The 111,571-nt window shown below is 69.6% G+C and carries 106 protein-coding genes (2 of these 106 cut by a window edge); 49 read left to right on the top strand and 57 right to left on the bottom strand.

What is annotated here, in order from left to right:
- The 6 genes from ACZ7L4_RS38870 to ACZ7L4_RS38845 all read right to left on the bottom strand — a co-directional run.
- Positions 1-464 carry the 5' portion of an STM4013/SEN3800 family hydrolase gene (locus ACZ7L4_RS38870; protein ID WP_472109775.1) on the bottom strand. It extends 328 nt beyond the left edge of the window, so only the first 464 of its 792 coding nucleotides appear in the window; its start codon is at positions 462-464; its stop codon lies beyond the left edge, outside the window.
- Complete coding sequence (locus ACZ7L4_RS38865) at positions 461-949, bottom strand: hypothetical protein (protein ID WP_472109774.1); 489 nt, start codon at positions 947-949, stop codon at positions 461-463. The genes ACZ7L4_RS38870 and ACZ7L4_RS38865 overlap by 4 nt, the downstream gene beginning before the upstream one ends.
- Positions 942-1,589, bottom strand: a complete 648-nt coding sequence (locus ACZ7L4_RS38860) for a dTMP kinase (protein WP_472109773.1) — start codon at positions 1,587-1,589, stop codon at positions 942-944. Before ACZ7L4_RS38860 ends, ACZ7L4_RS38865 begins: the two co-directional genes overlap by 8 nt.
- Positions 1,586-2,623, bottom strand: a complete 1,038-nt coding sequence (locus ACZ7L4_RS38855) for a radical SAM protein (protein ID WP_472109772.1) — start codon at positions 2,621-2,623, stop codon at positions 1,586-1,588. The genes ACZ7L4_RS38860 and ACZ7L4_RS38855 overlap by 4 nt, the downstream gene beginning before the upstream one ends.
- Before the next feature lie 336 nt (positions 2,624-2,959).
- Positions 2,960-3,346, bottom strand: a complete 387-nt coding sequence (locus tag ACZ7L4_RS38850) for a hypothetical protein (RefSeq protein WP_472109771.1) — start codon at positions 3,344-3,346, stop codon at positions 2,960-2,962.
- On the bottom strand, positions 3,346-3,774 hold the full coding sequence (locus ACZ7L4_RS38845; RefSeq protein ID WP_472109770.1) for an ATP-binding protein: 429 nt from the start codon (positions 3,772-3,774) through the stop codon (positions 3,346-3,348). Before ACZ7L4_RS38845 ends, ACZ7L4_RS38850 begins: the two co-directional genes overlap by 1 nt.
- 377 nt (positions 3,775-4,151) lie before the next feature.
- Between ACZ7L4_RS38845 and ACZ7L4_RS38840 the strand changes: the two genes are divergently transcribed.
- Entirely contained in the window at positions 4,152-5,432 is a 1,281-nt protein-coding gene (locus tag ACZ7L4_RS38840; protein ID WP_472109769.1) for an XRE family transcriptional regulator, read from the top strand.
- On the top strand, positions 5,429-5,968 hold the full coding sequence (locus tag ACZ7L4_RS38835) for a GNAT family N-acetyltransferase (RefSeq protein ID WP_472109768.1): 540 nt from the start codon (positions 5,429-5,431) through the stop codon (positions 5,966-5,968). Before ACZ7L4_RS38840 ends, ACZ7L4_RS38835 begins: the two co-directional genes overlap by 4 nt.
- Before the next feature lie 593 nt (positions 5,969-6,561).
- Here ACZ7L4_RS38835 and ACZ7L4_RS38830 read toward each other — a convergent pair.
- The 3 genes from ACZ7L4_RS38830 to ACZ7L4_RS38820 form a co-directional block, all read right to left on the bottom strand.
- A complete protein-coding gene (locus ACZ7L4_RS38830) occupies positions 6,562-6,921 on the bottom strand; it encodes an excalibur calcium-binding domain-containing protein (RefSeq protein ID WP_472109767.1) in 360 nt (119 codons plus the stop codon).
- 137 nt (positions 6,922-7,058) lie between these two features.
- Entirely contained in the window at positions 7,059-7,271 is a 213-nt protein-coding gene (locus ACZ7L4_RS38825; RefSeq protein ID WP_472109766.1) for a hypothetical protein, read from the bottom strand.
- 89 nt (positions 7,272-7,360) lie between these two features.
- Positions 7,361-7,597 (bottom strand): hypothetical protein, encoded by a 237-nt coding sequence (locus ACZ7L4_RS38820; protein ID WP_472109765.1) that lies wholly within the window; start codon positions 7,595-7,597, stop codon positions 7,361-7,363.
- Between the two features lie 155 nt (positions 7,598-7,752).
- Between ACZ7L4_RS38820 and ACZ7L4_RS38815 the strand changes: the two genes are divergently transcribed.
- The 5 genes from ACZ7L4_RS38815 to ACZ7L4_RS38795 all read left to right on the top strand — a co-directional run bounded on the left by ACZ7L4_RS38815 (position 7,753) and on the right by ACZ7L4_RS38795 (position 9,186).
- Positions 7,753-7,995 carry a helix-turn-helix domain-containing protein gene (locus tag ACZ7L4_RS38815; protein WP_472109764.1) on the top strand — a complete coding sequence of 81 codons (243 nt, stop codon included), beginning with the start codon at positions 7,753-7,755 and terminating at the stop codon, positions 7,993-7,995.
- Entirely contained in the window at positions 7,992-8,204 is a 213-nt protein-coding gene (locus ACZ7L4_RS38810; RefSeq protein WP_472109763.1) for a hypothetical protein, read from the top strand. The genes ACZ7L4_RS38815 and ACZ7L4_RS38810 overlap by 4 nt, the downstream gene beginning before the upstream one ends.
- Before the next feature lie 223 nt (positions 8,205-8,427).
- Complete coding sequence (locus ACZ7L4_RS38805; protein WP_472109762.1) at positions 8,428-8,667, top strand: hypothetical protein; 240 nt, start codon at positions 8,428-8,430, stop codon at positions 8,665-8,667.
- Positions 8,664-8,846, top strand: coding sequence for a hypothetical protein (locus ACZ7L4_RS38800; RefSeq protein ID WP_472109761.1), 183 nt, complete (start codon positions 8,664-8,666; stop codon positions 8,844-8,846). Before ACZ7L4_RS38805 ends, ACZ7L4_RS38800 begins: the two co-directional genes overlap by 4 nt.
- Entirely contained in the window at positions 8,836-9,186 is a 351-nt protein-coding gene (locus tag ACZ7L4_RS38795; protein WP_472109760.1) for a hypothetical protein, read from the top strand. The genes ACZ7L4_RS38800 and ACZ7L4_RS38795 overlap by 11 nt, the downstream gene beginning before the upstream one ends.
- Positions 9,187-9,257: 71 nt before the next feature.
- On the opposite strand, the gene ACZ7L4_RS38790 is transcribed toward ACZ7L4_RS38795, so the two are convergent.
- From ACZ7L4_RS38790 to ACZ7L4_RS38690, 21 genes are all read right to left on the bottom strand, one after another.
- Entirely contained in the window at positions 9,258-9,497 is a 240-nt protein-coding gene (locus tag ACZ7L4_RS38790; RefSeq protein WP_472109759.1) for a hypothetical protein, read from the bottom strand.
- Positions 9,494-10,390, bottom strand: coding sequence for an SPDY domain-containing protein (locus ACZ7L4_RS38785; protein WP_472109758.1), 897 nt, complete (start codon positions 10,388-10,390; stop codon positions 9,494-9,496). Before ACZ7L4_RS38785 ends, ACZ7L4_RS38790 begins: the two co-directional genes overlap by 4 nt.
- Positions 10,391-10,410: 20 nt before the next feature.
- Positions 10,411-11,367 (bottom strand): DUF317 domain-containing protein, encoded by a 957-nt coding sequence (locus ACZ7L4_RS38780; protein ID WP_472109757.1) that lies wholly within the window; start codon positions 11,365-11,367, stop codon positions 10,411-10,413.
- 4 nt (positions 11,368-11,371) lie between these two features.
- Entirely contained in the window at positions 11,372-11,899 is a 528-nt protein-coding gene (locus ACZ7L4_RS38775; protein WP_472109756.1) for a type II toxin-antitoxin system RelE family toxin, read from the bottom strand.
- Positions 11,899-12,702, bottom strand: coding sequence for a hypothetical protein (locus ACZ7L4_RS38770; RefSeq protein ID WP_472109755.1), 804 nt, complete (start codon positions 12,700-12,702; stop codon positions 11,899-11,901). Before ACZ7L4_RS38770 ends, ACZ7L4_RS38775 begins: the two co-directional genes overlap by 1 nt.
- A 1-nt stretch (position 12,703) precedes the next feature.
- On the bottom strand, positions 12,704-13,315 hold the full coding sequence (locus ACZ7L4_RS38765) for a DUF4913 domain-containing protein (protein ID WP_472109754.1): 612 nt from the start codon (positions 13,313-13,315) through the stop codon (positions 12,704-12,706).
- A 107-nt stretch (positions 13,316-13,422) separates the two neighbouring features.
- Entirely contained in the window at positions 13,423-14,307 is an 885-nt protein-coding gene (locus tag ACZ7L4_RS38760; RefSeq protein ID WP_472109753.1) for a DNA cytosine methyltransferase, read from the bottom strand.
- 16 nt (positions 14,308-14,323) lie between these two features.
- Positions 14,324-14,611 (bottom strand): DNA cytosine methyltransferase, encoded by a 288-nt coding sequence (locus tag ACZ7L4_RS38755; protein ID WP_472109752.1) that lies wholly within the window; start codon positions 14,609-14,611, stop codon positions 14,324-14,326.
- Positions 14,608-15,780 carry a DnaB-like helicase N-terminal domain-containing protein gene (locus ACZ7L4_RS38750; protein ID WP_472109751.1) on the bottom strand — a complete coding sequence of 391 codons (1,173 nt, stop codon included), beginning with the start codon at positions 15,778-15,780 and terminating at the stop codon, positions 14,608-14,610. Before ACZ7L4_RS38750 ends, ACZ7L4_RS38755 begins: the two co-directional genes overlap by 4 nt.
- Positions 15,781-16,098: 318 nt before the next feature.
- A complete protein-coding gene (locus tag ACZ7L4_RS38745; RefSeq protein WP_472109750.1) occupies positions 16,099-17,895 on the bottom strand; it encodes a type IV secretory system conjugative DNA transfer family protein in 1,797 nt (598 codons plus the stop codon).
- A gap of 96 nt (positions 17,896-17,991) precedes the next feature.
- Positions 17,992-18,696 (bottom strand): hypothetical protein, encoded by a 705-nt coding sequence (locus tag ACZ7L4_RS38740; protein ID WP_472109749.1) that lies wholly within the window; start codon positions 18,694-18,696, stop codon positions 17,992-17,994.
- Positions 18,697-18,719: 23 nt separating this feature from the next.
- Positions 18,720-19,217: a hypothetical protein gene (locus ACZ7L4_RS38735; protein WP_472109748.1), complete on the bottom strand. Its 498-nt coding sequence runs from the start codon at positions 19,215-19,217 to the stop codon at positions 18,720-18,722.
- A 31-nt stretch (positions 19,218-19,248) separates the two neighbouring features.
- The gene (locus ACZ7L4_RS38730; protein WP_472109747.1) at positions 19,249-19,722 is read right to left on the bottom strand and encodes a hypothetical protein; all 474 of its coding nucleotides are present in this window, start codon (positions 19,720-19,722) and stop codon (positions 19,249-19,251) included.
- A gap of 602 nt (positions 19,723-20,324) precedes the next feature.
- On the bottom strand, positions 20,325-20,879 hold the full coding sequence (locus ACZ7L4_RS38725; protein ID WP_472109746.1) for a hypothetical protein: 555 nt from the start codon (positions 20,877-20,879) through the stop codon (positions 20,325-20,327).
- A 32-nt stretch (positions 20,880-20,911) separates the two neighbouring features.
- Complete coding sequence (locus tag ACZ7L4_RS38720) at positions 20,912-22,417, bottom strand: ATP-binding protein (RefSeq protein WP_472109745.1); 1,506 nt, start codon at positions 22,415-22,417, stop codon at positions 20,912-20,914.
- Positions 22,418-22,437: 20 nt separating this feature from the next.
- A complete protein-coding gene (locus ACZ7L4_RS38715) occupies positions 22,438-22,893 on the bottom strand; it encodes a DUF6238 family protein (RefSeq protein WP_472109744.1) in 456 nt (151 codons plus the stop codon).
- A gap of 50 nt (positions 22,894-22,943) precedes the next feature.
- The gene (locus ACZ7L4_RS38710; protein ID WP_472109743.1) at positions 22,944-24,413 is read right to left on the bottom strand and encodes an SCO6880 family protein; all 1,470 of its coding nucleotides are present in this window, start codon (positions 24,411-24,413) and stop codon (positions 22,944-22,946) included.
- Positions 24,414-24,524: 111 nt separating this feature from the next.
- The gene (locus ACZ7L4_RS38705) at positions 24,525-25,889 is read right to left on the bottom strand and encodes an SCO6881 family protein (protein ID WP_472109742.1); all 1,365 of its coding nucleotides are present in this window, start codon (positions 25,887-25,889) and stop codon (positions 24,525-24,527) included.
- 34 nt (positions 25,890-25,923) lie between these two features.
- Entirely contained in the window at positions 25,924-26,616 is a 693-nt protein-coding gene (locus ACZ7L4_RS38700) for a hypothetical protein (protein WP_472109741.1), read from the bottom strand.
- A complete protein-coding gene (locus ACZ7L4_RS38695) occupies positions 26,616-26,924 on the bottom strand; it encodes a DUF6112 family protein (RefSeq protein ID WP_472109740.1) in 309 nt (102 codons plus the stop codon). The genes ACZ7L4_RS38700 and ACZ7L4_RS38695 overlap by 1 nt, the downstream gene beginning before the upstream one ends.
- A 63-nt stretch (positions 26,925-26,987) precedes the next feature.
- Positions 26,988-28,139 (bottom strand): C40 family peptidase, encoded by a 1,152-nt coding sequence (locus ACZ7L4_RS38690; RefSeq protein WP_472109739.1) that lies wholly within the window; start codon positions 28,137-28,139, stop codon positions 26,988-26,990.
- Between the two features lie 583 nt (positions 28,140-28,722).
- Between ACZ7L4_RS38690 and ACZ7L4_RS38685 the strand changes: the two genes are divergently transcribed.
- Both ACZ7L4_RS38685 and ACZ7L4_RS38680 read left to right on the top strand, forming a co-directional pair.
- Positions 28,723-29,472 carry a DNA-methyltransferase gene (locus tag ACZ7L4_RS38685; protein WP_472109738.1) on the top strand — a complete coding sequence of 250 codons (750 nt, stop codon included), beginning with the start codon at positions 28,723-28,725 and terminating at the stop codon, positions 29,470-29,472.
- Between the two features lie 971 nt (positions 29,473-30,443).
- Positions 30,444-31,682, top strand: a complete 1,239-nt coding sequence (locus ACZ7L4_RS38680) for an IS256 family transposase (RefSeq protein ID WP_472109737.1) — start codon at positions 30,444-30,446, stop codon at positions 31,680-31,682.
- 499 nt (positions 31,683-32,181) lie between these two features.
- Here ACZ7L4_RS38680 and ACZ7L4_RS38675 read toward each other — a convergent pair whose 3' ends face one another.
- The gene (locus ACZ7L4_RS38675) at positions 32,182-35,283 is read right to left on the bottom strand and encodes a Tn3 family transposase (protein WP_472109736.1); all 3,102 of its coding nucleotides are present in this window, start codon (positions 35,281-35,283) and stop codon (positions 32,182-32,184) included.
- Between the two features lie 185 nt (positions 35,284-35,468).
- Here ACZ7L4_RS38675 and ACZ7L4_RS38670 point away from each other — a divergent pair, with 185 nt between their 5' ends.
- The 4 genes from ACZ7L4_RS38670 to ACZ7L4_RS38655 are packed head-to-tail and all read left to right on the top strand — an operon-like array spanning position 35,469 to position 37,790.
- Positions 35,469-36,353, top strand: coding sequence for a hypothetical protein (locus ACZ7L4_RS38670; RefSeq protein ID WP_472109735.1), 885 nt, complete (start codon positions 35,469-35,471; stop codon positions 36,351-36,353).
- Positions 36,350-36,982, top strand: coding sequence for a hypothetical protein (locus ACZ7L4_RS38665; protein ID WP_472109734.1), 633 nt, complete (start codon positions 36,350-36,352; stop codon positions 36,980-36,982). Before ACZ7L4_RS38670 ends, ACZ7L4_RS38665 begins: the two co-directional genes overlap by 4 nt.
- Positions 36,982-37,488 carry a hypothetical protein gene (locus tag ACZ7L4_RS38660; protein ID WP_472109733.1) on the top strand — a complete coding sequence of 169 codons (507 nt, stop codon included), beginning with the start codon at positions 36,982-36,984 and terminating at the stop codon, positions 37,486-37,488. Before ACZ7L4_RS38665 ends, ACZ7L4_RS38660 begins: the two co-directional genes overlap by 1 nt.
- Positions 37,485-37,790: a hypothetical protein gene (locus ACZ7L4_RS38655; protein WP_472109732.1), complete on the top strand. Its 306-nt coding sequence runs from the start codon at positions 37,485-37,487 to the stop codon at positions 37,788-37,790. The genes ACZ7L4_RS38660 and ACZ7L4_RS38655 overlap by 4 nt, the downstream gene beginning before the upstream one ends.
- A 159-nt stretch (positions 37,791-37,949) precedes the next feature.
- Here ACZ7L4_RS38655 and ACZ7L4_RS38650 read toward each other — a convergent pair whose 3' ends face one another.
- The 4 genes from ACZ7L4_RS38650 to ACZ7L4_RS38635 form a co-directional block, all read right to left on the bottom strand.
- Positions 37,950-39,077 (bottom strand): three-Cys-motif partner protein TcmP, encoded by a 1,128-nt coding sequence (locus tag ACZ7L4_RS38650; protein ID WP_472109731.1) that lies wholly within the window; start codon positions 39,075-39,077, stop codon positions 37,950-37,952.
- A 104-nt stretch (positions 39,078-39,181) separates the two neighbouring features.
- Complete coding sequence (locus ACZ7L4_RS38645) at positions 39,182-39,937, bottom strand: DUF5131 family protein (protein ID WP_472109730.1); 756 nt, start codon at positions 39,935-39,937, stop codon at positions 39,182-39,184.
- Between the two features lie 469 nt (positions 39,938-40,406).
- Positions 40,407-42,041: a UvrD-helicase domain-containing protein gene (locus ACZ7L4_RS38640; RefSeq protein WP_472109729.1), complete on the bottom strand. Its 1,635-nt coding sequence runs from the start codon at positions 42,039-42,041 to the stop codon at positions 40,407-40,409.
- Positions 42,029-44,032: an AAA family ATPase gene (locus ACZ7L4_RS38635; protein WP_472109728.1), complete on the bottom strand. Its 2,004-nt coding sequence runs from the start codon at positions 44,030-44,032 to the stop codon at positions 42,029-42,031. Before ACZ7L4_RS38635 ends, ACZ7L4_RS38640 begins: the two co-directional genes overlap by 13 nt.
- A 315-nt stretch (positions 44,033-44,347) precedes the next feature.
- On the opposite strand from ACZ7L4_RS38635, the gene ACZ7L4_RS38630 reads away from it, so the two are divergent.
- The 5 genes from ACZ7L4_RS38630 (at position 44,348) to ACZ7L4_RS38610 (ending at position 49,320) form a co-directional block, all read left to right on the top strand.
- A complete protein-coding gene (locus ACZ7L4_RS38630; RefSeq protein WP_472109727.1) occupies positions 44,348-44,506 on the top strand; it encodes a transposase in 159 nt (52 codons plus the stop codon).
- Between the two features lie 265 nt (positions 44,507-44,771).
- The gene (locus ACZ7L4_RS38625) at positions 44,772-45,824 is read left to right on the top strand and encodes a DUF4238 domain-containing protein (protein ID WP_472109726.1); all 1,053 of its coding nucleotides are present in this window, start codon (positions 44,772-44,774) and stop codon (positions 45,822-45,824) included.
- 186 nt (positions 45,825-46,010) lie between these two features.
- Positions 46,011-47,549 (top strand): restriction endonuclease fold toxin-2 domain-containing protein, encoded by a 1,539-nt coding sequence (locus ACZ7L4_RS38620; protein WP_472109725.1) that lies wholly within the window; start codon positions 46,011-46,013, stop codon positions 47,547-47,549.
- Positions 47,550-47,589: 40 nt separating this feature from the next.
- The gene (locus ACZ7L4_RS38615; RefSeq protein ID WP_472109724.1) at positions 47,590-48,039 is read left to right on the top strand and encodes a hypothetical protein; all 450 of its coding nucleotides are present in this window, start codon (positions 47,590-47,592) and stop codon (positions 48,037-48,039) included.
- Between the two features lie 354 nt (positions 48,040-48,393).
- A complete protein-coding gene (locus ACZ7L4_RS38610) occupies positions 48,394-49,320 on the top strand; it encodes an LLM class F420-dependent oxidoreductase (RefSeq protein ID WP_472109723.1) in 927 nt (308 codons plus the stop codon).
- Positions 49,321-49,396: 76 nt separating this feature from the next.
- Here the strand turns inward: ACZ7L4_RS38610 and ACZ7L4_RS38605 are convergent, their stop codons facing one another.
- Positions 49,397-51,040 carry an AMP-binding protein gene (locus ACZ7L4_RS38605; protein WP_472109722.1) on the bottom strand — a complete coding sequence of 548 codons (1,644 nt, stop codon included), beginning with the start codon at positions 51,038-51,040 and terminating at the stop codon, positions 49,397-49,399.
- Between the two features lie 269 nt (positions 51,041-51,309).
- A complete protein-coding gene (locus ACZ7L4_RS38600) occupies positions 51,310-52,542 on the bottom strand; it encodes a metallophosphoesterase (protein WP_472109721.1) in 1,233 nt (410 codons plus the stop codon).
- A gap of 134 nt (positions 52,543-52,676) precedes the next feature.
- Here ACZ7L4_RS38600 and ACZ7L4_RS38595 point away from each other — a divergent pair, with 134 nt between their 5' ends.
- Positions 52,677-54,002, top strand: coding sequence for a deoxyguanosinetriphosphate triphosphohydrolase family protein (locus tag ACZ7L4_RS38595; protein WP_472109720.1), 1,326 nt, complete (start codon positions 52,677-52,679; stop codon positions 54,000-54,002).
- 13 nt (positions 54,003-54,015) lie between these two features.
- On the opposite strand, the gene ACZ7L4_RS38590 is transcribed toward ACZ7L4_RS38595, so the two are convergent.
- On the bottom strand, positions 54,016-54,639 hold the full coding sequence (locus tag ACZ7L4_RS38590) for a TetR/AcrR family transcriptional regulator (protein ID WP_472109719.1): 624 nt from the start codon (positions 54,637-54,639) through the stop codon (positions 54,016-54,018).
- A gap of 161 nt (positions 54,640-54,800) precedes the next feature.
- Between ACZ7L4_RS38590 and ACZ7L4_RS38585 the strand changes: the two genes are divergently transcribed.
- The 5 genes from ACZ7L4_RS38585 to ACZ7L4_RS38565 all read left to right on the top strand — a co-directional run bounded on the left by ACZ7L4_RS38585 (position 54,801) and on the right by ACZ7L4_RS38565 (position 60,613).
- Positions 54,801-55,667, top strand: coding sequence for a MaoC/PaaZ C-terminal domain-containing protein (locus ACZ7L4_RS38585; protein ID WP_472109718.1), 867 nt, complete (start codon positions 54,801-54,803; stop codon positions 55,665-55,667).
- A complete protein-coding gene (locus ACZ7L4_RS38580; RefSeq protein WP_472109717.1) occupies positions 55,664-56,524 on the top strand; it encodes an alpha/beta fold hydrolase in 861 nt (286 codons plus the stop codon). Before ACZ7L4_RS38585 ends, ACZ7L4_RS38580 begins: the two co-directional genes overlap by 4 nt.
- 10 nt (positions 56,525-56,534) lie before the next feature.
- On the top strand, positions 56,535-58,178 hold the full coding sequence (locus ACZ7L4_RS38575) for an AMP-binding protein (RefSeq protein WP_472109716.1): 1,644 nt from the start codon (positions 56,535-56,537) through the stop codon (positions 58,176-58,178).
- Positions 58,179-58,219: 41 nt separating this feature from the next.
- On the top strand, positions 58,220-59,539 hold the full coding sequence (locus ACZ7L4_RS38570; RefSeq protein ID WP_472109797.1) for an MFS transporter: 1,320 nt from the start codon (positions 58,220-58,222) through the stop codon (positions 59,537-59,539).
- Between the two features lie 114 nt (positions 59,540-59,653).
- Positions 59,654-60,613 carry a threonine/serine dehydratase gene (locus ACZ7L4_RS38565; RefSeq protein WP_472109796.1) on the top strand — a complete coding sequence of 320 codons (960 nt, stop codon included), beginning with the start codon at positions 59,654-59,656 and terminating at the stop codon, positions 60,611-60,613.
- A gap of 28 nt (positions 60,614-60,641) precedes the next feature.
- Here the strand turns inward: ACZ7L4_RS38565 and ACZ7L4_RS38560 are convergent, their stop codons facing one another.
- From ACZ7L4_RS38560 to ACZ7L4_RS38550, 3 genes are all read right to left on the bottom strand, one after another.
- On the bottom strand, positions 60,642-61,475 hold the full coding sequence (locus ACZ7L4_RS38560; protein WP_472109715.1) for a PIG-L family deacetylase: 834 nt from the start codon (positions 61,473-61,475) through the stop codon (positions 60,642-60,644).
- Between the two features lie 136 nt (positions 61,476-61,611).
- On the bottom strand, positions 61,612-62,355 hold the full coding sequence (locus ACZ7L4_RS38555; protein WP_472109714.1) for an SDR family NAD(P)-dependent oxidoreductase: 744 nt from the start codon (positions 62,353-62,355) through the stop codon (positions 61,612-61,614).
- Positions 62,356-62,426: 71 nt separating this feature from the next.
- The gene (locus ACZ7L4_RS38550) at positions 62,427-63,008 is read right to left on the bottom strand and encodes a TetR/AcrR family transcriptional regulator (protein WP_472109713.1); all 582 of its coding nucleotides are present in this window, start codon (positions 63,006-63,008) and stop codon (positions 62,427-62,429) included.
- Between the two features lie 144 nt (positions 63,009-63,152).
- On the opposite strand from ACZ7L4_RS38550, the gene ACZ7L4_RS38545 reads away from it, so the two are divergent.
- The 6 genes from ACZ7L4_RS38545 to ACZ7L4_RS38520 are packed head-to-tail and all read left to right on the top strand — an operon-like array spanning position 63,153 to position 70,518.
- Entirely contained in the window at positions 63,153-63,608 is a 456-nt protein-coding gene (locus ACZ7L4_RS38545; RefSeq protein ID WP_472109712.1) for a VOC family protein, read from the top strand.
- 52 nt (positions 63,609-63,660) lie between these two features.
- On the top strand, positions 63,661-64,869 hold the full coding sequence (locus ACZ7L4_RS38540; RefSeq protein WP_472109711.1) for a DegT/DnrJ/EryC1/StrS family aminotransferase: 1,209 nt from the start codon (positions 63,661-63,663) through the stop codon (positions 64,867-64,869).
- A gap of 37 nt (positions 64,870-64,906) precedes the next feature.
- Positions 64,907-66,247 carry an MFS transporter gene (locus ACZ7L4_RS38535; protein ID WP_472109710.1) on the top strand — a complete coding sequence of 447 codons (1,341 nt, stop codon included), beginning with the start codon at positions 64,907-64,909 and terminating at the stop codon, positions 66,245-66,247.
- 47 nt (positions 66,248-66,294) lie between these two features.
- Complete coding sequence (locus tag ACZ7L4_RS38530; protein ID WP_472109709.1) at positions 66,295-69,201, top strand: CHAT domain-containing protein; 2,907 nt, start codon at positions 66,295-66,297, stop codon at positions 69,199-69,201.
- Between the two features lie 13 nt (positions 69,202-69,214).
- Positions 69,215-69,634: a hypothetical protein gene (locus ACZ7L4_RS38525; RefSeq protein ID WP_472109708.1), complete on the top strand. Its 420-nt coding sequence runs from the start codon at positions 69,215-69,217 to the stop codon at positions 69,632-69,634.
- Positions 69,634-70,518, top strand: a complete 885-nt coding sequence (locus tag ACZ7L4_RS38520; protein WP_472109707.1) for a hypothetical protein — start codon at positions 69,634-69,636, stop codon at positions 70,516-70,518. Before ACZ7L4_RS38525 ends, ACZ7L4_RS38520 begins: the two co-directional genes overlap by 1 nt.
- Here ACZ7L4_RS38520 and aac(6') read toward each other — a convergent pair.
- On the bottom strand, positions 70,487-70,960 hold the full coding sequence (aac(6'), locus tag ACZ7L4_RS38515) for an aminoglycoside 6'-N-acetyltransferase (protein ID WP_472109706.1): 474 nt from the start codon (positions 70,958-70,960) through the stop codon (positions 70,487-70,489). The genes ACZ7L4_RS38520 and aac(6') overlap by 32 nt on opposite strands.
- Positions 70,961-71,029: 69 nt before the next feature.
- Between aac(6') and ACZ7L4_RS38510 the strand changes: the two genes are divergently transcribed.
- On the top strand, positions 71,030-72,250 hold the full coding sequence (locus ACZ7L4_RS38510; RefSeq protein ID WP_472109705.1) for a macrolide family glycosyltransferase: 1,221 nt from the start codon (positions 71,030-71,032) through the stop codon (positions 72,248-72,250).
- A gap of 34 nt (positions 72,251-72,284) precedes the next feature.
- On the opposite strand, the gene ACZ7L4_RS38505 is transcribed toward ACZ7L4_RS38510, so the two are convergent.
- Entirely contained in the window at positions 72,285-72,731 is a 447-nt protein-coding gene (locus ACZ7L4_RS38505; RefSeq protein WP_472109704.1) for an ATP-binding protein, read from the bottom strand.
- A 163-nt stretch (positions 72,732-72,894) separates the two neighbouring features.
- On the opposite strand from ACZ7L4_RS38505, the gene ACZ7L4_RS38500 reads away from it, so the two are divergent.
- Positions 72,895-73,737: a helix-turn-helix domain-containing protein gene (locus ACZ7L4_RS38500; protein ID WP_472109703.1), complete on the top strand. Its 843-nt coding sequence runs from the start codon at positions 72,895-72,897 to the stop codon at positions 73,735-73,737.
- Complete coding sequence (locus ACZ7L4_RS38495) at positions 73,734-73,925, top strand: DUF397 domain-containing protein (RefSeq protein WP_472109702.1); 192 nt, start codon at positions 73,734-73,736, stop codon at positions 73,923-73,925. The genes ACZ7L4_RS38500 and ACZ7L4_RS38495 overlap by 4 nt, the downstream gene beginning before the upstream one ends.
- 11 nt (positions 73,926-73,936) lie before the next feature.
- Here ACZ7L4_RS38495 and ACZ7L4_RS38490 read toward each other — a convergent pair whose 3' ends face one another.
- The 6 genes from ACZ7L4_RS38490 to ACZ7L4_RS38465 all read right to left on the bottom strand — a co-directional run bounded on the left by ACZ7L4_RS38490 (position 73,937) and on the right by ACZ7L4_RS38465 (position 83,485).
- Positions 73,937-75,058 (bottom strand): hypothetical protein, encoded by a 1,122-nt coding sequence (locus tag ACZ7L4_RS38490; protein ID WP_472109701.1) that lies wholly within the window; start codon positions 75,056-75,058, stop codon positions 73,937-73,939.
- Positions 75,059-75,071: 13 nt separating this feature from the next.
- Positions 75,072-78,725: a bifunctional glycosyltransferase/CDP-glycerol:glycerophosphate glycerophosphotransferase gene (locus ACZ7L4_RS38485; RefSeq protein ID WP_472109700.1), complete on the bottom strand. Its 3,654-nt coding sequence runs from the start codon at positions 78,723-78,725 to the stop codon at positions 75,072-75,074.
- Between the two features lie 40 nt (positions 78,726-78,765).
- Complete coding sequence (locus ACZ7L4_RS38480) at positions 78,766-78,960, bottom strand: hypothetical protein (protein WP_422405808.1); 195 nt, start codon at positions 78,958-78,960, stop codon at positions 78,766-78,768.
- Between the two features lie 53 nt (positions 78,961-79,013).
- Positions 79,014-80,066, bottom strand: a complete 1,053-nt coding sequence (locus tag ACZ7L4_RS38475; protein ID WP_472109699.1) for a glycosyltransferase family 2 protein — start codon at positions 80,064-80,066, stop codon at positions 79,014-79,016.
- 157 nt (positions 80,067-80,223) lie between these two features.
- Complete coding sequence (locus ACZ7L4_RS38470) at positions 80,224-80,967, bottom strand: response regulator transcription factor (protein WP_472109698.1); 744 nt, start codon at positions 80,965-80,967, stop codon at positions 80,224-80,226.
- Positions 80,968-81,238: 271 nt separating this feature from the next.
- Positions 81,239-83,485 (bottom strand): penicillin acylase family protein, encoded by a 2,247-nt coding sequence (locus tag ACZ7L4_RS38465; protein WP_472109697.1) that lies wholly within the window; start codon positions 83,483-83,485, stop codon positions 81,239-81,241.
- A gap of 220 nt (positions 83,486-83,705) precedes the next feature.
- Here ACZ7L4_RS38465 and ACZ7L4_RS38460 point away from each other — a divergent pair, with 220 nt between their 5' ends.
- The 3 genes from ACZ7L4_RS38460 to ACZ7L4_RS38450 are packed head-to-tail and all read left to right on the top strand — an operon-like array spanning position 83,706 to position 85,585.
- Positions 83,706-84,056, top strand: a complete 351-nt coding sequence (locus ACZ7L4_RS38460) for an STAS domain-containing protein (RefSeq protein WP_472109696.1) — start codon at positions 83,706-83,708, stop codon at positions 84,054-84,056.
- Between the two features lie 54 nt (positions 84,057-84,110).
- Positions 84,111-85,154: a hypothetical protein gene (locus tag ACZ7L4_RS38455; protein WP_472109695.1), complete on the top strand. Its 1,044-nt coding sequence runs from the start codon at positions 84,111-84,113 to the stop codon at positions 85,152-85,154.
- Positions 85,151-85,585 carry an RDD family protein gene (locus ACZ7L4_RS38450; RefSeq protein WP_472109694.1) on the top strand — a complete coding sequence of 145 codons (435 nt, stop codon included), beginning with the start codon at positions 85,151-85,153 and terminating at the stop codon, positions 85,583-85,585. The genes ACZ7L4_RS38455 and ACZ7L4_RS38450 overlap by 4 nt, the downstream gene beginning before the upstream one ends.
- Here the strand turns inward: ACZ7L4_RS38450 and ACZ7L4_RS38445 are convergent.
- On the bottom strand, positions 85,576-87,003 hold the full coding sequence (locus ACZ7L4_RS38445; RefSeq protein WP_472109693.1) for an MFS transporter: 1,428 nt from the start codon (positions 87,001-87,003) through the stop codon (positions 85,576-85,578). The genes ACZ7L4_RS38450 and ACZ7L4_RS38445 overlap by 10 nt on opposite strands.
- Before the next feature lie 165 nt (positions 87,004-87,168).
- On the opposite strand from ACZ7L4_RS38445, the gene ACZ7L4_RS38440 reads away from it, so the two are divergent.
- The 4 genes from ACZ7L4_RS38440 to ACZ7L4_RS38425 are packed head-to-tail and all read left to right on the top strand — an operon-like array spanning position 87,169 to position 92,945.
- Positions 87,169-87,591: a DUF7144 family membrane protein gene (locus ACZ7L4_RS38440; protein ID WP_472109692.1), complete on the top strand. Its 423-nt coding sequence runs from the start codon at positions 87,169-87,171 to the stop codon at positions 87,589-87,591.
- Between the two features lie 20 nt (positions 87,592-87,611).
- Positions 87,612-88,562: a polyphosphate kinase 2 family protein gene (locus ACZ7L4_RS38435; protein WP_472109691.1), complete on the top strand. Its 951-nt coding sequence runs from the start codon at positions 87,612-87,614 to the stop codon at positions 88,560-88,562.
- The gene (locus ACZ7L4_RS38430) at positions 88,559-91,240 is read left to right on the top strand and encodes a cation-translocating P-type ATPase (protein WP_472109690.1); all 2,682 of its coding nucleotides are present in this window, start codon (positions 88,559-88,561) and stop codon (positions 91,238-91,240) included. Before ACZ7L4_RS38435 ends, ACZ7L4_RS38430 begins: the two co-directional genes overlap by 4 nt.
- A gap of 7 nt (positions 91,241-91,247) precedes the next feature.
- Positions 91,248-92,945, top strand: a complete 1,698-nt coding sequence (locus tag ACZ7L4_RS38425) for a SulP family inorganic anion transporter (protein ID WP_472109689.1) — start codon at positions 91,248-91,250, stop codon at positions 92,943-92,945.
- Between the two features lie 82 nt (positions 92,946-93,027).
- On the opposite strand, the gene ACZ7L4_RS38420 is transcribed toward ACZ7L4_RS38425, so the two are convergent.
- Genes ACZ7L4_RS38420 through ACZ7L4_RS38410 form a run of 3 tightly spaced genes read right to left on the bottom strand, consistent with a single transcriptional unit; the run spans position 93,028 to position 98,676 of the window.
- Complete coding sequence (locus tag ACZ7L4_RS38420) at positions 93,028-94,503, bottom strand: alpha-amylase (RefSeq protein ID WP_472109688.1); 1,476 nt, start codon at positions 94,501-94,503, stop codon at positions 93,028-93,030.
- Between the two features lie 5 nt (positions 94,504-94,508).
- Positions 94,509-97,190 (bottom strand): MGH1-like glycoside hydrolase domain-containing protein, encoded by a 2,682-nt coding sequence (locus tag ACZ7L4_RS38415; protein WP_472109687.1) that lies wholly within the window; start codon positions 97,188-97,190, stop codon positions 94,509-94,511.
- Positions 97,191-97,224: 34 nt separating this feature from the next.
- Positions 97,225-98,676, bottom strand: a complete 1,452-nt coding sequence (locus ACZ7L4_RS38410; protein ID WP_472109686.1) for a hypothetical protein — start codon at positions 98,674-98,676, stop codon at positions 97,225-97,227.
- A 134-nt stretch (positions 98,677-98,810) separates the two neighbouring features.
- On the opposite strand from ACZ7L4_RS38410, the gene ACZ7L4_RS38405 reads away from it, so the two are divergent.
- The 3 genes from ACZ7L4_RS38405 to ACZ7L4_RS38395 all read left to right on the top strand — a co-directional run bounded on the left by ACZ7L4_RS38405 (position 98,811) and on the right by ACZ7L4_RS38395 (position 102,298).
- Complete coding sequence (locus ACZ7L4_RS38405) at positions 98,811-99,365, top strand: DUF1269 domain-containing protein (protein WP_472109685.1); 555 nt, start codon at positions 98,811-98,813, stop codon at positions 99,363-99,365.
- On the top strand, positions 99,365-99,850 hold the full coding sequence (locus ACZ7L4_RS38400) for a DUF1269 domain-containing protein (RefSeq protein WP_472109684.1): 486 nt from the start codon (positions 99,365-99,367) through the stop codon (positions 99,848-99,850). Before ACZ7L4_RS38405 ends, ACZ7L4_RS38400 begins: the two co-directional genes overlap by 1 nt.
- Positions 99,851-100,015: 165 nt before the next feature.
- The gene (locus ACZ7L4_RS38395; RefSeq protein WP_472109683.1) at positions 100,016-102,298 is read left to right on the top strand and encodes a winged helix-turn-helix domain-containing protein; all 2,283 of its coding nucleotides are present in this window, start codon (positions 100,016-100,018) and stop codon (positions 102,296-102,298) included.
- A gap of 22 nt (positions 102,299-102,320) precedes the next feature.
- On the opposite strand, the gene ACZ7L4_RS38390 is transcribed toward ACZ7L4_RS38395, so the two are convergent.
- The gene (locus ACZ7L4_RS38390; RefSeq protein ID WP_472109682.1) at positions 102,321-102,782 is read right to left on the bottom strand and encodes a response regulator transcription factor; all 462 of its coding nucleotides are present in this window, start codon (positions 102,780-102,782) and stop codon (positions 102,321-102,323) included.
- Between the two features lie 124 nt (positions 102,783-102,906).
- Entirely contained in the window at positions 102,907-103,179 is a 273-nt protein-coding gene (locus tag ACZ7L4_RS38385) for a hypothetical protein (RefSeq protein ID WP_472109681.1), read from the bottom strand.
- Positions 103,180-103,378: 199 nt separating this feature from the next.
- Here ACZ7L4_RS38385 and ACZ7L4_RS38380 point away from each other — a divergent pair, with 199 nt between their 5' ends.
- Positions 103,379-103,840: a DUF7144 family membrane protein gene (locus tag ACZ7L4_RS38380; protein ID WP_472109680.1), complete on the top strand. Its 462-nt coding sequence runs from the start codon at positions 103,379-103,381 to the stop codon at positions 103,838-103,840.
- Here ACZ7L4_RS38380 and ACZ7L4_RS38375 read toward each other — a convergent pair.
- Positions 103,837-105,174, bottom strand: a complete 1,338-nt coding sequence (locus ACZ7L4_RS38375; RefSeq protein ID WP_472109679.1) for a diacylglycerol/lipid kinase family protein — start codon at positions 105,172-105,174, stop codon at positions 103,837-103,839. The two genes, ACZ7L4_RS38380 and ACZ7L4_RS38375, sit on opposite strands and share 4 nt — an antisense overlap.
- A gap of 124 nt (positions 105,175-105,298) precedes the next feature.
- Here ACZ7L4_RS38375 and ACZ7L4_RS38370 point away from each other — a divergent pair, with 124 nt between their 5' ends.
- Positions 105,299-106,702: a DUF2252 domain-containing protein gene (locus ACZ7L4_RS38370; RefSeq protein ID WP_472109678.1), complete on the top strand. Its 1,404-nt coding sequence runs from the start codon at positions 105,299-105,301 to the stop codon at positions 106,700-106,702.
- Here the strand turns inward: ACZ7L4_RS38370 and ACZ7L4_RS38365 are convergent.
- Complete coding sequence (locus tag ACZ7L4_RS38365; RefSeq protein ID WP_472109677.1) at positions 106,694-107,503, bottom strand: YhjD/YihY/BrkB family envelope integrity protein; 810 nt, start codon at positions 107,501-107,503, stop codon at positions 106,694-106,696. The genes ACZ7L4_RS38370 and ACZ7L4_RS38365 overlap by 9 nt on opposite strands.
- A gap of 118 nt (positions 107,504-107,621) precedes the next feature.
- Between ACZ7L4_RS38365 and ACZ7L4_RS38360 the strand changes: the two genes are divergently transcribed.
- The 4 genes from ACZ7L4_RS38360 to ACZ7L4_RS38345 form a co-directional block, all read left to right on the top strand.
- On the top strand, positions 107,622-108,671 hold the full coding sequence (locus ACZ7L4_RS38360; protein WP_472109676.1) for a DUF2804 domain-containing protein: 1,050 nt from the start codon (positions 107,622-107,624) through the stop codon (positions 108,669-108,671).
- Positions 108,672-108,842: 171 nt separating this feature from the next.
- A complete protein-coding gene (locus ACZ7L4_RS38355; protein ID WP_472109675.1) occupies positions 108,843-110,138 on the top strand; it encodes an ABC transporter substrate-binding protein in 1,296 nt (431 codons plus the stop codon).
- On the top strand, positions 110,138-111,127 hold the full coding sequence (locus ACZ7L4_RS38350) for a carbohydrate ABC transporter permease (RefSeq protein ID WP_472109674.1): 990 nt from the start codon (positions 110,138-110,140) through the stop codon (positions 111,125-111,127). Before ACZ7L4_RS38355 ends, ACZ7L4_RS38350 begins: the two co-directional genes overlap by 1 nt.
- On the top strand, positions 111,120-111,571 hold the 5' portion of the coding sequence (locus tag ACZ7L4_RS38345; protein WP_472109673.1) for a carbohydrate ABC transporter permease. It continues 382 nt past the right edge of the window; 452 of the gene's 834 nt are visible here — the first part of the coding sequence; it begins with the start codon at positions 111,120-111,122; the stop codon falls past the right edge of the window. The genes ACZ7L4_RS38350 and ACZ7L4_RS38345 overlap by 8 nt, the downstream gene beginning before the upstream one ends.

Below are 111,571 nucleotides of genomic sequence, written 5' to 3'. Positions count from 1 at the left end.
TCCGGGTCCGGGGAGCAGAACTCGGGCCGCCAGTGGTCTTCGTCGAACATGTCGGGCAGCACGCTGCCGAGCGGTGTTTCGCGGGAGAAGTAGGTGACGCCGCCGACGCATACGGTCCGGTATCCGTGGGCGTTGAGGCCGCTCAGCAGGTTGGGTGCGTCGAACATGAACGTGCGCGGGTTCACCGTCTTGAATGCGGGTGGCCTGCACTCCCACAGCCGTGGTGGCTGCTCGGGGGTGGGCGGCTTGGGCAGGAAGCCGGAGAAGAACGCGATGTGTGCGGGCAGGGTGAAGGTGCCGGGTGTCCAGCGGCGCTCCCACGTCCCGCCGGGCAGGAGCTGGGCGAGGTGTGGCGTGCGGCCTTCTTCGAGCGCGGCGGCGGCGACGTCGTAGCGCAGCGAGTCCAGGGTCACGAACAGGATCGGCACGCCTGAGTTGATGACCTTGGCGGCGTCGATGGTCATGCGCTTTCTGCCTCTCCTCGGATCCGGTAGGTGCCCCGGCTGCTGTCGTTGACGGGGATCGGGACGCGGTCGTGTTCGATCAGGTCCCGGATGGCGGCCAGGCCCGACTCTTCGGTGAGGGGTTTGCCCTCGGTGTCGAACATCGCGATCGCGACCTCGTCGGCGGTACTGGTGGTGATGTGGGCAGAGGGCATGCCGCCCATCTCCTGTGCCTGCTGGAGCAGTTCGTCCCGGCCGGTCGGTGCGACGAACAGGGTGACGTGGCACCGGTAGTGCTGGGCGTTGGTCGCGCCGCGGATGAACCGTGCGGCGTACTCGGAGCTGAGGCCGTTGCCGTCGTGGGCGAGGGCCACCCGGGCGGCCTTTTGCGTGACGACCAGGCAGGCGCCGAGCCACCAGGCAACCCCGTGGTGGATCTGGGACGGGTGGTGGCCGGCGGCGCGGCCGTCGCGCAGGACGGCCGCGGCGTCGATGGGGTTAAGCACGGACTCTCTCCAGGGATTGCACGATCTCGTGGACGAGCTGGTCGGGCGTCTTGCCCTCGGTGGAGATCCACACCGCGCTCGGGTCTTCCTTGGCGGCGGCCTCGAAGTTGAACAGCAACTGCTTGAGCCGGCCCGGCACTTGGAACAGGTCGGTGTCGTCCTGCTTCACGTCCCGCTTGGTGCGCATGCGGGCGCGCAGTGTCTCCTCCGAGCAGTGCAGGTAGAAGGTGTGGGTGGGCTGGATCAGGTAGGGCAGGAACGGGGCGGCGAGCTCGCGGACCTGCTCGATGCTGATGTTGTGAACGGCGGCGTGGCAGGCAAGCACCGAGGACGCGTAGCGGTCGGCTATGACCGGGCTGACCTTGAGAGAGGAACGCACGCGGTCGGACGCGTGCAGGAGACCGGACAGGTAGAAGCAGAGCTGCGGCAAGGGCGCCAGCCGGGTGCTGATGTCCTTCGACCAGTCGTTGTGTGGCCGGGGCAGGGTGTGTAGACCGGTTGCCTGGAGCTTGTGGGTGAGGCGTGTGGCCAGGGTGGACTTGCCGATCCCGGAGACGCCCTCCAGGACGATGAACGGCTGGTCGGGGCCGTCGTACTCGTAGGTCCGAGGCTGGTAGGCCACGGGCAGGGGCTGGTTCACAGGGTTCCCTCCGTGAATGCGGTGACATGGCGGGCCACGGCGTCGGACAGAGTTCGCGGGTCGTCGAGGTGGGGGCGCAGGTCCATGCGCAGGTCGTCGCGCAGGAGGCACGGCTGGAGCCCGCCGCCGTGGTCGACGCGCAATGCCCAGAACCCTTCGATGCACTGGGAGCGCACCGGGCAGGTGCCGCATTGGCCGACGTGGTGGCGGCCGAGGTCGCGGTGGATGACGTCGATCTCGATCCCGTCGACACGGAACACGCGGCGCCCCTGCCCGACTCCGGCGATCTCGATGTGCTCGTCGCTGGTGAGGGTGCGCAGGTAGCTGATGATGCCGTCGGCGGAGACGGCGGCGGACGAGCCCGGCTGGTTGTAGTCGGTGTCGACGAGTTCGATGAACTGGACCGGCATCCGGCGCTCGAGCGCGTAGTCGAGGATCGCGCGGACCTCGTGCTGATTCTGTTGCTGGATCAGGCAGTTCAGTTCGACGCGCGGCAGGGCCTCGCGGGCGGCCTCGATCCCGTCGAGGACGAGGCTGATGCCCTGTGGCACCTGTGCGATCTCCATGAGGGACTCGTCGGAGAAGTAGTGGAGCGACACCTTCACCTTGTCGAGCGGGGTCTGGGAGAGCCATGCCTGATTGCGGCGGACCAGCAGCCCGTTCGTGATGAGCGTGTACGACGCGTCCGCAGCCGGTGCCGGAAGCGCTTCCAGGACAGGGCGTGCCCAGCGGGAGGTCAGGGGCTCGCCGCCGGTGAAGTACACGCGCTTGAGGTCGGACGTCATGAGGCTGGTGATCGTCTGCACAAATGCGTCGGCGTCGAACTGCCTCGCGCGGGGCTTGTGTGCGCGGTCGCGGCGGGTTTCCGGGGGTGGAACGTCGCCCTCGTTGTGGCAGAACCAGCAGGCGGCGTTGCAGTGCGGCGTGAATGACACACGCAACTGCCCACGCAGCGCTGCGAAGTTGCGCAGCGCCGTGTGGTCGGCGCGGCCTTCGGGGACGGTCGGGGTGGGCAACTCGACGGGCAAGGGCACGGGGAGACCTCCGGAGATCAGGGGCGGAGTCTGTACGCGTGGAGCGGTGGTGGAGTTCGCTGGCTGCGGACGGCCCAGCGATGAGGCAGGAGAGGACCGAAGCCGGGGAAGCTGTAGGCATCGAAAACTGGAGCCTGCCTGGCGGCCTGATAGGGGGCAGGCCGCCAGGCAGGAGTCGGGGACGAGCGGGGCCGGGACCGTCATCTCGTCGCCTGTACGCGCTCGGGCGCAGGATCGTGATGCACAGGCGAACGGACGTGGAGGGCACAAAGACTCGACGTGAGACAGTCGTCGGACAGCGTTTGGGTGCACGATGCGACACGGCATGCTGGTGCTTCATGTGTCCTCCTCGAACTCGTCGAGGAGCGCGCTGATCGCGACGGCGAAGCGACGAACGTACGAGAGAGCGTGCTGATGAGCCGGGTGCTCGTCGTGCAGATCACGCAGGTGTGCAATCTGTGCGATGGGGCAGAACTCCGTGCGGTACGGGGCCATGTGGATGAGCTGGCGGGCCGCGCTGCGCAACGCGTTGGCGAGTCGCAGTAGTTGTTCCGGGGTGAGGTCGGTTGCCTCGTCGAAGACTTCGTTGAGGGCGTCGTAGATCGTGTCGCTGATGCGGTCGTCCGCGAGTGAGCGGGCCAGCGCGTTGATGACCCGCCGTAAGTCCGGCTCCCGCAAGGGGAGTGGGGGATGCTCCGGCCAGGTGGTGAAGGCGGTGGTCATCAAGTCCTCCCTCTCGGGAGGCGGACCGTGCACCAGGTGGTCGTGCCGCAGTCACTGGTGCCCCAACGATCGGTGAGGAGTGCGACAAGGTAGAGGCCGCGCCCGCATTCGTCGTTGTCCGCGGGTGTTTGGAGCACTGCCGGGGTCGAGCTGCCGTCGCTGACCTCGACGCGAAGCTCGTTCGACGACAGACGCACTCGGAGCGCGGTCTGAGTTCCGCCGTGCTCGATGGCGTTCGTGACCAGCTCGGACACGATGAGGACGGCGTTCTCGACCGTAGGTTCGGGTACCTCCCACATGCGCAACATGGCGGCCGTGATCCGTCGACAGGAGCTGACGAACGCGGGGTCGGGGACGAACGCGGCCTCGAAGGCGCGGTGGGAGTACGCAGGGTTGGCCACGGCGAGTCTGGAGATATCAGTGATCATTGGCGTCCTCTCCAGTGGCGGCGAGTGGTCCGGAGCAACCGGCCGCAGAGGCGCGACTGCGTCGGTTGTCGGAGACCAGCCCGGAGCCGGCCCGCCTGGTGCCGTTGCCCCGTGGCGGCAGGTGGGAGTGCGACTGACGGCTGCGGACCGTGGCGATGTAGCCCGGTCGGCCATGGGAGGAGGTCATGTGGGGGCTCCTGCTCGTCAGAGTGTTGCGCGGTCGTCGAGAAGCGGCTCATCGCGCCTTGCCCCATACAGAACTCCCCTACAGGCCTCCGGAGTTAGGGGATCTGGATCGCCGTCCAGAAGCGCACCCTAGGGGTTTTTGACTCCCCATTTACCTGACGACGTGTATGCGCCGGGGCTACGGTGCGGGCATGGACACCACGCGCAACACGGTCCTTGAGGCGTGGATGGACGAGCACGGCTACAGCGCCAACAGCCTTGCCAACGTGGTGAATCTGGCCCTGGAGCGCCTCACTGGGCGGCATGGACGATGCGACGGACGGCAAGTCAGGGACTGGCGGTCCGGGCGGGTCAAGTGGCCCAATGCTGCTACGCGCAAGGCGTTGGAGGACATCACCGGACGCGACGCAATGGAACTAGGGTTCATGCCACGGGGCCGGCCTTCGTCCACGGCGGCCCCACGGCAGGAGGACGAGGACCCCATGCACCGTCGCACCCTGGTCGCCGGCACACTTTCGGCTGCCCTGGCCGCCGCCGCCCCAGGCAACAGCTCCACACGCAGGATCGGCATGAGCGACGTCCAGGGACTGCAGGACAAGTTCTCGGCCGTCATCGCCAGCGACCACAAGCGGGGCGGACAGCGCGACATCGAGCAGCGCGCGGCACGCATGGCCGACGAAGCCCTGAACCTGCAGAACTCCGGCTCGGCCACCCAGCGCGTACGCTCCAACCTGTACGCTGCGGCCGCATCCTTCCGGTCCTCGGCGATGTGGGCGGCGATCGATGGCCGCCGTTTCCAGGACGCCATGACCCACATGCGCGAAGCGCAGACGCTCGCCGAACTGTCGGGGGACCAGGCGATCAAATTCCGCATCTGGTCGCACGCGGGCAGCCTCTACCGGCACCTTGGGCGCCCCGCAGACGCCCGCGCGGCCAACGACGTCGCACGCAGCCTCCACATCAACCGTCGAGACCCGATGTTCGCCTCGCTGGGCATCGCTCGGCAGATGGCCATCCAGGGAGTGGCCCACGAGCGCGGCAACCTTCGACGCACCTTCGACCAGGCTCAAGAGGCTATGACGCGTGCCTCCGACGATCGCCGCCCCGTCTGGCTCACTGCCTTCTACGACGAAGCGGAACTGCACTCGCTCGCGCTGAGCGCCTACCTGGCCGCCGGGGACTGGGCCACAGCCGAGTTCCATGCACACCGCTGCTTGGCTGCCCTTCGGCCCCACATGCTTCGCTCTCGCGCCATCGCGACGAGCCGCTTGGCGCACGCCCAACTCGCGCAAGGCGATGCCGAGGCTGCCACGCGCACCGCGATGCGTGTGCCGGCTGAAGCGGCTACCCAGCACGCGAGGGTTTCCCGCATGCTGCAAGAGTTCAGCGCTGCCCTGCGTGCCACGGCGCCTGGCAGCACCAGCGCACACAACTGGACCGAGCACACCGCCGCATGGAGGCCCACCGCATGACTTCGGCACCCGCCATCGAACTCCGTACATTCACCGACCTGGACGCCGCCCGCGGCGACCTGCTCGACGTGTACGCCGAAGTACGCGCCCCACTCCTGCACCTACCGAACTACGCCGCCACGTCCTTCGGGGAGCGCCTCGACCGACACGGTACCGAACCGGGCTTCAAGGCCGTGCTCGCCTACGAGGATGAACACCCGGTGGGGTACGCCTACGGCAACCGGATCGAGGACGGCGACCGCTATTGGCAGCGCACCAGCCCGCCTCCCAGGGAGAAGTACACGTTGCAGCCCGCGATCGCCCTCAAGGAGATCGGCGTACGTCCGGACTGGCGCGGCACGGGCGTCGCACGCCGCATCCACGACGAGCTCCTGGCCGGCCGGGAGGAGCCGTACGTCACGCTCATGGTCAACGAGGCGGCGGGGGACGGGAAGGTGCATGCCCTGTACCGGTCGTGGGGTTACGAGGACATCGGCCACAGCCAACCTTCCCCGGCTTCGCCACGGCTGACCGTGATGATTCGGGTTACTCAATAGCGCGTGTGCAGGTGGGCGCGAAGAGCCCCTGGCGACTGACGGATCGCGCCCCAACCCGGCCCGCCTCGCGCCCACTAGCAAGGGCGGTCCTTGGCCAGGACTGCCCCAGGGCGTTGACCTCGGGCGCCAGCTGAGCGCAGCCTGAACGTTCGGACCCCAGGAGAAGGTGCTCACCATGACGCATGGGGATCGCGAAGCCCGAACCGTCTGCCTTGAGAGGTTCGGGCCGCGATGTGGTCGGTTCCGCCTCATTGGCACGAACACCGGCCCTCCGACCGAGGAGGAGATCCTCGCCGCGGTCGCCGAGTGGCAGAGGTACGGGCGAGAGCACGGCCACCTCGTCGACAACACCAAGTAGACCGAGCCGCAAACCGGAGTGTCCTCGCGAGCCGCACACGCGTCACGACCCCGTGGGACCCTGACGACGACACCACCGCCGAAGACCCGCCAGCCACGCTGCTCCCGTGCTCGACTCGACGACGCGCACGAGCTGATGGAGCTGCTCGCCGACGTACGCGACGGACGCGAGCCAGCCCCCGAACTCGCGCGCTACCTGATCGGAAACCTCTCAGGGCGGGGCCATCCGGCGAAGGTCACTGCCCGTAGTACGGCTCACAGGCCACACCATCGCCGTCCCGGTCGAGGTCGGAGCTGTACCCGGGGTCCCCTTTGTATAGCGGTGCGACTCCCGCGTCCCGGGCGGCATCGCAGTTGGGGTAGTAGGCATCCGACGATGAGGTCGGCGTGACCTCTGGCTCGGGCTCCTCGGTCGTCTCGTCCGCCGTCGGCTCATCTTCTGCGGGCTCGGTCACCGTCTCCGTGGCGGCGGGCGCGGTCTCCTCCTCGGTTTCCGTCACCGTGGGGCCCGGCTCGGTGACCGTCACCGTGGGTGCAGGCGCCGGATCGTCAGGCGTCTTCGCCCCAGCCATGATCAGGAACAGTACGAAGAACACGCCCGTGAGCGTCCACAGCCACCACGGCCCCGGCAGTCTCCGACGCGGCCTCGGGGCCCGGGGCGGGCGCGATTGACCCCAGGAGCGTCCCCATCCACCGTTGTCGCTCATAGCTGCCTCCGAGGAGCAGCCGTCGTCTAGGCGGCCTCGTAGTGGTGCGCGCGCCCGCCCCGCCACTTCACCCACGACGGGTCATCGAGCAGCCGCTCCGCGTCCTCGAGCCCGGACCGGCGCAGGAACTCGATCACGTCCGCGTCGGAGTGCGCGAGGCCGAGGATCTGCCCGCGCGCCGTGACGCGTCGGCCGCCGGTGCCGAGCGGAGGGTGCACGATGATCGGGGCGCTCACCATGCCTCCAGGGTGCGGCGGCACGTCACGGGTGGCATGTCGATCTACATGCTGGGGAACCTCGCGGTCCCATCCATCCGACCCCGGTCCCGCTACTTGCTGTGGTCGATCACGTTGCCGTTGGAGCAGTTGTTGACGTGGTCACTCACGTAGTCCCCCAGGACGGGGACCACGGCGACTTCCTGAAGGCAGACGTCAGCGGCACTGAAGTTCCAGCCGTTCGTGGCGTTGACCCCGCCTCCGAAGTTGGAGTCGTTGTCGGCGTGGGCCGGGGCTGCGATGCCGACGGCGGCGAGGGCGAGAGCGGAGACGCTGATGATCTTCTTCATGACCGAGTGAACGATGGTCAGGGCATGACGGCACGGGCGTGCCGATCACGTCGCCTACCTGGGGTAATGAACACAGAGAGGCGAGCCACGTTGCCCAGAAAATCGAACACGTGGCCTAATGAATGGAAAGTGATCGCCGACATCCGGGGGTGACGATGTCCCGCACCATCCACTCGCAGCCCGCCGACATCCGACAGGCCGGCATCGAGCAGGCCCACCGCGAGCTAATGCTGAAGCTCGACGGCGAGCCGAGCGTGCGCGAGCTGGCCGATGCGGTCGGCGTCACCCCGTCGACGATCAGTCTCCAGCTCAAGAAGATGCGCGCCCGCGGCGTCGACATTCGCACGCGAGGCTGGCGCCGCCGACGCATGTGCCCGCACTGTGGCGGCGACCTGTGACCTACGCCCCGCCCGGCCGGTATCACGTCGCCCTCGACCGCGACGACGTACGAATCCTGGACGGCTGGTGGGACGACCCGGACACTGCCGACCGGAAGTTCGACGGGCTCCAGGCGCAGCACGAGGAGCACGCGGGTACGCGGCTGCGCCTGACCGAGTGGGACGACGGCCGGGAGTGGCCGCTGCGGGAGTGGCCCCCGGCCGCATAAGCCCTGTGTGAGACCCGTAACGAAACCCCGTGATCAATTTCCATCGCGCCCGGTCCGCCGCCTAGCGTCCTGCGGACATACCTACGTCCGGGGGGACGACTGGAGCGCAAGTGAAGGGGACGTACATCCCTCCCGACCTAACGCATGACCAAGGGCTCGTGGTCATGATCATGGGGACCGCTATCGCGGTCGGCGTCTTCGTCTACATGTTCCGGAGGCGCAAGTGAACCTGCGCGAAGACAAGTGGGAGATCCTCGTCGTGGTCTCGGCGGCCGTGGGCACCGGCAATGGTGTCGTGGAGTACCACGGATGGGCCCGTTTGTTCTGGCTGGCCCTCGGCGTCTTCTGCGTCAGCGCCTGGTGCCGGGAGATCCGCAACAAGCGCCGCAAGCGCCGCGATCTGCGCCGGGCCTGGCTGACGCACTTCGACCGCCTCCTTCGCGACGAGGTGAAGCGCCGATGAGTAAGTTCCTGCGCCGCCTCATCGTCGCGACGGCCGCCGTCATGGCCGCGGTCCTCGTCGGCGGACTCGTGCCACTGCACTGGCTGACCTGGTGCAAGCCGCTGACCTTCGGAGTCTGCTTCGCCGGGATCGTGGCCCTCCAGCGGTACGTGGAGAAGGCCGACGAAGATGATCAATAAGGTGCTCGTCCGGATCATGTACGCGCTGATCTTCGGCGGCATGGTTGCCTACGTCGCCCAGGGCCTGTTCCACGACGGCTGGGTATCGGCGGCCTTCGGTGCCGTCACCGTCGCCGCCTTCGGCGTCTGGAACCTGCGCCGGGCCGCGGTGCCCCGCGACAAGCGGCTCGGCCGCACCGGCACCCGTCTCAGCCGGATCCTGCTCACTCGTACCGGCCTGGTGGTCGTCTTTATCGTGCTGGCGCTGTGCGCGGTGCTCGCCATCGCACTCGGCGACGACGAATGCCCCTCGATGGACGCCGCCGGGAAGTGCCGCATGCCCCGCCACATGAACTGGTAGCCACCGCACACAAAGGGCACCGACCGGCGTCGACGACACGGCCGGCGCGGGAAGGTCGGCCGTTGCGGCTGCTACGCCCCCGGCTGAGAGGGGTGCCGGGTGACCTGCCGGAGTCGCTTCTCGACGTCGAATCGAGAGTGGGCGTTCTCCGTGGCGTACGCGGTGACTGCGGCCTGAACCTCGGTCACCTTGTCGAACCAGCGCTCGCGCTGTGCCGCGAGTTCGTCGCCGTCGAGGTGCTCCAGCTTCTTGCCCTCGTCCTCAGCCTCGCGCTGCAACTTGATCAGGTCATCCGGAAGTTCGATCGTCACGACCGGATCTTAAGCCGGTGTGTGCGTGCGGACGCGGCGACCGACGTCGACACCGAGGGCGTGTCGAGGAGAGAGGCGAAGCAGGGGCGGGCTGAAAGCGATTGAGGGGCACCTTCAACTGCTGCACTGACACGGGAGCGGGCACGGGCCGCGGCGGCACGCTGTACGTCCAACGGGGTTGGTGTCTTCGGCCGTAGGGGACGGATGTGGGCCAGCGGGCGGTTGCGGCGGGGGATTTCGTGCTCATAGCGAGGTACGGGGGCCGGGTTGGCCAGACGTGTGGTTGTGGCTGTGATGAGCGATGTAGGCGTCTTCGAAGTGAAGGTGGCGTACCAGCGGTCCAGGTACCCGTCCTGGCCGCCCCACAGCAGCCAGCGTTGGCGCTCGGCGTTGAGTTCGTCCCGGTGAGGGAGGTGCCTGCCCGAGTAGGTGAGGCCGGCGAGCCCGTCGGGAGCGGTGAGGAAGGCGGTGTGTTGGTGAGTGGTGTGCCGCCAGCCGCTGTCTCCCAGTGGGCGCCAGCCGTCCTGGGGCGGGCGGCCTGGAGTGAAGAGGCTGGCGTTCGCGTCGCCTTGGTAGAGGTCGGCGAGCGTCGAGGTGAAGGCGGTGACCAGTTCGGTGGGAGTGGATGCATCGAAGGCTGCCATCCACTCCGGCTCCGCGAACGGGAGTCGGTGGGCGGTGATCTTCCAGAGGGTGTAGTCCGCTCCCTCTGGCATGTATCCGAGCCGCAGGCGCTGATCCGGTGAGTTGACGTAGACGTTTCCCAGTTCGTCGCCGGTGAGGATGAAGCCGCAGTCGAGTAGGGGCTGCAGGGCGGGGTCGCCGGTATGAGTAGAGCCGGCCAGGTAGACCGGGGACACGGAGGAGTCGCCGTCGAGTGTGCGTGGGGGCATGGTGTGGCGTCCTGAGGGGGCTATCGGTGGCGGCGGGATCGGCCGTGCTCGAGCATGTAGGGGGCTGGAGCCGCGGGCGTCGTTGCCCTTGTGGGCTGCCGTGCGGAGGACCTTCCCTCCACGGCGGCCTGGCTGAGAGGGGTGGTCGGCGCCGCTTCCGGTAGTTGGACGTTCACGAGTGGGCGGTGGAGTTCCGGGATCTCGCCGACACGTCGGGTGACGGGGCTGTTGCTGGTGATGACGTTGGCGGCCGCCGCGCGCAGATGCGGGAGAGTGGTGCGGGTGAGGAAAGCTCGCCAGCTGGGCGTGAGGCGTGGTTCCGCGCCGGCGGAGAACCTCCACATGGAGTTGGCCGGGGACAGCAGCTCGTCGTACTCGTGAATCCAGCCGCTACGAGTACGGACTCCCGCCTGCCCGTCCGGGGCGATGTTCCAGTAGGGGCGGCTGCCGCGTACGAGCTGCCAGTCGTGGCGGCGGAAAACGTCTTCGTGGCTGTCGCCGGTGTAGTGCGGGCCGTCGCTGAAGTAGTCGCGGAAGTTGCTCGGCAGGCTCGCAACGAGCGTTGACGCGAAGCCGGCCACGATCTCTTGCGGCGTTCCCCGATCGAAGGTGGTGATCCAGTCCGGAACGCCGAGCGGGTCCTCCGCGTATGTGATGGTCCAGCCGCCGAAGTAGCTGTTGGCGGTGTTGGCGATGCGAACGCGCTGGCACCGGCTGGTGTAGTACGTGTCGGTGTTGTCGAACGGGGTGGCCTTGGTCCAGCCGGGTGCGTGGTCGAGCACGTCGAGGACTGCCGTGCGGGAACCGGGGCCGGCGAGGTAGATGGGACTGACGAGGACCTGAGTGTCAGGGGCCAGCTTGTTCAGGTCTGGTGAGGGCATCACGACCTCCGAGAAGGGGCGCTCGCGGACGTCGCCGCGGCGGCAGGGCGGGCCGCGAGCGCGCGTGAGTGGGCGGAGCGGAGCTCTGGTGGGCATGAAGTCACCTCGTGCGTGAGGGCGGGGCGGCATCAACGTCTGGATGCCGCTGTACACCGAGGGCGGGCTCAGCGAGCAGGCGCGCGTGCGCAGCGGCAGGAGACCGTGACGGAGTCGACGACGTGGCCTCCGACGGGACTGTCGTGGAGCTGTGGGGAGAGCGGCTGCGGGCTGCCTGCGCCCTGTCTTGGTGTGTCGGTGTGGTGGATCGTTCGTGTTGCAGGCGATGTGCGGCCAAGCGGTAAGCGGTGTGATCCTGGCGTTCACCGACGGCCAGCAGGTAGATCTCGCGATGGTGTTGGGACGTATCGGGGGCATCGCGGAACTGGACGACCATGCGCCAGCGGGTCTGAGGATCGACGTACACCTTGTGGCAGCCGGCCAGCTCGCGGGTGAGGGGTGCGCCGCGTTCATTGCCGTGGACCAGGTGCTGGAGTTCCAGCAGGGCGAGGTCGCGGATGTTCTCTGGGATGTCGCGGAGGTCGGCCAGGGCTTCGGGGTGAGCGGCGAACGCGAACCGGGCAGCCTTCACTACTTGCCCCCGCGCGGACGCCGTGAGCGGCCTGGGTCCGGTCGGTGTGTTGCGACGGCTGCTGGCGGAACGCCCAGAGGTGTGCGGCGTGCGAGTGTCGTCCGCTCTGCCGCATGCGTCGCGGTGGTGCTGGTGTTGTGTGGCGCCGGTGCCAGTGGCAGCGGTGTGTCGCGGGCCGCGGCCCAGGCGTGCGCAGCAGTGGCGGTGGGGAAGGCGCCCTCGCGCACGGTGTACGCCTCGAAGTTGCTGTCGGTCTCTTCGAGGAACAACCGGTATGGCATGGCTGTCGATTCGACGTGATGGTCGTACACGAGGGTGCGCACCTCGGTGCCGCAGCCGAAGGTGCTCTGGTTGTGGGTGAAGTGGTCGAGGACCTCGTAGCGGTCGCCCGGGTTGGTCCGCAGCAGGTCCTCGAGTCGGGCGGTGAGGGCATCCGCGGGACGAGGTCCATGGTGGTCCGTGGTGAGCGTTGCCTCTGGTGAACAGCCTTGTCGGATAAGCCAGTTCTGGGCGAGCGGCAGCACGGGGGCGCGCTCGAAGGCGAAGCCGAAGGTTCGCTGCTTGTGATCCTTGGCTATGTGAAACGCGACGTACTCGGCTTCCCCGGGGGTGCTCCAGATGGCAGCCCGGTCGAAGAACAGGAGGTAACTGTTCTGCCCGCCGTCGGTGTGGTGGGCTGATAGGGGCACGAACATGTCGTCGGAGAGAGTGGCCCGGACGAAGTCGTTCTCGATGGCTTCGGTGGCTGCCTGGAAACCGGTGAGGCGGTAATGGTGGTCCTGACTCGCATAGTTGTCGTTCATGTCAGGCCGCCAGGTCTACGTCGGGCGCCCCGAGCAGTCGGTGGTTGGGGCGCGCGCTGTTTGTAGTGCACGCCGCGAACGGGCCGTCGGGAGACCTGAGCTGGAACATGGTGGGGTCGAGGTGGTCGCGGTGCCACATCGCCGGGCCGGCGAGGCCGGCCTCGACATCGGTGAGCTGTTGCCAGGCCAGCCACAGTGCGTGCAGCCGGGCGACGGCCTCCGGATGCTCGGGCCACTGGCGGCACCACGGCCGCGAGCTGCCGACCTCGCGGCCGTACACCGGTATCAGCAGGTGATGCACCCAGCGGGTCAGCGCGGCGAGTTCCTCGTCGTAGGCCTTGCCATCGAGAGCAAGGATGAAGATCGATGTCGGGCCTTCTTGCGTGGTGCCGGATCCGGCGGAGGCGCTTCCATCCGCCGGAACCGACACACCAGGTCGGCCCGGGCCGGGGCCACGATCGCCCTCAACGGGGGCGGCTTCGTCCGTGAGCCGAGCAAGCGTCTCGCTCTGCTTGCGGCTTTCCGTGACCAGCCCGGTGACGGTGGCGACCAGATCGTTCAGATCGTGGTCGGGTACGCGCACCGGCTCGGGCTCCTGAGCAGGGTCAACCATCATTACCCCTCTGCGGGACGGGATGTTCGGGGTGGTGATGGTCTGCGCAAGGTCCGGTTTGGCCAGGCCGGGATGGAGAGGTAGAGCGCGTGCTGCTCACGCCGTCGTCATGGGGTGTGCCGGCAGACACGGGTGGGCGGACTCAGAAGCCGTAGAGCGTGCGCGGCCTGTTGTGGGACAACACCGTTGCCGAGAGCGGTCAGTTGGGCAGGTCGGCCCAGGCCTGGCGTGGCGGTCACCCAACCCGCGTCGAGTCCCTGCATCCACTCGACAAACAGAGGGCTGAGTCGGCCATCCGCGTCGGTGGGCCGGGGCGCCGGACGAGTCGCCCGCTCCCAACGAGTGATGGCCGCCGCGTACGACCCCCAGCTCTGGCCTCCTCCGGCTCGAACAAAGTGGGTGTCTCGGCAGAAGAGCCCATGGACCGATTCCTCCGCCGTCGCCGTCCCGCGTAGGTGGAGTGCGTGGACGGGAGGCCGGTGGTCTGCAGTGAGGCTGCGGCCGACGGCAAGGTCAAGTCCCCGTTGCCGTGCCGCTGGTTGGGTGATCCCTTCGTTCCGTCGGTCGCTTTTGGGGTGGGCAGCAGCCACTCCACTTCGTCGGCGAGGTTCGGGCCGTGGCCGCCTTCCTTCCGTTTCGCAGGGTGCTGGCTGCCTCCGATGATGGCCAGGTTGCTCGTTGGTGTCTTCAGCAGTGGTGCCTCGCTGGGTGGGCCAGGCGGCGAGGAAGACTCGCTCGCGGCGGTGTGGGGCTCCGACGTCGGAGGCGCGAAGCACGCACCAGCGCGCATCGAACCCGAGGTCGGCCAGGGAACCAAGTACGGCACCGAGTGCGCGCACAGGAGGCTGGTCTGTGGTGTCTCCCAGACACCACGGGCAGGGTTCCACGTCGCCAGGGGAGCCGGCGGGGGAGGTGAGGAGTCCCCGGACATTCTCGATGACCACCAGACATGGCTTGAGGGCTTCGATGGCACGGACGATGTGCAGCCACAAGCCGGACCTGGTGCCATCAACCAGCCCGGCGCGGCGGCCGGCGACAGAGACATCTTTGACACGGGAACCCGGCCGTCAGGACGCACACCTCCGGAACAGCCGCCCAGTTCACCGTCGTGATGTCACCGAGGTTGGGGACGGTGGGCCAGTGCCGCGAGAGGATCTGGGCCGCACCGGGATCGATCTCCGCGTGCCAGGCGAGAGTGCCGCCGAGGGCGTGTTGGACACCGAGATCCAGGCCGCCGTAGCCGGAGCAGAGGCTGCCGATCAGAGGTTCCGGCGGGTCGCTGGTGGGGTCGTTCACGACGGGCTCCGGCGGATCGGGCGGGGAGGGTGAGGCGTAGAGGCTGCGGGGGAAGCCGGTGTCTCGCGGTTGGAGCGGCGCGGGCGGCTGCGGGCGCGTGCGGCCTCGGTCCGGGAGGGCGAGGTGTGCTGGGGGCTCGGTGGTGATGGGCTGGGTTCGAGTCCATGCGCGATGCGGTGGCGGTGGCGTACGTCGTCGAGCGGACTGAGCGCGTACAGCGCATAGTTGATCAATTGGCCCGGCGCCAAGGCGTCCTCCCCGGCGAGTCCGCGTACTTGCCGGGCCGCGATCGCGGCGGTACGGGCGAGTGAGGAGGTGACGACCTGTGCGCCGTAGTGCTCAGCGGGGCCGCCTGGAGCGAGCGGGTCGCAGACGCGCAGGACTCGGTCGGCGTCCAGCGTCCCGTCGGTCAGCGCGCCGCGGTGCTGGACTTCCCACAGCACGGTGAGCTGGTCGATGGGCTCTCCTCGGTGGTGAAGTGCTGTGAGCGCGCGGTAGATGTGTTGGTGGCCTCGGTCTGCGAAGTCGGCAGGGTGGAGCCAGAGCACGAGGTCCAGTAGTTGTTCGGGGTGGGAGGCGAGGCAGCCGAGGAGGAACTCCTCATCGGCAACCACCTGCTCGGGTGCTGGTGGCGGCGGTTCGGTGGGAAGTGCGTGTACGTCGGGTGGTGTCAGAGGGCGTGCTTCGGTGCCCCAGGTTCGGGCCATCTTGGCGAGCACGTTGGACAGGAGCTGGGCGTGGTGCAGGGTTTCGGCTGCTGTGCCGGTGCCCAGGTCGGCGAGGGCGACCTGATGCAATCGTTTGGCGTGCTGGGCGACCCTGCGGTGGATGGCTCCCTCCAGCACCATGCGGCCATACGCCGGGGCGTGTTCGGGGCGCGGACACGCTGACACCAGCAGGTGCGGGTAGACCGAGGTGAGCCCCCGCATGTGCCGGCTGGCCTCCTGGACGGTGTCCGTGATCCAGGAGACCGGTACAGGGCCGTTGCCGATGTCAGCGGCTGCGGGGTGGTCTTGCGCCTGGAGATTAAGCATCGCCTGGTACAACGCCGCGTGCACAGGCCGGTCGAAGTGCTCCGGCCGCAACCAGCCGGCGAGTCGACCGAGCTGATCGGGATCCAAGAAGACTGCGCCGAGGACGGCCTGTTCGGCGTGCGCGAGCGGGGTCACGGACGCGCCTTGCGGGCGGGCCGGCGCTCGTCACGTAGCGCGGCGACGGCACGGTCGGCTGCCTGCAAGTCGGCGGCGAAGCGGTCGAGTTCGTCGGTGAACACCCTGTCGGATGCGCGAAGTGCTCCAGAGGGGGCCACGAACCACCAGTGGGGTCCACGGCGTACGACGGGAGCGTCGGCGAGGCCTCCCGACTTTCGGCAGAAGGCGTGGAGAGGTGCAGCGTGGGACAAGGTAGGGGCCTCAAACGGTGCGGGCGGGCAGGACGCGAAAGCAGAGCTGATGCTCTGGCCCGCCCAGGGCGACGGAGCTGGGACATCACGCGGCCGTACCGAAGTCGGTACGCCCCAGGTCCTTGGCCAGGGCACGATCGGTGATGGCCGCCGTCTCCTCGGCCGAGGCGGCGCTGAGCCGGTCGGCGTCGGGCTCGCGGTACCACGGCTTGAGGTCGAGAAGTGCGGGGCGAATGCCGGTGGCCAGGAGCAGCGCGGATCCCTTGGGCAGGGCGCGGATGGCGTCGGCCGGCAGCACTCGTTCCTGGCGCGTGGAGATCGACGTCGACTTGCCGGATTCGCTGGTGGACACCGAGACGGTTCGCACCTCGTGCTCACCGACGAGCCGGGAGAGCTTGTCCGCGAAGTCCGCGTCGTCGATACCGGAGCCGATGAGCTTGATCGTGGCTGCGGACCAGAGGGCGTCCATGCCCGCTTCGCCCCAGACACGCACGCCTTGGCGGTAGGACTGCAGGATCGTGATGGGGATGACGCCACGGCTGCCGAGATGTGAGTACAGGTCCGGCAAGTCGGCGATCTTGCAGACGTTGGCGGCCTCGTCGAGGATCGCGAGCATGGGGACGTCGAGGCGCCCGCCGTCGCGTTCGGCCTGGATGACGGCCGTACGCATCACGGCGTCGGCGGCGGCCGCGATGATCGCGGAGGCGGAGCCACCGCCGTCCTTCGAGAGTAGGAACAGGGTGTCCTTGCTGGTGGCGAATTCCTCGGGTTTGAACTCCCGCATCTTCGACGTCTTGTCGGGCGGGGTGACCCAGGCGGCGATGGTCGGGTTGAGGAGGCAACTGGCGTACTGCCGGGCCGTTTCGAAGATGCCGTCGCGTGTCTCGACGGCGCCAGCAACCGTGCCGTGCAATTGGGCGGCGACGGCATCGAGCCCGGCGTCCTGGAGTAGGTCGATCGGGGTGCGGTCGGCGGGTGAGGCGAGCCATGCCAGGACATCGGTGATGGGGCGCTGCCCGCGTGCGGCTGCGAGGAACAATGCGGTGAGGGTGTTCGCGGCGGCGGTCGACCAGAAGTCGCCTGCGCTCGACTCGTTCACGGACGCGGTGACGAAGTGTCCCGCCAAGCGGCGGGCGCCGGTCAGGTCGTGGGCGTCGGCGAGGATGTCCCACCACACCTCTTGGTGGGTGTGGGCGATCTGCTGCGGGTCGAGCGTCCATACCGTCCCGACGTCGGCACGGGCGGAGACGGTTGCGGTGAAGGCGTCGCGGGCTGCCTTGTTGCTGGTCAGCAGGACGGGCCCAGGGGCACGAAGGATTGCGGGGATGGCCAGTCCTGAGGTCTTGCCGGAGCGGGGCGCCATGATGGCGACGATCACGTCCTCCCAGGAAGAACGGACCTCGCGCGCACCCGGGGGCAGTGTTCCGAGAAGGACGCCGAGGTCGTCCGCCGAGACGTTCTTGGGCTTGGTGCCCTTGAGGCTCGGGCGGAGGCTGATGGCCTTCGCTGAGTTCTCCTTGGCGAGCAGACCGGCGAGGTCTCGTTGGCCGGCGAGACCGTCGGTGGTGCGGCGCAAACGCAGCCATGCCCTGGCGGTGAGTAGGGCAGCGGTCAGGAGGACCAGGGAGGGAAGGACGTAGCAGCTGCCGACCACCAACACGGGGGAGAGATGCGGCCAGGCGTGCTGGGGATGGAGCAGCGATGCCACGGGGGCATAGTCGGTCCAAGGATCAGACCCAAGGGTGGCGTTGGCGAGATTGCCGAACAGCCAGGCCAGGTTGCTGCCGCAGACACCGAGTGCAGCGAAAGCGATCAGTAGGTACGAGAGGGTGTCGTGAGCGGTGGTGGCCGAGGGCGTCCCGGAGGTGCGCGAAGGAGGCATGACGGGGTCCAGTGATGTGACGCGGAACGAAGCGGTACTTGGAACCGGCGAGGTCTTCTGGTGACCACGAGGGGGCCTCCTGCAGACGGTGATGGATCAGCGACTCCTGCCCGTCTTGGGGGCGGTCGGCACAGTGATTGAAGGCGACGCGGCTGGGGCCACATCGCTGGATCGTCCCTGGGCGGGAGTGGCTGTGTAGTGCCTCATGGCTTGGGTTCGCCAGCTCTGCCGTGGCGTGCGGCCCAGGTCCCTGAGCTGGTCGGTTGCCACATGCAGGTCTTCGCCGAGCGCGGTGAGTACGGCGGCGGCCTCTGTGAAGTCGTCCGAGAGGGCCCAGCCCTCATCCGACCTGGATTCCTTTGCCCGTTCGGCGGCGGCCTCGAAGAACTCGCTGAGACGGACCAGGACGCCATCATGTGGGTCCAGGACGTGGTCGGTGACCATGGCCGCGGCTTCTGAGGTCTCACTGCCATTGAGCTGGTCGGTCAGGGCGAGGATCTGGTGACCGTACACGTGGCGGCCCTGTCGGTCGGAAGGTGTGGTCACGGCGCCCGTAAACAGGTCTGGGCTCAGCGCGACGTGGTATCCGACGGCGGTGAGCATCCGTGCGGCATTACTGGCCAAGTCGCTCTCGTGGCGCTCGCCGATGTCCCAAGGGAGGCGGTACCAGTAGGTGCGGATCGTCTGTTCGTAGACGAACCCTGTTCGTCGCAGGAGGGTGTGGGCGAGTTCGTCGCCGCCTCGGGCGATGACGTTGCCGTCTTCCTCGCGTGTGATCGTCACCAGTGGTTCGGTCGGCATGGGAGCGGCTCCGGGGTCGGGATTCAGAAGTGTGGGTTCTCGGTTCCGGCCTCGCGGGCAGCCGCGGCTTCGAGCAGTTCAGGCAGGTCAGTTGGAGTGGCGTCCCGTTGATCGAGCCACCAGCCGGCGCGTGTGACCCGCCGTATGAGGTCCTCGATCGCCTCCCATTCGGTCTCACTCGTCGTGCCCTCGACGACGAGTGCGGTGTAGGCGTCGCGTACGAGTTGATGACGACAGCGCACAGCCCAGGCGGCCGCTCGATCCGTGCCCTCAAGGGGCGGCATGAGGTACTGCTCGGACCACTCTTCGGCGGCCTTCTGCTCCTCGGCTCGCTTCTGCATGAGCCAAGCGGCCTTGGTGTTGGTGCCCTGGTCCGGAGTGGCGCGCCAGCAGTCAACGCAGTCACGGCCGGAGAGCCAGCGGGCGTATCCGGCCCGCCGGTCGGCGGGCCGGTCAGAGAGGTCGACGTCGGCGGTATGGCCACAGACGTGGTCAATGGTCCACAGCAACTTGACTGACATGGGTACAGCTCCTCGTCGGTGGCGGGGTTGTTCAGCGGCTACGGCGCGGTGATGTGGAAGAGGGGGTGCTGGTGGGGGCTTTCGTAGTGAGGTCTTCGGTGGGCGCGGGGCCGGAGCGATGTTGCGAGTGTCCGGTTGCCGCTTCAGCGCGCGTGGGCGGCGGCGCGACATGCGGCCGGTCCGCTGATGCGTAGTCGGTGCGCTCGGGTGCGTTCGTCGCGAGCGGCGTCGCGGCTGGGGAAACAGGTGGCTGCATGATCCTGGGGTCCGCCGCGACAGTCAGCCCGGCTTCCTGAAGCTCACGGGCGGCTCCGCCCACAGTGCGTACGGCGTGGACGTGTGGTGTGTCGGTCGGCAGCAGGTACACGTCGTGAGCTGGGGAGTGCAGGAAGTGGTGCTTGCGCAGGACCTTGTCCAGGAACGGGCGGTCGTCTGCTGTAGCGGCGGCGACGCCGAGGCCTGGGATCAGTCCGAAGGCGACATCGGGCTCGGGCGGTTGCTCCATCTCGGGTTCCTTGGTGTGTGTGGGCTGTCAGAGCGCAGGCCTTGGGTGCGACGGGTCGGGGCGGTGCACGATGTCCTCGACCAGGGGGTGGCCTGAGCGCTGGGGCACGCCGGAGACACACCCATCACCGCGTCGGTCTTCAGCTGGTGTGTGGCGGGCCTGCGCGCTTCCGAGGGAAGTTGCGGTGCTGGGTTGGCCCGGCTGGAGTGCCGTGCGGCGAGCAGGGTGCAGCCGTCATGAAGTGAGACGGACTCGTTGGTCCTCAGCCCTGAATCGCCTGTGCGCGGCATGTTCTCAAGGCCCCGCGGTCGGCAGGGACGGCGCCGCGTACCCAGCACGATGTACAGGTCCCGGTGAGGTCAGACATGACTGCACATGAGCGTCTGACAGTGGCTCGAACCCAACTCAGCTGGACGTGCAGTCGGCTTCGGGGGAGCGACGCAAGATCTAGTCGAAGGTGATGTCTCCGGCATGTAGATACACCTCGCGCAGGTCGAAGCCGGACGGGAAGGCAAGGGTGTGGTTCATGGGCGGAGTTGGTGACACCGGCGTTGTGCGCTATCGGCGGTGGGTGCAGGCGGCCCGCCAAGGAAGCTCTGGTGTCACCTTGAGCGTCCCGATGGGCCAGGGCGGTGGCCGGTGCTTGGACGCTCAGCCGGCTGGGATACTCGTTGGACGAGATGGCGGTGAGGGCGGTGTTCCCCGCGGGGCCGGGGGTGCAGCAGCTGGGCAGCTTCGTCTCGCCCCGCCTGCCACGATGCGACGGCGGCGTCCGAGTACGTCGGGTCGACAGGCTCGTGAGGCGCGAGAGCACCGCGTGCATACGCCTGGTGCCGTTCGTCGGGGTCGAGGCTCTCGTCCCAGTCATCCCAGGGCCACAGAGCCTCGAAGGTGTAGTGGCCCTGACCATCCGGGTGGATGGTCTCGGTGAAGGCTTCGCCGCAGTACTCCTTTGTTGCCGTGAGTACCAGAGAGTCGTCCTCCCAGGAGCCGGTGAGACCGTAGGCATCCTTGTTCACGTCAGCCACGATGCGCTCTGCTGTCCGGCGCGTGAAGGAGAGCTGGTCGTATCCGGTCATCGTGGGTCGTTCAGACGCGCCCAGGTACGGGCTGGTCGGAACTCCCTCGACGACAACGAGGTGGAGGAATCGTGTCATGCGTGGGCACCGCCTTTCGGGTGAGGGGTGGTTCAGTGCATTCGGGAGTCGGTGTCGAAGAGCTCGCGCTCGCGTGGGTGGAGCAGGTGCTGGGTGATGAAGGAGCGGCCGGCTACCTTCCAGAGCCCGCGCCCCTTCGTGAGGGCGGAGACGGCCTGGGCCTCGACGCCGGTGAGCCCCAATAGGGCGGCTGAGGCGGGGAGTTGGTCTGCCTCCTGGCGGTAGATGATGCGGGTGGAGCAGTCGGTGAGCAGGCCCTCGGCGAGTGCGCGCCCGCGCGACCCGGCGTCTCCCGCCGTCAGGAGGTCGGAGAGGCGGTGGATGATCATCATGTTGGCGATGCCGAGGCCACGGGAGAGCTTCCACTGACTCTGCATGCGCTCCAGCAGGGCAACGTGTCGCATGACCCGCCAAGCTTCGTCGTAAATCACCCAGCGCCGTCCGGCAGTGGGGTCGGCGAGCGCGGACTCCATCCAGGCCGAGGCACATGTCATCGCCAGGACGAGAGCGGTGTCGTCGCCCGCGCCACCGAGCCTGGAGAGGTCGATGGAGAGCATCGGCGCGTTCGAGTCGAATGCGACGGTGGATGGCGCATCGAACATGCCGGCCAGGTCACCGTGAACGAGCCGGCGCAGAGCGTGAGCCAGGTCTTCGGCAGATTGGCCGAGGCGTCCAGAGTGATCGCCGAGCGCCTCGTCGAGGCGGTCGGGGGAGCCCAGGACATTCGCGATCTGACCGAGCAGGGGAGTCGTGCCGGTCGCCTCGGAGTGGCTGACGACTTGGTCGAGCGCGACATCGAGCGCGGTGTGCTCCATGGGATGCAGCTCGCGGCGCAGAACGGTCTTCGCGAGCGACGCGAGTAGGAGGAGACGGCGTTTGCGGACCTCGCCAGCCCAGTCCCGTTCGTTTACGCCGGAGGGCTTCGCCGGGGCGTCGAGCGGGTTGAGGCGACCGGGAAGCCCAGGGCCAAGAGCGATCGTCCGCCCGCCCAACTCCTGGGCCACGACGCTCCATTCGCCCTTGGGGTCGCAGGGCACGTAGATGCGGTAGCCGAACGCGACGGCGCGCAGGGCAAGGGACTTGGCGAGGGCGGACTTGCCCATGCCGATGACACCGGCGAGCAGGATGTTGGGGTTGGTGAACCCGTCGAGCCTGTCGTACAGAGCGAAGGGGTCGTACGTGAAGGCGGCCTCGGCATGCACGTCTCGACCGACGTAGATGCCCTGGGAGCCGAGGCCGCCTTCTGCGAGGAAGGGATAGGCGCCGGCGGCGACCGCGGTGGTCATCCGGTGAGGCGGGAGCTTGAGTTTGCCACCGCGGGCAGAGGCCGGGCCAGGGCGTCCGGCGGGTGGGTAGGTGGCTCGCAGGGCTGGGTCGAGACCGGGCGCGGGGCCGCGCGGCGCGGGCCGGACCTCATGGCGAGCCTGGTCGCGAGCGGCGGTGAACTGCGCGCGGGCAGCTCGGGCGGTACGCCGGTCAGACTTGCGAGGTACGTAAAGGTGGCTGGCGCTGGCGCGGCTGCTGGTGCGAGAGGGCATGGCGGCGGAGGCTCCGGTGGTCAGTGGCGGGTGAGGCCGGTGAAGGGATCGCGTAGGTCGGTGGGGGTGTGATCCCGCCGGACGCGGGCGGCGGAGGCCACGTGGCGCTGGCAGATGGTCAAGTAGGGGGCGCCTTCGGGCAGCCGCGCTCGGCACGCCTCCCGGGAGGGGAGGCGCCCGGTCTTCGGGGCGGGTGCCGAGTGGAAGGCGGCGTGGATGTGATCGGCTGCCTGCCACAGCCGAACGCGGCAGGCCTTGAGGTGGTCGCCCTCGTCGGCGGCGACCGGCGTGGTGCGTGCGGTGTGCGCATCGAGCAGTCCGTACAGGGCGATCAAGTGCGCGTGCAGCGAGTCCAGTTCGGGACGGCCCGCGGCGGCTTGGTCAACGGGCATGTTGATGGCCCGGTGGAAGTCGAGCGACGCGGTGGCGAACGGAACGAAGTCCGAGGCCGGTTCGGGCAGGGGGTCGGTCGGCATGTCGGGGTGTGCCCTTCGGTGGAGCGCGGAGAGACGGTGATGCGGGTGCGCTACGGACGGGCGAGTGGCAGTGCGGCGCTGGTGAATGCTTCGGCCTGCTGCCACGTCAGCGGGCGCAGGTCGATGAGGGCGGCCACGGCGGCGGTCTCGATGGCGGCGCAGGCGGCGTTGAGCTGCTCGTCGCTGTCCGCGCTGACGGTGAGGAGGCCGGTCAGGGCGACATCGGAGTGCCCGGCGATGAGCTGGCGTTCGCGCTGCTTGATGTCGGCGTACTCGACCGAGTCCTCTTCGGAGTCGACCTGCCCCTTGCGAGCACGCTCGGCGGCATCCGCGATGACGGTGGCCTTCTTGCGCTGCACATCCTTGAGCGCGGCATCAAGGCCCTGGGGCGCGTAGGTGAGGGACAGGCTGCGGCGGACGCCGGTGGTGAACAGGAGCTGGTGCAGGAACCCGGGGTTGGCCTCGATGCGGGGCCAGTTCTCGATCCAGAAGGTGGAATGGTGCGCGGAGTCGGTCTGGATGCGATCGGCCTTCTCGACCAGGACGACGGGGCCCGCGGCGGCAGGTTCGGCCTGCGGGCGGCCCGAGGCGGACCACTGTTCGAGGGCAGCCGATGCCTTCGGGTCGTAGGCGGTGCGGATCACGGCGGCGATCTCGGTCGCAGGAAGCCAACCCGTAGGTACAAGACCGGAGTTGCGAGCAGACTGGTCGAAGGTGGCGGTGACCTGCGCGAGCACGGCGAAGGCGCCGGTCAGTCCACCGCCGGCCTGGTTGATGAGTCGGCGGGCCGCCTTGAGGTCCAGGGCCAGGGCGACGTACGCCTCGTGTGGTGCGGCGGCAGGCCCGGCAGCGGCCAGCAGGTCGGAGTAGATCGGCCCGGCCAGCGGGGTGTGTGGGTCGCCGTGCTCGGACCAGTGGCGGTTGAGTGCGTCGCCGGAGTCGGGGACGGTGCGCTCCAGGACCTGGATGCGGGCGATGTGTCCGGTGCGGGCGAGCGCGGCCAGGGTGCGGCCCCAGCCGGAGACATTGCTGGACTGGGTGGCCGGGTCGAGGAGGGCGTACGCGCGGGAGGACACCTTCACCACGGCGGTGAGTGTGCCGGAGTGGGGGTCATGTACCGCGCCGAGGCGCCGGTTGGGCGAGGTCACCACGCGCAACGAGGCGGCAGTTCCCGGCAGATGCAACAGCCCCTCGCGTCGAGGCCGGGTGGCGGGCCGGGCGAGCCACAGAAGCTGACCTCGACAGCGGCGCAGCGCGTAGCGGATCACGATCGGCGCCCAGTCGGCGAGCGCGCGCCCGCGGTGCCGGACGAAGACACCGGCCAGTGCGAGCGCCCACAGGGGGAGCAGCTTGAGGGCGCCGATCACGCCGGAGGTGAGCAGGACCGCGAGGAGCAGCAGGCCCGATGCTCCGAGGGCGGCCAACTGGGGTGCGGTGAGGCCGAGCAGCACGCCACGGCGTGAGCGGTGCGGGAACTTCACACTCGCTGGAGTGTCGGGGTGGGGAGCGTCAGAGAGCATGGCGAAGGTGTCCTTCGAACACGAGCGGAAGGCAGAAGAAGTCGTTGGGGAGGAGAGCGGATGCGGCGGCCGCGCTGAGGCAGAGCTTGCGGCCGCCACATCCGCCGTCGGCTACGAGCCCGATCCGCCCCGCGGCGGGTAGGTCCAGCGCTGGGGAGTGGCGTCGCCCTGCGGTGCAGGAGCGCCGGACCGGGCCGAGGGTGGGTCCTCGTGCAGAACCTGGGATGCTGCGACGGAAGTGCCCTGCGGAGTAGGGCCGGACGTGACAGGGGCTGTCTCCTTGGCTGCCTCGCCGGGGCGTTGGATGAGCGGGATCCCACGGTCCCCGTCGCTTTGGGGGCGTCGGATCAGGGGCTTGCCCTTGTCACCGGTGGCGTTCGGGTCCTCGCCGAAGCGGAAGTGGGTCTGCTTCGGCTTGTCGTCGCCGCCCGAGCCGCCGGTCGGATCGATGCCCGAGGCCATCCCGCTCGAACCCTGGCCAGGTACCTTCGACGGCCCTTGTGGGGCGGGCGTCCCGGTGCCGACCTGCATGGCGAGCTGGCCCGCGGTCTTCGCCGCACCGGCCGCCACCCCGATGCCGGCGACACCTGTGCGGTGCAGGTCGTCCTGGCCGCCGCCGTCGGCCGCCCAGTGCACGAACTTGTACGTGGCGTAGGGGCACAGCAGCACGAGCACCATGACGACCATGCCGGTGAGCGCATCCGACAGCGCGCCGATGCCGCCATGGGCGTCGGTCTTACCCATGGCGGACACACCGAGCAGGAACACGATGGTCATCAGCAGCTTGGAGACGATCAGGGTGCTGGTCGCCTCGATCCACCCGCGTCGCCACCGACGCGCGACTTCCCAACCGCCGCCCGCCCCGGCGAACACCGCGAGCGAGACCAAGATCAGGATGCCGACCTTGCGGGCCACCATGACGGCCCAGTACAAGAACGCTCCGATCGCGCATCCGAGCGCGACGAACGCGGGGGTCGCCCAGCCGAGCCCGTACATCGCCCCCATCTCGTTGACCTTGATGACACGGCGCAGTGCATCGTCCACCGAGGTGTTGGCCGCCTGGAACAGACCCGCGCTGAGCGCATCGACGACAGTGATCGCCACCGTGGTGCAGGCGATGGCGGCGAACGCGAACAGGACCCCGGCCACGGTGCCGTACACGGCCTGGGCGAGCGCACGCTCGTCGCGGCGCCACGCGGCCCGGGTGAGCTGAAGGCAGAACGTCCCAACGGTCAGCACCAGCCCGATGGGCAGCAGGAGCTCGTAGTTATGCCGGAACCACTCCGCGTTCAGGTCGATCGCCGTGGTCTTGTCTACGGCCCTGGTCGCCAAGTCCGCTGCGGACTGCGCCAGTTCACCCATCGACTTGGCGATCCAGGCGCCGATGCCGTCGGTGATGGCTCCACCGGTCGCGCCGGCCACGCCGCCGATGGTGTCGCACACCGTGTTCATCAGGGGAAGGTCACACGCCCCCATGAGGGCACCTCCGTAAGCGAATCGAGGGCCGTGATCACGGCGAGACGTTCGGCAGCACACCGACCAGCGCGCAGGCGTGGTGTGGCCGGCACTGGACCGCGAGGGTGGTGGAGCGAGACTCGGCGCCGGCGCCGGAGCCCTTCCAGGCAATGGACTGCTTGCCGGACACCGTGACGGCGTACACGTACGCCTTGGTGATCGCGCCGGGATCCTTGCGCAGAGCGCTCTTGAAGGCCTGCGGGAAGTGGCCTTCGCTGACGGTGGCCGTTGCACGCTGCTGGTTGTCGTGCATCCGAGACCACAGCACCGGGCTGGGCACCTGCTCGGCCACCGACTTCCAGTCGGCGACGTAGTTCTCATCGGTCATCCACGGCTTGAGGCCGGCGAGTTGGTCGGGGTGCGAGTGGGAGCGGGTGTCGTAGCTCCACAGGGCCTTTGCGGCGGCCTTGGCGAAGGTGACGGGGTCGCGGGTCTTCGGAGGCGCGGCCACCGCAGCATCGTTGGCCGGCGCCTCTGTCGGGGAGCCATTCGGGGCGGACGGTGGCGCCGACGGAAGTGATGTCTTGTCCCGCGTCGACGGGGGCTCCGAGTACGTCAGGTGGGCCACCAGGCCGGCGACGGCCAGCAGAACGGCAAGCGTGGCTACTCCGATGGCAGCGCGGCGTGCCACCGAGGATGAGCCGCGGCGTCGGTACCTGTCCGAGGTCGAGATGGGGTTCCTGGGCATCAGTGGACCTGCGTCCCCATCGCCGAGAAGAACGCCACGATGCCGTTCGCGGCACCCAGCAGCAGGGCACATCCGGCGGCGACGACGGTGCCCTTCTTGCCTGTGGCCTCGGCCTGGTGGCCGCCGCTGTGGTGACCCCAGGCCCACACGATCGCGGAGATCGCGAGTGCGCCGACCACGGCGATGATGCCGAACAGGTTGATGCTGCTGATGACCTTCTTCAGGACATCGAGGCCGGGCAGGCCGCCCTCGCTCGGTGTGACACCGGGGTTGTACGCCAGGATTTGGGCGTGCTGGATGAGGCTCACTGGTTCTCCAAGTCGGAAATGGGCGCGTGAAGGCCCGGGTGTGGGGGAGCGGAGCGGCGGTGGTCAGACGATGCGGCGGGCGGCCAGCACGTCTGATCGCCAGTCGGCGAGCGGAGAAATCTTGACGACGTCACCGGTGTGCGGGGCTTGCAGGATCAGCCCTTCGCCGATGAACATCCCTACGTGCTGCGGGGCATCGGCCGTGCCTTCGGTGAAGAGCAGGTCGCCGGGCTCGAGCGCACCGATAGTGACCGCCCTGCCTTCCTTGACTTGCGTGTACGTGGTCCGGGACAGCGCGATGCCACCCGCCTTGTACGACGCCTGCATGAGCGACGAGCAGTCGCAGCGGCCCATCGGATCCTGGCCGTGCGGCTTATCGCACGTGCCGCCCCACTGGTAAGCGGTGCCCACCTGACGGAGGCCCCACCGGATGGTGGTGCGTATGGCCTTCGGGGCGTCGGATGGAAGCCTGTAACCCTTGGGGAGAGAGCCTGCCGGGATGTCGCCGAACTCAGCTCCGTCGGCGCGGGCGCCGCAGTCGCTGGACTTCGCATGCGAAGCGAAGTCCGCGTCGCTCGAGGCACCGGCGGCCCCCGCTGATTCAGAGCCCGACGGCCTCGACAACGAAGAGGCCAGGGCCTTTTGGAGGGAATTCGCCAGTGGCACCCACTTGGCGTACGCCTCTGGGAACCCGCTTTGCTGCACTGCCTGAGCCGCCTGCGCGACCGTCATGGACTGCCACCCGGGAGTCTTGAGCAGCGCCTCGTAGAACTTCGTCGACGCGTGCACTGGGTCACGGACTTGCGCCGCCGTTCCCCAGCCCTTGCTGGGGCGCTGCTGGAAAAGACCCAGCGAGTCCCGGTCCCCGTAATCGAGATTCCGAAGTCCGGACTCTTGCAGGGCAGTCGCCAGGGCGACGACCCGGCCGCGGGCCGGGACCTTCATCGCAACCCCGGTGGCCAGGACTGCTTTCGCGTTGGGTACTTGCTCGGCGGGACTGTCGAGCCCTGCGACCGACACCGACCCCGTGCCGTTTCCCTCAACAAGAGCATTCACCTGCCGGGACACGGCCACAGAATCCAATGCCTGTGCGCCGCCCGGTGAACAAGTGCCGCCCTGTGTCGCCTTGGTGCCGGCGACGGCCAGACCGAGCGGGGCGACAAGGAAGAGTGGAACGAGCGCCACCGTGCCGATGAGGGCCGGAGCAGCCTTCACAACCGGGCTCCTGCGGCGGGGCGGCGGGGTGGAGCGGGCGATGCCGGAGACGGCTGCGCCGAAGCGTGCTGCATCAGCAGCTCCTAACTCACAGACGGCGCAGCACGGGCATCCTGGTCGAAGGCCGCGCGACTGAGCCGAACAGAAACATGCAAGCGTGAAACTCAGGGAGGCGAGCTCGGGGCGCCCGGGGCGATTGCACACCCAGGGCGCCCGACGCCTCCCTCGTGAAGAACGGCAGCCAGCCGCACTCTTAATCTCAGAGAATCCACGACGATGAACTCCTCGATATGCGCAGGACGAATTCAAGATGCCGTTCAACTGGCATGCGGCTGAGCGCTGCTCGGTGACGACGGCGGCACTTTATGAACGAAGTCCGTCCGTGCCAAACGCGGGCCTCTTAAGGAGCTGATGGTCGTGACAGCGGCAGCAAGACGTTAGGTCTGGCCGAGCCGGGAGGATAACCTCCCGTTCACTCCCCAGCTGCCTGGGGAATCTGCACCCGTACACGCACCATCAATGCTGTCGTGTCGGCGGATTGATTTCCGCCCCGCCCGCCCCTGCAAACAGAGAGAACCGCGCAATGTCTTACACCCTGCATCGAGGCGATGCGCTCACGGCACTTGCCGGTATACCCGACAACACCGTCGATGCGGTCATCACAGATCCGCCCTACAACAGCGGGGGCCGTACCAGCGGCGAACGAACCGGGCGCACGGCCCGAAGTAAGTACACGTCCGCCGAGGCGGGCCACCACCTGGCCAACTTTCCCGGGGAAAACCGAGATCAGCGGTCCTATGGCTTCTGGCTCACCCTCCTGCTCACGGAGTCCTACCGAGCCACTGTTGAGTCCGGCACTGCACTGGTGTTCACCGACTGGCGGCAACTCCCCACGACGACCGATGCGTTGCAGGCCGCAGGCTGGACCTGGCGGGGCATCGCGGCATGGCACAAGCCGGTCTCCCGCCCCCAGAAGGGTCGCCTCAAGCAATCCTGCGAGTACATCGTCTGGGGCACGAAGGGGTCGGTAGATGCCAGCCGCAACCCCGTTTACCTGCCTGGTCTCTACACGGCCAGCCAGCCTCGCAAGGACCGTGTCCACATCACCCAGAAGCCAGTCGAAGTCATGCAGGAACTGGTGAAGATCTGCCCGCCCGGTGGCACCGTCCTTGACCCGTTTACCGGCTCCGGAACCACTGGTGTGGCCGCCTTGCTCGAGGGCCGCCAGTTCATTGGCGTCGAACTGTCCGACCACTACGCCAACATAGCTGAGCAGCGACTGGGAGGAACACTTACCCAGGGTGCTTTCGAACTCGCTGGACCTGAAAAGTGAGAACCAGACTGGACATGATCTGGGCTGTTCCTCGATTGAAACGTTGGAGGGAACGGCCAGTTCTTGGGGCCCGCTATGCGGCCTCGGCGCTGCAGCGAACCAGGTGTCAGCGGTGGCGTTTTGAACCGCGTTCCTCATGAGGCTCGAGGTTGCCACGCCCCGTCAAGGGCCGTTGGGTGAAGCTGTCCCGCAGGCCCACGGTCTTCTTGGGAAGGCGAGGCGGAGGGAAACCGCTGGCGCGTCGGCGAGGTTGAACTCCTCCGTCGAGCAGCCACGCACCGATCGCTGTCAGGACACCAGCCGGGTCCGCTTGCACAACATGCGGCGCCTGTTTCGGGCGCAGCCCCGGGCCCGCGCCGTGCCTGGAACACCGGCAACTCGTAAACGGTGAGGCCCGGGGCGTGCGTCGCGCGCGCGGCGCGGGTCCACCGGCGGGGTCGCAACGCGGAGAGCGGTTGACCGTGCAACCGAAGCGCTGTCGTTACACGCTCGTTCCGCCCTCCTGCTGCTCGGCCTTTAGACGGGGTGAGGAAAGAGGTCTTCGTCGCTGTGGACCGGAAGGTTGTCGTCCATCAACGCTCCCCGCAGCCGTCGCGAGTAGGACTTACAACGCTAGTGGGAGGCTCGGACAATCGGGACGGAGCTCAGGAGGAGGAGAAGTTGGGAGACGCAAGGGGGGTGGGTCAACAGCAGTTCATGCTCGCAGGGTGTGTTGGCAATCGACGGTCAACTTTTGCTTCTGACCAGTGCAGACATGTCGTGCAGATCTGGGCTGTCGATAGGAAGGCGTCCGTGGGGTCGGTGACTCGCCTGCGGTACCTCGGCCCACATGGCGAGGGTTACGTCCAGGGAAGTGGTGTACGGGTTCGACCTGATCCGGGGGTTTGCTCCGGCGTCGGGATGGTGCCCGCATAGATGAACGGCCATCGGCTGATCTTCGAAGTGTCGAAGCCTCGAAGGAGATCAGCACGATGACCGCACCGGACAGTCTGCCCCTGCACGCCCTGACCGAAGACAACCTCGCCGCGGCGAGTCCCGATCTGCTGCGCGCGATGGTCAAGACGTTCGCCGACGCCCTCATGTCCGCCGAGGCCGACGCCCTGTGCAACGCCGAATACGGGCAGGCCAGCGACGAACGCGTCAACCACCGCAACGGCTATCGCCCTCGCGAGTGGGACACCCGTGCCGGGACCGTCGAACTGGCCGTCCCCAAGCTGCGTCAAGGCAGTTACTTCCCGCACTGGCTTCTGGAGCGGCGCCGGCGGGCCGAGCAGGCCCTGATCTCGGTCGTCGCCACCGCCTACCTGCTCGGCGTCTCCACCCGCCGGGTCGAGAAGCTCGCCGAGTCCCTGGGCGTCACCCAGCTGTCGAAGTCCCAGGTCAGTGCGATGGCCAAGCACCTCGACGAACAGGTCGCCGCGTTCCGCAACCGACCCCTGGACGCCGGGCCGTATGCGTTCATCTGGGTCGACGCGTTGACGCAGAAGGTCCGAGAGGGCGGCCGCATCATCAACGTCCACGCGCTGATCGCGGTCGGCGTGAACGCCGACGGACACCGCGAGATCCTCGGCATCGACGTCGCCACTGCCGAGGACGGCGCCGGCTGGCTCGCCTTCCTGCGCTCCCTGACCGCTCGCGGCCTGTCCGGTGTCCAACTGGTCGTCTCCGACGCCCACACCGGCCTCGTCGCCGCGATCGGCGCTGTCCTGCCCGGAGCTTCGTGGCAACGATGCCGCACCCATTACGCCCGAAATCTGCTGAGCCAGGTCCCGAAATCGGCTCAGCCGTGGGTGGCCACCCTGCTGCGGACCGTCTTCGAACAACCCGACGCCGACGCGGTTCGCGCCCAGATGCGACATGTCCTGGACGCCCTGGAGGCCAAGTTCCCCAAGGCGGCAGCCCACTTGGACACCGCCCAGCACGATCTCCTGGCCTTCACCGCGTTCCCGCGTGAGATCTGGCGGCAGATCTGGTCGAACAACCCGCAAGAGCGGCTGAACAAGGAAATCCGGCGCCGCACCGACGTGGTCGGCATCTTCCCCGACCGCACCGCCGTGATCCGTCTGGTCGGCGCGGTCCTGGCCGAGCAGAACGACGAATGGACCGAGGCCCGCCGCTACATGGGACTCGACCTCCTCGCCAAGGCCCGCCTCCACCCGATCGAGTCAGAAACCGACGAGACCACCCTGCCCACCGAACTCACCGCATAGCCTCAAAACGAGATCGCCGAGTGGCCGTTGATACACCACTCCAGCGGACGTGATCCATGGCGAGGTCCCCGCCGTTTGAAGGTGGGTACCTCGCCATGTGGTTGGTCAGGGTGGATCGGAGCTCGTCCTGGTGGCTGTGTTGTGCTCGGGTTCACCGTTCACAAGTACGCGCAGGAGTGAGTCGGTGTCGACGCGGGTGGCGACATCCGGCTCCAATCGGCTCTCGATGGAAGAACTTGGGCTGACCGTGCGCTAAGGGATCTTTGGCTGGTCGGATGGGGTGTCAATGGGGGCATGGCGTGCCGGCGAAAAGCGGAGCAGGCGCGCCTGGGCGTGGGGTTGACCGGGTGGGGCCTGTGTTCGTGACGCCTTGGCGGTGCTGATTGCAGAGCCTGTAGCCGTACGCATACGACGGCGGCCAGTCCCGGTGGGGGGACTGGCCGCCGTCGTTGTGCGTGGCCGTGGAGTGGTAGGAGGCCGGTTGTGGAACTTGCCTGCCTCAGTCCTCGGATGCTTCCGTGCCGATGTCCTCGGGCTCGGGCAGTGGTCGCATCAACCCCTCCAGCAGGTGGGGCAGTTCGAAGGCATAGCGTCCCTTCATGTTGATGTGCTGGAAGATGAAGGGGGAGAGCTGGGCCACATCTGGTGGGAAAACAGGAAGGCCGCGCCCACGCATTCGCTTGATGATCTGGTCCATGTAGAAGGTGTTGAAGAGGACGATGGCGTTGAGAACGAGTCCCAGGGCGCTCAGGTTGTCTTCCATGCCTTCGTGGTAGCGGTGCACTTGGCCGGAATTTCCGTGGAAGATCTTTTCTGCGAGTTTGTGGCGCGCCTCGTGGACGATGCTTTGCGTCTCGATCCTGCGGCAGAAGTCGGAATCGTCGAAGAGAGCGAGGACGTGGCGGGTCTTCATGATGCGCCCGTAGCTGGCGATGGCCTGGCCGAGCGAGGTCACGCGGCCCTTGCGGACGAGGATCCGGAGTACGTCATGTGCGCGGATCGCACCGGAATGCACAGCGCATACCAGGCGAAGAATGTCGTCCCAGTTGCGTTCGATAAGTCCCAGGTCGATCTGGGACCGGGTGGCCCTGTCGAGGGGGCCGTAGTCCGCAGTCGTGTCGAGGCGCCACAGTTTCGTCCGGGCGAGGTGATGAGGGGCGGGGGCGTAGCTGTAGCCGGACAGGGACAGGAGGCCGAAGGCAATGTCCTCGTGATCCCCGGTCTCTCCCACGATGGTCGTTCGCTCGCCGCTGGCGGTGCTGGCGTCGTGCGTCTCCTTGTCGAGACGTGTGTGGCGTTCGTAGACGACGTCGAGGACGTGCAGGCATGTGTCTGCGGTGCCGACCACGACCTTGCCGGCCAGTTGGGTGGCCTGGTCTGAAATCATGGTGAGCCAGGTGAGTTCGGGCGTGCCGTCGGCGGACAGGCGGGCGGGAATCTGGGTGCGGGGGACGACGAAGCGCATGCCGTCAACGAAGGCGATGCGACCGCCGCCCCAGGTCTGTGCTAGATCGATCTGCTGCTGAAACTCGAGCATCAAGGTGTTGAAGGCGTCGTACGTGTCCGCGCGGCAGAACTCCCGGTCGGCGTGGTCGATCTGCGCGCTGGACAGGCCCTTCCCGTTCCCGCTGACGGGCTCGAACCCCACGTTGCAGCCTCGGGCGACGAGTACCGCGGACAGCGTCGTGGCCAGATGCGGCACTCGTGCGGCGGCGCCCGACAGGGCGGTGAACGCCTTCTGCCCGTTGGTCCACTTGAAGACCTCCAGCAAGAGCTCGGGCAGGTCTCCCTTGGGCATCATGTCGGCGACGTCCCTGCGGAGCTTTCGCGCACTCGCCGACATGGGTGCGGGCGGGAGCTTGTGGAAGAGCACTTGCCCGCCGGGGCCGAGTTCGACCTGGCTGTCGGGCGGAAGGTGGGAGGCGGCCACGCGCAGCTCGCTGTCCATGCGGATTCGCAGCTCGGCAAGGTGCTCGGTGGGGTCCGCGGGCAGCTCTGTGCTGTCGAGCAGCTCGCTCTTCTTGCGCTGCCATTCCTCGTCCGAATACAGCCCGCCCTGGGGGTTGCCCCACTTTTTGCCACCGTAGGCAAAGATCTCCCGGTCACGCAGAAGACAGTGAAATGTCTCCACGAGGCAGAAGGCGTACGCCCTCACGTCCACCGTGCCCTCGGGGAGGTGGGGAGCCTGCAACGCCAGCGTGCGCCATGAGCCGTCCAACAGCGTTGCGTCGATGTGGTTCACGCCCAGAGCGCTGCGGTTCATCAGCGCGGGCAGGGTGCGAAGAGCCTGCAGGACCGGCCTTGCTTCGGGGGTGGCGTGAAACGCCACGGTTTCAAGGAGGGACGGCAGGTAGTTCTTGAGGGTGTCGAAGTGGTCGAGCATGGCCCTCCGGCGTGCCTCATGACTGTCCGAGTCCGGGGCTGGCACCAGCTCAGTGAGCAGAGCGATGGCCTCGTCGAGATCCAGGTCGAGGTCCGACCGCTGGCCGAGTGCTGAGATTAGCTCGCGCAACGACCGCGGGTCAGTATGTACTTCGGTGATCTCCCCAGTAGTGGTGTCGACGTGCTCCTCCGCCGCTTGGAGCAGCGCATGCACGAAGGCCAGCAACCGGCCCGCCGCGCGGACGAGTTCGGGGTAGGAGGCGAGCTTCTGCTTGTTCGACCTGCGGCGCGGCTTGCCGAGGAAATCGTTGCTGACCAGAGTGTGGAAAACGTCCAGGGCATCGTCTACTGAGGCGGATTCGAGGTGCTTGACGGTGGCCAGAAGGATGGCGCGCTGCCGATCTTCATCCAGGGCCCGGCGGCGCGACGGCTTGGCCTTGAAGCCATAGCGCGCCAGGTGCGCGATCCTGCTGTGAGGCACCTCGGAGACGTCCACACCCTTGAGGCCGAGGCCACGTACCAGTCTGATCCGCTCCAGCGCCTGGTCGAAGGATTCCCAGGTGGCCCGTTGTGGACCCTTGCGCAGACGATCCAGCGTGTCGCGCCCGTTCCCACTTGGCAGCAGCTTGTCGAGACGCGAACGTTGTTCGTCCGTCAGCGCTCCTTCGAGCGCTGCGTACATCCTATCCTCGGCCGTCCTGCGCGCAGAGGAAACCAACTCCTGGAGGGGCGTCCGGCCCGGCAGCAAGACACTGCGTTTCCGCAACCAGGTCACCGCGAAGATCAGCAGAGCTGCCGGACCGTCGACGGTCTCCCAGGCACGGGCGTTCAGCGCCGTCCTCAACGCCTCCTTGTGGGCGGAGAAGTCCGACCAGCGGCAGGCGCGCCTGATCTCGGAGGCGTGGGCACGGGCCGTTCCGTCCCGTTCCCCGTACTGCCGGAGGACGGCCAGCGGATCGTCGATGCCGAGTTGCTCGGCCACGTACACGACGACGTACGCAGGCACCTCGTTGAGATCGGAGAGACTCCGCCCAAGGTAGCGGGGGATGGTCAACTGCAGCGCAAAACCCAGGCGGTTGTGGTCCCTGCGTTTGTCGCTGATCAGCCTCAGGTCTGCATTGCCGAGATGGAAGTAGATACCCAGCTCCTCCTCGCTGAGGGTGGGTGGGAATTCCGGATAGCCGCAGCTTGCCTCGCCTCGACGGAACGTGTCTGTCACCTGCACTCCTTGGACAATCGGATGGCCGTGCGCGGCAGACTCCGGCTCCGTGGCAAGCGGCGTCAAACGGCTCTCGCGGGGTGCCGACTCCTAGCGCACGGCTGGCCGGAGTTGTTCCAATGACGGCCATCTGAGGGACGGGTGAGTTCTTGGATCCTGCGGGTTGGTGCCTACGGTCTGGGCCCATGAACACCACATGGGTCGAGCCAAATGCTCGTGATGTGCCCCGCTTCAGCTCGGAGCAGGTCGAGCGCGGCCGCCGGCTGGTGAGCCGTGACGATCTCCTGACCGGGGAGCGGCAGCACACCAGGCTGGAGATCGGTGCCCTGCTCCTGGAGATCGCCCCTGGCACGTGGTCGGAGGACGAGCACGGCCTCAGGAAGGTCGTCGCCGAGTTCGCCGAAGAGATCGGCATCTCGGCGGAGACCGCACGCGAGTACCGGCGTGTGGCGGCTGAGTTCAGTCCACACCTGCGCGAACGGGTACGGGCGACCGGCTTGACCGTCTCCTACTCCGTCATCAGGGAGGCGGCGATCGACAGCGCCGGGTCGGGAAAGGCCGCTCCCGAGCGGTGGAAGGTCTTGATGACGATGCTCGAAGCGGCGGTGAACGGCGGAGAGCGGGTCACCGCCCAGAAATACCGCCAAGCGATCGGCGCCCGCCTCACCGTCGATGCCGGGATCGGTCTGACACCGGACCGCATCATCCAGCAGCTCGCCCGGGACGACGTCCGCTTGAGCGTGGTGGACCGCATCACCGAACCGGAATTCCTTCGCGAGGTCCTGCTGTCCGATCCCGTCACGGAGCTGAAGGTGCGCGAGTCGCTCGCCGAAGTCGATCGTCTGGCGCACCGGCCTGCAGCGTCGTCCCGGCGCGACGCCGATGTTGATGAGCGCCTCCTGCTCCAGCTGCGCCGCCGGGTCAACTCCATGCGCCAAGTCGTGCAGATGCGCCCGGAGCAGATTCTCAACATCGCCGACCGCGAGACCTTGGACGAACTCGCCGATGCCTGCCGCTCACTCGCGGACTGGATTGCACAGATCGAACGCCGGAAGGAACACACCGCATGACCACGTCCCGCTTTGCGTCACTCTCAGCCGCCAGTCGGCAGTGGGTCGTTGAGGAGTACACCCCTCTGATTGCCCAGCACCCCGACAAGTACCGACGCCGAGGGCTCTTTTTCGACGTCCTCCACGAGGCGTCCGCCAACGGGGAACTCTGCGCCCTCGAATACCTTCAAGCCCTCACCGGCCCGGGCATCGCCGCGCTCGATGACGAGCTGATGGGCAAGATCGTCAAGCTTGCGGAGAACACGTCGGGCGAGTCGGACAGCCCGGACGCCGAAGCCGCAGACCGCGATGCGGGAGAGGGCCGTGGCCCGACGGTGTGCGGCCCGGAAGATGTCCCACAGCAGCGCACCCTGTTTCCGCTCAGCGTCATCGAGGACAAGATCCAAGACATCCGCAAGAAGCTGCAGCGGATCGATGCCGAATGCAGGCGCCTGCGCGAACAGGAACGTGACAGCCGCGAGGTGCGCAAGATGATGCGCGCCGAGAAGCAGCTGCTTGAACGGCAACTTGCCCAGCTCCAGGAAGCACGAGCGCGGGCCCAGGCCGCCCCCGATGTCGGCCTGGACGACCTCGACCAGCTGGGCCTCGACCCGGACCTACTCGGCCTCAATGCGCTGGCGGTGCTGTGATGATGCTTTCCTCCCGGGACTGGCACGACTACTGGAAGAACTTCGTGCCCGCACTGCAACGGGAGCAGCGTCGAGGTGCACATATTGCTGATGTGGTCACCACCTGCGGCTGCGTTGTCGAGATCCAGCACGAGAGCATGTCCCCGACCAAGATCGGGGGCAGGGAGCTCGACCACGGGCACATGGTCTGGATCTGGGACGTGAGAGAGGCGTATCACGCCCGGAATCTGAAGATCACCGGGTTCAACTGCGGTGTAGTGACGTTCCGTTGGAGGAATCACCGCCGCAACCTGCGAGCCTGCCGCCGGCCGATATTCCTAGACCTCGGACAGTTGAGGGGCACCTCGCAACGTGTCGTGATCAAGACCGACACGTTCACCGAAGACGGTCGGGGAAGCGGCCGTCTGATCTCGCATCACGCCATGCGTCTGTGGATGGCGGCCGGTATCCCGTACAAGCAGCTGCAAACCCTCCCGGACGGCACAGAGATCGGAGACCGTGCATGAGCACAGTGGAACTACGCACCCTGGCCATCGAGTTGGACGGACTGCTGCGCCTCGTCCCCGGGCAGTACCACCTGTCAGGGCCGCTGGTCGGCAGAATGGTCACCGACCGGGTTTTTCAGGGGAGATGCGAGTACACCGGCGATCACCCCACGCCTGTTCGCATGGCGTTGTACCGCCCTCTGGCTGCCACGGATCCGCGCCTGGTCGTCGTGGACAACACCGGAAGCCGGTGGGTCATGAGCTTCCGGACCTGCCACGATCCGCGCTTTTGCAAGATCAGCGGCTTCCATCCGGGCCTCTGAGTCATTCAGTGCAGCACATGCCACGGCCCGCAGCCCGGCCCGACGGGCTGGCGGCTTGGGCCGACGGGCATTCGGTGTAGGTGGGGACCTGATTCGACGGGCGTCGCCGGTCTGTTCCGGCGAGGCCTGTCGTGCGGTCGGTACGGCCCCGGAGCCTGCTCACCAGAGGGCGCCCTGCTCGGCTGAAGGGCGGGAAGCCGGTGGTGTTGCGGCCAGTTGCACTCGCGTCTTGTTGTTGATGGCGCGAGGGTCCGTTGTCACGGTGTTCGCGTCGCGTAGCTGTCGGACGGCGTCGATCACTTGAGCGGGCCGGTAGACGGTTTCCAGGAGGGTATATCGCTTCAGGTCTGGGATGGTGCGCCCGTCGGGAGTGTCGGCAATGAAGTCGCGCAGGATGCGTCGCAGTGGGGCTGTGTCGGGTTCGAATACGAGCTCCAGCATCTGCTGTTGGGTGTCCCGAGGGTCGCGGTAGCGGACGCCGTAGGAAGGGTCGACCTTCCACATGGCGTCCTTCATCTTCTCCAGGCCCAGTTCGTGCTGGGTGCCGAAGATCAGGTAGAGCTTCCTGTTTCCCTCGTCGACCATCTCGAAGTACAGCGTGTGCGTGAAGCCGGCCTGTCGGAGCGTGGCCCGGTATTGCTCGCGCAGGAACGTGAACTTGTGCGAGGAGTGCTGCTGGAATACGGCCTGCCACTCCTGGCTGCCGAAGGCTGCGTCGCCGAGTTGGCGGTGGCCGTCGTGGTTCTCGGCGAATCGCGTGAGGAAGGCGGGCTCGAAGGTCACCATCACTTCGGTGCTGGCGTAGCGCCCCAACTCCTGCAGCAGATGGAAGGGTATGTCCGGTCCTCCGAAGCTGTCGAGCAGGACGAACAGGGGTTTCCCCAACGCGCCGATGCTCCGAAGATTCTGCAGGAGGGCGGGGTGGAAGTCTCCGTGGCGTATGTCCACTGCCATTCGCTGGGCGATGCTGTCCGTCTGCCGGGAGCGCACGAGCTCCATCTGCTGCTGTAACTCCTGGACGCGCCGGGCGTCCTCTTCCATGAGGATCATGCGCATACGTTTCGGGAACCTGTTCAGCGCGTCGGCGAACACCTCGTAGGCGATGACAGGGGAACCGGGCTCACCTTGTTTGTAGACGCCAGCCCCGGCGAAGCCTTCCACGTAGCTGATCACCTCGTGCCGCGACAGCAGAATCGGCGTCCAAGCCTCCAGATAGCGCTTCAATAAGTCATGTTTGGCGGCCGTGTGCGGATCGCGCTCCCACACGGCTTCTTTCGGTACAGCCACGACTGCTCCCCCTGCCGCCTCCCGTTGGCCCCGCTGGGGAGAGGGTCACACATCGTTGCCATATGCCACCAGAGTGCGTACGGCGTGCTGCTGCACCGTTGCCGTTAATGAGCGGCAGCAGGAAGACGGGGAGGCATCTCGTCCCAGAGCGCACCGTCGAGTTCGCGGCCTCCGGATTTCGGGGTGCGGCCGCCCCATTGTTTGAAGAAGAACGGCACGTCGGCGTTGGTGCAGGCATCGCGGATATCCACCAGCCACTCTTCCTCGACGGGGCGGTGGTGAGGCCCGGACTCGCCTCCGGCGATCACCCAGCCGATGCCGTCCAGGCGCAGACCGGCCAGCGGGCCGAGGAGTGGCTCGCAGGACAGGAAGCGCACGGCAGCGGGAACGTGCCGCAGGCCATCGACGCGGTCCAGGTGCTCCGCGCTTTCGACGGACACGCCCATCCACAGGTTGGGCGGCCAGTCGAGTTCGCCGGCCACGCGTCGCAGCCTGAGTGCTCTTTTGGTCAGGAGCTGGTAGGTGTGCTGAGGCGTTTCGGTGATCACTTGGAAGACCTGCCGGACGAAGTCCAGAGGGACCTTCGCGTGGAAGAGGTCGCTCATGGAGTTGACGAACACCATCCGCGGCGCCTTCCACTGGCGGGGAACGGCCAGCGCGTCCGGATGCGTAGTGAGGCCGAAACCGGGGCCGGATGTCCTGGGGTCACCGTCCGCCTGGTACTTCGCGACCCCCATCGCCTTCAGGCGCCTGGATAACGTCAGGGCATAGCAGTGGTCGCACCCGGGAGAGATCCGGTCGCATCCTGTGGTGGGGTTCCAGGTCGCCTCGGTCCACTCGATCGTGCTCCGGTCGCCCATGGGTCCCCTCCCGTAGCGGGCGGACAAGGGCCATCGGCGCTTGCCCGCCCGGCGCTTCGACTGCGCTGCATAACGAGCGGCGTGCCGAACTGGCACGCGATCACCCCCATCCTTCACGTCGAACACGTGTGCTGTGAAGGGGGTGCTGAGGTCGAGACTCGATCGTGCACCCGATGCACTTGGATCGGCTGAGTGTGTCGATGAGCGTGCCACACAGGCGCTTGGCTTCGTCGAGGGCTTGGCGGCGAAAATTCGTGGCTAACCCGCAGCGCGACCGCGGTCTCCAGGTTCCTATCCTCGCGGTCGAAGCGCTCCACGGCCCGCAGCCTGGCCCGCTCCCGGGCAGCCCTCCCTACGGCGGTCAATCCCCTGCCCTGCGCCTACCTCACGCCCCGATGGCTACCAGTGCCGGACAGCATCCGTCCGGCAAACTGACCCGACATCACCCGTTCAAGTTCAGTAGTGCGTCTCACGGGTGGACAGTGCCTGAAGCAAACCAGTCACGAAGTGTGGGTTCAGCTCCTTCTGGTACGTCGTTGATAAATACGACGGCGAGGCCGCGTTCGGCTCGTGAGCAGCACACATAGAACAGGTTGCGTGACCGTGCGGCCCGTTCTGCCTTGTCGGTTCCCGCGAGCATCTTGCCAATGCTGTATTTTGTCCAGGTCCTGTCGTCCACTGCAACGAGGACATTCTCGAACTCATCTCCTTTAACCCCGTGCTGGGTTGAGAAGGGGGTGAGCTCGTCGATGAAACGAGTAACGCTGATTACCTCCTGGTAGGACACATTGCGGAGGCTGTTCGAGAAGTCCGCGCGGCGCTGGTCACGCTCGTTCAGGTTGGTTGCGGTCCTCCGGCGCTCGCGATCCTTGAGCTTTCCAGGCACGGTCAGTAGGTGGCCGTCGGCCATCAGTTCGAGGACGTCGCCGATGGTGCCGGTCATGCGAACGGTGTCGAGCTTACGGATGGCGTTGCTGATGGTGCGCTTGTGTATGTGCCGGGTGACCTGTGTTCTTCCTTCGTCCAGGAGTCTGGTTAGTTCGGCAAAGTCGTTCGCCTCGAAGGCTTTGGACAGGTACTCGACCCGCGTCAGGTACTGGATGTAAGGCTCGTTGCGGGCCATGAGATCGTCAGGTCCATAGCGGCCAAGAGTTCTGTATTGGTCCAGGAGGTTCGCGTACTCCAGGGTGCCGGCGATACCTCGGTGCGTGAGGAGAAGGTACTTGGTGTTCTCCCGCGTCCAGCCGTGTTCGCCGAGGAGTTCTTCGGCCACGGCGAGCCGCTGGTGCCCGACCGGGATGGCGGCGTTGAGGAAGAGGTGGACCTCACCGGTCTGCTGTTTGCCGACTGCGTTCTGGATCAGCTGGGGGCGCATTTGGTTGAGGACCTCGACCACCGGCGGTGAGCACCGGTAGTTCTCGTGTTTGGTGATCTCGGCAAGGTCAGGACGTTTTACCTGTCCTACGCCGGAGTCGTAGATCTTCTGCATGGAATCACCGAAGAGGCCGACGGTGCATCTCTCGGCACCGGCGCCTGCCAGGTGATCCATGAGCAGCTCGATCGTCCCTGGTGAGGTGTCCTGGTACTCATCGACGAAGATGATCGGGTATTGGCTGGTGATAATGCGTACGAGCTTGGGGTGAGCCTTGACCAGACGCAGCGACAGCGCGAGGACATCGTCGTGAGAGATCCGCCCCTCGCTGAGCCGGCGCCCGCGATCTGAGTACTCGATGACAGGGGCAGCGGCGACGCCGTTCATGTCTTCGGGCTTGGTCAGCTCCTTGTTGTAGTCAAGGATTTGCTGCCAGAGCTCGTGTTGGTACGGCTGGATCACACTCCAGAGAAATTCGTGGATGGTGCCGACGTAAACGAGCGAGTCCGCCGCGATGCGTTCAAGGATCTTCTTCTTGGCGACGTTCGTGTAAGTGATGCAGGCAATCCGTCGATGGTTTGCCTCCAGAGGCACGCGGTGATGGGCGAGGAGGTGCTGAAGGGCCCGTACCAGGGTGGTCGTCTTGCCGGCGCCTGCTCCAGCTTCCACGAGAAAGCTGCTTCGCGCCTCCAACTGCGCGATGACGGCCTCAAGGGTACTCAGGCGAGCCATTGCAGTCCTTCAGCGATGTAACGGGGAACGCCCCAGTCCTCCAGCAGCATCACGTCGAAGGCGAAGTCAGTCTTGTGACGGCTGAGTTCCTGCGCGATGCCGTACGCCTTGGCCTCGATGTCGTCGGCGGTGGGATCGGCTCCGACCTGCTTGACGAAGGCCGACTTCAGGGCGAGCTGGCGGAAATCCCGCGCCAGGGGCTCAGGGTTGGCGATGATGAAAGCGTCCTCGAAGCTTCGCGCGCAGACGCCCGCCTCTACCTCTGGGATCTGGTAGGCGACGCGGACATGGCCCTGCTCCTTGTCGGCCGAGCCGGCGGCGAGGAGTTCGGCGATGCTGGACTTTGCGGGCAGCCACTTCTTCAGCGTCGAGTTCGCGGTGACGGCCTGACCGAGGCCGGGTGGGCAGGCCGTGCGGTCCTCGGATGACACGGAGTCGATGTCGGTGATGACGAGGGTCTTCACGCTCAAGAAGGCGAGCAGCTCCTTGAAGCGGACGGCATAAGAGTCGCCCACCTCGATGACCGACACGTACTGGTGCAGAAGCTCCCGGGCACATCGGCGGACCATCTCTGGCAGCAACAGGCGTTCGGCTGTGCCTTCGATCAGGATCACCTTGTCGGCGAAGAACATGTCGCACCGGTGCAACACCATGTACTGGCGGAGGAAGCGCAGGGTCTCGTCCCCCTGCGAGGTGGCCTCTACGTTGGCCTCGAAGGTTGAGAGATCCTTGACGGCGAGCTGTGGCCCGGAACGATCGAAGTACCGCACAGTGTGGAAGCCGCTGCTGGCAACGATGTGGGAGGAGTGAGTGGTGATCACCACCTGCACCTTCCACCCTGTCTTGCGGCCTATGAACTCCTGGATGTTCTTGATGAACGTCTCCTGCATCTGGGGATGCAGATGGGCCTCAGGCTCCTCGATGAACAGCAGCTGCAGCGCAGGCTTAGGCAGGGTGCGTTCGTAGGTCTGATGGAAGCTGATGACCTGAAGGATGGTGAAGATCAGCTTGCTGTAGCCCAGCCCGTTGTGCCCCTCCGGCAGATGGAAGTCGTCTTCCCCGGACGGGTACTGGATCCGCGTGCTGCCGCGCAGGATGCCCGAGGCCTCGATGAGGGAGACGATCCGCGGTTTCTGGACAGGGGCAATGCTGCCCACGCCGAAGGTGCGTAGATCCTCGAAGATCGGATCGAACAGAGTGGCGTAGTTGTCGTCGAGCTGCTTCGAGGCAGAGGCCAAGGCCGTCTCGATCTGTTCGATGCTCTGGTGCCGGTCCTCGTGAGCACTGTTGACCTTGTAGTAGGACTCGAACGTCTTCGAGAGCGTGAGGGTCTTGTCGCCCGGTGTGTCGTCGACCTTGGTCTGCGCGTAGACGAACTTGACCGAGAGGACCGCTTCCGCAGCTCCTCGTCTGATCTCCTTCGTTACCTTCTCGTCCACGGGGCTCACGGCTCGGTAGGCCGTCGCGAAGTACTCCGAGAAGTTCTTGCGCAGCCACTTCACGCGATCGAACGATTGCCGCTGACTGGCCGTCCAGAAGTCATGGAGAAAGTCGTGCGGGCGCGTTGCCTTCAGCGCGGCTTCGATCTTGACCGAGACGCAGGTCTCGTCGAGGTCCAGGATCACGCCTGTGAGCGGGGCGAGGTCTTCGTCCTCCGTGTACTCGATGGTCAGGAGCAGGCGGATGGCCGGAACCAGGTCGTACGCCTTGGCGAGTAGGTCCTCACTGGTCTCTGTGTCACCCTGCTCAGCGAGTGCCTGGGCCTCGCCGAAGATCTGCCGCGCCTGCTCGATGTCCGCGATACGACAGGTGGAGAAGTCCTCCAGGACAAACCTTGTGTCCTCCTCTCCGAAGAACTTCTCAAAGAGATTGACGAATGAGGTCTTGCCGCTGTTGTTGCGCCCGACGATCAGAGTGGCCGTCGGATCGATCCGAACGTCCACCTTCTCCAGGGCTCGGAAGTTGATCACTTCCGCATGAGTCAGCTGCATCGAACTCCTGCCATGGTTCCGATCCTCATCTCCCGCGGCGGCATATGCCCGTGCCTGCGGAGCCAGAGCAGTATCTGGTACAGAAGGTGCGGGCGCGTCCAGTTGGCTCAAAGTGGCTATCGATGAGCTGGATTGCGCCTGTTCCTGACCCTGCGGATCGGTGGCTTGAGGGGGAGTCGCCTTCGAGTGGGCTCGGGAAGAGGCTCGAGTTTGTGATGGACGTAGCGGGGCGGGGGCCAGTACGTGGTTGGGATTTTGCCCCGAAATGTGGACATTTCTTGAAGGTCGGATCGTGGGATCCGACGAGGAGGTGTCGTGGTGGCTGTCACCCGGTGTTCGGAAGAGTTCAAGCGGGACGCCGTCGGGCTGGTCGCGTCCAGCGGGCGGTCCATCAACTCGGTGGCCAAGGAGCTGGGCATCAACACTGAGTCCCTGCCTGCAGGCCCGTGGCGCTATGGGCGGCGGGGCCGGTGAAGCGATGACGCCGGACGAGCGTGCGGAGCTGAAGCGGCTGAGGGAGTAGGTCCGCGAGCTGGAGAGCTGGAGAAGGAAAACCTTCGCAAGGCGGCCCAGTATTTCGTCCGACCGCAGCAGACGCCGCTCCGTAACCATTGATCCATCGGAGACCGATAATGCTCGCGGCTGACTGGTGAGGCTTGAGAGGATCGGCTCTGACTGCCGGCATCGGGTGATGCATCACCGGCAGCGCAGTTGTGGCGAACACCGCACAGGGGGCAGCGTGGAATGGAAGCTTGTGGATACGGTGCCCAACCCCTGGGGACAGATCCCGATATCTGACGGTGGCCGGGATCTGAACCCCCGTGTACGGGAGTACATGGCGAAGGTGGCGGCTGCTGCGCTGCGCCGGGACTGTAACTCCCGCAGGCACCACTACGTGCCCAAGGCCTACATGAGGGCCTGGAGCCTCGACGGGAAACGTGTTCGGGTCCTGGACACGGTCAACGGCCTCGACCGGCTCCTAGGTCTGCGCGACACATGCGTCCGGGAGAACTTCTATCGCGTGACGGACCCTCAGGACGGGCCGCACAACCAGGCCGAGGCGATGCACTCCGTGATCGACGACGAGACAGCCCGTCTGCTTCGTCTGCTGCGCGCCTGGGAGCCCGGCGGCGACGTGGAGTTCGACGATTTCATGTCCCTCGCTGTGGTCCTCGCCTTTCAGCGGAACCGCACGCCTCAGCGCAAACGACTGCTGGAGGCCCAGGACGCCTGGATGCGAGTACGCGGGGGACAGGAGGTTCCGGAGCTGACTTCGACGGAATTCGTGAAGAAGGTCTTCCGCAGCGCCTACCGAGCAGCTGACGAGCACTCGACGCGGCAACTCGAGTTGTGGGACGACCCTCAGGCACGGCTGATCACCAGCGACCAGCCCGTCATCATGTCGATCGACTCGACCAGCGAGACCCCATCCACGTTGACGAGCAGATATCTGTGGTGGCCTCTCGGTCCCTCTCGCATGCTTGTGCTCAGCCAAGGCCTGCGCGGATGCAAGGTCGTACACCGCACGCTGGCCCGCAGGGAAGTCGACCGTCTGCGTGCGGCGTTCATCAGAAACGCCGAGGCAGCTGTGATCGCTCTGCCCAACGACACTGACCTACCTGCTGGCCGAAAACTTGCTCGCCGCCCGCAACTGGCACTCGCCTGCGAGTCCATCGATCCCCAAGCGCGCAAGTGTCGCATCGAGCTCGGCTGCGGATACGGGACACGGACTCTGGATCGGGTGTGCCAACCTCTCTGCGCCATGGTGGGCGGGTCACGCACGGCGACGTAGCCGCAGACCACGGCGATGGGACTCAGTGCCTCGGGGCTGTCTGCGAACGTCCGGCGAAAGCCGTGCCGGGCCTTCCCCGGCCGACGTTGTGTATAGCGTGGTGGCACGAGAGGGGGCGCTCGGGCTCGATGTCAGTACCGGAACGTAAGGTGCCGATGCCGCGCTCGGGCAACAGCAGGGGGAACTTTGGACGTTCGTCACCGGACGGAGAACTTCGTCAACGCCTCGTGGACGTTGGTGGATTTGCGGGACCTGATCTTCGACATGCTGAGCTTGCTGTTCACCGAGCTCGAAGGGCAACACGGCATGGCCGGCGACGACGACGCCGGCCGCGCCTTCGCGACCGTGTACAAGGCAGCCGTGCAGACCGTCTTCGAAGCGAGTCGTCACGCGCACCTGGCCATGGCGGGCGGAGCAGCTGGACTGTTGAAGAACGCCGAGGACTACCTCAAGCAGGAGAGCGAGATCGCGGCCGAGCTGCTGGGGAAGAGTGCGGCCCCGGAGATCGGCGCCGAGCCGTCCAAGCCGGATTGCAGCCCGCGCGCGAGTCACTACAGCGAGGATTTGCCGGAGGTTGTAGGCGAGACCAGCTGGTCAGATCAGTATCTGCTCAGCAAACGCTTCCACGGGCAGCGGGACAAGCTCCGCACGGTGGCCAAGAGCTGGCGTGCAGCAGCGAGGATCATGGAGGACGTGTACTGGGACGCCGACACCGCGTGGCGAACCGCCACGGCTGAGCAGGTCGGCGAGACCGGGGACGCGATCGAGGGCTGGTTCAGGAAGTTCGTCGGCAAGACGCCTCCGCAGGGCGAGGCCAGCGACGACGACACGCTGATCGTCAATCTTCATGCTGCGTGCAAGATGCTCGCAGACGCTTGTGACGCGTACGCGGACCACATAGACACTGCGCTTCAGCGCATCCCCAAAGAGGACGACCCTCTCTTTGGGGATCCGCTCTTCATCTGGGAGCGGCCGGCGTTCGGTGGCGAGGGGCACGACGGCGGTCTCCACGACCTGGTCGCAGGCGACGTGCGCATAGCAAGACTCGGCAACGTCCCGCATGCGCTGGACAATTCCAAGGACCGTGTGAAGGTCCCTCAGCCCGAGGGAGATGGCGGCGGCTTGTTGCCCTCTCCGCCTCCGTTCCTCGGACCGTTTGTCCGATCGCCCTTGCTCGTTCCGTTGGCCTATCGGCCGGCCAACGGGCCTCGGGTCCAGCCCATCGGGCCGCCGACCCCGCCGGATCCGCGCTTTCCGCCGTTGACCGGTGGCGAGCAAACGAACTTCCAGACGTGGCTGAGTTCCCTGCGCCAGGGAGACGTGTCCGGAGGTAGGCCGGCAGAGGTCGCCTATCAAAAGCGTGTGGCCGGCTATCCGGAGTTCGAAGTGCCGATACCGCCAGGGCACGGCAAGAACAACACGCTCATGGTTGACGGTTTCCGTAACCTCGACGGAATGGCCGTTGAAGCCAAGTACGTGAACGACGAGAGGAACTGCTACCGCACTCTCGACGGGCTCCGGGACAGCCACAACACGGGGAAGAAGGACTTCCTGTACGGCTCGGACCGCAAGGAACTGGCGAAGTACGCCGCTGCGCTGGACGATCCCCGCAACAGCCAGATGCGGGGAGTGGAGACCGTCACCAACAGTCAGGACTCGGTGCCCTACTGGCGCGTGATGATGGCCGCGTACGGGGTCGATGGCTACGCCCGCTATGAACCATGACCACCCCTTGTCCCCTCATGCAACGTAAGGAGTACACACTGTGGAACGGTCCGAGCTGGAGAAGCTGGAGACACTGTTCGTCTTCACACCTATCCAGGGCAGCACATGGGGCCTTACCTTCACTGGGCTCAGGCAGGCGCTGTTGGACCTCGACCCCGATGCTTTTATCCGGACAGAGGACCCACGAGCCGACGTGCCGGGCGGCGGCCCGTTCATGTTCTTCGAGGCCGCTCTGGGTGAGGAGGACATCGAGGGCATGGCCAAACTCGACCGCGAGGGCGTCGCGGTCCAGAGTTGCACCGCCCACCGGGCGGCGGAGTTTGTGCAGTGGCTGCGTGCTGCTGTTGTCCCTCAGGGGGCCGCCATCTCCTTCAACACGGAGTGGGGAATGGAGAGCGATCTCACGGACGCGGTCGTGCCGACTGCTCCCGAGGCCGACCTGGTTCAACTCTTCCTCGACCACATCGCACAGATCGATGGGCTGGACTAGCCGGACCGGGGCGCGCAGGACGGCAGGCAACAACGACAGAAGATCGTCTTCTTCGTCTCGAAGGAAGTCCCGTGCGGTCGTGCACAGTCCACGGCTACGCTGACAGTTGTCTTAACGGAGTTTCGCGGACACCAACAAGGACAACCCCCACCGCAAGGTCCGGTTGAGCTTCTTCGGTGGGTGAGTTGCGGGGGCCGCGCCGTGCGGGCCGGAGTCGGGTGCTCGGCATTCCGCTCCCCGCCCCCGCTTCGAGTCGCGTCACCTCTTCTCGTTAGCCTGGCGTCTCCGACCAGCAAATACGGCGTGGGCTCGCCACTCGGTGCTGCCGTGCGCCTGTCGAGAGGAGACCCGTCAGTGAAGTTCGGGATCAATGTGCTCAATTACGGGCCCGGTACCACCCCCGCGTCCATGGAGGACTGGGTTCTCCGCGCCGAGGGGCTGGGGTTCCACCTGGCGATGATCTCGGACCACGTGACGCTCCCGCAGGAGGCTCTGCCGGTCTTCCCGCCGCCGTTCTACGACCCGTTCACCACCCTCGCCTACCTCGCGGGCCGCACCACGACCATCGAGCTGGGCACCACGGTCATCGTCCTCCCGTACCGGCACCCGCTGCAGACGGCCAGGGTCGCGGCGAACATCGACCAGATGAGCAACGGGCGGTTCGTGTTCGGCGTGGGCGTCGGCTGGTCGGAGCAGGAATTCAAGGCGCTGGGCGTCGACTTCGCCGCCCGCGGCAGGATCACCGACGAGTACCTGACGTCCATCAAGGACCACTGGACCAAGCCGCTGATCTCCTTCCACGGCGAGCACCTGGACTACACCGACATCACCACCGGCCCGGCCCCGGTCCGTGACCCGCACCCGCCGGTGTGGGTCGGCGGGCTCAACGGCCCCGCCATGCGGCGGGCCGCGCGCTTCGGCGACGCCTGGCACCCGTTCGGCCTCGGCCCGGCCGAGCTGCGGGAGCGGCTGCCCAAGCTGAGGGCCGCCGCCGAGGAGGCCGGGCGTCCCACGCCGGCCCTCGCGCCGCGCATCCCGCTGCACATCACCGAGAAGCCGGTCCCGGAGGAGGGACGGCTCGCCGGGCACGGAACCGTTGCTCAGATCCGGCGCGACCTGGAGGAACTGGCCGAGCTCGGGCCCGACTGGATCGTGCTCGACACCTTCCTCACCTTCTACCTCGGCGCCGTCTCGGCGGACGAGGTTCCCCGCCACGACCCGGCCCAGCTGGAGATCGCGGCGGCGGAGCTCATCGACCTCAAGGGCGAGACCCTGCGCTGACGGGCCGACGGCCCGTCAGCGCGCGAACGCGGCCCGACCTCCGTGGAGGACGGGCCGCGTTCCCCAACTGGGTGGGCTACGCCGCCCGCTCCTCCGCCCGACGGCGCAGCAGCTTCTTGTCCGGCTTGCCCGCGTCCGTCAGGGGAAGGGCGTCCACGAAGGTGATGTGGGCCGGCTCGTACATCGGGCCGCGCTGTGCGCGTACCGCGGCCCGCAGTTCCTCGGCCTCCACCGCGACGTCCGGTGCGGCGACGATCGCGGCGTGCACCTGCTCCATGCGGTCGGCGTCCCGGACGCCGAAGACCGCGCTCTGCAGCACCTTCGGGTGCGAGTTGAGCAGGTCCTCCAGCTCCGTGGTGTACACATGGCCGCCGACGACCACGATCATGTCCTTGAGCCGGTCGACGACGGTGATGTAGTTCTCCTCGTCGAGGAAACCGATGTCACCGGTGTGCAGCCAGCCGTCACGGAGTACCTCCGCGGTCAGTTCCGGCTGCTTCCAGTAGCCCGTCATCGTGCCCTCGGAACGGACGCAGATCTCGCCCAGTTCGCCGACCGGCAGGTCCTTGCCGTCGGTGTCGCGGATGGCGACCTCCACGCTCGGCAGCACCTTGCCCGCGGAGCGCATCCGCTCGGGCCGCTCCAAGTCGTGGTCCTCGGGGGTGAGCACGCTGATGCCGCCGGCCTCGTTCTGCCCGTAGAACTGCAGGAGTACGGGCCCGAAGCGGCGTACGGCGTCCGCGATCCGCGCGGGCGACGCCTGGCAGCCGCCGTACGTCAGGCCGCGCAGGCTGCTCAGGTCGCGGCGCTCGGAGTCCGGGTGGTCGAGGAGCTGGTAGACCAGCGGCGGCAGCAGGAAGAGGTGGGTGATGCGTTCGCGCTCGATGGTGTCGAGCACCGCGCCCGCGTCGAAGTCCTCGTGCAGGACGACGCAGCCGCCGCCCTGGATGACGTTGTCCGCCAGCATGCCCGCGGCGTGCGCGAGGGTGGTGCACGCGAGCTGCCGGGGCAACTCCGCCTCCGCGGGGCGTGCTTGAGCCACCATCCGGCGCATCCGGTTGACCTGCTCGAAGGTCGTGACGATGCCCTTGGGGTGGCCCGTCGTGCCGCCGGTGTGCCGGATGGTGCAGATGTCGTCGGGGCGGGCGCGGGACACGAACGGCTCGTCGGGCTGCTCGGCGGCGAGCGCCAGCAGATCCCGGCCGAGCTCGCGCTTCGACTCGCCCAGGACGAGTACGTGCCGTACGGGCGCGCTCTCGGTGAGCTCCGCGGCGCGGTCCGCGTAGTGCGGGTCGACGATCAGGGCCTGGGTCTCGACGTCCTGGACGATCGCCGCCTGCACGTCGGCCGACAGCTTGTTGTAGAGGTGATTGACCCTGCAGCCCACGAGGTTGGCGGCGTAGCGGGCCGCGATCGTCTCGGGGAGATTGCCGCTGAGCAGGGTGACGGTCGTGCCGCGCGTGACACCCTGGGCGGCCATCGCGTGGGCCATGCGGTGCACCAGGGAACGGAACTGACCGGCCGTCAGGCGGCGGTCCCCGTACACCAGGAGCTCGCGCTCCGGGTGGGCCGCCAGGGCGTCGAGGTTGTCCTCGACGAAGGTGCGGAAGATTCCGGGCGCCTTGGGCGCCGCGTCGGATATGGCGGCGTCGTGCGAAGTGCCCTCGGGCGCCTGGGGTGTTGCGGGAGTGGGGGTGGCTGCGGATGCCTCTGCAGGCATGGATGGTCCTCCTGGGGCCACCGGTCCGCCGGTCTTCGGGCGTGCCGGTGGTAGTGCTTTGTTGGGTGTGGGGGTGGCCGCCCGGAGCCGTCGGCGCATGACGCCGAGCCCGGCACAAGTGGCGCCCGCCCCGGGAACTTTGGTTGCCCCAGACAACCAAGATCAAGGCTAACCCCCGACGTCCTGCGTGCGCGCCTCGGGTTGGCCCGCACCGGCACCCTTGACTCCTTCTTTTCCTTTGTTCTTCCTGGATTTGACCTCTGTATGCCTCAGTGCGACGCGGTGGGGCCCTGTGGCGAGCGCAGCACGAGGAGGGTGATCTCGCTGGGGGCGAAGACGCGGAAGGGCGGGCCCCAGAAGCCGGCGCCGCGGCTCGTGTAGAGGAGTGTGCGGGCGCCGTGGTGGGTGAGGCCCGCGAGGGCCGGCTGGTCGAGGCGGACCAGGTGATGGAAGGGCCAGATCTGGCCGCCGTGGGTGTGGCCGGAGAGCTGGAGGTCGACACCGTGGGCCGCCGCGCGGTCGACGAACTTGGGCTGGTGGGCGAGGAGCAGCACCGGGAGGTCGGGGTCGGCGCCGTCCAGGGCTCCGTCGAGGTGCGCGCGGTGGCCCGCGAGGCCGGAGGACTCGGCGGTGACGTCGTCGACCCCCGCGACCACGAGGGTGTCACCGCCGCGTTCGAGCAGCAGATGACGGTTGCGCAGCGGCTCCCAGCCCAGCTCGCCCATCAGGTCGACCCAGCCCTGGGCCTCGCTGTAGTACTCGTGGTTGCCGGTGACGTACACGCGTGCCCGCGTCGCCTGCACCGTGCCCAGCGGTGTGGCCTGCGCGCGACGGCGTTCGGCCGTGCCGTCCGCGATGTCGCCGGTGTGGCACACCAGGTCGGCCTCCAGGGTGTTCACCGTCTCGCACATCCGCGCCGACCACCGCGCGCGGTCGAGCGGACCGTAGTGGGTGTCCGTGATCAGGGCGACCCGGGTGCCGTCCAACCCGGCTCCCAGGCGCGGGAGTTGTACGTCGAGTCGGCGCACGCGCGGTACGCGGCGGGCCTCCGCGTACCCCCAGGCGAGCAGGACGGCGGTGACACCGAGGACGGCCCAGGTGACGATGCGCGCCCGGCCCTCCCCGTCGCCGACACCGGCCGCGACGAGCGCGAGCCGCAGCACGACGCCGAGCAGCACGGACCATGTGAACAGGACCCAGCTGCCGCCCAGCAGTGTGTCACCGACGATCGCCGCCCGGTCCTGCTGACGCCGCCCGTGGCCGCGCATCATCGCGACCGGCATGCCGATCAGGCCGAGGGCGAACAGCGCGGTGGCGGCCAGGGTGACGGGCAGCGGCCAGTGCTGACCGCCGTACACAAGGACCCAGCACGGCACGGCCCACAGCAGGACGGGGGCGATCAGCGGGATGTAGCGCATCAGGCGCCGCACGCGGCTCGGTGGCGCCTCTCGCCCCTTGTCGGCGGCGGATCGGGCATCACTGGCGTCACTGGTCTCGGTCACGCTTCCCCTCCTGTTCCGGACCTTCTTGGAGACCTCATTGTCCGCCGCCGGGGGCAGGGGCGGCGTCCGGGGCCCGGGCCCGATTCGCGAACGGGTCGGCGTCCGCCGCGGGCGGCTCCAGTAGCATCGCCGCCATGCGGCCTGCCCACTACACCGATGAGGACCTGGAGCAGCACTCCCTGCGCCGACGTGTCGCGGACGACGGGCAGCGGTCGGGGTTCGAGCACGATGTGGACCGGATCCTGTACTCGACGCAGTGGCGGGCGCTCGCGGGCAAGAGCCAGGTCGTCGCCAGCAGCGAACTCGGCGCGTATCACACGCGGCTCACCCACTCGATGAAGGTCGCGCAGCTCGGCCGGCGCATGGCCGAGCGCCTGGAGCGGCGCTACGGCGGGCCGAACCCGGCCCTCGTCGAGGCGGCCTGCATGGCGCACGACATCGGGCACCCGCCGTTCGGCCACGCCGGGGAGACGGCGCTGCGCGCGACGATGGACGAGCTGCACGCCGGGCACGGCGTCCTCGACAGCTTCGAGGGCAACGCCCAGACCCTGCACATCCTCACGTTCCTGGCCGCCCACAAGTACGCGGGCCACCGCGGCCTGCACTTGTCCCGGGCCTGCCTCGACGCGGCCACGAAGTACCCGTGGGAACGGGCCCCGCGCGACGTCGACCGCGCGCGGCACGCGAAATGGGGCGTCTACGCGGTCGACCGGGAGGCGTTCACCTGGGTGCGTGCCGGGCGTGACGACGACGCGGTGCCGGTCGAGGAACAGGTGATGGACTGGGCCGACGACGTCACCTACGCCTGCCACGACGTGGAGGACTTCTACCGCGCCGGGCTGATCCCGCTGGCCGCCCTGTTTCCCCCGCCGGGCGCCGCGGGCGGCGACACCGAGCGCGAGACGCGGCGCTTCCTGGACTACGTGGAGGCCAAGCGCCACCGCGCGGGCGCGGGCTTCGACCGCGACGAGGCGGTCCACATCCTGGCCGACATCGCGAAGGCACTGTCGATCGCCAAGCCGTACGGGGGCCGGCACGCGGACGACGTCGCCCTCAACGCCCGTACAGCCAAGCTGATCGACCACTTCACCCGCGACATGGATCTGGAGGTGGGCGGCACGGCCGCGATCCGGTACGGCGCCCGGCTCGTCGTCCCCGCCGACCGCCGCGCGGCCTGCGAGCTGCTCAAGGAACTGGTCTGGTGCTACGTCATCGACCGCCCCGCCCTGGCCACCCAGCAGCACGGCAAGCGCCGCATCGTCTCCCAACTCCTGCGCTGGACCCACGAATCCCCGCACCTGCTGCCCACCGACCGGGCCGAGGAACTCGACCTCCACGGTGACGCGCTGCGTGCCGCCGCCGACCACGTCGCCTCGCTCACCGAGGGGCAGGCCGTCGCCCTCCACCGGCGCCTGTCCGGCGTCGGCCTCGGATCCGTGACGGACGGGGACTGGCTCTGAGCCGAACCGCGGGTCAGCCGCCCGCCCCGCCCTCCAGGAGCGCCAGGGCGTAGCGCGCGTGCTGGTCGCAGAGGTCCTGCTTCGTCAGCCGCCCCTCCGGCCGGTACCACGTGGCGATCGTCGAGCACATCGCGAGGATGCTGCGAGCCGCGTCCTGCGGATACGGGGTGGTGAAGACGCCCGACCGGGCGCCCGCGGCCACGAGTCGCTCGAAGATCTCCTGGTTGCGGTCGCGCTCGGCGACCACCTGGGCGCGTTCCTCGCCCTCCAGGTGGCGCACCTCGCTCAGCGCGATGAGCATGGCGGTCTGGTAGTCCGCGACGAAGCTCACGTAGGCCCGCACCGCCGCCCCCAGCTGGTCGGCGACGTCCTTCCCCGCTCCGTCCACCGCCGATGCGACCTGGGCGGCCAGCGTCGCATTGGCGCGGTTGAGCAGCTCCGCGAGAAGGCGGGCCTTGGAGGGGAAGTAGTTGTAGAGGTTGGACAGGCTGGTGCCCGCGGCGCGGGCGATGTCCCGCATCGAGGCGCCGTTGAAGCCGCGTTCCGCGTACAGCTCCAGGGCGGCACGGAGGATGGCCGCCTCATTGCCCCGGCCGGAGTCGCCGATCAGGTCCGGTACGGGAGAACGATCGTTCATGCGGGGAGGCTACGGGGCGTCGACGTCATGGTCAACGCGTCTCAACGCGCCTATTGACGGTCGGACTTGTGCGCTGCTTGTCTACGCATGAACGTTCGTTCTTGTCCGATGGGTGAGGGCGGGCACGGCGGGGGTGAGGGATGGATGAGGGATGGAGTCGCATGGCAGCATCGCAATCCGCGGTCCGTACGCAGTCCCCGCACTTCGAGGACTTCCGCCCCGGACAGCGCTGGACCAGCACCGCGCGCCGGATCACCGCGGAGGACCTCGCGGCGTTCACCGAACTCAGCGGTGACCGGCACCCCTTGCACACCGACCCCGAGTGGGCGGCGCGGACCCGGTTCGGTCGGCCGGTGCTGCACGGGCCCTTCGGTATCGCGGTCTTCCTGGGATTCCTCCACGACATGGGCCTCGCGGGGGAGTCCGTCATCGCCCTGCTCGACACCAACTGGCGCTACCTGAAGCCCACGTATGTCGGTGACACCCTCCAGTGCGCACTCACCGTCACCCGCTGCCGCCGCACCTCCGACCCGCACCAGGGTGTGGTCCACCGCCACGTGGTCCTCGAGAACCAGCGGGGCGAACACGTCCAGGAGGGCACCAGCGCGGTCCTGGTCCGCGCCCGCGGTACCGGACCCGATCCGGCGTCCCTCGCGCCCGGGACCGTGGCGTGGGGGAGCGGCATCGCCGAACTCCTGGCGCGGGACGAGCGGTTCGCCGAGGCCACCGCCACGTGGGACGGCACCATCGGCCTGCGCGCGGGGGATCACGAGGTGCAGCTGCGCGTCTACCTCGGCCGGATCATCGACGTCGCCCGCCGTACCCCGCACGGGCCGACCTTCACCCTCGCCGCCGACGAGCCGACCTGGATCGAACTGCTCACCGGGGAGCGCAACGACCTCGTCGCACGCATGATGCGAGGACAGTTCCACGCCACCGGCGACGCCTATGAGTATCTGCGCCTGACCAAGGTCCTGCATGTCATCACGGACGCGGCACGGGAGTTGGCAGAGGAGGCGCGCGCATGACCGGCATCCGGCACGAGGCCCGCTACCTGGAGATCGGCGGGGTGCTCGGCTACATCGAGGATGTGTACGCCGAGCAGGCGGAGGGCGGCGCCTCGGTGCTCTGTCTGCACACGGCCGGGCAGAGCGGTGTGCAGTGGCGCCGCACCATCGAGGAGCTCGCCGCACTCGGGTACCGCGTGATCGTCCCGGACCTGCCGGGACACGGCCGCTCCGAGCCCGCTCCTTCCGGCCCGGTCGAGGACCTGGCGCAGTACGCGCAGTGGTGCCAACAGCTCATCGCCGCGCTGGAGTTGGATCGCCCCTACGTCGTCGGCTGCTCCATCGGTGGCAAGATCGCCCTCGACCTGGCGGTACGGCTGGGGGGCCGGCTGGCAGGCGCCGTCGTCCTCGCCGCCGAGGCGGGCCCCGGACGCGTCAACGTGGCGGGCCTGCGCCGCGAACTCCAGGACCTCGCCGCACCCAGCCGCTCCGACCGCACCTACCTCGGCACCCTCGCCGTCGTCGGCTCGGCCGCGCCGCCCGCCGCGGCCGAGCTCATCGCGACCATGCACCGCCGCGAGGACCCCGCCGTCTCCGGCGCCGACCTGATCGGCTGGGGCACGCACGACGTACGGGACGCGCTCGGAGCCGCACACTGTCCGGTCCAACTGGTCGCGGGCGAAGACGACTTGTGGCTCGACCACGAACGGGTGCGGCGGACGGCCGAGACGCTGCCCCACGGGCAGTACGTGCTGCTGCCGGGCGTCGGCCACTACCCGATGGAGGAGCTCGACGGCTTCGCGCACCTGCTCCACGACTGGCTGCGGCAGCTGTCAGGGGACCACGGCGCGGGCACCGTCCCGCCAACCGCACGGTGAAAGGACTCCGATGACCACGCTCAGCGACCTCCTGGCCCGACTCGTGGACCGGGACCCCGACGCCGTCCTCGCCATCGACGCGGGATCCGGCGCAGACGGCGAGGGCGCGGCCGTCACCCGCCGGGAATTTCAACTGCACGCCGCCCGGCTCCGCGCGGAACTCGCCGACGTCGGTGTCGGCCGGGGCGACTGCGTCGCGGTCTGGCTGCCCAACTGGTCGTCCGCGCTGGTGTGGCAGTTCGCCGTCGCCGACCTCGGGGCCCACGTCATCGGGGTCAACACCCGTTACAATGTGGACGAGTTGGTGCATGTGCTCGATCGCGCCCGCCCGAAGGTCCTCGCCCTCGCGCACGGCTTCCACGGCCTCGACCTCGCCGGCATCCTCCGCCGCGCGCTGCCCCGCACCACCGCGCCCGCTCCCACGGTCGCTGTCGTCCCGGCCCCGGACGCCGGGCCACCGGCCGACCCCGCCGCGTACGACATGGGCGCCGGCGCCTGGACACCCCGTACCGCCGAAGACATCAACACCGAGACCGCTGTCGTACCTGTATACGCCGGGGACGAACTCGCCGTCGCCTTCACCACGTCCGGCTCCACTGGGAGGCCCAAACTCGCCGCGCACCGCGAGTCCGCCGTCGTCTCCCACGCGGAGGCCGACGCCCGGGCGCTCGGCATCGAGGACGGCGACGTCGTGGGGTGCATCCTGCCGCTCTCCGGCACCTTCGGGTTCACCACCGCCATGGCCGCGCTCGCCGGTGGCGCCGTCTGCCTGCTCGAACCGGTCTTCCAGGAGGACACGGCCCTCGCAGGCCTCGCCCGGCACGGTGTGACGCACCTGGTGGGCGGCGACGACATGGTGTCCCGGCTCGTCGACGCCTGGCGGCGCGAACCGCGGGACCTCTCCCGGCTGCGCTGGCTCGGCATGGCCGACTTCCTCGGCCGCACCCGTGACATCGCGGCATGGGCGCACAAGGAGTTCGGCACACACACCTCAGGTGTGTACGGCTCGTCGGAGGTCTTCGCGCTCGCCCTGAGCTGGCCCCCCGGCGAGCCGGCGCCGCGCCGCTGGACCGGCGGCGGCCGTCCGGTGTCACCGGACATCGCCGTACGGGCCGTCGACCCGGCGACGGACGAGCCCCTCCGGCCGGGCGCGCAGGGCGAGTTGCAGCTGCGGGGACCCAACGTGGTCGACGCCTACCTGGGCGACCCGGAGGCCGCCGCACGCGCCTTCACCGCCGACGGGTGGTTCCGCACCGGGGACCTGGTGACGGTCGCCGAGGACGGGGCCGTCGAGTTCGTGTGCCGGATGGGCGACGTGCTGCGGCTGCGCGGCTTCCTCGTCGATCCGGCGGAGATCGAACAGCGGCTGGCCGCACACCCCGCCGTGCGGACCGCGAAGGTCGTCGGCGCGAGCGGCCCGGACGGTACCCCGCAGGCGGTGGCCTTCGTCGTCCTCGACGAGCCCACAGAACACCCAGAACCTGAGTCGCTCCGGGAATGGTGCGCGCAGGGCCTCGCCCGCTTCAAGGTCCCGGCCGCCGTCCATGTACTGGACCGCATGCCCACCACCTCGGGAACGAACGGCACCAAGATCCGGGCCGCCGCGCTCCGCGACCGGGCCCAGCAGCTCCTGACAGGAGGCGAACAGCGGTGACCAGCAACGGAACGCGCAGCAGCAGAACGCCCGGCGACGGAATGCGCCGACTCGCGGGGGCGGCCGTCCTCTCCACGGCGCTGGAGTGGTTCGACTTCCTCATCTACGCCACCGCCGCGGCGCTCGTCCTCGGCGACCTCTTCTTCCCCTCCTTCAGCGACATCGCCGGCACCCTGGCCTCCTTCGCGACCTTCGCCGTGGGCTTCGTCGCACGGCCGCTCGGAGGCATCGTCGCCGGTCACCTCGGCGACCGGTTCGGGCGCAAACCGCCGCTGGTGGGGGCGCTCGTGGTGATGGGCGTGGCGACGTTCGGCGTCGGTGTGCTCCCCACCTACGACGTCGTCGGCATCTGGGCGCCCGTGCTGCTCGTGTTCCTCCGCCTGATCCAGGGCCTCGGCGTCGGCGCCCAGTGGGGCGGCGCCGCGCTGCTCCTCACCGAGCACGCGCCCGTCGAGCGCCGCGGCTTCTACGGCAGCCTCGTCCAGACCGGCGCCATCATCGGCGCGGTCGCGGGAAACGCCGTCTTCCTCCTGCTGACCGCGACGCTGTCCGATGCCGCGTTCACCAGCTGGGGCTGGCGGATTCCCTTCGTCACCGGCCTCGCCCTGGTCGCCGTCGGCCTCTACGTACAGCTGAAGATCGAGGACTCGCCGGTCTTCCGGGCCATGCGCGAGCAGTCGGCGCAGGCCGAGCACACCGCCGGGGCCCGCAGGTCCCCGTTGCGCCAGGCGGTACGGCACCACTGGCGGGCCATCCTCCAGGCGTCCGGCGCCTTCTTCGTCGTGAACGCCACGTTCTACATCCTGATCAGCGGCATGCTCGACTACGGCACGACCCACGCGGGGCTGTCCCGCACCACCACGCTGCTCTGCGTCCTCGGCGCCGGCGCCACCCAGATCGTCACCATCCCGCTCTTCGGAGCCCTCTCCGACCGCTGGTCCCGCCGCAAGCTCTATCTCACGGGCGCGGCGCTCATGGGCCTCTTCGCCTTCCCCCTCTTCTGGCTGATCGACACGGGATCGGCGCCGCTGACCTTCCTGTCCCTGCTGATCGGCTTCACGATCCACGCCACCATGTACGGGCCGCAGGCCGCCCTGTACGCGGAGATGTTCCCCGCGGAGGTGCGCTACTCCGGTGCGTCCCTCGGCTACCAGACCGCCTCGGTGCTCGCCGGCGGCCTCGCCCCGTTCCTGATGACCGCGATGCTCGCCGCGACGGGCTCGTCCTGGTCGGTCTCCGCGTACATCCTCCTGCTCTCCGTCCTGACCTTCGTCGCGGTCTACACGATCCGGGAGTCCTTCCGCCGCGACCTGTACGCGGCGGGGTCCCACCAGGAGGACGTACTCGTCGGCGAGCCATGAGCCATGAGCCATGAGCCATGAGCCGTGCACTGGACACCCCCACGTGCACCCAGCAGTGTTGTGCGATGCAGCTACGAGGGGCGTGCTGCGGGAAACGTGTGGGAGAGGGACGTGTTGATCACTGTCGCCGACGTGGAGGCCGAAGCCGAGCGGATCGCGGGGTATGTCGTCAGGACGCCGACGGTGCCGAGCCCCGGGCTCACCGCGCTGCTGGGCGCACCGACCACCGCGAAGCTGGAACTGCTGCAGCGCACCGGCTCGTTCAAGGCCCGGGGCGCCACCGCGAGGCTGCTCACGCTCAGCGCGGCCGAGCGCGCCGCGGGAGTCGTCACGGTCAGCGGCGGCAACCACGGCATCGCCCTGGCGGTCATGGCCGGCATGCTGGACGTCAAGGCGACCATCGTGATGCCCCGCACCGCGCCCGCCAGTGCCCGGGACATCGCGGAGGCCGCCGGGGCGAGCGTCCACATCGCCGACACCATGGACGGCGCGTTCGCCTCGGTCGACGAATTCAGGGACGCGGGGCTGACGCTGGTCCACCCCTTCGACGATCCCACCGTGATCGCCGCCCAGGGCACCGTCGGCCTGGAGTTCGCGCAGGACGCCGGGAAGCTCACCGACGTAATCGTCAGCATCGGTGGCGGCGGGCTGATCTCCGGCGTCGCCACCGCGCTGCGCGCACGCCGGCCAGGGATCCGGGTCTGGGGCGTCGAGACCGAGGGAGCCCAGGCCATGTCGGCGGCGCTCGACGCCGGAGGGCCGACGCCGGTCGAGCTGACCTCGATCGTCTCGACGCTCAGCGCGCCCAGCGCCTCCCAACTCACCTACGAGCACGCCTCGGCGCTGCTCACCGACGTCCTCACGGTGACCGACGCAGAGGCCGTCCAGGGCACGCTCGACCTGGCCGACCACGCGAAGGTCTGGGCCGAGCCGGCCGCCGGCTGCTTGCTGCCGGCGGCCCGCCAGGTACTGGAACGCGTCGGTGAGGGGGCCGAGCTCGGCCTGGTGATCTGCGGGGGCAACACCACGACCACCGACGTGGCGGCCTGGGCCCAGCGCTTCGGTCTGGCCTGACAGCCCGCGGACGTACGTACGGGCTCCGCTAGCGCAGGCCGGCGAACAGATCGGTCTCGGGGAGGTCCGCGCCCGTGGTGTCCCTGACGCGGACGAAGGTCTCCAGGCCCATCAGGTCGCCGAAGCGCTCCTTGCCCATCTTGAGGAAGAAGATGTTCTCGCCCTGGCTGGCGTGCGCGGCCAGGGAGTCGAACTTCTGGTCGCTGAACGCGGCGGTGTCCACCCACGTGCTGATCTGGTCGTCCGGGAGGCCGATGTCGGCCAGCGCGGCGGCCTCGGCGGGGTCCGGCTCCGGCATGTCCTCGTTGAACTCGCGCATGAGCTCGCCGAAGCGCCGCATCCCCGAGTGGGGCATCGTCGTCCAGTACACCTTCGGCGTGAAGTCGATCATCTCCAGTGCCGCCATGGTGATGCGGTTGGCCTGGATGTGGTCGGGGTGGCCGTAGAAACCGTTCTCGTCATAGGTGACGACCACATCGGGGCGGTAGTGGCGCATCAGCTCCGCGAGCCGGGCGGCGCCCACCTCGACGGGGGTCTGCCAGAAGGATTCGGGGGCCTCGTTGCTCGGCCAGCCGATCATCCCGGAGTCGGCGTAGTCCAGCGTCTCCAGGTCGCTGATCCTCAGGACCTCGCAGCTCGTCTCCAGTTCCTGGCGGCGCATCTTGACGACGGCTGCGGGATCGTGGCCGGGTTCGCCGGGCTTGACGCCTCCCGGCCCGTCACCGCAACCGCCGTCGGTACAGGTCACGAGCACCGTGCGGATGCCTTCCGCCGCGTACCGCGCGAGGACCCCTCCGGTGCTGGTGGCCTCGTCGTCGGGGTGGGCGTGCACGGCCATGAGCGTCAAGGGTCGGTCGGTCATGAAAGCGTCCTCCTGCGGAAACATGTCTGGTCCGGGCGCGCGGTCCCGGCCCCTCGGCTGATGCAACCGCGCGGGACGTGGCGACTGTTCCCGACGTGACCGATTCGACTTGTCCTGGTCTCCGGTGCCGCGCGGCTCAGGCCGTCTGGCCTCCGTCGACGACGAAGTCCTGACCGGTGCAGTAGCTGCTCGCCTCGCTGGCCAGGAAGGCCACGAGGGCGGACACCTCGGCGGGCCTGCCCGGGCGGGGGATCGGCAGGTGGGCGACCGCTCCGCCGCCGGCCCGTGTCTCCTCGCTGATCATCGCGGTGTCGATCGCACCGGGACAGATGCAGTTGACGCGGATCCCCAGCGGGCCGAGCTCCTTCGCCGCGGACCGGGATACGCCGCGCAGCCCCCACTTCGACGTGCTGTACGCGAGGCCGCCCGCGTAACCGCTCAGTCCGGCGGTGGAGGAGATGTTGATGACGGACCCGCCGCGCTCGAGCATCAGGGGTGTCACCGCCTGGATGCCGAGGACCGGGCCCACGAGGTTGATCTGCAGGGTGGTCAGGAGCTCCTTCTCGCTGAGCTCGGCCAGCGGGACCTTGCGGTAGGCGGCGGCGTTGTTGACGAGCACGTCGACCCGTCCGAGCCGCGCACGGACCTGCTCCATGGTGTCCCGCCAGGCGCTCTCGCTCCCGACGTCGAGCGCGAACGCGAGTGCCCCGGCCCCGATCTCGTCGGCGACGGCCCGCACCGCGGACTCGTCGAGATCCGTGAGGACCACGCGCGCCCCGAGCCGGGCGAGCAGCCGGGCGTGCTCGGCGCCCTGGCCCTGTGCGGCCCCGGTGACGACGGCGACCCTGTCCGTCAGGTCGACCAACTGGTTCTCTGTCACGACTCGCCCTCTCGTCGATGCGTATGGCAAAGGTGTGTGTTTCGGAGGTGCGTGTTCCGGAGGTACGTGTCTCAGGCGGCGAAGCCGTCCAGGAAGATCGACATGCAGTCCCGTGCGAGGTCCTCGCTCGTGTAGGCGTCCTCCGGGTGCCGCCACTTGACCGAGAGCCACACGGCGTCGCGGATGAAGCGGTGGAAGACCTTCGCCGGGACGTCGCTGCGGAACGACCCGTCCCGCCTTCCGTCGTCGATGGTCTCCAGCCACACGTGCTGCACCTCGTCGGCCAGTTCCTTGATGTGCCGGTACTCGGGCAGGTCCCGGAGGTTCGTGAGCTCGCTCTGGTAGACGGCGGTGGCGTGCGGGCTGTCCTCCGCGGTGCGCAGTGACACCTCGACGATCGCGCGCAGCCGGGCCCGCGGTTCGAGGCTGCGGGGAGCGGCCGCGTCGTAGCGCGACTTCAGGTCCTGGAGGTAGGTGTGGATCACCTCCCGCACGATCGCGTCCTTGGACGGGAAGTAGTGGTACAGCGCCCCGGACCTGACGCCGACGCGCGCCGCGATCTCGCGCACGGTCGTCGCCGCGACGCCCTTGGTCGCGAACAGCTCGGCGGAGGCGTTCAGGATGTCCGCCCGGCGGATTTCGACAGTGGGCATCCGCGCCCCTCCTCTTGATTGATCGCTTGCTCAATGGAGATTAGGGGCCCCTGCGAGTGCGGTCAATCGGTATTGACCAAACGCTCAATCGGCATTAGGAATGCTCCCCAGCGGGCCGCCGAGGCCCGAGCCGGGAGGTGAGCGGTGAGGCACTGGCCCTTGGCCGAGCTCCATCACGTCGGCGTGGTGGTGCCCGACATCGAGCGGGCCGCCGCCGACGTACAGCGGATCCACGGCCTGTCCGTCACGGTCTTCGACGAGACCCGGTTCACGTGCAGGATCCGCGGTGTCGAGCACACCGGGACGCAGCGCATCGGGCTCTCGGCCGGAGGTCCGCCGCACCTCGAACTCCTGCGTGAGGTGCCCGGATCCGAGATCTGGCGGCCCGTGCCGGGCATCCACCACCTCGGCTTCGTGGTCGACGACCTGCCGGCGGCGGCCCGCGCGTGGGAACGGGCGGGGGCGCCGGTGTGGATGGCCGGGGTGCGGGACGGGGTGTGCCCGGTCGGTGCCACCTATCACCGGGACCCGCTCGGGCAGGTCTTCGAGCTCATGGACCGGGCCCTGGCCGCCAAGTTGGCTGCCCAGCTTGGCCGTTGAAAACGAGACACCGAGACACCGAGACACCAAGACACGGACGAAGGAGAGAACCATGAGCCCGCGTGTGGTCTACGCCCGCAGTGTGCACGACGACGCCGAGATCGACGCCTGTCTCGAGGTGTTGCGCGCCGGCCCCTTCGGCCTGAAGATCGGCAAGAACGTCGCCGAGATGGAACGGACCGTCGCCGAGCTCTACGGCAAGCGGCTCGGCGTGATGTGCAACTCCGGCTCCTCGGCGCTCTATCTCGCCCTGGAACTGCTCGACCTGCCCAAGGGTGCCGAGGTGATCACCTCGCCGCTGACCTTCTCCACGGACGTCGGGCCCATCGTGCGCGGCGGCTGGGTGCCGGTCTTCGCCGATGTCGAACCGGACACGTACAACGTCGACGTGCGCGGGATCGAGGCGCTGGTCACCGATCGTACGAAGGCCATCCTCATCCCCAACCTCGCCGGGAACGCGCCCGATTGGGACGTCATCAGGGAGATCGCGGACCGGCACGGCCTCAAGGTCATCGAGGACTCCTGCGACTGCATCGGCACCACCCTGCGCGGCACCAGGACCGGCAGCCGCTCCGACATCACCGTCACGAGCTTCGCGATGGCGCACATCGTGACCTGCGCGGGCAACGGCGGCATGGTGTGTCTCGACGACGAGGACCTGCGCGACAAGGCGCTGATGCTGCGCCGCTGGGGGCGGCGCTCGGAGCCGCATCTGTTCGGTTCGGAGAAGGCCAGGACCGGGCGGGTGTTCCGGGAGGACCTCGACGGCGTCGCCTACGACAACGACTTCATCTTCGACGTACTGCCGTGGAACTTCGAACCCTCCGAGCTGGGCGCCGCGTTCGGGCTCCAGCAGCTGAAGAAGCTCGACGCGAACTTCGCCCGCCGCGCCGAGATCTTCGACGCGTTCACCAAGGCGTTCGGCGCCTACCCGACGCTGTTCTCGCTGCCGCGCCAGCTGCCGGACTGGTACACCGCCTGGCTCTGCTACCCCGTGATGATCCGCCCAGAGGCCGGCTTCACCCGCGGCGACCTCCAGGAGTTCCTGGAAGCCGCGGGGATCGACACCCGGACGGTCTGGAGCGGGAACATCACCCGGCACCCGATGATGCGCGGCGTCGAACACCGGCTGCCCGAGGGCGGGTTGCCCGAGGCCGACGCCGTCTTCGAGCGCGGCATGTCCCTGGGCATGAGCCACGGCACCACGGAGGAGGAGCTCGACCACGTGGTGTCGAGCATCCACGCGTTCGCCGCGCGGTGAGACCCCGCACCGTCCGACACTGACAACGGAGTCACCCATGCCCGAACCCGTCGAGCCGAGAGCCGCCGGAACGAACCCCGCCGTGCTGCGCAGAGTGGCACTGTCCGGTCTGCTCGGCACCGTCATCGAGTACTACGACTTCCTGCTCTACGGCACGATGGCCGCCATCGTGTTCGGGGATCTGTTCTTCCCCGGTGCCGACCCGCTGGCCGGCACCGTCGCCTCGTTCGGCACGCTGGCCGTCGGCTACGTGGCCCGGCCGCTCGGCGGCATCGTCTTCGGACACTTCGGCGACCGCATCGGCCGCAAGTCGATGCTCATCGTCACCATGACGATGATGGGCCTGGCGAGCGTCCTGATCGGCCTGTTGCCCACGTACGCCACGATCGGCGCCGCAGCCCCCGTCCTCCTGGTGGTGCTGCGCATCGTCCAGGGTGTCGCCGTCGGCGGCGAGTGGGCCGGCGCGACGCTCATGGTCGTCGAGCACGCGGACCCGCACCGCAGGGGCCTGTGGAACGGCCTGCTGCAGATGGGCTCGCCCCTGGGATCGGTGGTCTCCACGGGCACCATCGCCCTCGTGACGCAGCTCCCCGATGACCAACTGCTCACCTGGGGCTGGCGCGTGCCGTTCCTGTGCAGCGCGCTGCTCCTCGCCCTCGGCCTCTACATGCGGCTGCACGTCACCGAGAGCCCGCTGTTCGAACAGGAGCGCACCACGGCGAAGAAGCCGCGGCTCCCGCTGGCGGAGGTGCTGCGCAGCCCCCGTGCCTTCGCCCTCGCCAGTGCGGTCGGCATCGGCCCCTTCGCGTTGAACGCGCTGGTCAACACGTTCATGATCACGTACGGCAAGGCCATCGGGTACGCCACGTCCGACGTGGTGACCGGAGTGCTGATCACCGCGCTGGTGGGCCTGGTGGCCATCCCGTTCTTCTCCGCGCTGTCGGACCGTGTCGGCCGCCGTGCCGTGGTGCTCTGCGGCGCGATCGCCTGCGTCCTCCTGGCCTTTCCGGTCTACGCGCTGGTCAACACGGGAACCGTGGTCCTCCTCTACGCCGGCATGGTGCTCGGCCAGCTCGCCCAGAACGCGATGTACGCGCCGCTCGGCCCGCTCCTGTCGGAGCTGTTCGGCACCCAGGTCCGCTACACCGGCGTCTCCCTCGGTTACCAGACGGGCGCGTTGCTCGGTGGTGGTTTCACCCCGCTGCTCGCCAGCGGGGTGTTCACGGCCACGGGTTCACCGTCGAGCACCTGGCTCGCCGTGCTGGCGATCCTGTGCGGTCTGGTGACGGTGCTGGCGATCTGGCGGACGGGGGAGACCGGCGGGAGGGATCTGGCGGAGCGGACGGGGGACGACGCCGCGGTCGGTTCCGTGCCGTAGCTCCACACATCGCCCGCCACTGACGTCCGCGCCGTATCATCTCCCCCGTGGCGACGGGGAAGCGGCTGATCGCCGTGGGGGTTCTGGCCGCGGGGACCGCGGTGGTGGGTGGGGTGTGGGGGCATCGTGTCGCCCAGCACCGGGCCTTTCGGGTCGGGCCGCACGACCGGGCCGTCTACGACGCCGAGCGCCACGCTCTCTACGATCCGGGCCGGGGCGGCTGGCTGGACCTGGACACCGGTCAACTGCACCGGTACGCGGCCGACGCGCCGTGGATGCCGACGGTGCTGCTGCTCCTGGGCGTGGGCTGTCTGGCGTTCCTCGTGCTCGCGGTCAACTGGACGGTCGAGCAACGCCAGTTGGTGTGGCGCACCTGGCGCGAGTGCGTGCGGCGTCCGCTGAACGTCCTCGCGCTGCTCGGGGTGTGGGCGGTGATGATCGCCGTGCCGTTCCTGGCGCAGGGCGGTGCCATCGCCGCCGTCTCCAGGGATCCCATGACCGCACTGTTCATGGGGGTGACCCTGGGGTCCGTGCTCGGTGTGACCCTGCTGGTGTACGTGCCGTGGTGCGTCGTGCGCGGCATCGGGACGGCCGCGCTGCTGTTCCGGCTGGTCCGCGCCAAGGGGGTCGCCTCCGGGGCCGGTGCCGGACGGCAGGACGCGCTGCGGGACGTGGCGCGGCGGGCCGAGGTGTTCCGGGCGGGCGCCGGGCGGGACCTCGACTCCCTGGCGGCTCTTGTGCGCGCGGAGGCGTTCATCGACCTCCTGGCGGACCAGGGGAGCGACACCATGCTGGACGATCTGCTGAGGGACGGCCCGGCCGCTCTCGACGCCCCGCAGCGGCACGTGGTGGACCAGCTGCTGTTCGCGTACGGGCGGCCCGCGGTCGAGGTGAACGTGGCGCGGGCCTTCATCCTCCGCTACGAGTGGACCGGCGCGGCCGGCAATCTGGACCGGGCGATCGCCGTCCTCGACCCGCTCGCCGCGAAGCCGCGCCGCTGGTTCTGGCACACGATGACCGACTGGCCCGTCGTCTTCCTGACGCTGGCCTGGGCGCTCAAGGACCGGTACGAGCTGCGCGCGGACCGGGCCGACCTCGAACGGGCCCTCGCCCTGGTCAGAGAGGTGTCCGCCCGGCATCCCGGCAGGGCGCGGAGCCGCCTCGTCGAGCTGGAGCTGATCGGGTACCGGGCCACGTCCGACCCCGCCGCGCTGGCCGCGGCCGTGCGCGCGGGGCGGCGCGGGGAGCCCGACCCCGGCACGGTCGTGGCGCTGCTGGAGCGGTTCGACCGCGACGGTGACCGTCAGGATCTCGACGAGGCTCGGGAGTTGGCGGACCGGCTGGTGAAGGCGCGCGGTCCCGGACATCCGCTGCACGCCGTCTGTCTGACGGTCAGGGCCCGCGCGCTGGAGGTGTCGGGCGAGCGCGACGCGGCCGCGCGCTGCCTGCGCGAGGCGGTCGGCGACCCCGCGTCGCCGCTGCAGACCCGGCTGGCCGCCGCCGTCCGCCTCGGTGAACTCGGCGCCGGTGGGCCGCTGTCGGTCGAGGGGTACGGGGCGGCGGTCGGACTGCTGCCGCAGATGGCGTGGATCGGGCTGCGCCGCGACGACCAGCGGTGGCTGCTCAGTCGCTGGCAGGGCGTGTCGACGGCGGCCGCGGCCGCCGCGATCGCCGAGGGCCGGGTGGCGTACGCGGTCGAGGTCCTGGAGCACGGGCGCGCCGTGATGTGGGGTCAACTGGCCATGCTGCGAACGGGAATTGAGCGGGCGCAGGACGCCGATCCCGCCCTGGCGCGCCGCCTCGCGGAGATCCGCGCCGAGCTCGACATGCCGGACGACGACACGGGTCGGAGCCCCGGCCACTTGGCGGGCGCCGACGTGGAACGGCGCATCCGGCTCGGCCGCGAGTGGGAGCAACTCACCGCCAGGCTGCGGGAGTCGGAGCGGGCGGGCTACCGGCAGCTGGCGAGGGCCGCGGAGCGCGGCCCCGTCGTCGTGGTCAACGCCAGCCCGTTGCGCTGCGACGCGATCGTCCTGCTGCCCGGCCGCGACGAACCGCTCCTCGTGCCGCTCGACCGGCTCGACCACGACGAACTCGTCGAGTGGGCCCGGCAGTCCGCCGACCCGGACGGCCGCCACCAGGGCATGCTCAACGTCGTCGCGCCACGACTGTGGACCGACCTCGCCGAGCCCGTACTGGCGGCCCTGAGACCACACCTCACGGCCGAGCGGCGGATCTGGTGGTGCCCCACGGGCCCCCTCACCGCCCTGCCGATCCATGCGGCAGGCCTGCACACGCACCCCGGCGGCCCCGCCCTGCTCGACGAGGTCGTCTCCTCCTACACACCCACCATCGGCGCGCTCCTGAGGTCCGCCGAGCGCACCGCCACCGCCCGCGGCCGGCTCGTCGTCGCCGCACCGCAGACCCCCGACCGGCCCGACCTGCCGGAGGTGTCCGAGGAATCCGCCGAGTTCCTGCGGCACTTCCCCGACGCGGTGACGCTCGACCCGGCACACGTCGCCGACGTCCTCACGCGGCTGCGCGACGCCCGCTGGGCACACTTCGCCTGCCACGCCGACGCCGCCGGACTCGCCGTCGCCGACGGTGTGGTCTCCCTCGACCAGCTGGCCGACCTCGGCCTGCCCGGCGGCGAGTTCTGCTATCTGTCGGCGTGCAGCACCGCCGCCCCCGACCCGCGCGCCTACGACGAGGCCATCCACCTGGCCGCCCTGCTCCACCTCCAGGCGTACACGCACGTGGTGGGCACCCTGTGGGAGGTCGACAGCGACAAGGCGCTCGACGCCGCGCGCGAGGTGTACCGGACGCTCACCGCGCACGGCCCGCCCGACAGCGGACTCGCCGCCCGGGCCGTGCACGACGCGGCACAGGCCCTGCGCCGGGCCGCCCCACGCACCGTGGACGTCTGGTCCTCGCTGCTGCACATCGGACCGTAGAGGAGCACCACCCATGTCCATCCGCGACCGCTGGCCCTGGCACCGCCGGGCCCGCACCACGGCCGCCCCCGCCACCGCCGACGTATCCGATGTCGCCGACACGGAACAGACGGCCCTGGCATGGTTCTGCGCCCATCTGCCCGAGCTGCGGGAGAAGGCCGACCGGTACGCGTGGCGGGCCGCCCTCGACCGGGAGGTCGCCGAGGTGCGCGCGGGCAAGCCCGCCTCCGAGGCGCTCCGCGCACTCGACCTGCGGCGCGAGGGCCACCGTTCCTCGGGGCTGCCGGCTTCGGACGCCTGGCAGGAGCGACCCGTCGTCGAGTGGTTCCGCTGTCCGAGCGGACGGTGTCCCGCCCGGGGGCGGGGCGCGGACGCCGCCGAGCCGCGTTGTCACATCGACGGGGCGCTCATGCCCCCGCAGGACGGTGGCTGATGGACGGCATCCTCACCGAACTGGGCAAACGCATCGCCGACCGCTGGTTCGCCTTCCTGATCCTTCCTGGTGTGCCGTTCGCGGTGGCCGTGCTCGCCGCCTGGGCGATGCGGCCCTCCGGCGCGGCCCACGCGCTCGATCTCGGCATCCTCGTACGACGCCTCGACAGCCTCGGTGACACCGCCACGACCACCAAGGGGGCGGTGCTCGGCTGTCTGCTCCTCGGCGGGGTCGTCGTGACGGCGCTCCTCGTACGGGAGTCGAGTCTCGCCGTGCACCGGCTCTGGACGGGCCGCTCGAACGCCCTGCGCCGCGTCATGAACCCCGGCATCCAGCGCCGCCGACGCATCGCGCTGGACACGGCCCGGCAGGGCGGCCACGCCGTGCCCGAGCGCTATCTGCCCCGGCGCGCCACGTGGATCGGCGACCGCTTCGCCCTGGTGGACGAGCGGGTCGCCGCCCAGTACGGGGTCTCGCTCGCCCGGGTGTGGCCCCGCCTGTGGCAGCTCCACGATCTGCGGAGCCCCAAGATCGTCACCGCGGCCTGGGACGAGTACGCCGCCGCGACCGTCCGCGTCGCCTGGGCGCTGCCCTACGCCGTGCTCGCACTGTTCTGGTGGCCTGCCGCCGTCGTCGCCCTCGCGCTCGTTCTCCTCGGCTGGACCCAGGGGCGCCGCGGCGCCGACGACTTCTGCCTCGCCTGCGAGGCGGCCGTGGATCTCCAACTGCGGCGCTTGGCACACGTGGTGGGCGTGCCCCTGCCGCACCGGCGCGTGACGGCGACCGAGGGCCGTGAGATCGACCGCATCCTGGCCAAGGGCGCGTACCTTCCGCTGCCCAGGACCGAGCCCGTCAGGTCAGTTCCTCCGCGAGCAGATCCATGAGCAGCCCGTCCTCCCAGACGCCCGTGCGGTGGTTGCGCCAGTACGCCCGCATGACCCCCACGGGCTTGAAGCCGACCTTGGTGTAGCTGCGGATCGCGACGGTGTTGGCCGCGGCGGGATCGATGGTCAGCCGGTGATGACCGCGCTCCCGCACCAGCCACCTGGCGAGGGTGCGCACCGCGTCGGTCCCCAGCCCCTGCCCGTGCCGCCGGGCGGTCAGGAAGACGTCGATGCCGGCCCTGCGGAACTCCGGCTCGTCCTCCTCGTCGTACTGGATCATGCCGATGACCTCGCCCTCGAAGACGACGGCGAGATCGCCCTCGAAGTCCTCCGGCGGCGACCACCACGCGGCGACCTCCGGTTCACGCACGATCTTGGCGAGGACGGCCTCGTCGCCGCTCGTCACCGGTCGCAGGAGGACCTTGTCCCCGTTCAGCTCCATGGCTTCATGGTCCCTCGAAGGCCTCGCCCCCTCAACGGGATTCCGGGCGGCGGGCCTATCGTCGCCCCCATGACCACTCTGCTGATCGCGGGCATGCCGGCCGCGGGACACGTCAATCCCACCCTCCCCGTCGTCACCGAGCTCGTCCACGCGGGCGTCGACGTCGTCTACCTGTGCGACGCCGAGTTCGGGGACCGCATCCGGGGCACGGGCGCGAGGTTCGTGCCGTACCCCGAGGGTGTGCTGACGGCCCGTGACATCGCGGAGGCGACGCGTGCCGGGAGCAGTGTGGGGGTGGTGGTGAAGGTGCTGCGGGCGTGTTCGGCGCTCGTTCCGTTCGTCGTCGAGCAGGCCAGGGCGGTGGGTCCGGCGGCCCTGATGCACGACTCGAACGCGCTCTGGGGACGGCTGGCCGCGACCGCCCTGAACCTGCCCACCGTCTCCTTCATGACGACCTTCTTCGTCGGGAGCGGCGCGGTGAGGGCCCTCACGGTGCGGGAGAACCTGGCCGTCGTCGGCCCGACCCTGCGCGACATGCCCGCCGCGCTGCGGGCCAAGCGCGCACTGATCAAGGAGTTCGGGAGGGACGCCGTCCCGCCCACGCCGATGCTCCCGCTGCGCGGCGACCTGACGCTCTTCCCGATCCCCGAGGAGTTCCAGTCGCCCGACCCGCGCCTCGACTCCAGCTGCCGCTTCACCGGCCCGACCGCCTCCCCGGACGCCGTACCCACGCCGCTCGACCCCGAGCTCGCCGCCCATGTGTCGGGCGGGGACCCGGTCGTCCTGGTCTCGCTGGGCACGCTGCACGACGGCGGCGCGGACTTCTTCCGCGCCTGCTGCACGGCGCTCGGCGACCTCCCGGTCCGCGTCGTCCTCGCCACCGGCAGCGGAGTCGACCCCGCCGACCTGGGGGCCACGCCGGCGAACACCCTCGCCCGTCGCTCGGTGCCCCAACTCGCCGTCCTGCGCGAGGCGTCGGTGTTCGTCACCCACGGCGGCATGAACAGCGCGCTGGAGGCGCTCAACTGCGGGGTGCCGCTCGTCGTCGTGCCGCAACAGATGGAGCAACTGCTGATCGGCCGAGCGGTCGCCGAACGCGGCGCGGCGGTCCTGCTCCGCCACCCCCTGTCCCACCGCCCGGTCCCGCCCGCCGCACTGCGGGCGTCCGTCGAGCGGGTGCTGGGCGACCGGGGGATGGCGGAGGCCGCTGCCGGGATGGGCCGGAGGTTCCGGTCGGAGGGCGGGGCGGGGCGGGCCGCGGAGCTGGTCCGGGGGCTGTTGGAGGACTGACGTGAGGGGCGGCAGAGCGTCGGCCGGTCCCCGGTTACCCGCCCGGCGCGGAGACGTGCAGCACGGCCACCACCGTCTTGCCGCCAGGTGGGTGGGGCACCGTTTCCCAGTGCGTGCACAGCGCCGATACGAGGAGCAGGCCGCGGCCGTCCGTGGGCAGGGGGGTGCCCGGCGGGCGGTGGTGGGGGAGGAGGTCGCCGCGGGCGTCGGTGAGTTCGATGCGGAGGTGGTCGGACCCCGTGTCGTACGTGAGTGCCAGGCGGAAGTCGCGGCCGGGCAGGCGGCCGTGGGTGACGGCGTTGGCGGCGAGTTCCGCGACGACGAGTTCGGCACGCTCCGTGAGGTCGGGGTGGGCGCCCCAGGAGCGCAGCGTGGTGACGCAGAGGTGGCGGGCCAGGCGCGCGCCCCGGGGTGTCGAGGGCAGGAGTGTGGTGAACGTGGGGGCTGGAGAAGCGAGTTGGGGTGACGGTGGGTGGGTCATGGGGGCAGCGTGGTGCCCAGGGGGTGGTGGGTGCGAGGGGTGAGGGGCGTACGGGGAGTCAGCGTACGGGCACGCGGGGTGGACAGTACGCGGGGTGACTCGTCACTCTGAGTGCATCAAACGCGGGGAGCCGTCTGATGCGGCGCGGAGGAAGGGGCGGCGCATGAGCGGCGTCGAAGAGGTCGAGGTCGAGCGGGAGCCCCAGCCGTCGGACAGTCTGCGCACGTTCGGCGCGGTCGTCCAGGCCCTGCGGGAGCACGCGGGGCTGAGCAGGGACGAGCTGGGGACGCGGGTCCGGTACTCGAAACACACCGTGGAATCGGTGGAGTTGGGGCGCCGGATGCCGGATGAGGCGTTCGTGCGGCGCGCCGAGGAGGCGCTCGGCAACACGGGCGCCCTGTGCAAGGCGGCCCGCCACCTCACACGCGGCGAGGCGGGGCTCGCGGCGTGGTTCCGGCGGTGGGCACGCCTGGAGCGGGAGGCGGCGAGCCTGTGCACGTACGAGTGCCGGCTGGTGCCGGGGCTGCTGCAGTCCAGGTCGTACGCGCGGGCGGTCTTCGAGGGCACCATTCCGCTGCGCACGGACGAGGAGTTGGAGGCCCAGTTCGCCGCCCGGATGGAGCGGCAGACGATGATGCGGGAGCGGCCGACCGTGCCGTTCGACTTCATCGTCGAGGAGCATGTGTTCCGGCGGCGGTTCGGTGACGCGGACGCGATGCGGGAGTCCTTCGACCATGTGCTCGAGCTCACCGCCCCGCGCAATGTGACGCTCCAAGTGGTGCCGATAGAGGGCGGGTTGCATGCCTGTCTGGACGGGCCGGTGCAGATTCTGGAGACGGGAGAGGGGCGGCGGCTCGGGTACTCGGAGGGACAGGAGAACGGGCGGTTGATCTCTGTCCCGAAAGAGGTGAGTGTGCTCTGCCGGCGCTATGACACACTGCGCTCGCAGGCCCTGAACCCCAAGGAATCGCGGGCCCTGCTGGAGCGACTGCGAGGAGAGCTATGAGCAGCGTCACGACGGAACTCGCCTGGTTCAAGTCCAGCTACAGCGGCAGCCAGGGTGACAGCTGCGTGGAGGTCGCGATCGCCGAACAGGCCGTCCACGTACGGGACTCCAAGGATGTGCGCCGCCCCGCCTTCGCGGTGGGGGTCGACGGGTGGGGGCGGTTCGTCGGGTTCGTGGCGGGGCGCTGAGGGCGGGTTCCTCAGACGAGGGCGTCCGCGGGCTCGGCGGTGAAGGTGACCGTGGTGCGTTCGGACTCGACGCCGCGTGCGTTCGTCGCGAAGACCTTCAGGGTGTGCCGACCGGCGGGCCAGTCGGTGTCACGCGTCCAGGCCCAGGTGCCGTCGGCGCCGACGCCCGTCGTGCCGACGTAGCGGCCGTTCTCCCAGAACTGCACGGTGACGGCTTCGCGAGCCGTGCCGGTGAAGTCCCCCGTGTCGCCGGGGACTTCGACCACCGGCGGCGAGACCCAGGTGCCGGGGGCGGCGGTGGCTTCGAGGTACGTGTCGAGCGCCGAGCGGTCGGCGGCGGGGTCCTCGTAGCCGTTGCGCGCGTACCCGATGCGCGGGGCGATGCCGTCGATGAGGAGGTTCACGATGCCCATGATGACGGGGACGTTCCGGCCGGCGACCTGGGTGTGGTCGGGGACGAAGGGCGAGTCCGTGAAGACGAAGTTGAAGTTGTCGTAGCCGTCGAAGTGCAGCAGGTGGGGCCTGATCTGGGAGGCGTACTGCGCGTCGGAGGGCGAGGAGAACAGATAGATGTTCGCGCCCGTGTTGCGCTTCGCGCGCACCAGGTCCGGCAGGCACGCGTCCAGCGCCCGCACGGCGTCGTCACCGAACCCGTCGCCCATCATGGCTCGGGCCGTCGTGGGGTGCACCTGCTGGACGTACGTGCCGATGGAGAACTGGGGAGCCGCGGCCACGATGTTGCCGAACCCGTACGCCAGGCCGAAGTAGAGGGCCGCGCTCGCGCCCTTGGAGCTGCCCAGCAGGGTGCAGTCGGCGCGCGTGAGCCCGAGGGCGTCGACGAAGCGGTCGATGGTGGCGGCGACGGACCGCTCGACGGCACGGTCGTTGTCCCGGCACAGGTAGTAGCTGTTGTGGCCGTCGAAGCGGTCGCGGATCCACAGGACGTTGGCCCGCAGGTTGTCCAGGACCCCGTTCGACCAGCCGTAGTCCTCGGGGGCGCAGAAGTTGGCGAGGACGACGACGAGGTGCCGGTTGCCGTTCCTGGCCGGGTAGAACCGGTACTCGACGGGGAGTTCACCGGAGGTGTCCGTGCCGGTGTGCAGGCGCCGGCCCTTGCTCGACATGGGTGCCATGGGTGGGGTCCTCTCAGGCCGCGACGCGGTCGTCGTGGTGCGGGGCGGGGGCAGGATGGCCGGTGCCGCGACCGGCGGCGGACAGCATCCGGTCGGTCACGCGGGCGGCCGCGGCGCCGTCGTCCAGGTCGCAGAACTGGCGCTGGAACCGCCGGTACGCGAGGGAGTACCGCTCGCGCAGTCCGTCGACGTCGCGGATGGCGGCGACGAGCTCCTCGGACGTGGGAAGCAGCGGGCCCGGCGCCTGCTGCTCGAAGTCGAAGTAGAAGCCGCGCAGCGTGTCCCGGTAGTGGTCGAGGTCGTAGGTGAAGAACAGCATCGGACGGCCGGTGTTCGCGAAGTCGAACATCAGCGAGGAGTAGTCCGTGACCATCACATCGGTGATCAGCATCAGGTCGGCCATGTCCGAGTAGTCGGTGACGTCCCAGACGAAGCCGTCTCCCGCGCCGGGCACCGGGTCGATCACATTGGGGTGCCGGCGGACCAACAGGACGTGGTCGTCGCCGAGTTGGCGGCGGGCGTCCTCCAGGTCGACACGGAAGTCGAGCCGGTACTTCCCCGGACCGTAGGCGAGATGGTCGCGCCAGGTGGGTGCGTACAGCACGACGCGCTTGCCCTCGGGCAGCCCGAGCCTGCGCCGCACCTCTTCGGCGCGCTCGGCGCTCTCCGGGCGGTGGTGGATGTCGTTGCGCGGATACCCGGTCTCGAGCAGCTCGCCCTCGAAGCGGAAGGCGCGCCGCATGATCGGTGTGGAGAAGGAGTTGGGGGAGACCAGCATCGACCACTGGGCGACCTCGGTGGGCAGCTGCTCCAGATAGCCGTTGTCCGCGAAGTGCAGGGTGTCGATGTCGTGGGCGATCTTCTTCAGCGGGGTGCCGTGCCACGTCTGCACCACGATCTGGTCCTCGCGGCGGCGGAAGAACCGGGGCAGATGGTTGTTGTAGACGAGGAAGCGGCTGCGGGCCAGCGCCTCGTGCCACTGTGGCGACCACATGCGGACGGCCTTGGCGCCCGCCGGTACTTCGAGCTGGTCGTCGCGCACGACCCACAGCAGCTCCAGGTCGGTGCCGCGCCGGACGAGTTCGTCGAAGACTGCGCGGGGGCTGCCCGAGATCTGGGTGCCGCGGAAGCTGTCGAAGAGCACGGCGTCGCGCAGCGGCCGCTTGGCGCACTCCGGATAGTGCTTCCTGCGCAGCAGCTTCTGGCGGTACGGGCCGCGGCCCTCCACCGGCATTCCCGTGCGGGCGAGGAGGGTGAACCGGTCGTGCCACTGCGTCTGGACGAGGTACTCGCGGCCGTCCACGTCGGTGGACACGGGCATCTGGGCGATGAGGTCGCGGTGCACCTTCATCGGCACGTCGAGCGGGGCGGCGTCGCCGGGCTGCACCAGACGGAATCCGAAGTCCCAGCGTCCCGTGGCGAGCGCCGCCACGCCGTTGATGCTCTCCACATGGGCGGGGTCGAGCCGCACCTGGAAGCGGCCCGCAACGCAGCGCACGGGGAAGCGGAGTTCCTCGCGCTTGGAGCGCGGGCTCACCACGAGGCGCAGCTGGTCGCGCTGCCGCTCGGACAGACCTTCGTAGCCGGGGAAGTGGCCCTCGACGGTGAGGGTGCCGTCCTCGTCCCAGACGCAGGAGTCGGCCACCGGGGCCGCGGCGCGCTCGAAGAACACCAGGAAGCCCTGGGCGTTGCGGTGCACCACGGCCTCGCGGTCCACGGCACCCGCGCCGTCCCTGGCAGGAGCGGGATAGGTGCCGTCGGCCACGTCGGGGTTGACGAGGGGGTGGAGGGGGCGCTTGCGGCCCGGGACGTGCAGCGTGGTCTTCCAGCTGGTGATGCCCGACGTCGAGGACACGGCCCCGGATCCGCCGTCGCGGTGGGCGGCCGAGGGGACGAGCCCGGACAGCGGCACGCGCACACGGAAGTGGCACCAACCCTTGCCGCCGGGGGTGAAGACGGCCGGAACCTCGTACCGGCCCGCGCCGCTGAGCCCGCTCAGGCGCAGCGTTCCGCTCTCGGGAGTGTCGTCGAGCAGCGCCACACCGCGCAGTTCCACATGGTCGCCGCGCAGGCTGTGGGCCTCGATCCGGCAGCGGACCCGCTCGACGCGGATCTTGAGCGAGCCGTCGACGAAGAGCGGCACGACGCGGGTGTTCTTCTCCACGTAGAACGGCGCCGGGTGGGAGGCCGTGCAGTTGTCGCCCGCGATGATGCCCTTCCTGCGGTACAGCCCGCGGCTCACCGTCCCGACGCCCACGTCCCAGACACCCTCGACCCACTTGCCGCCGCGCTTGAGGCGCTTCGGGTCGACGGTCGCAGCGAACCCCGCCCAGTCGTAGTTGTAGCGGCTCTGGTTCGAGTACTCGGTTGCTTCCGGGGTGTACGTCGTCCGGGCCCGCACGAGCTGGGGGCGCCGGCCCAGCTTCTTGTTCCGCAGCGCGAGGACCTTGACGGTGTGGCGGCGCTTGTGGATGTTGAGGTTGCGGACGTACGCGCGGCCGGTGAGCCTCAGCTTCCCGTCCTCCCAGTGGGCCGAGGCGAGCGAGGAGCGCATCGTGAACTCACGGCCCAGGCGGTACGCGTCGCGCGGCACGCCCACGGAACGGTCGCCGAGGAACGGGTAGTCGAGGTACCGGCGGAACCGGCGGCGGACCGGGACGGGGCCGCCCCGGCGCTCGAACTCCAGCACCTCGAGGAGCTCGTCCATCTTGCGGGCCCGCACCAGATGCCATTTGACGCGGGTGGTCGCGGGCAGCCCGTCGAGGACGGCGGGGTCGGTGGTGGCCAGATACGCGTTGGCGTGCTCCAGGAAGTGGGCGCGGCACTCCTCGTCGGCCTCGGGCATCGCGTTGAGGTGGTGCATGAGGTCGACGCCGATCGCGGCCTCGTCGTAGCGGCGCTTGTGCTCCGCGAACCCCGGCTCCGTACGGCTGCCGAGATACCCGCTGACTTCCCGTACCGCGGCGATGCGGTCGCGCACATTGGTCAGCGCGTGGTTGGCCTGCGTGATCGAGGGGGCGGCGCCCCCGTCGCGGCGGCGCCAGAAGTACACGGGCGTGCTGACCACGTCGACGGCCGCGGCGCTGTAGTGGGCGTAGAGGTTGACCCAGATGTCCTCGTAGAGCACGCCCTCGGGGTACGTGATCCGCGCGCGGTCCCAGAACGAGCGGCGGAAGACCTTGTTCCACACCGTCCGGTCGTACATCAGGCTCTGGTCGCGGGTGATGTGGGTGCGCCGCCGGTCCCGCTTGAGGTGCTCGTGGTGGAGGTTCGAGGGCCACACCGCCTGCGAGTTCATCATCCGCACATTGCCCGACACGAAGTCGGAGCCGCTGTTCTCCAGCGTGCTGATCAGCAACTCGTGCGCGTAGTCCGGGATGACGTCGTCGCCGTCCACGAAGGCCAGGAACTCGGCCTCGGGGTCGGCCGCGCGGATCGCCGTGTTCCGGGCGTGCCCGGGACCGTGCGCCTCCTGGCGGACGAGCCGGAAGCGCGGGTCCCTGCGGCAGTGTTCGGCGGCCAGCTCCGTGGAGCCGTCGGTGGAGCCGTCGTCGACGAGGATCGCCTCGAAGTCCTCGAAGGTCTGCCGCGAGACGGACCGCAGGCACTCCTCCAGGTACTGCTCGACGTTCTGGAACGGTACGACGATGCTGAGCCGCGGTGGCATGGAAGGGTCCTCCCTGGGTGCTGCTGGGAAATCCTGCGGCTCAGTACGGGCCGGGGCCGCGGTCCTTGCCCGCGATGACCGGGCTGAGGGTGCGCAGGGCGAGGCCGGCGGCGATCAGCGTGAGGCAGCCGACGACCAGGCCGAGCATGGCGAGCGGGCTGAGGGTGCCGGTCATGGCGAGGGCGCCGGTGCCGGCTCCGCCGAGTGCGGCGGCGCTGGTGGGGTTTCCGTACATGGTGCTCAACTCCTTGGCAGGGGTGGGTGAGTGGACGGTGCGGTGCGGTGGGCTCAGGTGGCGACCCAGTGGGCCTCACGGCGCAGCACCAGGTCGACGAGCGAGCGGACGAACACCGCCTGCCGGAAGATGTCGTAGAGCAACTCCGGTATCAGGGGCAGCGCGAGGAGAGTCGCCCGCCAGCCGAGGCGACGCACGGTGAGGGTCCGTTCCACGACGAAGATCAGCATGATCGAGGTCCAGAACAGGGACGTGCCGCCCCAGCCGACGATGGCGAGGTTCAGGACCGCGTACAGGAAGAAGAGGCCGAGGGCGAGGGCGCCGATGCCGAGCATGATCTGCTGGCCGAAGTACTTCTTGGTGACCGAGGTCCAGCCGTAGTCGCGCAGGTTCTCCAGGGCGCCGCGCTGCCAGCGCAGCCGCTGGTGCCAGAGCTTGCCGACCGAGGGCATCACCTCGGTGACCAGCCAGCAGCCGTCGGGGGAGACGGTGCGGTACCCGAGCGTCTTGACCGCCTTGGTGATCTCGTCGTCCTCGGTGAGGGAGGCGAGCGAGTAGTAGCTCTCGCCGCCGCCGATGACCCCGTCGAGGCGGGCCTGGCGCACCTCGCGCAGGACGCCCGCGCGGAACAGGCTGCCGGTCCCGGTGAGGACGACGGCCTCGTTGTGCTTGCGGCGGATCTCCAGGGCGTAGCGCTGGTACTCCATGCGCTGCAGCTGGCCGAGCACGCCGCCGCCGGGCTCGCCGTAGAAGATGCCGCCGACGGCGCCGACCGTCGCGTCCTCCATGGCCTCCACCGCGCAGCCCACGAACTCGGGGTTGAGGACGGTGTCGGCGTCCTGGACGAGCACGAGGTCCTCGTCGGCCAGGTCCGCGATCAGGGGAGCCATGGCCTGGTTGAGGGCGCCGGCCTTCTTGTCCTTGTTGTCCGTGGGTACGAAGACCTCGGCGCCGCAGTGCTCGGCGATGCGGGCGGTGGCGTCGGTGCAGTTGTCGGCCACGACGACGATGCGGTCCGGGCGGACCGTCTGGCGGTACAGGCCCGCCAGCGTGGCGACGATGCGGTCCTGCTCGTTGTGCGCGGGGATGAGTGCGACGAGTGTCATTGACGAGCTGTCCCTTGCTCTGTCGTGGACTGTCGCAGGCGGATCGCCTTGCGACGTCCTCGACTCTGAGCGCGCAGGGGGGCAGCAAGGTCGTAGGAAGGTTGCGCGACGGTTGCAGCGGGCGGCGCGGGCGAGGAGGGGACCTTGGGCCCGGGCCCTACGTCGGGCGGGAGCCGGGCACTACGTACCGGTAGCCGACGCCGCGCACGGTCTCGATGGGCGCCTTCTCCCCGGTGGCGCCCTCGATCCCGCGGCGCAGGCGCAGCACGGCGTACTTCACCTTGTGCGCGTCGCCGTCCTCGCCGGGGCGGCCGCGCCACGCGTGGTGCAGCAGCTGCTGCGGGGTGAGCACCTGGCCCGGATTGCGGGCGAAGGCGTGCAGCAGGTCGAATTCCAGGGCGGTCAGTGGCACGTACAGGCCGCCCATGGTGACCTCGCGGCTGGCGAGGTCGAGGCGGAGGCAGCCGTCCTCGAGGAGCTGCTCGGACGGTGACACGGGCGTCGCGCGGCGCAGCCGGGCCATGATCAGGGCCTTGGCCAGACCCTCGGGCATGTCGTACCAGAGCACGTCGTCGGCGCCGGTATCGAGGGCCCGCAGGGCCTCCGCCGAGTCGAAGCGCCGGGCGGCCACCATGACCCGGAGCTCCTCGGTCATCTCCCGCACCCGCCGGAGCACCTCCCAGGGCCCCGGATCCCGGACGCGAAGACCGAGGATGAGCAGGTCGGGCCGGTAGCGGTACAGATCGCGCAGGACGTCGTGTCCGGTGCGCACCAGGTGGTACGAGAAACGGGGGTCGTCCAGGTCGTCCAGCCACTCCAGGGACACGTCGGGCGCCGCCGCCACCAGGAGCAGCGGGAGGGCCCGTCCGCGCGTGCCACGCCGGGGTGCGGATGCCTGCATAGTCCACATGCTCGGGCCACCGGGACCGTGTGTCGAACGGACCGGACCGGGAGCTGAGCCATGGAGGTGGCCGGGCGTGGGCGGTGCCGGTGTGCTCCGCACCCACCTGCGGTGGGTGTGGCGGCCGGGCCACTGGCCGCTGTGGCCCGTCGCCGCCGATGCCCTCCTGTCGTACGTGTGGGTGGTGATGCTGCCCGAAGCTGCCCTACGCCTGCCTGCTGCTGCCGATCCACCCCCTGGCGTACTGGACGATCAACGCGCTGGCCGTCGGTTACGACCCCGGCCGGTACCTGCGCTCCACGTGGCCCTTCAGGTCCTCCGGATAGAAGTACACCGGGCGCAGGTCGCCGCTCGCGTACCGCTTCACCTGGTCGCCGAAGTGCGGGGAGTCCGGGTGGCCGCTGGCGCCGCCCGCCGTGATCGCCCAGGCCCGGAGCTTCGGGCCGAATTCGACGACCGCCACGAAGCTGTTGCCGCTCGTTCCGTAGTAGCGCTTCGTCCCGGGGTAGCGCTTCGCGCCGAAGGAGGCGAGCGAGCCCCACTGGGCGGAGGTGAAGGGGACCGGGTAGCTGGGCTTGCTGTCGTCGAAGGTCTGGGTGACGGCGCCGTCGTTGCGCTGGTAGCGGTTGATCTCGGACCACGGGACCCGCCAGCTCCCGAAGTCCTGCGTCAGACGGTCGACCGCCGATTCGAGCGCGTCGACGCGCTGTGCGTCCGTGGCGCGGTCGGCCATGTAGTCCCAGACCGAGAGGTGCGCGTCGGCGGCCGCCTTGGAGACCAGGGCCCAGAGCGCCTCGCCCCAGAACACCGCGAGCGAGGTCGCCGTCGACTTCGCCGACCAGCGGTGGTCCCAGTCGCGCAGCAGGTCGGTCGGGGCCGCGAGCTTCCGCTTGCGGGCGCTGCCCGCCGGCAGCCCGTCCGCCGCCTTCACCAGGCCGGGGAGGAGGCGGGCGAACGCCGTCAGGTACGGGTCGAAGGCGCCCTCGATGAGGGACTGCGGGGTGAAGTCGTCCCGCGAGGTCAGGACGCGGATCGCGTGCGGGCCGCGCGGGTTCTCGCCCGCCTTGTCGAAGTAGCGCGGGTAGTCGGAGGCGTGCGGGCTGTCCGCACCGGCCGCCGTCCAGGGCCAGTTGTTGCTGTTGAACGCCCAGCCGCTCTTCGGGTTCACCGCCTTCGGCATGCTGTCCAGGGTGTGCAGACCGTGCCAGTCGGTGGCCGGATCGCTGCCGTCGACCGGCTTCATGTAGTCGAAGCGGTCGTCGCGGACCGGCATGAACTGCGGCATCAGGAAGGCGATGTCGCCCTTCGAGTCCGCGAAGAGGGTGTTGTTGGAGCTGTTGGCCTTCAGCTCCGCGACCTTCAGGTACTCGGCGTAGTCGCGGGTCGTCGTGCGCAGGTAGCTCTGCTTCAGGGCCTCCACCGGCTTGTTCATCAGCGCGCACGCGATCCACTTGCCGTCGGCCTCGCGGACGATCGGGCCGTGGTGGGTCGCGTACGTCGTGAAGGTGTGGTGCTCCGTGCCGCCGCTCTCCGTACGGACGGCCAGGGTGATGTCCTGGGACGTGACGGGGCGGTGCTCCTTGCCGTAGCGGTAGGTGTACGTGCCGTCCGAGGCGCGGTCGACCGTCTCCGCGAACTCGTCGATGTTGTCGACGCCGCTCGACGTGTGCATCCAGCCGGTGTTCTCGTTGAACCCCTGGTAGATGAAGAACTGGCCCCAGGTCGCGGCGCCGTAGACGTCGAGGCCCTCCTCGCTCGTCACGTGCTGTTCCGCGCGGAAGAAGAAGCTGGTGTGCGGGTTGATGAGGAGGAGAGCGTGGCCGTCGCGGGTGTGGGACGGGGCGATCGAGATGCCGTTGGAGCCGGACGGTTCGCGGAACTTGAGGCCGCGTTCCTCCTCCGTCAGTGGGACCTCGCGCTGTGCGTAGAACGCCTCCAGCTGGCTGAGGGCCACGGATTCGATGTCGCCGCCGATGCTGCCCTCGGAGAAGCTCAGCGGCATCCACGGCTCGAAGTGCGTGAGGACACGCGGGTGTACGTCCGGGTGGGTCGCCAAATAGTAGTTCAGGCCGTCGGCCCAGCCGCGCATCAGGGCGCGCAGCCACGAAGGACACTTCGCGTACTGCTTCTTGAGGTCCTCCGGGTCGATGAACAGGCGCTGGCGCAGGTCCTGCCAGAGCGCGCTCTCGCCCTCGGACTCGGCGAGGCGGCCGAGGCTGACCAGGTAGTTGCGCTCGATGCGGTTGAAGTCGTCCTCGGCCTGCGTGTACATCATCCCGAACACGGCGTCGGCGTCCGACTTTCCGACCACGTGCGGGATGCCCCAGTCGTCGCGGGTGATGGTCACCCGGGCCGCCTGTCTCTTCCAGCGGGCGAGGTCGGCGGGGGACGACGGGGCGGGGGCGGCGGACGCGAGGCCGGAGGGCAACGTTGTCGCGGCGACGGCGAGGGTGGCCGCCCCGCCGATCACCCGGCGGCGGCTCGGGCCGTTGTGCGGTGCCTGTTCTGTGTGACTCATGCGGTGCTCCACCTTCGTCAGGGCCGTGCGGGGGGTGGGAACGTGTTCACGGTGCGACGGGGTCGAGACTAAGAACCTCCCGGGCGATGATCAACAGTGCGTGCGGGACCGGTCGTTGCCGGTTGCCCCGCCTGCGTTCACCCTCGCGGAGCGATGCCGGTCCCGCGGTGCGGTGACGATGCTGTTCTCCCAAGTCCGGAGCGCTCGGGGGGACTCATTCATGGCATGGAACGTTCCGCTCGTGGTCCGTCGGCCGAAGGCCGTGGTGTCCCGGACGGAGACCGCGCCCGTCGTGGTGCGGCGCGTCGCGGGATGTGTGGTGATCGAGGTGTGCGCGGCGATCGGTCCCGCCGAGGAGGCGTGGATCGGGCGGGTGCTGCACGGGGCCATCCGGCCGGGTGGCACGGGGGTCGTGGTCGACCTGCGGCAGGCGCGGGACCTCGGCGCCAGCGGCCTCAGCGTGCTGCGGCTCGCCCGCTTGCTCGCGGCGCAGCGCGGCGTGGCGTTCGGCTTCGCCGGCGAGCGTCGTCCGGTGCCCGAACTTCCGCCGGGCGGAGGGGCGTACGGGTGACACTCACCCGCCGCGGAGGATGCCGGGCACACGGTCGGCTGCTTCGGTCGCGTCATGGTCGAGGCGAGTACGGACGGCGCGGTGACGATGGTCGGCCGGATGGCGCGGGGCGCGCTCGGCGTGCTGGGGGCGGTGCCGCGGCTGGTCGTCCGACGGTCGGTCGGCCTGGTGCTCGACTGCCTGGACCTGGACGAGCTGGTCGAGCGGGTGGACGTGAACCGACTCGCGGACCGGGTGGACGTCGACCGGGTCGCCGCCCGCGTGGACGTGAACGGGATCGCGGCGCGGGTGGATGTGGCGGCGGTCGTGGCCCGGGTGGACGTGAACGCGATCGCTGCGCGGGTGGACGTGTCGGCGGTGACGGACCGGGTGGATGTGAACGCGATCGCGGATCGGGTGGATGTGGATCGGGTCGCGGGGCGGGTGAACGTAGACGCGGTGGCCGACCGGGTGGATGTGGATCGGGTGGCTCGTCGCGTGGACGTGGACGGGGTGGCGGATCGTGTCGATGTGGATCGGGTCGCTGCGCGAGTGGATGTCGACGGGGTGGCGGATCGCGTGGATGTGGATCGGGTCGCAGCGCGCGTGGACGTCAATGCGGTTGCCGACCGCGTGGACGTGGACCGAGTGGCCGATCGGGTCGACGTGGACGCGGTGGCCGATCGGGTCGACGTGGATCGGGTCGCAGGTCGGGTGGATGTGGATGCGGTGGCGGATCGCGTGGACGTCGACCGGGTTGCCGCTCGGGTGGATGTCGACCGCATCGCCGCCCGCGTAGATGTCGATCGGATCGCCGCCCGGGTCGACGTCGATCGCATCGCGAGTCGCGTGGATGTCGACCGGATCGCCGCTCGCGTGGACGTCGACCGCATCGCCGCCCGGGTCGACGTCGATGCCGTGCTCGTGCGGTTCGATCTGGTGGGGATCACCAGGGGGGTGTTGAGGGAGATCGATCTTGGCAGGATCGTGCGGGACACCGGGGGAGGGCTCACCGTGGAGGCGGTCGACGCGGTGCGGGGGCTCGGGGAGCGGGGGGACCGGAGGGTCAACCGGTTCGCCGACAGGGTGTTGCGGCGGGCCGGGAGCGGGGACGCGTGACCGGCGGGCGGGAAGCCGCCGGGATCGTCTCGCGTGGCCTCGCCGCCCTGGTCGACGCGCTCGTGCTCGCCCTGGTCGGGCTGGTCGTCGAAGTCGGCGCCGGGTGTGCGCGGTTGATGGTCGTCGGGCCGCCGTTCCAGTTGCCGGACGTACCCAACTGGCTTGCCGGGCCCGTTGGGTGGGCTTTCGCCGTCTGCTATCTCGGTGGGGCGTGGGCGGTGGTCGGGGCCACGCCCGGCGGCCGGCTCATGGGGGTGTGCGTGACCGATCGGGCGGGGCGGCGGCTGCGGGCGCCGCGGGCCCTCGCGCGGGCCGCGCTGTCGGTGAGCTTTCCGCTGGGCCTGTTCTGGATCCCGTTCAGCAGACGCAGGGCGGCGTTGCAGGACCTCGTGATGCGCTCCACGGTGTCGTACGACCGCGGCTACGAGTGAGGTGGTGGTGTGCGCGGCAGCAGCGCCGCCGCCCACAGGCCGCCGAGCCCGATCACCGCGAGGACCACCAGCGCGACGGCGTAGGGGCCGACGGCCGGATCGGCGACGAGGATCGTGCCGGCGAGCGCGGTGCCCACGGAGGAGCCCAGGTTGGACACGCTGCGGGACAGGCCGGAGATCTCGCCCTGAAGGTCCTCGGGGAAGCTGGACTGCACCACGTTGACCGACGGGGTGAGCATGAGGCCGACCCCCAGACCGATCAGCAGGAGACCGGGCGTGGAGGCCCACGCCTTCGGGGAGCCGTGGGCCACGGCCAGCAGGACGCCGATGCCGCACACCGTGACGACGAATCCGGCCATGATGAGGCTGCGCTGCTCGCGGCGCTTGGCGAACCGCTCCGCGCCCAGCGAGGTGATGAGCAGCCCCACGGTCGACGCGGTGAAGATGACACCGGTCTCGATGGCGTTGTAGCCGCGGACCACCTGGAGGTACGCGGCGACCACGAACGACACCCCCATGAGCATCAGCCACTGCGTGTGCTGGGTGATCAGTCCGAGGTTCGACGCCCGGACGTGGAACAGCTGCGTGGGGAGCAGGGGTTGGGCGCCGGCCCGCTCCCGCCTGCGGACCCAGCGGAGGAACGCCAGCAGGACCAGGGCGCCGAGCACGAGGAGCCCGCCCATGAGCCACGCGTTGTCGTCCGCCACGAGGATCCCGAGGACCACGAGGACCAGCCCGGTCGCCGACAGGACCGCGCCCACCGTGTCGAACTCGCGCTCCCGGTCCGGCGGGAGCGGATCGTCAAGGCCCCGGCTCAGCAGGATGATGGCCGCGATCACCACCGCCTGGAACACGAAGGACGCCCGCCAGCTGATCGCCGACGTGATCAGACCGCCGAGGAGCGGACCCGTCGCGGCACCGATGCCCGCGAAGGCCATGATCGTGCCGAACGCCCGCGCCCGGCCCGCCACTTCGGTGAACAGGAGGGTGGTGAGGATGTAGACCGGGGGAATCAGCAGGGCCGTGCCGATGCCCTCCAGGATCGAGTTGCCCAGGATCAGCAGACCGAGGCCCGGCGCCGCCGCGCTGAGCAGCGCCCCGACCCCGTAGACCGCGAGGCCGAGGACCAGACAGCGCTTGCGGCCGTAGCGGTCGGCGAGGATTCCGCCGGGAATCATCAGCGCGGCCATGACCAGCAGGAAGATGGTGATCGCGGTCTGCACGCCCTGCACGGTGGTGTCCAGGTCCTTGCTGATGTCGTGGATCATCACGTTCATGTTCGACCCGGCGAAACTGCAGATGAACTGGGCCAGCGCGAGCGGCGCGAGGACGCGGCGCCGCCTGCCGCGGTCCGGGCCGGGGCCGACGTCGGGCCCTGGCGGCTTTCGGCCGTCGGCCGCCTCGGGAGTGCTCGCCACGCTCATCGCCTCGCTTCAGCTCGCTGCCCGGACCCCCGACAGCCTCCGGGCAGGGCCCCGCGCGGTCGTCACCCCCGGAGGGTGACGACCCGGCTCCTCCGGGCCATGACACTCGGCGGCACAGCGGTGCAATCGGCACCCTCCTCAACCCTTGGGGGTCCTGTGATGGCCACCTCGACCACGTCGCAGCACGGCATGGGCAGCGCGAAGGAAGCGGCCGCCGGCGGGCTGACCGTCTTCGCGGCGGTGATGCTCTTCATCTCGGGGACCTTGGGCTTCTGCCGCGGCCTCATGGCGGTGCTGAAGGACAACGTGTTCCTCAGGACGCCCGACTACACCTTCGAGTTCGACCTCACGGCCTGGGGCTGGATCCACATGCTCCTCGGCGCGGTCGCCGTGATCGTCAGCTTCGGCCTGTTCGTCGCGATGAAATGGGCCAGGATCCTCGGCGTGATCCTCGCCGTTCTCATCCTGATCGGCAACTTCCTCTCCATCCCCTACTACCCGTTCTGGTCCCTGACGCTGATCGCGCTCAACGCGCTGGTGATCTGGGGCCTGTGCGTGGTGAAGCGGGACACGCTGTACTGACCGAGTGATCGAGGTGGCTCATGAAGGACAAGCGGGCCGAGCGGATCGCCGAGTTCATCGCACCCCTGCGGGTCGAGCCCGGAGCGAAGGTGCACCTGTCCAAGGACTTCGATCCCGCGAGCAAGTCGGGCCTGAAGAACAAGCGGCAGGGCAAGGAACTGCTGGCCGAGGGCGTCGCCCTGCTCGCCGACCACCAGCGCAGGCTGGCCGCGCAGGGCACGCACGGCGTACTTCTGTGCCTGCAGGCCATCGACGCCGGCGGCAAGGACGGCACGATCCGTCACGTCATGAGCGGCGTGAACCCGCAGGGTGTGCGCGTGGCGGGGTTCAAGGTGCCCTCGCACGACGAGCTGAGCCACGACTACCTCTGGCGCTACTCGTGCGCGCTGCCGCGCCGCGGCGAGATCGGCATCTTCAACCGCTCCCACTACGAGGAGGTCCTCGTGGTGCGGGTGCATCCCGAACTCCTGGACCGCCAGCGGCTTCCGGGCCGCAGGCAGCGCGGGAAGGCGCTGTGGCGGCGGCGCTACCGCGAGATCAACGAGTGGGAGCGGTATCTGACGGACAACGGATTCCGGCTCGTCAAGCTGTTCCTGAACCTGTCCAAGGAGGAGCAGCGGGTCCGGTTCCTCAAGCGCATCGACGTCCCCGAGCGGAACTGGAAGTTCTCGGCGGCGGACGCGCGTGAGCGGGCGCGCTGGGACGACTACCAGGAGGCGTTCGAGGACATGCTGTCCGCCACGAGCACACGCTGGGCCCCCTGGTACGTCGTGCCCGCCGATCGCAAGTGGTACGCGCGGATCTGCGCGGCGGCCGTGCTGTCGCACACCCTGATGGACATCGATCCGCAGTATCCGGTCATCGACGACGAGGCCCGGCACGAACTGGAGCTGGAGAAGCGGCAGTTGGAGAAGGAGGCGCCGGCCGGGGCCGCGGCGGACCCGTACGCGGCCGGGAGGCGGGCCCGGTGACCGCCGCGCCGGCGCATCCGTGGCACGCCGAGCCCGCCGAGTCGGTCGCCCGCGAACTCGGCGTCGACCCGGCCGCGGGACTCGACACCGCACGGGCGAGCACGCGGCGCGCCGAGGACGGGCCCAACGCCCTGCCCGAGGAGAAGCCGACACTGGCGCTGCGCCGGATCCTCGGCCAGTTCACCTCGTACATGCAGCTCATCCTCGTCGCGTCCGCGATCGTGTCGCTCGTCATCCAGGAGTGGGGCACGGCGGTGGTGCTGCTCGCCCTGTCCGTCGTGAACGCGGTCATCGGTCTGCGCCAGGAGGGCAAGGCGGACAGCGCCATGAACGCCCTGAAGGCCATGACGAAGGCCACCGCGCGAGTCCGCAGGGACGGCAGGGAGGCCGAGATCCCCGCGGAGGACGTGGTCGTCGGGGACGTGGTGCTGCTCGCCGCGGGGGACGAGGTCCCGGCGGACGGCCGGCTCGTCGCGGCGACCGCGCTGCAGATCGACGAGTCGGCGCTCACCGGCGAGAGCGTGCCCGCCGCCAAGGACGCGAACCCGGTGCCGGGCGGCGAGCTGGGCCCCGCCGACCAGAGCGACATGGCGTTCATGACCACTCCGGTGACGCACGGCAGCGGGGTGCTGCTGGTGACAGCCACCGGCGCCGACACCGAACTCGGCAGGATCTCCGGCATGTTGACGGCGACGCCGCGCGAAATGTCGCCGCTGTCGAAGGAGTTGAACCGGCTCACGCTGTGGATCGTCGGGGCGGCCGCGCTCACCATGGTCGTGATGTTCGCGCTCGGCCGCGGCCGCGACGAGCCCTGGGACGCCCTCTTTATCAGTGCCGTGTCCCTCGCCATCGCCGCGGTGCCCGAGGCGCTGCCGACGGTCACGCAGACGATCCTCTCGATGGGCGGCCTCGACCTCGCGAAGCGCAACGCCATCGTCAAGGACCTGCCGTCCGTGGAGACGCTGGGCTTCACCTCGGCCGTGAACTCCGACAAGACCGGCACCCTGACGATGAACCAGATGACGGTCGTCGAGGTCGTCGACGCCTTCGACCGGTACACCGTCTCGGGCACCGGTTACGGCCTGGAGGGCCGGATCCACCACGCCGCGGGCAGCTCGCCCGGCATCGAGGACGCGATCCTGCCCTACCTCGTCGCCAGCGACGCCGCGCTGGTCGACGGCGAGGTCGTGGGCGACCCCACCGAGGGCGCACTGCTCGTGCTCGGGCACAAGGCGGGCCTCGACGTCGCCGCCACGCGCGAGCGGCTGCCCCGCATCGCCACCCTGCCGTTCGACCCGGCGTACAAACTGATGGCCACCTTCCATGCGGCGCACGACGGGCAGGGTCGGCCCGTCGTGCGCTGCTTCATCAAGGGCGCCGCGCCCGCCGTGCTCGCGCGCACCACGACGGCCCTGTCGGGCGGTACGGGCATCGACTTCGACGCGGAACTGCGCGCGCGGGCCGACGGCGAGGTCGAGCGGATGGAGCGGGCGGGCCGCCGGGTGATGGCCGCGGCGACGCGCGACCTGGACCCGGTGACGTTCGATCAGGACGGCGAACTCCTCGACGAAATACGGGAGTTGCGGGTGACCAGCCTCGTCGGCATGGTCGACCCCGCGCGCCCCGAGTCGAAGGAGGCGGTCGCCGCGGCGCAGGCCGCCCACATTCGCGTACGCATGGTGACCGGCGACGACGTGATCACCGGCGCGGCGATCGCCGAGCAGATCGGGATCGGCGGAGAGGCGATCCTCGGCGCCGAGTTCGCGGCGCTGTCCGAGGAGGAGCGGCTGGAGCGCATCGACCGGATCGGCGTGGTGGGCCGGGTGGCGCCCGAGCACAAGGTGCTGCTCGCCGAGACGCTGAAGAAGAAGGGGGACGTGGTCGCCATGACGGGCGACGGCGTCAACGACGCGCCCGCCATCAAGGCCGCCGACATCGGCGTCGCCATGGGCTCCGGCACGGAGGTCGCCAAGAACGCCGGGCGGATGATCCTGTCCGACGACAACTTCGCCACGATCATTCACGCGGTCGAACAGGGCCGCAAGATCTACGACAACCTCACCAAGTACATCCGCTTCGTGCTGATCCTGCTGGTCGTCTTCGTCCTGACGTTCCTCGGTGCCTCGCTGTTCAACATCGCGGACGCCGAGCCGTTCAACCCCGCGCAGGTGCTGTGGATCCACTTCGTCGTCAACGCGGCCTTCGGGTTCTCGCTCGGCTTTGACCGGGTCGGCGCGGGGCTCATGACGCGGCGCCCGCGGCCGCGCGGCGAACCGGTGATGACACCGGCGCTGATGCTCACGGTGGGGCTCGTGGGCGCGGGCATCGCCGTCGCGCTGCTGAGCCTGATCAAGCTCGGGGAGGCCCGCTACGACAGCGCCCGCATCGGCAACTCCATCGCGTTCGCGGCGTTCGCGCTCTGCCTGATCGTGGCCGCCGTCGAGTGCCGCAGCCAGACCGGGACAGCGCTCACCGTCGACACCTTCGACAGCAAGCAGCTCAACTGGACGATCCTCGGCGAGTTCGTGCTCGCCGTGCTCGTCACGCAGACCGACGCCTTCAACCGGCTGCTGGACACCGTGCCCCTGCACATCGGCCAGTTCGGCTGGGCGCTGCTGCCCGCCCTCGCGCTGCTCGCGCTGTGGGAGCTGGGCAAGCTGATCGCCCGGCGGAGGTGACCCCGCGGTGCCCAAGGCCCTGCCCGTGCCGCCGGGTGTCCGGACGCTGCGCGCCTATCGGCGATCCTGGCTCGTCAAGGACCTTGTCGCGGGCGTCGTCCTGACCACGCTCCTGGTGCCGCAGGGCATGGCCTACGCCGAGCTGGCCGGGCTTCCGGCGATCACCGGGCTCTACACGTCGGTGCTGTGTCTGCTCGCCTACGCCGTCGCGGGCCCCTCCCGCATCCTCGTCCTCGGGCCCGACTCCTCGCTCGGCCCGATGATCGCGGCGACGATCCTGCCGCTGGTCGCCTCGGGCGGCGACAGCGGGCGCGCGGTCGCCCTCGCCTCGGTGCTCGCCCTGATGGTCGGGGCGATCACGATCCTGGCGGGCGTGGCACGCCTGGGCTTCATCGCCGACCTCATCTCCAAGCCCACGATGATCGGCTACATGAACGGCCTCGCCCTGACCATCCTCGTCGGCCAGCTGCCTAAGCTGTTCGGGTTCTCCGTGGACGCGGACGGCCTGATCGGTGAAGTGGACGCGCTGATAGGCAAGTTGGCCGACGGGGCGCTCGTGCCCGCGGCGGTGGCGGCGGGCGGCGGCTGCATCGTGCTCGTCCTGGGGCTGCAACGGCTGCTGCCGAAGGTGCCCGCCGTACTCGTGATGGTGCTGCTCGCCATCGGTGCGACCGTCGCGTTCGACCTCGGGGAGCACGGGGTCAAGCTGGTCGGCCGGCTGCCCGAGGGACTGCCGCCGTTCACCGTCCCCGACGTCCGCTGGGACGACCTCGGCCCGCTGTTCGTGGGCGCCCTCGGCATCGCCCTGGTCTCCCTCGCCGACACCATCTCCAACGCCTCCGCGTTCGCGAACCGCAGCGGCGAGGAGGTCCGCGGCAACGACGAGATGATCGCCATCGGCGCGGCGAACGCGGCCGCGGGGCTCTTCCAGGGCTTCCCCGTGAGCACGAGCGGCTCGCGCACCGCGGTCGCCGAACGGGCGGGCGCGCGCACGCAGTTGACGGGGCTCGTGGGGGCGGGGCTGATCCTGCTCATGCTCGTGCTGCTGCCCGGCCTGTTCCGCAACCTGCCGCAGCCCGCGCTCGCCGCCGTCGTCATCACGGCGTCCCTCTCGCTGGCCGACCTGGCGGGGGCGGGGCGGCTGTGGCGGCAGCGCAAGGCCGAGTTCTGGCTGTGCACGGCCGCGTTCCTCGGCGTCGCGCTGCTCGGGGTGCTGGCGGGGATCGCCGTCGCGGTGGGGCTCTCGATCCTCAACGTGTTCCGGCGCGCGTGGTGGCCGTACAGCGCGGTGCTCGGGCGGGTGGCGGGACTTGAGGGCTACCACGATGTGCGCTCGCACCCCGATGCGGCGCTCCTGCCGGGGCTCGTGCTGCTGCGCTTCGACGCGCCGCTGTTCTTCGCCAACGCGAAGTCGTTCCGCGACGAGGTGTTGCATGCGGTGCGGGGTGCGGCGGAGCCGCGGTGTGTGGTGGTCGCGGCGGAGCCGATCACGGATGTGGACACGACGGCGGCGGATGTCCTGGAGGAGCTGGACGAGGCGCTGCGCGGGCGGGGAGTCGACCTGGTCTTCGCCGAGCTGAAGGATCCGGTGCGGAGGAAGGTCGAGCGGTACGGCTTGGCTCAGACGTTTGGGCCCGACGCGTTCTTCCCTACGGTCGAGAGCGCGGTGGAGTGGTTCCGTTCCCGGGCGGGCGTGGAAGGTTGAGCCCCACCGGCGTTGCGCTCCCGGGGCTCCGCCCCGGACCCCGCTGCTCAATCGCCGCAGGGGCTTGATTTGCCCACGCGGGTCACGCCTCCGCGGCCAGCAGATGCGTGCCCCAGGCCGGCAGGTCCACGTACAGCCCGCTGTCCAGCAGCTCCGCGCCCGAGCGCTCGTAGCGGTCCGTGCCGAGGAGGCTGGTCAACTGCCAGGTTCCCGGACCCAGTTCGGGCCACGGGAGGCGGACCCGCCCCTGGGCCCGGTGGTCGGAGAGGTTGACCACCGACAGGAAGCGACCCGCCGGACCACTCCAGCACGACGCGACCAGCGCCGCCGCCGAGTCGTTGTCCGGCCAGCCCGCGCAGTCCAGCAGCCGCCAGCTCCCCGTACGCATGCCGCTGTGGTGCACGGCGGAGAGCAGCCGCTCGTGGAAGGAGCGCAACTCGTCGTCGGCCGGCTCGTCGGGGCGCCGGTCGAGGAAGACCGGAAGCTGCACACGGCGCCCGGTGAACTGACCCTCGTGCCACAGCGTCGCGCCGGGCAGCGTCGCGATCAGCGCGGCCGCCGCACGTTCCTTGTCCGGGGCCATGGTGTGCGCCGCCCGGGGCTCGTCGTGGTTCTCCAGGAAGCGGACGAGCCGGCGCTGGTACGTCTCGTCGGCGCCCAGGTGCGCCCGCACCGACGCGGCGTCGTGCGCGAGGATCCGGTCGTAGAGCCGCTTGTCGTAGCAGAAGTCGAAGCCCTGCTGCTGGAGCGCCCATTCGAGGTCCCAGTACGCCTCCGCCGCGAACACCATGTCCGGTCGCTCGCGGTGCACCGCGCCGATGACCTCGACCCAGAACTCCTCCACGGGACGCTTCCCGGCCCGCTCGCCCCACGTGCGCTCGAAGACGTCGTTCGTCAGCAGCATCGCCATGTCGCAGCGCACGCCGTCGCAGAACCGGCCGATGTGGTCGAGTACCTCGACGGTCGAGCGGCGCAACTCCGGGGCGAAGGCGTTGAGTTGGACGACGTCGGGCCACGGCGGGAAGAACGGGTCCCGGCCCCGCGCGAGGACCGCGCGCCCCGTGTCCAGGAAGCCGTCCGGGTCCCGCCGCAGGTCCTCGGTGTCGCCGCGCACGAACAGCTCGGGGTACTCGCCGACCCACGGATTGTCGGGGGCGACGTGGTTCGGAACGTAGTCGAGCAGCAGCCCGACGCCCCGCCGGTCGAGTTCGGCGCGCGCCGCGGTGAGGCCGACGGCACCGCCGAGCGCCCCGTCCACCTCGTAGCGGCGGATGCAGTACGGGGAGCCCGCGATGTCCTGCTCGCCGATGCCGGGGACGGCCGCCTCGAACGCGGCCCGCAGCGCCGGGTTCTGGAGGGCGATGGCGCGCCCCTGCGGGCTGCGCTCCCACACGCCCATCAGCCACACGACGTCGACCCCGGACGGGGTGATCTCGTCCCAGATGTCCTTCGGCACGTCCGCGAGGCCGATCTCGCGGCCGAGCCTGCGCCCCGTCTCCCGCAGCCACACCCGGGTGTTGACCTCGTGGATCACGGGCTGTGCCGGTGAAGCGGCCATCGCTGCTACCTCCTCGTGGACCGCGGCCGGAAGGCGTCGGGGCCGAGCGTGCCGAAGATCTTCATCAGGGCGGCGACCAGACCGGTCCACCCCGTCTGGTGCGAGGCGCCGATGCCCGCGCCGTTGTCGCCGTGGAAGTACTCGTAGAAGGAGACGAGGTCGCGCCAGTGCGGGTCGTCGCGGAAGAGCGGCTGGCCGCCGTAGACCGGGCGGTGGCCGTCCTCGTCGCGCAGGAAGATCCGGGTGAGCCGCTTCGAGATCTCCTCCGCGACCTCGAACAGGTTCATGCGCACCCCGGAGCCCGTCGGGCACTCCACGGTCAGCTCGTCGCCGTAGAAGCCGTACAGATGCAGCAGGGACCGGATGAGCAGGACGTTCATCGGCAGCCACACCGGGCCGCGCCAGTTGGAGTTGCCGCCGAACATGCCGGTGTCGGACTCGGCGGGCAGATAGCCGACCTTGTACTCCTCGCCGTGCACCCAGAACGTGTACGGATGCTGCTCGTGGTACTTGGACAGCGCCCTGATGCCGTAGGGGCTCAGGAACTCGTCCTCCGACAGCACCCGGGAGAGCACGCGGACCAGCTTCTTCTCGTCGACGACCGACAGGAGCCGGGGGCCGCCCGCCTTTCCAGCCTGCGCCTGCGACAGCGTCACGGACAGCGACGGATGGCGCGAGGCGAACCGCTGAAGCCGCTCGCCGAGCCCGGAAAGACGCTCCAGCTGCTGCGGCTGGAACACCGTGGACGCGCACAGCGGCAGCAGGCCGACCATCGAGCGGACCTTCAGGCGCACCGCCTGCCCGTCGGGCAGCCGCAGCACGTCGTAGAAGAACCCGTCCTCCTCGTCCCACAGTTCGTCGCCGAGGTCGCCGAGCCGGTCCATGGACGCGGAGATCCACAGATAGTGCTCGACGAACTTCAGGACCAGCTCGTCGTACGTCTCGTTGTGCTCGACGAGTTCGAGGGCGATCTGCAGCATCGACTGGCAGTACAGGGCCATCCACGCCGTGCCGTCGGCCTGTTCGAGGGAGCCGCCGGTGGGCAGCGGCGCGCTGCGGTCGAAGACACCGATGTTGTCGAGGCCGAGGAAACCGCCCTGGAAGACGTTGCGGCCGCTCGGGTCCTTGCGGTTGACCCACCACGTGAAGTTCGTCAGGAGCTTTTGGAAGGTGCGCTCCAGGAACGCGTGATCGGCGTGCCCGGTCGTCTCCTTCTCCACCGTGTACACGAAGTACGCGGCCCAGGCGTGCACCGGCGGATTGACGTCGCCGAAGCTCCACTCGTAGGCCGGGATCTGCCCGTTGGGGTGCAGGAACGAGTCCCGCAGCAGGAGTTCGAGCTGCTGCTTGGCGAAGTCGAGGTCGACGACGGACAGGGCCACCGCGTGGAAGGCGAGGTCCCAGGCCGCGAACCACGGGTACTCCCACTTGTCCGGCATCGACACGATGTCGTCGCTGACCATGTGGAACCACTCGCGGTTGCGCACGCCGGGCCGCGGCAGGCTCCACGGCGTCAGATGGTGCTCGGCGAGCCAGGTCTCCAGGTCGAACGCGTAGTACTGCTTGGACCACAGCATCCCCGCGAGCGCCTGCCGGAACACCCGCGCCTCGTCCTCGCCCGCGCCCTTGGGTGTCAACTCCCGGTAGAACGCGTCGGCTTCGGCGATCCGGTCGCGGAACACCGTGTCGAAGCCGCGGCCCAGGGTGAGCTGGGCACCGGCGGGTCCGAGACGCAGCCGCAACGTCTCGGACCCGCCGGCGGGCACGGTGAGTGTGTGGTGGGCGGCGGCCTTGGTGCCCTCCTGCGCCGGGTTGACGGTGTGCGGCTCGCCCTCGACGACGTGGCGGCCGATGCCGTCCTTGACGTACGGGGTGTCGCTCGCCGTGCCGAACAGGCGCCCCTTGTCGGTCTCGTTCTCCGTGAACAGCAGCTCGGCCGCGGGGCCGCAGCGCAGGTCGTAGCTGCCGAGCTCCGGGTGGTCGGCGCGGATCGTGCGGGTGCCGCGCGGGCCCTCGGCCGCCCGCAGCACGGGTTTGGGAGCCGTGCTCGCGTGCTCGCCCCACGACCAGGTGTTGCGGAACCACAGCGTGGGCAGCACGTGCAGCTCCGCCTCGTCCGGGCCCCGGTTGTCGACCGTGATCCGCATCAGGATGTCGTCGTGGTCCGCCTTGGCGTACTCCACCGTCACGTCGAAGTACCGGCTCTCGTCGAAGACACCGGTGTCGAGCAGCTCGTACTCGAACTCCTGCCGGGAACGGGACCCGTTGACGGCGACGAGGTCGTTGTACGGGTACTCGGCCTGCGGGTACTTGTACAGGTATTTCAGGTACGAGTGGCTGGGTGTGGCGTCGAGGTAGAAGTAGTACTCCTTGACGTCCTCGCCGTGGTTGCCCTCCGCGTTGGTCAGGCCGAAGGCGCGCTCCTTGAGGATCGGGTCGCGGCCGTTCCACAGGGCGAGCGCCAGGCACAGCCGCTGCTTCTCGTCGCAGATGCCGCCGAGCCCGTCCTCGCCCCACCGGTAGGCGCGCGAACGCGCGTGGTCGTGCGGGAAGTACGACCACGCGTCGCCGCCCGGGCTGTAGTCCTCGCGCACCGTGCCCCATTGCCGCTCGCTCAGGTACGGGCCCCACAGCCGGGAGCGTCCGACTCCGTCGTTGGTCGGGCCGATGCGCGACTGCGACTTCATGCGACCTCCCAGGCTCTGCTCCGGGCCCCGCGTCTCAATGGCCGGCGGGGCTTGATGCGGAGGCGCCAGTCTCGGCAGGGGGCCGAGGGGGCGCCTCACCTTCCGGGGGTGAACTCCCTTCGCGGGCCGCGAGCGTGACCGCGATCTCGTACGCGGCGAGCAGCACGGCGATCACGAGCAGCGCGGTCCACGACGACAGGAGGATCGACACCAGGGCCGCGACGACGGCGCCGCCGACGCGCAGCACGTCCGCGTGCCGGGCCAGCCACGGCCGCAACTGCCGGTCCTTCACCAGGTGTTCGCCCGCCCTCGTGAACCCGTGCCCTGTGGCGCGGGCGCCCTGCACGGTCCACCGGCGCAGCGCGGACGGCAGCCGCCCGGGGCCGACCAGGTAGCAGAGGACGGCGATGGCGACGCCGAGCCACAGCAGTTGATCGCCCCGTTCGCGCAGCGTCGTGAAGACGGTCCACAGTGCCGAGCGTGCCCCTTCGCGGTAGACGCCCTCCGGCAACTGACCGAGCAACTGGTCGCGCACGCCCCGTAGGACGGCCGTCAGCACGGTGACCGTCACCACCAGCCACAGGCCGAGCTGCAGCAGGGTCCGCCGGCGGTTCGGCGACACCCACAGGGAGACGGCGAGCAGGACCGGGACGCCGATCAGCAGGCCCACCAGGGCCCGCTTGAACAGCACGACCGCGTCCTGGAGCTGGCCGAGCGTGTGCCGGTTGTAGAGGCGGATCTGCGCGAAGTCCTCGGGCAGGTCCTTGCCGATCGCCTTCTCGATCCGCTGGTGCAGTCCGGGCGGCAGCTCCCCTGAGGACAGCGTCGGAAGGTCGATCTTCTTGCCGAAGACGGACGGCAGTTCGGTCTCCAGGGAGCCCAGCAGATTGTTGACCACGGGCAGCAGGTTGAGGGTGACCGTGTCGCCCTTCACCTGGACGTTCTCGTTGCGCTTCTCCAGGAGGGCGACGATGCGCTCGTGCGCGAACCGGTTCGTGGTCCGCCACAGCTCCTGGAACCGCTCGTTCGCGATCAGCTCCGAGATCTTCTCGCGCATGAAGTCGTGCACGGCCCCCGTCACCGGGCCCGCGAGGAACGAGGCGCGCGGCGGCAGCGCGTCGGCCAGCCGCCGCTCCACGTCGAGCTGGTCGAAGATCTCGTCCGCCAGGTACCTGGAGACCGCGGCGTTCACCTTCGGGTCCTCGGGCAGCGTGCCCACCGTGGCGATCCAGCGGTCCGTGTTCAGGGTGGTCCGCGAACCCCACACGCCCACCACGGATGTGACCGCGAGCACCGCGACCAGCGCGATCAGGATCGCGGCGATCGTGCGGCGCACCATGAACGTCCGCGCGCGGCGCCTGCGTCGGGTGCCCGCGCGGTCGCGCAGCAGCTCGACCTCTGCGCGCAGCCGCTCCAGTTCGGCGTCGGTGGCGGACGGCGGGCCCGACGGGGGTTCGGCGCGGCCGGGGGCCTGTTCATCGCTCATGGCGTGGCACCTCCCGCGGTCAGCGTCGCCGCGGTCCGTGGCGCGTTGCTCACCTACGGCGGGTGACGCGGGGCGCGGGCGGCGCCGGTGTGATGCGGGTGGAGCTTGACGCCGACAGTCGGAAGGGAGACGCCATGGCGGTCATCGGACCGGTTCAGCTGCTCACCATCGAGTTCGGGCCGGAGGCCAAGTTCGAGGGGCGGATCATCGAGGAGCTGGCGATCCTCGAGGCGAACGAACAGATCCGCGTCCTCGACATGCTCTTCGTCAGCAAGGAACCCGGTGGCGGCCTGTTCTCCCTCGACTTCCAGCAGGAGGGGATGGGCGAGACCGTCGCCGCCCTGCTCGGCATCTCCCGGGAGCGGATGCGCGCGGTGCAGGACACGTACCCGAGCCTGGCCGAGGGCAACGCCTTCGGGCTGAGCACCGGCGACATCCGGGAGATGGCCAACTCCCAGGACCCGGGCACGTCGGCGGCGTACATCCTGCTCGAACACGTCTGGGCGAAGTATCTGCGCAAGGCGGTCAGGGACGCGGGCGGGGTGCCCGTCGCCGAGGGCTTCCTCACCGAGGAGGCCCTGGAGCCCGTGGCCGTCGAACTCGCCGCCGCGGCCAAGCGCCTCGGCGATCCGGTCGCCCCGAAGCCCACTCCCGTACCCAAACCCGGCAACCGTCCCAGGAGGACCTGATGGCCGAACTCGTCGTACTCGGATTCTCGGACAAGGAAAAGGCCGAGTCGGTGCTGCGCCTGGCCGGCGAGCTGTCCCGGCAGGAACTGCTGGAGCTGGAGGACGCCGTGGTGGCCTGGCGCACCATGGACGGCAAGATGCACGTCCACCAGACGCACAGCACCACCGGGGCGGGAGCGGCCGGCGGCGCCCTGTGGGGCTCGCTGTTCGGGCTGCTCTTCCTGATGCCGGTCTTCGGCGCGGCCGTGGGCGCGGCCACCGGGGCCGTCGCCGGAAAGCTCACCGACATCGGCATCAACGACGCCTTCGTCAAGGAGACCGCCCGCGCCCTCGAACCCGGCCGCGCCGCCGTGTTCGCGCTCGTCCGGCGCACCACGCCCGACCGGGTGCAGGAAGCGCTGCGCCCCTTCGGCCCCACCGTGATCCACACCTCGCTCACCAAGGACCGCGAGGAGGAACTGGTGGAGGCCCTCCAGTCCAAGTAGACGCCCGTCGGCCCACGGGCCACCCCCTGTCCAGGCGCCGTCCCACCCGGGAACTTCACCCGGGTGAGATGGCGTCTGGCATGTGCCGGATGCGGCGCTCCCGGCCCCACACTTGCCTCCCATACGGGGGTGTGGATCCACCGCGCTGCGAAAGCGAGGGTCGCCATGGCCGACGGGTCACACCGCACACCGGACGACGGGCCCGGCCCGGAGCAGGCCGACGCCGTGCCCGCGCTGCCCGACTGGATCGTGCCGCGCCCCCGGCTGACCGACCAACTGGCCAGGGGCGTGCGCGGCCCGCTCACCGTCGTCGTCGGCCCCGTGGGCGCGGGCAAGACGGCGCTCGCCCTGGAATGGGCGCACACCCGGCGCCCGCCCTGGCCGCTCGCCTGGGTCACCTGCGACGGGCCCGCCGAGCACCCCGGCGTGTTCTGGCAGCGGGTGTTCGGCGCGCTGCGCGCCGCGGGCGTCGAGGTGCCCGAACCCGCCGCGAGCGAGGACGGGCCGCTGCTCGTGGCGACGCTCGCCGCCTGCCTGAACGGACGGGACGAACCGTCGGTCCTCGTCCTCGACGACTTCCAGCCCGCCCTCGAATCGCCGATCGCCCGCGGCGTCACCCACCTGCTCCGGCACACCCCCGACAAGCTGCGCCTCGTGGTGCTCGCCCGCCGCGACCCGCCCCTGCACGTGTACCGAGGGCGGCTCACCAGCGAGGTCGCCGAAGTACGCACCGCGGACCTCGCCTTCGACGACCGGGAGGCCGCGGCGCTCCTGGCGCAGCACGGCATCGACGTCACGAAGCAGACGGTGAGCACGCTGCGGCGGCGGGCGGACGGCTGGGCCGCCGGACTGCGGCTCGCCGCGATGTCCATGGAACGGCGCGGCGACCCCGAACGGTTCGTCGCGCAGCTCGCGGGGGACGACGAGGCGATCTCCAGCTACCTGGTCGAGGAGGTGCTCGACCAGCAGTCGCCCGGCATGCGCAGACTGCTCCTGACGACGAGCATCCTGGACCGGGTGAATGCCGAGCTGGCCGCCGAACTCGCGGGCGACGCGGACGGCGTGCTGTTCGCGGGGCTCGTCCGGGAGAACTCCTTCCTGCGGCCCGTGGGGCAGGGCTGGTACCGCTGCCACCAGATGTTCGCCGACGTGCTGCGGACCTGCCTGCGGCACGAGACGCCCGGCCTGGTGGCGCCGCTGCACCGCACGGCCGCCGCGTGGCTCGCCGGGCACGGACTGCTCGCCGACGCCGTCCGGCACCTGTTCGCCGCGGGCGACTGGGACGAGGCGGCCCGGCTCGTCGTGCACCGACTGGCGATCGGGCAGGTGCTCGGTCTGGCCAGGACCCGGCTGCCCGTCGACGAGGGCCGGCAGCCGCCCGACGAACCGCCCGCGGCCGAACCGGAGTCCGTGCTGCTCGCGGCGGCCGTCGCGAGGACCCGCCGGGACGACCAGGCGTGCACCAGGAACCTGGAGCGGTCCGCCGAACTCCTCGACCGGTTGCCACCGGGGGAGGACGACCGGCTCGCGCGGTGCCGCCTCGCCCACGCCGTGATCCGGATGGAACGGCTGCGCTGCCGCGATCCGCGCCGCGCCGGGGCCGCCGCGGCCGACGCGGAGGCGGCAGGACCGCACGTGCCGCACGCCCTGCTGGCCGAGCGGCCCGAGATCCCGGCCCTCATCCTGTCCGTACGGGGCAGCGGTGAGCTGCGGGCCGGCAGCCTCAAGGCCGCCCAGGTCTCCCTCACCCGCGGGCTCAAGGCGGCGGGCGCGGCGGGGAACGGCGCGCTGCGCCGGGACTGCCTCGTCGAACTCGCGCTCCTGGAGGCGCTGCGCGGCCGGTTCCGGGCCGCCGACGAGCTCACCGCCCAGGCCGTCCAGCCGCCGATGCCGCCGTGGACCGCGGGCGAGCCCTCGCGGGCCACCCTGCATCTCGTACGCGCCTGGGGCGCCCTGGCGCGCGGCGAGCCCGGCCGGGCGCGGCGCGAACTGGAGCACGGCGAGGGCGCGTTGGGGCAGGCGACGGACACGTTCCTCGCCGAGCTCGGCGGCGTCGTCGCCCGGATCGCGGCCGCCGTGGAGCGCGGCGTCCGGGGCGCCGAGGCCGTCGCGAGCGCGGTGGCGGTGTCCCGGCTGCCGCAGACGGTGCAGCGGACGATCGCGCCGACCTGTGCGCGGCTGCTGAACCCGGCGCGGCCGCGCCGGGCCGCGGACGCCGCGCCCTTGGAGCAGGAGCCGCTCGGGCGGGTTCCCGCGGAGCGGCTCAGCGCGCGCGAACGCGATGTCCTCGACCGGCTCGCGCAGATGATGACCACCGAGGAGATCGCCGACGAGCTCTACCTCTCGGTGAACACGGTGAAGACGCACCTCAAGAGCGTCTACCGCAAGCTGGCCGTGTCCCGCCGCTCGGCGGCGGTCCGCAGGGCCCGCGAGCTCCAGATCCTGTGAGGGCGCGGGGCCGGGTCGCGCCTCAGACGAGCCCCAACTCCCTTGCCCGCAGCAGCGCTTCGGCGCGCGAGCGCGCGCCGAGCTTGCGGTAGACGGCGCGCGTGTGGCTCTTGACCGTGTTGTACGAGACGTAGAGGTCGTCGGCGATCTGGCGCAGCGGGACCTCCTCCTGCAACTGGTGGAGCACGGCGAGTTCGCGGCCGGTCAGCCGCTGCGGCGAGGGCCGCGTTCCGTTCTCCCGCGGGACGGGCACCGCGGCGAGCGCGGCCGAGGCCCGGTGCACCAGCGCGCCGGCGGTCCGTGGATCGGCCACGTCCCCCGCGATCTCCACCAGGACGCCGGCGACCCACATCAGGCAGGTCGTCAGGGCGGCGTCGGCCGCGGTGTCCTCCTCGTGGATCGAGCACAGCTGCAGCCGGAGCGCCATCACGCGCCCCGTCTTCCCCGGATCGTCGACCGTGCGTGGGCACAGTGCTGTGAGCATGCCCCTCACCTCCCCATGTGGAGGGCATCACCCCACCACGGTGGGCCCCGCGCGAACGCGAAGAAAGGGGTCTTCCGCGCCGTTTTCCGGGCGGTACGACTTCGTTATGAGAGCCGAACGGCCCCTACCCGCGCGCCTCGCGCGGCCCCGGAAGGCGGCGGACCTCGAGGAGTTCGAGGCCGAGGCCCTGGATGCGGTCGAGGATGCCGTAGAGGGCGGCCTGGTCGAGGCCCGCGCCGACCAGCACCGTCTCGGCGGGGCGCAGCACGACCGTCAGCTCGCCGAACGCCGACCGGAAGGCCTCGCCGAGCCTGCCCCTGACGCGGATCTCGAAGTCGCCGCCGCCGGAGGGCGTTCCGGCCGGCTCGCGGCCCGGACCCGTGTGTGACCCGGCCATGACGTCACCTCCACTGCGAGCGTCGTCCCGCAGGCCATTGTCCCGGCGACCGCACCGCCGGGGGCATCACCTCGGACGGGTGACAGCCGCGCGCGGGGCGGGGCTCATCCGCTGCGGGTGAACCGATTCCGGTGGCACGGGCCGCATGCTCCGAGTGCATCGAATCCGGATCCACCGAGACCGAGGAGGAGGGTGCGACATGGCCGAGCAGATCTCGCCGGGCCAGGCGCGCTCCGGAGCGTCCGAGCCACAGCCCCGTGTCCGTCCGGCCGCCGTCGGCGGAGTCGTCTTCGCCGCGTTCGTGATGGGCATCATCGGCGCCTATCACGCCATCGCAGGCCTCGCCGCGGTGCTCAACGAGAACTTCTACCAGGCACAGGACGACTACGCGTTCGACTTTGACGTCAATGCCCGCGGCTGGGTGCAGCTGATCACCGGGGTCGTCGTCTTCGCCGCGGCGGTCAGCCTCTTCAGCGGCCGCACCTGGGCGCGGATCGTCGTCATGACCATCGCCGCGATGAGCGCGCTCGAGAACTTCTTCTTCACCCCGTACCAGCCCGTGTGGTCGGCGATCCTCATCGCCCTCGACATCCTCGTGATCTGGTCCCTCGCCGTGTACGGACGCCGTGAGGCGCACAAGGTCTACGGGACGCCGCTCTAGCCGCTCCCGTCGCTCCGGGGCCGCCGCACCGTCAGCGCGAGCCCCGTGACGCCGCGCCAGTCCAGCGGCGGGCGCTCCCGGTACGTTCCCGGGCGCTGCCTCGGCACGAGCACCCGCAGCGCGCCGGGCCGCACCTCGATGCGTACGGGCACGTCCATGCGCACCGCCTCGCCGTCGAGGCCGACGGGGATCGAGTCCCGGTCGGCGTCGACGACCACCGAGCCGGCGGTCCGCGTCGTCACACCGGCGGACCGGCCGCCCCGCAGCAGCCCGGCGGCCTGTGCGGCGCTCGTGACCCGCACGGCGACGCAGCCGAGGACGCCTCCGTCGAGGCGGGTGCGGCGGCCGAGGCCCGCGATGTCGTGGGCGCCGTACGGGTTGTTGCTCACCAACAGCGCCTGCGGATCGGCGACTTCGTGCCCGCCGACCCGCGCCGTGAGCTCCGGGCCCTTGTGCCGGGCGAGCAGATCGGGCAGCAGGTCGAGGGTGGTCCGGGTCTTGCCGTCGCGATAGGCCGGGCTCTGCACGACCTCGGCGTAGGCCCCGAACGAGACGTTGTTGACGAACGGGTGGCCGCCCGCCCGGCCGAGGTCGACCCGCAGCTCCACGCCGTCGGCCAGCGCGTCGAGCGCCTTGCACGGGTCCTCGCGGTCCAGGCCCAGATCGAGAGCGAAGTGATTGCGGGTGCCCGCCGGAATCACCAGGAACGGCAGGCCGAACTCCGCGGCGACGTCCGCCACGAGGGCCTGCGTCCCGTCGCCGCCCGCGACGCCGAGGAGATCCGCCCCGGCGGCGGCACGCTCCCGTGCAAGGGCCGCCACGTCGACCGGCTCCGGACCGTCCAACAGCACGACGTCCGCCCCGAGCTGCTCCGCCTTCGCGCGCAGCCCGAAGCGGTCGACCTTGCCGCCGCCCGACCGCGGGTTCATGATCAGCACCGGCCGGTGGACCGCGGGCGCCGCCGCCTCGGGCATCGGGGCCGGGGCCGACCGCGGCCCGAGCGAGGCCCGGCCCGCCCCCGCGGCGAGCAGCCACAGACCGCCCGACACCAGCACCACCCACACCAGGTGCGCGCGGGCGTACGCGACCAGCACCCAGACCGGCGCGGCGAGCGCCAGGAGCAGGGCGAGGTACCGCGCGGGCCCCCGCCTGCTGAGCACCCACCACACGGCGACGACCGTCACCGCGGTCCCCAGGACCCCCGCGCCGAACAGCGCGAAGGTCCGCACCCCCGCGAAGCCGGCCAGGACCAGCACGGCGCCCGCCGCGGCGGCCAACGACGCGCGCGCCAGCCACCGTTGCCCCCGCCCGTGTTCCCGCGTCGTCGGTTCCATGACCGCCAGTCTGCGACCGGCGGACCCCCGTGGACTCACCCCCGGGAGGCGACCTCACACCGGCGGGGTGACGTCGCGGCGCCCGGCCCGGCGCACGGTGTGCACAGCCTGGAAGGAGGCCGCCATGACCGAGATGACGAGCCGTCGCCGCACCGCGCGCGAGCGGGCGGACAAGGGCAGGTCCGCGAGGTCCCGCGTCCCGCGCTCCGGGCACGCCGCCTATGCCCCCGCCGCCGACCGCCCCGACCCGGTCGACATCCTGGAGAAGCAGTCGGCGGCCAGGCTGCCGGAGCTGATTCCGATCCGCTACGGACGCATGCTGGAGTCGCCGTTCCGGTTCTTCCGGGGCGCCGCCGCGATCATGGCGTCCGATCTGGCGCACACCCCGGTCACCGGGCTGCGCGCCCAACTCTGCGGCGACGCCCACCTGTTGAACTTCCGGCTGCTCGCCTCCCCGGAGCGGCGCCTGATGTTCGACGTCAACGACTTCGACGAGACGCTGCGCGGGCCGTGGGAGTGGGACGTCAAGCGGCTCGCCGCCAGCCTCGTCATCGCGGGCCGCGGCAACGGGTTCGGCCGATCCGAGCGGGACCGCGTGGTGCGGGCCACCGCGGCCTCGTACCGGCAGTCGATGGAGCGGTTCGCCGGGATGCGCACGCTCGACGTGTGGTACTCGCGGATCGAGGCGGAGGAGCTGTACGCCGCGGTGTCCGGGAAGCTGGACGGCCGCACCAGGCGGCGCATGTCGCAGGCGCTCACCAAGGCCCGCGGCCGCGACCACCTCCAGGCATTGGAGAAGCTCGCCCACGTCGTCGGCGGCGAGCTGCGCATCGCCGCCGACCCGCCCCTGGTGACCCCGCTCGACCAGCTCCTTCCCGGCGTCGAACGCAAGGAGCTGGAGACGCAGTTGATCGATCTGATCGAGCGGTACGCGCGCACGCTCACCGCCGAACGCAGGGCGCTGCTCGGCCAGTACCGGGTCGTCGACATGGCGCGCAAAGTCGTCGGGGTCGGCAGTGTGGGCACCCGCTGCTGGATCATTCTGCTGCTCGGGCGCGACGACCATGACCCGCTGCTGCTCCAGGCGAAGGAGGCCGGGCCTTCCGTGCTCGCGGAGTTCGCGGGGCCGGGAGCCCACACCAACCAGGGCGAACGCGTCGTCGTAGGGCAGCGCCTCATGCAGGCGGCCGGCGACATGTTCCTCGGCTGGGAGCGGGTGGAGGGGCTCGACGGGCGCCAACGTGACTTCTACATACGGCAGTTGCGGGACTGGAAGGCGATACCGCAGGCCGATCTGATGTCGCCGCGCGTCATGGGCCTGTTCGGCCGGGCCTGCGGCGCGACGCTGGCCCGCGCCCACGCCCGCTCCGGGGACCGTGTCGCCATCGCCGCCTATCTGGGCCGCTCCGACCCCTTCGACCGGGCGCTCGCCCGTTTCGCCGAGGCGTACGCCGACCAGAACGAGCGCGACCACGAGGCCCTGGCCGCGGCCGCCCGGAAGGGCAGGGTGACCGCGGAGTCAGCGTGAACCGGCGGCCGTCGCGGCGCCGATCCGGCGACGCAGGAACTCCTCCTGGGCCAGGACGCGTCCGACGGCCACCCCGAACACCACCAGGGTGAAGAACACGATCAGCCAGGACAGCACCGTGAACACCGACCCGAGCGCCCCGTAGCGCTCCACGCTCATCCGCAGCGCCCGCGGCAGCCACAGCCCCGACACCCCGCAGAACGCCATCACCCCCGCCGCGGTCAGCAGCGCCCCCGGCAGCAGCGGCAGCCACGGCACCCGCCCCGCGAGCAGCAGATGCTGGGTCCACCACCACATCAGCGCCGCCGCCGCGAACTGCAAGGGGTAGCCGATGACGGCGCCCGCGCCGAACGCCCGGTGCAGCGCGCCCTGCACGATCAGCATCGCCACCCACACCAGCAGCCACACCGCCCACCGCCACGCCACGAACCGCACGGCGGAGCGCGGCAGTTCCCAGGCCCGCTCGCACAGCCGCTGCAGGGCCCGGGTGAACGCGGTGGCCGAGAGCAGCGCCACCAGCACGCCCGCGGCGCCCCAGCTGTGCAGGGCGGCGTCGCCGCCCCCGGCCACGTCCTCGGCCTGCCGCACCACCGGCCCGGACGTCCCGATCAACGTACGCAGCGAGCGCAGGAGTTCGCGCCGCACCAGCGGCGGACAGAACGAGGCCAGGGCGATGAGCATCGGCAGCGCGGCCAGGAACGCCTGCGCGGCGAGCCGCGTCGCCATGTCCAGGATCCCGACGCGCACCAGCTGCTGCGCGATCCGGCCCGCCAAGGGCCGGGCGGCACCCGTGATCGTCATGACAAGGCCCTCCCGGACGGACGGGGCACACGCGCTCCTGCCGGGCACTGTCGGGCCCGCCGCCCGGACGCACGTCGCCCGCGCCGGGTGACACCGCGCCCGGATGTAGGCTCCACGGATGGCGACGCACGAGCGGGAGATCGTGGACCCGGTGGACCTGTGCCACCCCGACGGCAGCCTCGATCCGGCGGCGGTCGGCTGGTCGCGGACGCCGGTGCACCGCGCCAATCTGCGCGGGTGGGGGCGGACCAAGCGGTGGGAGCACTGGTGCGTGACCACGCCGACGCATCTGGTCGCGCTGACCGTGAGCGATCTGGACTTCCTCGCCCTCAACTCGGTCTATCTGCTCGAATTCGGCTCGTCTGTGCGGGAGTTCGAGCGCGCCTCCATCGCTGCGTTCGGGCGCGGGGTGCGGCTGCCGGACCGTGTCGCGGGCTCCCCGGGCGTGCCGGACGTCGTGGTCGGGCCCGCCCGGCCGACCGGCGGCAAGGTGCGCATCGAGATCCGGGACGAGGCGGGCGGTGTCCGGCTGCGCGGCCGGTGCCTGACGACCGACCGGCTTCCGGTCGACATCGACCTGCTGGTCGCGCGGCCTGAGGGCCACGAGTCGCTGAGCGTCGTCGTGCCGTGGGACGCGCGGCGGTTCCAGTACACGTCGAAGCAGACCGCGCTGCCGGCGACGGGCCGGGTCAGGATCGGCGGTGAACGGCTGGAGTTCGGCGCGGGCGAGAGCTGGGCGGTGCTCGACCACGGTCGCGGGCGCTGGCCGCGCACGGTCGACTGGAACTGGGGCGCCGCCTCGGGCCGCTCGGACGGGCACACCGTGGGCCTGCAGTTCGGCGGCCGGTGGACCGCGGGCACCGGCTCCACCGAGAACGGGCTGTGCGTGGACGGCCGGCTCACGAAGATCGGGGAGGAGCTGGACTGGCGCTGGTCCACGTCCGACCCGCTCGCGCCCTGGACCCTGCGCACGACGGAGTCCGACCAGGTCGACCTCGTGTTCACGCCCTTCCACAACCGCTCGTCCCACACGGACCTCGGGCTGCTCGCCAACCACACCGACCAGCGCTTCGGGCACTACGACGGGCGCGTGCGCACCGACGACGGCACCGAGATCGCCGTGCGCGACCTGCTGGGCTGGGCGGAGGACGTGCGCATGCACTGGTGACCCGCGCGTGTCCCGGCGGCCCCGTCCCCTGTGGGCGGGGCCTTCGCATGCCCGGATTCCCCCGCTCGCTCCCGTGTTTGCTTAAAGGTGATCGAAACAAGCCTTGACCCGTCAACTTCGAGCAAATAGCGTCCTTGCATTCCGGTCGACCCTTCACCAGGAAGGCTCCCTGTGCGCAGGCGCTCTCTCCTCGCCGCGGCCGCCACGACACTCGCGGCGGCGCCGCTCGCGTCCGGCTGCGGCCCCTCCTCGTCGAGATCCTCGGCCGCGGGCGGCGGCTCACGGCGCGGCCATCTCACGTACGGCGTCTGGGACGTCTACCAACTGCCCGCCATGCGGCGCGCGGCCCGGGCCTTCGAGCGCTCGCGGCCCGGCGTGACCGTGGACGTCCAGCTCACCCCCAACGGCACGTACTGGACCAAGCTGCGGACCGCCTGCACCGGCGGCGCGGCGCCCGACGTGTTCTGGATGAACGGGCCGAACTTCGGCATGTACGCCGACGCCGGGCAGCTGCTCCCGCTGGACACCGACGGCGACGACGCCGTGCTGCGGACCGCCGACTTCCCCGACGACCTCGTCTCCCTGTACCGCTGGAAGGGCACCCAGTACGGCGCTCCGAAGGACTTCGACACCGTCGCCCTCTGGTACAACAAGGAACTCTTCGACCGGGCCAAGGTGCCCTACCCGGACGCCAGTTGGACCTGGCAGGACCTCATCGAGCACTCCCAGCGGCTCACCGACCGCAGGCGCGGGATCTACGGGGTGGGGGCGCCGGTCCGTGCGCAGGAGAACTACTACAACTCCATTCCCCAGGCCGGCGGCTGGGTCATCTCCAAGGACAAGCGGGACTCCGGGTACGCCGAGGAGCGCACCCGCGAGGGGCTGCGGCTGTGGATCGACCTGATCCACCGGTACCGCTCCTCGCCCACCCTCCAGCAGATGGCCGACACCGACCCCACCCAGATGTTCCAGTCGGGCACGCTCGCCATGACCTACGAGGCGTCCTACAACGCCGCGACCTTCCACGCCGACCGCGAGCTGCGGGCCAAGATCGACGTCGCGCCGATGCCCAGGGGGAGGCACCGCGCGACCGTGCTGCACGGCCTCGCCAACGTCGTCTACGCCCGCACCCCGAACCCCGAACTCGCCCGCGACTTCGTCCGGTTCCTCGGCACCGAACGCATCTCGCTCCTCCAGGGCAAGTACGGCACCGCGATCCCCGCCCGCAACGGCACCGCCGAACCCTGGGCCGCGGGCATGCCGCACTTCAACCTGAAGGCGCACCTGGACGCGCTCGACTACTCGGTGCCCTTCCCCGGCTCGGCCAACAGCGCCGCATGGCAGCACAAGGAACAGCTGTGGCTCGCCAGGGCGTGGAGCGGCGTCGAGAGCCTCGACGGCGCCAGCGGCTCGCTGGCCGACGCCATGAACCAGCTGCTCGCGCAGGAGAGGAAGGGCCAGGCCTGATGAGCGTCGACACGCAGGCGAAAGCCGTCGTACCCGCGCAGCGCCGTCACCCGGAGCCCCCGGACCAGAAGGAGCTGCGGCGCCGCGAGCGGAAGTTCGCGCACCGCGACAAGTGGTGGGGCTACGCCCTCATCGCCCCGGCCGGGCTCGGCCTCGCCGTCTTCTACCTGTGGCCCGTGGTGCAGACGCTGTACTACAGCCTCACCGAATGGGGCCCCTTCGGCGGGACGACCTGGATCGGCGCCGCCAACTACCGCACCCTCGTGGGCGACCCGGAGTTCTGGCAGTCCCTCGGCAACACCGCCGTCTACACCGGGCTCGTCCTCCTCGGCATCCCGCTCTCGATGGTCATCGCCGTCCTGCTCAACCTGAAGGGGCTGCGCGGCACCGGCGTCTACCGCACCCTCTACTTCCTGCCCGTCGTCACGATGCCCGCCGCGGTCGCCGTCGTCTGGCGCTGGCTCTACAACGGCGACGCCGGCATCCTCAACCACGCGCTGTCCACCATCGGCATCGACGGCACGCACTGGGTGTCCGACCCGCACACGATCCGCTTCGCCGTCGCCCTCGTCGGCGTGTGGATGACCGTCGGCTACAACATGATCCTGCTGCTCGCCGGCCTGCAGTCCATCCCCGGCGACTACTACGAGGCCGCCGCCCTCGACGGCGCGGGCCGCCTGCGGCAGTTCTTCTCGGTCACGCTGCCGCTGCTGAGCCCCACGCTGTTCTTCACCACCGTGCTCTCGGTGATCCAGTCGCTCCAGGTCTTCGACCTCGTCTACCTGATGCTCGGCGCCAACACCCAGAACGCGCTGCAGAACCCCGCCTACGGCGAGGGTCAGACGGTGGTGATGCTCTTCTTCCAGAAGGCGTTCTTCGACAACCAGCGCGGCTACGGTGCGGCGATCGTGAGCGTGCTGTTCGTCCTCATCATGGCGCTGACCGCCGTCCAGTTCCGGCTGCAGAAGAAGTGGGTCCACTATGCGTAAGACGGCCATGCGCCAGGGGCGGATCTGGCCCGCCCACGCCCTGCTCGTGCTCGGCGCCGTGATCACCGTGTTCCCGCTGCTGTGGGAGCTGCTCACCTCCTTCAAGAGCTTCGGCGAGTCCGTGCGCGTACCGCCGACGATCCTGCCCGCGCACTGGGACTTCTCGAACTACGCGAAGGTCTTCGACGGGGTGCCGTTCGGGCGGCAGTTCGTGAACACCCTCGTCATGGCGCTGCTGCGGACCGCGGCGCAGATCCTGCTCTGCTCGATGGCCGCGTACGCCTTCGCCCGCATCCGCTTCCCGGGCCGCGGGCCGATCTTCCTCGGGTTCCTCGCCGTCCTGATGGTGCCCGGGCAGCTCTTCCTGCTGCCGCAGTACCAGATCATGCAGAACCTCGGCTGGCTCGACTCCATGCAGGCACTCGTCGTCCCCGGCATGTTCTC

It is taken from the genome of Streptomyces sp. NPDC107575, from assembly GCF_055657265.1.
Note: the sequence above shows the minus strand (reverse complement) of the source record. Positions and strands in the feature narration are given on the sequence as shown.

Coding starts and splice junctions, on each gene's coding strand:
- ACZ7L4_RS38395 (WP_472109683.1), top strand. CDS start 100,016: ATGGCCGACGGGTCACACCGCACACCGGACGACGGGCCCGGCCCGGAG.
- ACZ7L4_RS38400 (WP_472109684.1), top strand. CDS start 99,365: ATGGCCGAACTCGTCGTACTCGGATTCTCGGACAAGGAAAAGGCCGAG.
- ACZ7L4_RS38420 (WP_472109688.1), bottom strand. CDS start 94,503: ATGGCCGCTTCACCGGCACAGCCCGTGATCCACGAGGTCAACACCCGG.
- ACZ7L4_RS38350 (WP_472109674.1), top strand. CDS start 110,138: ATGAGCGTCGACACGCAGGCGAAAGCCGTCGTACCCGCGCAGCGCCGT.
- ACZ7L4_RS38680 (WP_472109737.1), top strand. CDS start 30,444: ATGACCGCACCGGACAGTCTGCCCCTGCACGCCCTGACCGAAGACAAC.
- ACZ7L4_RS38500 (WP_472109703.1), top strand. CDS start 72,895: ATGAGCGGCGTCGAAGAGGTCGAGGTCGAGCGGGAGCCCCAGCCGTCG.
- ACZ7L4_RS38580 (WP_472109717.1), top strand. CDS start 55,664: ATGACCGGCATCCGGCACGAGGCCCGCTACCTGGAGATCGGCGGGGTG.
- ACZ7L4_RS38560 (WP_472109715.1), bottom strand. CDS start 61,475: ATGACCGACCGACCCTTGACGCTCATGGCCGTGCACGCCCACCCCGAC.
- ACZ7L4_RS38655 (WP_472109732.1), top strand. CDS start 37,485: ATGAGCACAGTGGAACTACGCACCCTGGCCATCGAGTTGGACGGACTG.
- ACZ7L4_RS38785 (WP_472109758.1), bottom strand. CDS start 10,390: ATGCCCCCACGCACACTCGACGGCGACTCCTCCGTGTCCCCGGTCTAC.
- ACZ7L4_RS38840 (WP_472109769.1), top strand. CDS start 4,152: ATGGACACCACGCGCAACACGGTCCTTGAGGCGTGGATGGACGAGCAC.
- ACZ7L4_RS38645 (WP_472109730.1), bottom strand. CDS start 39,937: ATGGGCGACCGGAGCACGATCGAGTGGACCGAGGCGACCTGGAACCCC.
- ACZ7L4_RS38850 (WP_472109771.1), bottom strand. CDS start 3,346: ATGACCACCGCCTTCACCACCTGGCCGGAGCATCCCCCACTCCCCTTG.
- ACZ7L4_RS38685 (WP_472109738.1), top strand. CDS start 28,723: ATGTCTTACACCCTGCATCGAGGCGATGCGCTCACGGCACTTGCCGGT.
- ACZ7L4_RS38380 (WP_472109680.1), top strand. CDS start 103,379: ATGGCCGAGCAGATCTCGCCGGGCCAGGCGCGCTCCGGAGCGTCCGAG.
- ACZ7L4_RS38360 (WP_472109676.1), top strand. CDS start 107,622: ATGGCGACGCACGAGCGGGAGATCGTGGACCCGGTGGACCTGTGCCAC.
- ACZ7L4_RS38525 (WP_472109708.1), top strand. CDS start 69,215: ATGTCCATCCGCGACCGCTGGCCCTGGCACCGCCGGGCCCGCACCACG.
- ACZ7L4_RS38465 (WP_472109697.1), bottom strand. CDS start 83,485: ATGAGTCACACAGAACAGGCACCGCACAACGGCCCGAGCCGCCGCCGG.
- ACZ7L4_RS38460 (WP_472109696.1), top strand. CDS start 83,706: ATGGCATGGAACGTTCCGCTCGTGGTCCGTCGGCCGAAGGCCGTGGTG.
- ACZ7L4_RS38375 (WP_472109679.1), bottom strand. CDS start 105,174: ATGGAACCGACGACGCGGGAACACGGGCGGGGGCAACGGTGGCTGGCG.
- ACZ7L4_RS38455 (WP_472109695.1), top strand. CDS start 84,111: ATGGTCGAGGCGAGTACGGACGGCGCGGTGACGATGGTCGGCCGGATG.
- ACZ7L4_RS38415 (WP_472109687.1), bottom strand. CDS start 97,190: ATGAAGTCGCAGTCGCGCATCGGCCCGACCAACGACGGAGTCGGACGC.
- ACZ7L4_RS38540 (WP_472109711.1), top strand. CDS start 63,661: ATGAGCCCGCGTGTGGTCTACGCCCGCAGTGTGCACGACGACGCCGAG.
- ACZ7L4_RS38370 (WP_472109678.1), top strand. CDS start 105,299: ATGACCGAGATGACGAGCCGTCGCCGCACCGCGCGCGAGCGGGCGGAC.
- ACZ7L4_RS38475 (WP_472109699.1), bottom strand. CDS start 80,066: ATGACACTCGTCGCACTCATCCCCGCGCACAACGAGCAGGACCGCATC.
- ACZ7L4_RS38505 (WP_472109704.1), bottom strand. CDS start 72,731: ATGACCCACCCACCGTCACCCCAACTCGCTTCTCCAGCCCCCACGTTC.
- ACZ7L4_RS38385 (WP_472109681.1), bottom strand. CDS start 103,179: ATGGCCGGGTCACACACGGGTCCGGGCCGCGAGCCGGCCGGAACGCCC.
- ACZ7L4_RS38800 (WP_472109761.1), top strand. CDS start 8,664: ATGAGTAAGTTCCTGCGCCGCCTCATCGTCGCGACGGCCGCCGTCATG.
- ACZ7L4_RS38635 (WP_472109728.1), bottom strand. CDS start 44,032: ATGCAGCTGACTCATGCGGAAGTGATCAACTTCCGAGCCCTGGAGAAG.
- ACZ7L4_RS38735 (WP_472109748.1), bottom strand. CDS start 19,217: ATGTCAGTCAAGTTGCTGTGGACCATTGACCACGTCTGTGGCCATACC.
- ACZ7L4_RS38440 (WP_472109692.1), top strand. CDS start 87,169: ATGGCCACCTCGACCACGTCGCAGCACGGCATGGGCAGCGCGAAGGAA.
- ACZ7L4_RS38605 (WP_472109722.1), bottom strand. CDS start 51,040: ATGCCTGCAGAGGCATCCGCAGCCACCCCCACTCCCGCAACACCCCAG.
- ACZ7L4_RS38815 (WP_472109764.1), top strand. CDS start 7,753: ATGTCCCGCACCATCCACTCGCAGCCCGCCGACATCCGACAGGCCGGC.
- ACZ7L4_RS38510 (WP_472109705.1), top strand. CDS start 71,030: ATGACCACTCTGCTGATCGCGGGCATGCCGGCCGCGGGACACGTCAAT.
- ACZ7L4_RS38770 (WP_472109755.1), bottom strand. CDS start 12,702: ATGAACGACAACTATGCGAGTCAGGACCACCATTACCGCCTCACCGGT.
- ACZ7L4_RS38720 (WP_472109745.1), bottom strand. CDS start 22,417: ATGCCCTCTCGCACCAGCAGCCGCGCCAGCGCCAGCCACCTTTACGTA.
- ACZ7L4_RS38585 (WP_472109718.1), top strand. CDS start 54,801: ATGGCAGCATCGCAATCCGCGGTCCGTACGCAGTCCCCGCACTTCGAG.
- ACZ7L4_RS38485 (WP_472109700.1), bottom strand. CDS start 78,725: ATGCCACCGCGGCTCAGCATCGTCGTACCGTTCCAGAACGTCGAGCAG.
- ACZ7L4_RS38795 (WP_472109760.1), top strand. CDS start 8,836: ATGATCAATAAGGTGCTCGTCCGGATCATGTACGCGCTGATCTTCGGC.
- ACZ7L4_RS38640 (WP_472109729.1), bottom strand. CDS start 42,041: ATGGCTCGCCTGAGTACCCTTGAGGCCGTCATCGCGCAGTTGGAGGCG.
- ACZ7L4_RS38745 (WP_472109750.1), bottom strand. CDS start 17,895: ATGCCTCCTTCGCGCACCTCCGGGACGCCCTCGGCCACCACCGCTCAC.
- ACZ7L4_RS38495 (WP_472109702.1), top strand. CDS start 73,734: ATGAGCAGCGTCACGACGGAACTCGCCTGGTTCAAGTCCAGCTACAGC.
- ACZ7L4_RS38435 (WP_472109691.1), top strand. CDS start 87,612: ATGAAGGACAAGCGGGCCGAGCGGATCGCCGAGTTCATCGCACCCCTG.
- ACZ7L4_RS38480 (WP_422405808.1), bottom strand. CDS start 78,960: ATGTACGGAAACCCCACCAGCGCCGCCGCACTCGGCGGAGCCGGCACC.
- ACZ7L4_RS38780 (WP_472109757.1), bottom strand. CDS start 11,367: ATGCCCACCAGAGCTCCGCTCCGCCCACTCACGCGCGCTCGCGGCCCG.
- ACZ7L4_RS38390 (WP_472109682.1), bottom strand. CDS start 102,782: ATGCTCACAGCACTGTGCCCACGCACGGTCGACGATCCGGGGAAGACG.
- ACZ7L4_RS38520 (WP_472109707.1), top strand. CDS start 69,634: ATGGACGGCATCCTCACCGAACTGGGCAAACGCATCGCCGACCGCTGG.
- ACZ7L4_RS38700 (WP_472109741.1), bottom strand. CDS start 26,616: ATGCCCAGGAACCCCATCTCGACCTCGGACAGGTACCGACGCCGCGGC.
- ACZ7L4_RS38740 (WP_472109749.1), bottom strand. CDS start 18,696: ATGCCGACCGAACCACTGGTGACGATCACACGCGAGGAAGACGGCAAC.
- ACZ7L4_RS38410 (WP_472109686.1), bottom strand. CDS start 98,676: ATGAGCGATGAACAGGCCCCCGGCCGCGCCGAACCCCCGTCGGGCCCG.
- ACZ7L4_RS38725 (WP_472109746.1), bottom strand. CDS start 20,879: ATGACACGATTCCTCCACCTCGTTGTCGTCGAGGGAGTTCCGACCAGC.
- ACZ7L4_RS38575 (WP_472109716.1), top strand. CDS start 56,535: ATGACCACGCTCAGCGACCTCCTGGCCCGACTCGTGGACCGGGACCCC.
- ACZ7L4_RS38705 (WP_472109742.1), bottom strand. CDS start 25,889: ATGGGGGCGTGTGACCTTCCCCTGATGAACACGGTGTGCGACACCATC.
- ACZ7L4_RS38595 (WP_472109720.1), top strand. CDS start 52,677: ATGCGGCCTGCCCACTACACCGATGAGGACCTGGAGCAGCACTCCCTG.
- ACZ7L4_RS38490 (WP_472109701.1), bottom strand. CDS start 75,058: ATGGCACCCATGTCGAGCAAGGGCCGGCGCCTGCACACCGGCACGGAC.
- ACZ7L4_RS38730 (WP_472109747.1), bottom strand. CDS start 19,722: ATGGAGCAACCGCCCGAGCCCGATGTCGCCTTCGGACTGATCCCAGGC.
- ACZ7L4_RS38470 (WP_472109698.1), bottom strand. CDS start 80,967: ATGCAGGCATCCGCACCCCGGCGTGGCACGCGCGGACGGGCCCTCCCG.
- ACZ7L4_RS38570 (WP_472109797.1), top strand. CDS start 58,220: ATGCGCCGACTCGCGGGGGCGGCCGTCCTCTCCACGGCGCTGGAGTGG.
- ACZ7L4_RS38405 (WP_472109685.1), top strand. CDS start 98,811: ATGGCGGTCATCGGACCGGTTCAGCTGCTCACCATCGAGTTCGGGCCG.
- ACZ7L4_RS38365 (WP_472109677.1), bottom strand. CDS start 107,503: ATGACGATCACGGGTGCCGCCCGGCCCTTGGCGGGCCGGATCGCGCAG.
- ACZ7L4_RS38710 (WP_472109743.1), bottom strand. CDS start 24,413: ATGCTCTCTGACGCTCCCCACCCCGACACTCCAGCGAGTGTGAAGTTC.
- ACZ7L4_RS38660 (WP_472109733.1), top strand. CDS start 36,982: ATGATGCTTTCCTCCCGGGACTGGCACGACTACTGGAAGAACTTCGTG.
- ACZ7L4_RS38535 (WP_472109710.1), top strand. CDS start 64,907: ATGCCCGAACCCGTCGAGCCGAGAGCCGCCGGAACGAACCCCGCCGTG.
- ACZ7L4_RS38550 (WP_472109713.1), bottom strand. CDS start 63,008: ATGCCCACTGTCGAAATCCGCCGGGCGGACATCCTGAACGCCTCCGCC.
- ACZ7L4_RS38820 (WP_472109765.1), bottom strand. CDS start 7,597: ATGAAGAAGATCATCAGCGTCTCCGCTCTCGCCCTCGCCGCCGTCGGC.
- ACZ7L4_RS38825 (WP_472109766.1), bottom strand. CDS start 7,271: ATGGTGAGCGCCCCGATCATCGTGCACCCTCCGCTCGGCACCGGCGGC.
- ACZ7L4_RS38715 (WP_472109744.1), bottom strand. CDS start 22,893: ATGCCGACCGACCCCCTGCCCGAACCGGCCTCGGACTTCGTTCCGTTC.
- ACZ7L4_RS38765 (WP_472109754.1), bottom strand. CDS start 13,315: ATGGTTGACCCTGCTCAGGAGCCCGAGCCGGTGCGCGTACCCGACCAC.
- ACZ7L4_RS38835 (WP_472109768.1), top strand. CDS start 5,429: ATGACTTCGGCACCCGCCATCGAACTCCGTACATTCACCGACCTGGAC.
- ACZ7L4_RS38590 (WP_472109719.1), bottom strand. CDS start 54,639: ATGAACGATCGTTCTCCCGTACCGGACCTGATCGGCGACTCCGGCCGG.
- ACZ7L4_RS38845 (WP_472109770.1), bottom strand. CDS start 3,774: ATGATCACTGATATCTCCAGACTCGCCGTGGCCAACCCTGCGTACTCC.
- ACZ7L4_RS38670 (WP_472109735.1), top strand. CDS start 35,469: ATGAACACCACATGGGTCGAGCCAAATGCTCGTGATGTGCCCCGCTTC.
- ACZ7L4_RS38665 (WP_472109734.1), top strand. CDS start 36,350: ATGACCACGTCCCGCTTTGCGTCACTCTCAGCCGCCAGTCGGCAGTGG.